Below are 115,343 nucleotides of genomic sequence, written 5' to 3'. Positions count from 1 at the left end.
ACAAAGCAATCTCGATTCATATCTGGTATATTTGCCATTTAAGTGCATTGTTTGTTTAATAAAGTTCATGATTTTCCTGTGACCTATAAATCAATACCAATCATACAGCCGCGTATCTCAAATAAATATTGGTTCAGTATTTTTTGCGACAACAGCTTTTATATGCCAGAATAGGATAAAAGTATTGTGTATATCTATTCTTTGTAATCTCTGAAACAGACATACAACCACAACCTCATTGAGGGAAAACATAAAGGTATAAAGGTGAAAATCAACGTGCTTTTTTACTCTCCTTTTTTATTCGGTTTTACGATTTTCAAAAGTATCTAGAGTAATATCTTTTTAAATAATCAGAGCTTAATGCATGGTTTCATGCTTATTTCTCTGGTCCTTTAAATGGTGCCACGATTTCATAAAAAACAATACATTATCGTATTATGCATTCACATACTTGTTTTAAAGAAATTTTCTCAATATTTGTCACATTCGTGCAACTACGGTGCTTATGAATAGTGTAATATAAAATTTTCCGTGAAATGTATAAAGTCTACAGTGCCTCACCATCTTTACGTTTATGAAAAAGAAAGTTAGACCACCATACACTTTCTAGCTCAAAATATTGCGATAGCTTTTAGTACTTAAGGGTGTTCATAAGAGTCCTTTTTACTTCTTTTTTATAGCTTTTATCCATACGCTTCTCTACTTTTAAGGTGTAAGCAAATGGTGGTAACTAATTTACTATAAATAGTTTTGAAATGAGAGAATCTCACGATATTCTAATCTCGCCTTTGCTAGGAAAAATGATAATTATGATTAAAATAAGTATGTTGTTATAAAAACTTTAGTTTGCGAGTTGGCTGATGATGTGATCAAGAACAATACGTCCTTTGGTTGTCGCTTTTAAGCGTTGGTTATCCACCATTTCTATCAATTCTTGGTGTTGTAAATCGATCAGTTTTTCCATTGGGATGCGTTTAGGGCTTAAGGTTTCATAGCGTATAAGTTCTAAGCCTTCGCAAAGGCGTAATCCCATAAGGAGCATTTCATTTGCCTGTTGTTCAGTGGTTAAATGTTCCGTTTCAATACAGCCATGTCCTGTTGTTTCTACCAAATTAAGCCACTGTTCGGGATGCTTTTCATTTATTGTGACATAACGTTCGCGGTTTTCAAGATGTGATGACAATGTTTTTGAACAGGCAGAGGAATGATTCGGTGCGTGCTCAATGAAACGTCCATGTGCTCCTGGACCAAAGCCTGCATATTGGTGATAGCGCCAATAAAGAAGATTGTGTGCTGATTCAGCACCGAGCATTGCATGGTTTGAGATTTCATAGGCAGGAAGTCCATGCAGTGCCGTTATTTCTTGGGTAAGATGATACAGATCTGCTGCTAACTCTGATGGGGGAAGGATAAGTCTTCCTGCATCATGAAGCCGTTTAAAGGCAGTTCCTTCTTCGATCGTCAATTGATAAAGAGAAAGATGGTCCGCTGCCAAATCAATTGCTTGTACAAGTTCAGATTTCCATTGTTCAAGGGTTTGTTCGGGGCGGGCATAAATGAGATCAAAGGATAAACGTGGAAAAATTTGCCGTGCTAAAGCAATGGCACAAAGAGCTTGTTCCACATTATGGAGTCGGCCAAGTTTGCGCAATGCTTTATCATTGAGCGCTTGTATCCCTAGAGATAAGCGATTAACACCTGCTGCACGGTATCCACGAAAGCGTTCTACCTCCACACTGGATGGATTAGCTTCTAATGTAATTTCAACTTTATCATCGACTACCCATTTTTTTGCAAGTGCTTGCAATAGGGCATCGACAGTTCGCGGCTCCATAAGAGAAGGAGTTCCCCCACCAATAAAAATACTTGTAATATGGCGTGGGCCTATTTTGTGGTATTGCGTTTCTATTTCGCGCTTAAAGGCGGTGACAAAACGTGGTTGATCAACACCATGGATGCGAACATGCGAATTAAAGTCACAATAAGGACATTTAGCTGCACAAAAGGGCCAATGAATGTAAATGCCAAAAGGTTCATTCATGAGAATGCTAAAAGGTTTTCTGCCAAAAGTTTGAAAGCACGTGCGCGATGTGAAAGAGGGGGAATATCATTACATTTCCAGTTGTGTTTTTGCTCTGTTGACATTTCTCCAAAGGTATTTTCATATCCATCTGGTAAAAAAATAGGATCAAAACCAAAGCCTTTGTCGCCCCGTGGAGGCCAAAAGAATGTTCCTTCAACGCATCCGCGGAAGTAATCTGCATGAGCATCAGGCCATGCAATGCAAATGACGGATATAAAACGGCATTTTCGTTGGCTTTTTTCTCGCGCTCCGACTTTTTGGAGTTCATTTTCTATTTTTTTCATAGCTTTTGGAAAATTACGTGTGCCATCGGCTTGAATTGCCCAATCAGCGGTATAAACGCCTGGCGCACCCTCCAATGCATCTACCTCTAAGCCTGAATCATCAGAAAGGGCAGGAAGTCCTGTCTTTTTTGCTGCTGAAAAAGCCTTAATATAAGCATTTTCTTCAAATGTTTTTCCCGTTTCTTTTGGTTCTGGCAAGCCCAGTTCTTTTGCCGATTGTATTATTAAATCGAAAGGCGTAATTAAAGTAGTGATTTCATGCAGTTTGCCGGTGTTATGTGTAGAAATGACAAGTTTTTTATCTGCTATGCTTCTCATATAGATTTCTCCAAAAATGAAAGGGGAACTATTTTTGTGCTAAAAACCAGCTTAAATACTCATATACACACATTCTGCTTGATTTTACATGATATGATTATTTTACACGTTTTATGATATTTTATTCCAACAAAATTTTTTATCTTGTACAAAGATAACCTTGCAAAAATATGAAAGGCATGTCTTTTTGATGATAGCACTTTTATGGTAAATTTCCAATTTCCGGCTTGCTCTAAAAGGTGAAATTTTCTACTTATAGCGGTTTTTAAACAATCCAGATTCTCTTAGTCAAATTCTCTTGGCAAGTCCCTACAGCAGACCACTTTATAGATCAACTCTTATCTTAAATATTTTTCACACACTCTAACAAAAAATACCTCCTGCGTAATTTATCAATCATCATTCTGAAAGGTAGCATTTTACGGCTCAATAGGATAATATGCTTTTATACTACTTTAGACTATTTGACCAAACCTTGGCAAAACTTATATAAGAGATGAGGATTTTAAAAGTAGTGAAACAATTGTGATGAAGCACAAAACTATTGATAATGAACTAAAATATCTTGATGAACGTTCACGTGATATTTTTCGCCATATTGTTGAAGCTTATCTTAATGATGGTGAACCTGTAGGGTCACGCAATCTTTCACGGCTTTTACGACAGACATTATCACCTGCGACGATTCGCAATGTGATGAGTGATCTTGAACATCTCGGTTTGATTTATGCACCACATGTTTCTGCGGGTCGAATGCCGACACAATCAGGTTTACGCTTTTTTGTAGATGCATTTATGGAAGCGGGTGATTTGCCAAACGAAGAGCGAGAAAATATTGAAATGCAAGTCAAAGAGGCTGGTCATGCACAATCGGTTGAACATTTTCTTGTTCAAGCAAGCCGAGTTCTTTCAGATCTTTCACGTGGGGCAGGGCTTGTTTTAGCAACAAAACAAGAAGGAACATTGAAACATATTGAATTTGTGCGCCTTGATAGGGAGCACGCTCTTGCCGTTTTGGTGACTCAACAAGGTGAAGTTGAAAATCGTATTGTTCATTTGCCAGAAGGGGTTACTCATGCACAACTGACGGAGGCAACGAATTTTCTCAATGCTCATATTCAGGGGCGAACATTGAGTGAAGCTAAAGAGGAAATTGCACGTTTATGCTCAGAAACACGGGCTGCACTTGATGATTTATCGCATCATCTTGTTGAAACGGGATTAGCTCTTTGGGGAGGAGAAGGTGCTGATCATAAAATACACCTCATTGTTCGCGGGCGTAGCAATTTACTTGAAGATGTGAAAGCAGAAGAAGATTTAGAACGATTACGCCATTTGTTTGATGATCTTGAAACGCGTGAGAGTATGGCACAGCTTCTCGATTTAACGGATGAAGGTTCTGGGGTTCGAATTTTTATTGGTTCAGAAAATAAGTTATTTTCACTTTCTGGTTCTTCTTTAGTTGTAGCGCCTTATCGTGATTCACAACAAAGAGTCATTGGTGCTTTAGGCGTTATTGGTCCTACACGGCTTAATTATGCAAGGATTGTGCCCATGGTTGATTATACAGCTCAACTTGTGTCACAGTTATTGCGTTAAAACGATGCAGGTAAGTATTTGTACTATAAAAGCTCATTGTATTATATACATCGATACCCCTTGATTTTTGTCTGTAGAATTTCGATATCGAGAATAACGAATCTTATGAAGGAATAAAATTTTTATGTCTGATGAAAAAAACAAATTTACTGACGCTTCATTTGAAAATTGTGATTTAAAAAATCCAGCTGATCGTAATACACTTAAACAGGCAGCCGATGAATTTTTAAAAACACATAAAACAGAGGAACACGAAGACGTTGAAAAAGAAAGCAATGAGGTTAGTGATCTTTTAGCGTCTTTGCAGGATGAAAATAAAGAACTGAAAGATCAGCTTTTACGTCTTGTTGCAGATATGGAAAATCTTCGACGCCGTACTATGCGAGATGTGGCGGATGCAAAGGCTTACTCCATTGCTAATTTTGCACGGGATATGTTATCGGTTTCTGACAATCTCAATCGTGCTTTGGAAGCTATTCCAGAAGGGGCGCGGGAAAGTGATGCTGGTTTGAAATCATTGGCAGAAGGTGTTGAAATGACTGAACGTGCCATGATGGCAGCATTAGAACGTCATGGGGTGCAAAAAATCCATCCAGAGGGGCAAAAATTTGATCCTCATTTTCATCAAGCGATGTTTGAAATTCCTAATGCCGATGTTCCAGATAATACTGTTCAACAAGTTGTTCAGGCAGGCTATATTATCGGGGAAAGGGTGTTACGTCCAGCTATAGTGGGTGTAGCCAAAGGAGGAGCAAAAGAAGCTTCTGTTGAAACTGATTCTGCTTAAAACACATCAATAATAAATCTCCAACATAAAATGCAGTATTCCCTGCAATTACACATATATGAGGTCTTTTCTCAAAGAGTTTTTAAAGGGTGTTATAAACACCCTTTTATCTTTGAAGTGCCCAACTTCCTTTTATAAGATACACGGCCTCGCTTGAGGGAGATGACGATGAAAATAAAACAAAGTGATCGACCTCAAAAGGAGGGATAAAAAAATCATCTTGAAAAGATAGATAAGAAGAAAGATCTTCAAGATTGATATCAAATATTCGTGCAAGAGTAATATGCGGAATAAATTGTCTTTCATCAGGCTTTAACTCTAATTTATTCCGGATATATTGCATCTTTTCATGTAAAAGATTAAGCTTTTCACAAGGTTCAATGCGAACTACAAGAGAATGGGGAGCATTTTCTGAACCAAAAACTTCAAAACCATCTATTTGTAGCATAAAAGGAGAGAGCTTTATTGTATCAAAGGCGTGCATAAGTGCATCTGCGGTAGCACTTTCAACTTCACCGAAAAAAGATAAGGTGACGTGAAAATTTTGCGGGTTGATCCATTGCGCTTTTGGTAAGCCATTTTGCAACGATACAAGTTGTTGTGTTGTTTGTTGAGGAATCTGAAGGGCACTAAATAGACGACCCATAATATTATCTCCTTATAATGAAAGATGCTATTCCAAACACAATATAGATAATAAAGGCGAGGCATGTACCATAGAAAATAAGGCAATAGTATTGAAAAAGAATGTCTAAAAAATGCTTACTATAATTATGAGCGTACAAAGCTTATTCGTTTTAAAAAATGGTTATGATATCGATAAGAATTGCGTTTTCATGAGCTGTATCACAATGATGTGCAATAGAAGATTCCTTGTGTATTATAAAGACTACAAATTTAGCAGAAAATAAGAAAAGTTGATAGATTTTTGATGTGCTAAATTATTTTGACATCTATCTTTAGCTTAAAATAAAGCATATTCTAATACAAGGTGAAGAGTTCTCTTTTTCTGTAAAGATTTAATTATACGATTAAGTCGGGTAATAGCCGTAATACGCAAAACTATTCAAATTGATCAAATAATGTTAGGAAAGGAAGGAAAAACTCCAGTATAATAAAATTACTATAAACTTTTACATTTATGATAATTATGCTAATCTATAATGGATATGAATATTGGTATAAAAGCGGGAAGAGAAATTAAAATTCAAAATAATGATGGACAATTCCTATTTTCTAAGAATCATCATCCTTATTTTATGGTGAGAAAGCGTTAGTTTTCCTCTCCAAAGTTGTTATTGATAAGCTTTTCAAGAGCATTAAGAGCATCTGTTGCTTCTGGTCCTGAAACACGAATGGTGAGGTTACAACCGGATGAAGCCGCTAGCATCATAAGTCCCATAATTGATGATCCACCAACGATTTTTCCATCCTTTTCAACTTCAACAGTAACATTAAAATTGTCAACAGTTTGTACAAATTTTGCAGAAGCACGTGCATGCAAGCCACGTTTATTACAGATATTGAAATGACGACTTATACATGGGAGGGTATCTTTGGAAAACATTGGTATTTTATTATCCGCTATAAAATCATACTTGGTACATTAATATATTTACGCCCTGCTTCTTGTGCTATTCTTAACGCGTCTGATAATGAAATATCAGGACATTTGCGAATAGAAATCAGTTTAATAAGCATGGGCAAATTAACACCCGCAATCATTTCAACGCGTCCTTTTTCAATAGCAGGAACAGCTATATTCGATGGTGTTCCACCGAACACATCTGTTAATATGATTACGCCATGATCCGTATCTGTATCGGTTACTGCGGCTATAACATCACCTCGGCGCTGATCTATATCGTCATCGGGATAAACGCATATTGTTGCGAACTTTTCTTGTACTCCAACAACATGTTCCACGGCATGTAAAAATTCGACAGCCAGCTCACCGTGCGTTACAAGCACGAGTCCAATCATTTACGCAAACTCCTGTTAACTAATAAGATCCGACCATATTGGTGGGAAACACATTTTACAAGGCTTTGTCTTGCTGCCAAGAAAAATTTGCAAAAAAAAGGCAAAAATAGTGATTTTTTTATCTTTAGAAAAAAATTAGACAGATTTTTGCCATATTTTTCTAAATAAAAATGCTTCAATAGCTTGACAAATGGCTGTACAATCGGCTTCACGAAGAGAGGGAAGTTTTAAAAGAGGAATGTGCAAATTTTCAAATTGAAAAGTTTTATTTGTGGAAAAACGTTCATATTCCGGACCGAGAAAAATAACACAATCGATAGTTGTGTGCTTTTCAAATTCCATCATATAAAGACCAACGCCACGAATCTCGATACCGCCCTCTAAATTATCAGGAGTGTATCCGTGAAGCTTTCCATTTTCCGCACGCAACATTGTATAATCATCACTGATAAGCTTCGCTTCACGTTTTGACCACTCAGCACGATCGAGCAAAGAAAGGGTAATGGTTGATTTTCCTGATCCCGATGGACCCATAATTAACAGCCCCTTGCCGCCCAATTGAAGGCAATTTGCGTGGAGTATTTCACATTTTGTTTTCATGCCTTTTACTTTGGATAAAAGATTTATTTAGCGAGGGGAAGCATAATAATAAAACGTGCACCAGTTTTACACTTTCCAAGTGTAGGATCAATAATATTTTCGGCTGTAATTGTCCCATTATGAGCTTCGATGATTTGCCGACTAATAGAAAGGCCAAGTCCAGAGTTTTGTCCAAAAGCATCTTCGTTTGGTCGATCTGTATAAAAACGCTCAAAAATGCGTTCAATATTTTCTGAACGAATACCTGGGCCATTATCTTCAATGGTTAAAATAAGGGTTGAAGCATGACTTTTCATAGTAATGCAAATTTTGCCACGATTACGAGGAATAAAAGAACGTGCATTTTCAAGAAGATTTGAAATCACTTGCCCTAAACGGAGTTCATGTCCCAATACAAGATAGGCTTTTCCATGAGGACGTGGGACAATATTAAGGCTTATATCAATGGTTTGCGTATTACGATACACTTCCTGAACAGCATGAACAAGACTTTCCAAAAGCGGTGTCATATCAACAATCTCTGCGGTTTCTCGTGCAAGCTCTGCATCGAGCCGCGATGCATCAGAAATATCTGTAATCAACCGATCAAGACGGCGCACATCATGTTGAATAATTTCAAGCAATTTCTCTTGTGCTTCTTCATTTTTAGCCAGAGGGAGCGTTTCAACAGCACTGCGTAGAGAGGTGAGAGGATTTTTTAATTCGTGGCTTACATCAGCAGCAAAGCGTTCAATGGCTTCAATACGCATATAAAGGGCATTAGTCATATCACGAATAGAGGTTGAAAGGTGACCAATCTCATCTTCACGCATTGAAAAATCAGGAATTTCTACACGCTGATTATTGCCATTACGCACTCGATTAGCCGAGGCAGATAATTTACTTAATGGATGGGCAATCGTATGGGCCAAAAAGAGAGAAAGAACCAAAAGTACGCTGCCTACAACGGCAAAAACTTTAAAGATAACCAGTCTTTCACCTTTTACAATGTTATCAATATCAGAACCAGTGGTTGAAAGAAGAAGAGCTCCAACCACTGCGCGATAGCGTTGCACAGGAACGGCAACAGAAACAATTAATTGACCTTGTCTGTTGCGTCTTTTAGCTGTAGCAAGAGATCCGTTTAATGCGCGGTACACTTCTGGATAAGCAGCAATACCACTGGTTTTTGTTTGTTCTCTGTCAAGAGCAATACCTTTACCATAAAATGTGCTTGAATACCATGAAGTAAGGCGATCCCACATGCTTTGTTCTGTTTTAAGTGGGGGTAAATCATAACTAAAAACTTCTCCACTAGAATAAAGAACGCGCGAATCAAGAAGGAGAGTAGCATCACGATCATAGATACGTGCTCTTGTCGTTTTAGGTGTGATGAGACGCCGTAAAAGAGGGGCAACTTGCTCAGGGTTAATAGGGAAATCCCAAGAATCGGTTGATTGAGGGGCGGGTGTAACGCTTTCACCAGTTTGTAACTCTAAGAGTTTTTGGGGATCAATGAGGATAGAATTTGTATCTACTGTTGCAGAAGCAGCAATAGCCCCAGCAATAATTTTTCCTTGGGTACATAAACTTTTAATTTTTGCTTCAATTAAACCATCGCGAAATTGGTTAAGGTATAAAATGCCTGTAACTAAAATGGCAAGGGCAGCAATGTTTAATATAACAATGCGACGTGTGAGGCTGGAAAAAAGCAATTGTCTAAAGAGACGTTGTGTTCGGAGATGCAAACGGGCAAACATAAGAAATGGCGTTGAGGATGTACCATTAACGGTTGTTTTTTGTAAAGTTTCCAGTTGAGAATTGTCTGTCATCGATTTGATTGCCGTTCAAATTTTTGCGACAAAGTAGTTTTATACCTCGTGGAAACGATAACCTACACCATAAAGTGTTTCAATCATTGCAAAATCATCATCCACTTGTTTAAACTTTTTACGCAGACGTTTAATGTGACTATCAATGGTGCGATCATCTACGTAGACTTGATCACTATAGGCAGCATCCATTAAAGCATCACGACTTTTTACAACTCCTGGTCTTTGTGCTAAGGTTTGCAGAATCAAAAACTCCGTAACGGTTAAAATAACAGGTTTATCTTTCCATGTACAGGTGTGGCGTTCTTGATCCATCACAAGATCTCCACGTTTGAGAGAGGAGGTGGAAGAAGTTCCTGTAGAAAGTGGTTGGTTACGTGCATTAGAACGGCGCAAAATGGCTTTCACGCGTTCAATGAGAAGACGTTGGGAGAAAGGTTTAGTAATAAAATCATCAGCTCCCATTTTGAGACCAAATAATTCATCAATTTCATCATCTTTAGAGGTAAGAAAAATAACTGGAAGATCAGATTTTTGACGTAAACGACGCAAGAGTTCCATCCCATCCATTCGGGGCATTTTAATATCAAAAATAGCTAAGTGTGGAGGGTGAAGTGTGAGACCCTTGAGTGCAGATGCTCCATCTGTATAGCTTTCAACTCGATAGCCTTCTGTCTCAAGCGCAAAAGATAAAGACGTCAAAATATTGCGATCATCATCAACAAGTACAATCGTTTGTGTGATTGTTGGTGTATCTTTCATGGTTTCTTAGACCTTTCTATTGCTGTGGTAGCAAATTACCCACACTTATTTATATGGGAGTTCATATTTTTTTTGCAAAACAAATATGATACAAATTGTAGCAAAGTAAAAAACCTTTTGTCATTACTGTAAAATCTTGTTTTGCTTTCATAATTTATAATGTTTCTACGTCTATTAAGATCCCTTCGTTTGAGAGAAAATTTTCATAAAGGCTTTTTTTATCAAGGTTTATTACCAAGTTGATTATTGTATTTGTCCCATAATTGAACAGGTATAGTTTTGATTGTTGAAGTTTAGAAAATATGCCTATGTGTTTTAAGAGCAAAGAAAAGAATGTGGCAATATATGCACAAAAATTTGTTCCTGCTACACGAAAGGAGGTTGTAATGGGATTTTTTAATTTTATTAAAACTGTAGGGGAAAAGTTAGGTATTGGGGACCATGAACCAAAAGAAAAAGATTTTAAGACAGCATTTGATCATTTTCAACTCGGTACAGAAAAAGTAAATATTCAAGTTGAAGACGGTAAAGCTATTTTAAGTGGTGAAGTTCCAGACAGGGAAACACTTGAAAAAGCATTGCTGGTTGTTGGCAATTCACAAGGTATCTCTTCTGTAGATGTTGATCAATTAAAGGTTATAGATACAACGCCCAGAAAACCTTCTCGCTTTTATGAGGTTAAATCTGGTGATAATCTTTGGAAAATTGCTGAAGAGGTTTATGGAAAAGGGCAAGGTAATAAAAACACGTTTATTTTTGAAGCCAATAAGCCAATGCTAAAATCTCCCGATAAAATTTATCCTGGACAAGTTTTACGTATTCCTGAAATTGACCATAGTTAATTCATCAAAGGGGAGAATTTTTTACTGATGGCATTAAACAAAAAATAAAGAAGCGTACAAAAATTTCACGCTTCTTCATTTTAAGAGTGTGTATTATAAAAAAGGAGCTTAGTGGCTAGGAGAGGATTTAGAAGGTGATGGTGCTTTCATAGCGTTTACAGAGAAATCAACATCAATCGTTCCTGCTTTCTCAAATGTCAATTTTGCGCTAATTTTATCACCTAACTTGAATGGTTGTGAAAGCCCCATAAACATAATATGATCACCGCCAGGCTTAAGCGTGATTTCGCCATTTCCCGGAATTTCAATGCCATTGTGCATTTTTTCCATTTTCATAATATCATTAACGACAGCCATGGAGTGTATCTCTGTTTTTTTTACTCCGTTTGTGGAAATAGAAACCAAACGGTCTGGGGTATTACTGTGATTAATAATGTAGAGATAACCGCTACCAACTCTTATACCTCTAAGTGTTTCGCGTGTCCAAGGATTGAGAATTTCTATGTCGCCAAGTTGATATTGCTGAGCACCTGCAGGCAGGGTTATACCAGCAAAGAGAAGAGCACACACGATATTTATGATAACCTTTTTGTATGGATATTGTGTATTTATTATATTCTTAAAGATAAGATTTGTTATTTTCTTAATAATAGATGTCATCATTGATTTACCCTCCTTCATAAGATTCACACTTTGAATAACTTTTCATTTTAGCAGAGCTTTTATTTAAAATAAAAGAAAGAAATGCTAAAATGAAATTGATTTGAATATGAGAATAAAAATCATAGAATTCTTTGATTTTAAAGGAAGACAATAAGGTTTACAATGACAACACACCTCTTAACGCTTCCGTGTTCATCTCATAATAGTGTTTGTAAATGGTATAAAATCTATGATGCACTACTATTTTACTTAATAAATATATAACACAGAGCAATCATCAACTACTTTACCAATTTTTAATATTACGAAAGCTCTTGGTATTTTAAAGCATTTATACAGAGGCATTTTTATATATTTTCAAGTTCAAAATTATACAGTTAAGAAAAAACGCTTTAGGTGAGTTTAAAACACATCTTTCAAATAGCAGTAAACAATGAGACCGTTAAAAGGAGAATTTTTGAAAGGAGATCGATAGATAATACCTCTACTGATATGAGCATTAGATATGATGACTATTTTAGTCCAAGGAAAATTTATAATATTCGTGATATAAATTATTCGCCTTTTAAAAAGCTTTTACGTGAGTATCATTTTATTAATGATGAGAAGATCAAGAGCGAGAGTGCAATCACTCTTTTGTTTTTTTAATTTTTATAGAAAGATATATTTATTGAGAATTGCAAGAAAAATATATTATGATCTCAAGTTTCTCATAAATATGGTATTTATGGGTCATTAAAGCGCCTATTTTAAAATAAATTTTTTATTTTGGAGATGTTTCTCTCATTATTCTCTTGTAGCAATAAAAGCCTGTTCTTATATACGAGGCAGCAAGGCTTATTGCGACTTGCAATTTTTTATTATTTTATGTTGCTTGAAGCAATGTATGGGCTTTGAGTGTTATGAGGAGCTGTCTTAAAAAGATGCTTTATGAAGGTTGAGGTAGCTTGCTGAATGGAGATTATAATATGGCAAAAGTAATTGGTATTGATTTGGGGACAACGAACTCTTGTGTGGCTGTTATGGATGGCAAAAACGCAAAGGTTATCGAGAACTCAGAAGGAGCACGAACAACACCTTCCGTTGTTGCCTTTACTGATGGGGGAGAGCGGCTTGTTGGACAGCCTGCTAAACGGCAGGCGGTAACAAATCCCGAAGGGACAGTTTTTGCAGTTAAACGTTTGATAGGGCGTCGTTTTGATGATCCTATGGTTGAAAAAGATAAAGCACTTGTGCCTTATAAAATTGTTAAAGGTGACAATGGTGATGCATGGGTTGAAGAAGCGGGTAAGAAATATTCTCCATCGCAAATTTCAGCTATGATTTTGCAAAAGATGAAGGAAACAGCAGAATCTTATCTGGGTGAAAAAGTTGAACAAGCGGTTATTACTGTTCCTGCTTATTTTAATGATGCGCAACGTCAAGCGACTAAAGATGCGGGTAAAATTGCTGGACTTGAAGTTTTACGGATTATTAATGAGCCCACTGCTGCTGCTTTAGCTTATGGTTTGGACAAAAAAGACGGAAAGACAATTGCTGTTTACGACCTTGGTGGTGGTACATTTGATATTTCAGTACTTGAAATTGGAGATGGCGTTTTTGAAGTTAAATCAACCAATGGAGATACGTTTTTAGGGGGTGAAGACTTTGATATGCGCTTGGTCGGTTATTTTGCCGATGAGTTTAAGAAAGAGCAAGGAATTGATCTGAAAAATGATAAATTAGCTTTACAGCGCTTAAAAGAAGCGGCAGAAAAAGCAAAAATTGAGCTTTCTTCGTCACAGCAAACAGAAATCAATTTACCATTTATCACGGCAGATCAATCAGGTCCCAAGCACTTAACAATGAAATTGACTCGGGCAAAATTTGAATCTCTGGTTGACGATTTAGTGCAGCGCACCATCGAGCCTTGTAAAGCTGCGTTAAAAGATGCTGGATTAAAGGCCGGTGAGATTGACGAAGTTGTTTTAGTGGGTGGTATGACACGTATGCCCAAGATTCAGCAAGTCGTGCAAAGCTTCTTTGGTAAGGATCCACACAAAGGCGTTAATCCTGATGAAGTTGTTGCAATGGGTGCTGCCATTCAAGGGGGTGTATTGCAAGGCGATGTCAAAGACGTTTTGCTTCTAGATGTAACACCTTTATCCTTGGGGATCGAAACCTTGGGTGGTGTTTTCACACGTCTCATTGAGCGTAATACCACTATCCCAACAAAAAAATCTCAAGTTTTTTCAACAGCTGATGATAACCAGAGTGCTGTGACCATTCGTGTTTTCCAAGGTGAACGGGAAATGGCGAGCGATAATAAGTTATTGGCTCAATTTGATCTTGTTGGTATTCCTCCAGCACCACGTGGTATACCTCAAATTGAAGTTACTTTTGATATTGATGCGAATGGTATTGTTAATGTTTCGGCCAAAGATAAGGGAACTGGTAAAGAGCATCAAATTCGTATTCAGGCATCAGGTGGTTTAAGTGATGCTGATATTGAAAAAATGGTACAGGATGCGGAAGAGCATGCAGCTGAGGATAAAAAACGCCGTGAAGGTGTTGAAGCCAGAAATCAAGCGGAAGCTCTTATTCATTCAACTGAAAAGTCACTCAGTGAATATGGCGATAAAGTATCAGCTGAAGAAAAAGGACAGATTGAAACAGCAATATCTGATTTGAAATCTGCGCTTGAAGGCAGTGATACTGAAGAAGTAACAACAAAGATGCAAAAATTAGCTGAAGTCAGTATGAAGCTTGGACAGGCTATGTATGAAGCCTCACAAGCAGCGGGCGCTGACACTGAAACAGATGCAAAGAATGATGATGTTGTTGATGCTGATTTTGAAGAAGTTAATGATAAGAAGAAATAGTGTCAGCATGTGTGTTGATTAATTTATAAACCCGGCCTTTGAAATATAAGGCTGGGCTTTATTATTTGAGTGAGTTGCAACTTTGTTGCTAAAAATATAAATTAAAAGCAATCTTATCCATAAGATGGATGACAGAGAAATTATCAGGAATACATGATGAAGGTTGACTATTATGAAATTCTTGGCGTGACTCGTGAATGTGATGATAAAAAGTTGAAATCTGCTTTTCGTAAGTTGGCAATGCAATATCATCCTGATCGCAACGCCGGGGATAAAGAGGCAGAGCGAAAATTCAAAGAAATTGGCGAAGCCTACGAAGTCCTCAAAGATCCCCAAAAGCGTGCTGCTTATGATCGATTTGGTCATGCGGCTTTTGAAAATAGCGGTAGTCAAGGAGGAGCAAATCCCTTTGGAGGTTTTGCTGCTGGTGGTGGATTTGCTGATATTTTTGAAGATTTTTTTGGCGAAATTATGGGAGGTGCGCACCGTAAGCGTGGTGATGGTCGCGAACGTGGTGCAGATCTGAGTTATAATATGGAAATAACCTTAGAAGAGGTATTTTCAGGAAAAACTGCAGAAATTACTATTCCCAGTTCCGTTACGTGCGATGTTTGTGAAGGATCAGGAGCGAGAAAGGGTTCTAAGCCGCAAGTTTGTGGAACATGTCATGGATCTGGTCGTGTGCGTGCTGCACAAGGTTTCTTTTCTATTGAGCGAACATGTCCTTCATGTCATGGACGTGGTGAAACTATTACGGATCCATGCCCAAAATGTCAGGGGACACGACGCATAGAGAAAAAACGTTCATTGAGCGTGAATGTTCCAGCTGGTATTGAAGATGGAACGCGTATTCGCCTTTCTGGTGAGGGTGATGCTGGTATTCGTGGTGGCCCCAATGGTGATCTTTATATTTTCCTTTCCGTTAAACCGCATGAGTTTTTTCAGCGAGAAGGAGCAGATCTTCACTGTCGCGTTCCTATTTCAATGGTAACAGCTGCTTTAGGAGGAGAGTTTGAAGTTTCCGATCTTGATGGTGTTAAAGCACGTGTTAAGATCCCAGAAGGGACACAAAATGGACGTCAATTCCGCCTTAAGGGTAAGGGTATGCCCATGTTGCGTCGGCAGCAAGCAAGGGGTGACCTTTACATCCATATCACGATTGAGACACCACAAAAATTAACGCAAGAACAACGTGAACTATTGCAAAAATTTGAAAAACTTTCAAATCATGAGAATTCACCGCAATCACATGGCTTTTTTTCACGTATGAAGGAATTTTTTGAAAATATTTCTGGTTAAATATGTGAATGTTCTCAGAATAGATTAGAAAAAACTTTTGGAAGGTTATTTTAATTAAGCTTTCTATAGTCTTATTTATCTGTGAAAAGCATTTTTTTCTTGAAAAGAAAAGAGAGAAACGATTAATTTAGGGTAAGTAAGTGCCTGCCGCTGATAGTTTTTTACATTTTACGAGTTTTATGGATAAGTCTTATTTTTGAGTATCTATGATATTTTAAAAAGGGCTTATCCATACAAGAAGAACGCAATTGAGTGACTAATTTCCAGTGTCATGATAACTGCCTTTATGCATTCAGCATTTTTTGTATTTATTGTTTTACTCAAAATGTCTTTTTAAAAGCCCTATACTAAAACTGTCAAATAGGTAGTAGCCTATCAAGAAGTAGCTAAATAAGCTGTTAGACAATCCATCTTTTTCAAATAAAATATCAATTCCTCATAACCAATTTTATTTTTGGCATTTTTGATAGTCTTAAAAATTGCTTGGATAAGGTTACAGAGCTAAGTCAATCTACTTCTTATCTTGGTGATCTGTTAATTTTATTATTATTTTATTATTATAAGAAAATTTTGTTTTTATCTTACAAAATCAATGGTTGTATATATTCTTATTCATTGTTAAGTATCCATAAGCATAAACTAACGAGTCGAATGTACGGCATAGCTTTAAAATTTTTTCAGAACTTTGCTTTTCAATTTTATACATAAAATCATAAAATAATAACGTTTTGTACGCCTGTTTTGTTTAATTTTTCGCTGTCAGTTTTTTGAGGAAGTTGTTTTCTTGTTTCATTTCGTTATTACTTTTCCTAAATTCCACTAAGAGATGGTAAAAAGTGATGAGGAGGCTCTATTAATGGATGATGCTAAAAACGGTGCTGTAGATGTTTTAGAAAAACAAGCAGCATTTCTATCGTCTGCTTTACCATATATGCAAAAATACGAAAATGAAACGGTTGTGGTAAAATATGGCGGTCATGCTATGGGTGATCCTGCCTTGGGGCGAGCATTTGCGCGTGATATTGCTCTATTAAAGCAATCGGGGATTAACCCTGTTGTTGTTCATGGTGGAGGACCTCAAATTGCTGAAATTTTGATGAAAATGGGGATTGAATCACGATTTGAAAACGGTTTACGCGTAACCGACGAGCGGATCGTTGAAGTCGTTGAAATGGTTTTGGCCGGTTCCATAAACAAAGAAATTGTCGCTCTCATCAATGCAGAGGGTGAATGGGCAATAGGATTATGTGGTAAGGACGGCAATATGGTTTTTGCCGAAAAGGCTTATAAAACTGTCATTGATCCTGATTCGAATATTGAACGTGTTTTAGATTTGGGATTTGTTGGTGAGCCTATTGAAGTTGATCGCACATTGCTGGATCTTTTAGCATGTTCTGAAATGATACCAGTTCTTGCTCCTGTGGCTCCAGGACGCGATGGAAAAACCTATAATATTAATGCTGATATTTTTGCTGGGGCTATTGCTGGTGCATTAGAGGCTAAACGCCTTTTATTTCTCACTGATGTTCCTGGTGTTTTGGATAAACAGGGCCAACTTTTAAAAGAATTGACAGTTTCTGAAGCAGAGAAACTTATCAAAAATGGGACAATTTCAGGAGGCATGATTCCAAAAGTAGAGACTTGTATAAAAGCCCTTCAAAATGGTGTGGAAGGTGTTGTCATTTTAAATGGTAAAACTCCTCATTCTGTTTTACTAGAACTGTTTACCGAACAGGGAGTTGGAACGCTTATTGTTTCATAAATTGTGCGGAAAATTGGAGGAGAAAGCCTTTCATGACAAATATAAAACAGCTTAAATATCCTTTATTAAGTAAGCCAGAATTGGCAATATTTGCTGCAACAATATTGTGGGGTATTACATTTTTAGTCATTCATATTGCGGTACGCTATAGTGGTCCCCTGTTTTTTGTTGGATTTCGTTTTATTATTGCATCTCTTATATGTGGAGCAATTTTTTGGCGCTCTATAAAAGGTATAACGGTTTATGAAGTTTTCGCTGGGATGGCGATTGGTTTAGCCATGTTTTTAGGTTATGCTTTTCAAGCAGCTGGACTTCAAACGATTATTAGTAGTCAGTCGGCTTTTATTACAGCGCTTTATGTACCGATGGTTCCAATCTTGCAATGGATTGTTTTTAAAAAACCTCCCCGTTTTGCTTGTTGGGTTGGTATTGTTTTCGCTTTTATTGGGCTTGTTCTTGTTTCAGGACAAAAGCCGGGGAATTTTGATTTTTCAAAAGGCGAAATTTTGACTTTGTTAGGCGCTTTAGCGATTGCTGGAGAAGTCATACTCATCGGAATTTTTGCCAATAAGGTTGATAGTCGGCGTGTGACCATTATTCAGTTATTTTTTAGTGGTTTTTTTTCATTTTCTTGTATGCCTTTGATGGGTGAAAGCATTCCTGAATTTTCGTGGGTATGGTTTAGTATTGGCATCGGATTGGCATTAATGAGTGCCATCATTCAATTGGCTATGAATTGGGCACAAAAGTCTATTTCTCCTACACGTGCAACACTCATTTACGCAGGTGAACCGGTATGGGCTGGTATTGTTGGGCGTTTGGCTGGAGAGCATTTATCCCCGTTAGCATTATTAGGTGGCTTGCTTATTCTGATTGGGATCATTGTGGCTGAATTACAACCTTCACAATGGCGTAAAAAAAATAAAGCAATTGAAAAAATTGATTAGCTATGCACCTTTGCTATTATGATTTTATTACATGAGATTTTTGCTTGCAAAGTTTTCATTTTTGAGGCTTTTTTAAAATATGAAGATAAGGAGGCTTTATAAGCTATTCCAGCTTTTGTATAGCAAATTGGAGTAATAATATTTATCTGTTTGCTTAACCTCTGAAACGGGAAGCCAACCTTCATTGAGTCAAAGCATGAAGTGGTAAAGACAAAAAACAACACTCATCTTTACTGTTATTGTTAAATTTAGCTTTACAATTTTCAAAAACATCCATGGTAATTTTTTTGAATAATAAAAATTACGCACCGTTGCACGTTATTCCTTTTGTTATTTCATGGGATCACGCTTTTCACGTAAAATAGAACGCCTAAAGCAGCTTCCCATAATGTTGTATATTAACGCGTTTTTTAAAAAGACAATTTTCTTAATATACATCATATTCATTGACGGTCCGCGTGAAGTATAGAAAAACCACAGAGCATCATCGTTTTACTTAAATAAAAGGCACTAGCATTTTCTTTGTCAGTTCTCAATATTACGACAGCCTTTGGCATTTAAAAGAGAGAGGCATGTTTACTCATTTCTTAAACGTTTTTATCCATATACTAGCCCTGTTTTATAATGGGGAAGCAAAAAATTTGATTGATTCATTATGAAAAGATTTAAAATGAGAAAGGCTCGCGATATTCAGAGTTTTAATTTAAATTGAAAAACAATAAACGATCATTATAAATTAATGCATTATCCAATGAATCGAAGAGGATTGGTGTTTTTTATCTTTAATGGACGGAGGAAGGAGTTGTATAAAAAGTACATAAAAAGATCACTCAATAGAGCATATTTCTAAAGTTTTAAAAATTGAGAAGAAACTCCCTCGATATTCATGTTATTTTATATAAGATTGCTAAAAAAGCAGGTTATTGCGTATAAATAAAAAAGCACTTCCTGCGAATTTTATTGCAAGCTTAAGTGATATACACGCCCATCATATAAATATTATAACATATTGATTTATAATTAATATAGAATTATTCACATTGAATTAGAATCCTGAATACCGTAAAACTTTCTCACTTCAAATCGTTTTCATATTAAATCAATCCAAATCTACTTGCTTACACGTTACAAGAAGGTGGTCCATGTGGGTAAAAACTGTACAAGAAAGGCATATCTCTTATAAACTCTTTCAAGTGTAAAGGATTGTTGCAACATTGGAGGTTGGCAAAATGTGTGATGGTGCCGGTTTATCCAGCATATGAGTCATAAAATAAGATGTGAAAATATCATTTTAGTACCGTTGGATTTAATTTAGCAAATAAAAGCCTCATTTTTTAGGTTATGAAAAGTTGTGTTTTGAGAAGCTTTTTAGGTTTATATTCTTTTGATAGAAGCCGGAGCATAATTGGTCTTTGCGTTTTGTATTATTCTTTGCTAAATCGCCTTATATGACAATAGATCGTAATTATATTCGTAATTTTTCCATCGTGGCGCATATTGATCACGGCAAATCCACTTTAGCTGATCGTTTGATTCAAATAACAGGTGGACTTGATACACGTGAGATGAAAGAACAAGTACTCGATTCCATGGATATTGAGCGTGAACGTGGAATTACTATTAAAGCACAAACGGTACGTTTACACTATAAGGCAAAGAATGGTGAAACCTATATTTTAAATCTTATGGATACACCTGGTCATGTGGATTTTGCTTATGAGGTTTCGCGTTCATTGGCAGCTTGTGAAGGTTCTCTGTTGGTGGTGGATGCAAGCCAAGGTGTAGAGGCGCAGACGTTAGCAAATGTTTATCAAGCCATTGATAATTCCCATGAGTTGGTTGTTGTACTCAATAAAGTTGATCTTCCAGCAGCAGAACCTGAGCGTGTTAAAGAACAAATTGAAGATGTGATAGGCATTGATACATCTCAAGCAGTAGAAATATCAGCAAAAACAGGTTTGGGTGTTCCTGATGTTTTGGAGGCAATTGTTACACAATTACCACCTCCACATACAGGCGATGTTGCAAATCCCTTGAAAGCAATGTTGGTTGATAGCTGGTATGATGCATATCTTGGTGTCATTGTTTTGGTACGAGTGATAGATGGTATTTTAAAAAAAGGCCAAACCATTCGTATGATGGGTACGGGAGCAAAATATCCAGTTGAGCGCGTTGGGGTGTTTACACCTAAAATGGTACAAGTTGATGAGTTAGGACCAGGCGAGATTGGTTTTATCACTGCCTCTATCAAAGAAGTAGCAGATACACGGGTTGGGGATACGATTACTGAAGAGCGCCGTCCTTGTGAAAATGCTTTGCCTGGTTTTAAGCCGGCGCAACCAGTTGTATTTTGTGGTCTTTTTCCAATTGATGCTGCCGATTTTGATGATTTACGTGCAGCCATGGGCAAATTACGCTTAAATGATGCGAGTTTTTCTTTTGAAATGGAAACATCCGCGGCTTTGGGATTTGGTTTTCGCTGTGGCTTTTTGGGACTTCTTCATCTTGAAATTATTCAAGAGCGATTAGAGCGTGAGTTTAATTTGGATTTAATCGCGACTGCACCTTCGGTTGTTTATCGCATGAATATGAATGATGGTTCTGTTAAAGAGTTGCACAATCCAGCGGATATGCCTGATGTGGTTAAAATTTCTTCAATCGAAGAACCATGGATTCGGGCGACAATCATGACTCCTGATAATTATCTTGGGTCAATTTTAGAGCTATGCCAAGAGCGGCGGGGGATACAAGCTGGTTTGTCCTATGTTGGAACCCGTGCTATGGTAACGTACGATTTACCACTGAATGAAGTTGTTTTTGATTTTTATGATCGGCTAAAATCAATCTCAAAGGGTTATGCTTCTTTTGATTATCAGATGGCAGATTATGCAGAAGGGGATTTAGTTAAAATGTCTATTTTGGTAAATGGAGAGTCTATAGATGCATTGTCTATGCTTGTGCACCGCACGATTGCAGAAAAGCGCGGGCGTTCCATGTGTGAAAAGCTGAAAGATCTTATTCCCCAGCATATGTTTCAGATTCCAGTTCAAGCGGCTATTGGTGGTAAAGTTATAGCGCGCGAAACAATTCGTGCTTTGCGTAAAGATGTAACAGCGAAATGTTACGGGGGTGATGTCACGCGTAAGCGCAAACTTTTGGAAAAGCAAAAAGAAGGCAAAAAGCGGATGCGTCAATTTGGAAAAGTAGAAATTCCACAATCGGCATTTATTCAAGCACTCAAAATGAACAAATAATGAAAAAAGGAGTATTTCTCTTATTGATTGCGCTTTTGCTTTTATTAATTGATTCAGGTGCTTAAAGAACACTTTTAAATAGAATTGCGCTGTGCTTCATGTTTTTGTGTATTGCGTAATGATGTCATGCTTCTCACGTAAAACAGAATGCTTTAAACGAAATACATTTATGTTGCATATTGGTGTGCTTGTTTTAGTGAATCATCACTCAATGCATCAAATTCCATTTCACAATGGAGGCTGTGAAAAATATAAAGTAACATACACTGTGAATGATATAAAATCCATTTGGCATCACCGTCTTTACGCGTCATAAAGGTGCAAAGCGCATCTATCATACTCTTTTTTAGCTCAAAATATTATGACAGTCCTTATCATTTGAGAGAATTTTCATTAAAAATATTTTTACTCTTTTCTTAAAGTGTCTCTTGCCCACACACCAACTGCGTTTGTAACACGCAAGGAAATGATAGTGATTAGATTCACTATGAAAGGATTTGAAATGAGAGAATTTTTGTATTCGAGGTTATTATTCAAGTAAAAAAACGATGAAATATTATTGTGAATTAATCTTGTGTCTAAGAACGTAAAAGATCATTAATGGATGTTTTTTCTCGTGTTTTTTGATCAACGCGTTTTACAATAACAGCACAATAAAGGCTTGGTCCTGCTTCACCATTTGGTAAAGGTTTTCCAGGGAAACAACCTGGCACAACCACTGAATAGGCTGGTACTTCACCGATAAAAATTTCACCTGTTGTACGATCAATAATCTTTGTAGATTTTCCAATAAAGACTCCCATTCCCAAAACAGCACCTTCACGGATAATACAGCCTTCAACAATTTCAGAGCGAGCACCGATAAAGCAGTGATCTTCAATGATTGTTGGGTTTGCTTGCAGTGGTTCCAAAACACCTCCAATACCAACACCGCCAGAAAGATGGACATGTTTACCAATTTGTGCACAAGAACCAACGGTGGTCCATGTATCAACCATTGTACCCTCATCGACAAAAGCACCAAGATTAACAAAGGATGGCATCAATATAACGTTGGGTGCAATGTAAGCAGAATGACGTACAATGGCTCCAGGAACGGAACGGAAAGCAGCACTTTTAAAATCGGTCTCTTGCCAACCAGAGAATTTTGAAGGAACTTTATCCCACCAATGTGTTCCATTGATTCCACCAGTAATAATTTGCATAGGATTAAGCCGAAAAGAGAGCAAAACCGCTTTTTTCAACCATTGATGAACATGCCATTGTCCATTTTTTTGTCGTTCTGCAACACGGATTTCACCGTTATCAAGAAGGTTCAATGTATGTTCGACACTCTCACGGATTTCGCCTTTTGTGGTAGTATCGATAGAATCGCGATCGTCAAAAGCTTGTTGAATAATCATTTCAAGTTGTGTGAGATGGGGCATGACGAGAGTTCCGTTAAACAAGTTGAAAGCTTCAAGGTTTATTCTCTATGAACTACGCGAAGAAATGTGTTCAGTCAATAAAACGATGAGGAAGTAGGACAGGTGCATGAAAAAAGGCTGTAAAGAAAAAAGAAAAGGAGAACAAGAAAATTGGACACCACTTCTCCATACGAAGGATGCTCTACAACAAATACATAAAATCTCTAATTCAGCACAAATGCGTTCGTCTACTTATCGTTTAGCCTATATCGATCAAGATTTTATGATGCGTCCAGAGTTGCGCTCACAACGTATTGGTCTTGAATTTTTAAAGCCGGAAATAACCCTTAAAGAATATGATATTCAATCAACAGTTGTTTTGTTTGGTGGTGCGCGTATTCCTGAATCTGGGCAAGCGGCGTGGGCTGCAAAAAATGAAATACAAAAGAAAAATTTGCGTGCTATGTCACATTATTACGATGAAGCGAGAGAATTTGCGCGTTTGTGCTCATTTTATTCTGCTACGACAGAATATCGTGAATTTGTGGTTGTTACGGGGGGCGGACCAGGAATTATGGAGGCGGGAAATCGTGGTGCTTGTGATGTTGGTGCCCCAACGATTGGTTTGAATATTATTTTACCACATGAGCAGGAACCTAATTCGTATGTGTCGCCGCATTTGTGTTTCAATTTTCATTATTTGGGGATGCGCAAAATGCATTTTTTAGTACGAGCGAAAGCATTAGCTATCTTCCCTGGAGGATTTGGGACTCTGGATGAATTGTTTGAGACGTTAACTTTAGTACAGACGGGGCGTATGAAACAGGTACCAATTTTATTGTTTGGCAAAGAATTTTGGAGCAATACTATCAATTTTGAGTATCTATCTGAACAAGGTACAATTTCTCCTACTGATGTTAATTTTGTGAAATTTGTCAATACAGCAGCAGAAGCTTTTGAAGAAATTCGTTCTTTTTATAAACTGCCTTAATGACTTTTAAGACGTTCACTCTTGAAGGATAATTAATACTCTACTTTGGTTAAATAAAGTCCTGAAGGAGGAGCAACAACACCACAATGTTTACGATCTTTAGCATGAAGAGCTGCTTCGAGATCTTGAGCTGTCCAACGTCCAATACCCACTTCCATGAGGCTTCCTGCGAATGAACGGATTTGATGATGAAGAAAAGAACGGGCTTGCGCATAAAGGAAAATTTCTTCACCTTCTCTTTGAATATCGAGGCGGTCAAGGGTGCGAATAGGGCTTTTTGCTTGGCAATGTGCGGAACGGAAAGTGGTAAAATCATGTTTTCCTACAAGCTTTTGAGCAGCTTCATGCATGGCTTCAGCATTAAGAGGCTTTGGCAACCACCACACGCGTTTGGCATTTAAGGCTGGTGGAGAGCGACGATTAAGAATTTTAAAAAGATAATGGCGTTTTACAGCGGAAAATCGTGCATCAAAGTCATCAGGGACATTTTGTACGTTTAAGATTGAAATCGCTTCTCCCTGTTTACGTAAAAGAGCATTGAGCGCATCACGTACAGTATGGGGATGCCAGTTTTTTATGAAATCAACATGCGCAACTTGTCCCGTAGCGTGTACGCCCGCATCGGTTCTTCCTGCTGTTGTTATGGTCAATTGTTGTCCACTAAAGGAAAAGAGTACCTTTTCAAGAGCTCCTTGTACAGTGTGAAGTTTTACTTGACGCTGCCAACCAGCATAATTTGAACCATCATATTCAAGAGTGAGTTTAAAACGTGGCATCTTAAAAAACAGCAGAAATATAAGCACCTCGTAAAAAGGTTGCGCTATCAAGGACTTTACCACCCGATCTTTGGAGAGAGGTTATTTCTATCCGCCCTTGTCCACAATGGACAATCAAAGAATCTGGTTCGATCCGTCCAATTTCAAGAGAAGGACCTGTTGTTAAGCGACTATCAAGAATTTTTACACGTTCTTCTCGTCCCCCAATATTCATATTGCACCAGCAACCAGGAGAAGGAGAGAGCGCGCGAATATGCCTCTGAATAAATTCTGCAGGTTTTGTCCAATCAATGCGGGTCTCTTCCTTTTTGATTTTGGCAGCATAGGTGATGCCTTCCTCTGATTGTGGGGTTAGTTTAAGTTGGTCTTTTTCAAGAGTTGATAGGGTTTCTATCATAAGTTCTGCGCCAATATGTGAAAGTTTGTTTGAAAGCTCAGCAGTGGTGGTGTTATCAGTAATGGGGATGGAGCGAGAAAGAGCGATAGGTCCCGTATCAAGTCCTTCATCCATTTTCATGATCATGATACCTGTTTCTTTATCGCCAGCCATAATTGCACGCTGAATAGGTGCAGCACCACGCCAGCGTGGTAAGAGTGAAGCGTGGGCATTAAAACAACCAAAACGGGGTGTTTCAAGAATAGCTTTGGGTAAAAGGAGTCCATAGGCAACAACAACAGCAACATCAACAGAAAGTGCTGCAAATTGCTCCTGTTGTTCGATTGTTTTGAGTGTTTGTGGCGTAAAGATGGGAATAGATTTCTCTTTTGCTACATTGTGAACAGGTGAGGGGATTAATTTAAGTCCTCGACGTCCTGCTGGGCGAGGGGGTTGACTATAAACAGCAACAACATCATGACCTGCATCCAATAAAGCACGTAAAATAGGAACAGAAAAATCTGGTGTCCCCATAAAACTTAATCGTAAAGCCATTACAAAACTGCTTCCTGCATGTTTTTTTCTTTTGCGCGTTTTTTAAATTTTCGTATCACCATATCGCGTTTGATCTTTGAAATGTAATCAATAAAAAGGCGCCCATTTAAATGATCAATTTCATGCTGCAAGCAAGTTGCCAAGAGATCGTCTGCTTCAATTTCTGTTTGTTTTCCTTCACGGTTCTGGTAGCGAACACAAAGGCGTTTAGGACGTTCAACCTCTGCAAAATAGTCAGGAATAGAAAGACAACCTTCTTTATAAATATTACGCTCATCTGAAAGCCATAAAATTTCAGGGTTGATAATAACAAATGGTTTTTTCTGCTCATCTTCAGAATTTCCAGAGACATCTATAACCAACATACGTAGCGGTATACCAATTTGAATAGCAGCAAGACCAACGCCCTTAGCACTATACATGGTTTCCAACATATCATCCGCAAGTTTTTGAAGAGCTGAATCGACCTGATCAACGGGCTTGGACACTTCCCGTAAAATCGGATCAGGTAAAGTAACTAAAGATCTCATTGGCATAAGTAGAGATTAATCAATGGTTTGTTATTGGTCAATATTGAATAACGGATTCTTGCGTTTTTTTACAATAAGAGCGTTATATTACAATTTATGTTTGATTCGTTTTTTTCCATACTCGCTGGAGAGTTTTTTTCTAAACTAATGCTTTTGCTTTTATTTATACTTGTTTGTTGGGCATTTTTTATGTTGATACATTCTCATCGAAAAAAAGCATTTTTGGAAAATGAAATTGCTGAACGCGCACGTGAGGCACAAATGCAGATGGCTACCTTGCTGAAAACACAAGCTGAAATGCAAGGGAGAATGCAAACGATGGCGGAAATTTTTGGTCAACGGCAGGCTGAATTGAATAAATCACTCAGTGAGCAACTCAATGGGATGACAACAAGCTTAGGCCAAACACTTCAGGTACAGACCAAATCCACTTATGAAAATTTGAATCGTTTGCAAGAGCGTTTAGCAGTGATTGACGCGGCACAAAATAATATTCAATCGCTTACGGGACAAGTTGTTCAGTTGCAGTCCATTTTAAGCAATAAGCAGACACGTGGTACTTTCGGTCAGGGGCGGATGGAAGCAATTATTGCCGATGCCTTACCAACAAATGCTTATGTTTTTCAGGCTGTTCTTTCCAATGGAAAACGCCCAGATTGTCTCATTCATATGCCCAATAAAGCCCCTTCTCTTGTTGTTGATGCTAAATTCCCTCTGGAGGCTTGGAATGCTATGCGTAAGGCAGAATCAGCGCAAGAGCGTCAAGAGGCAGAACGCCAATTTCGTACCGATATGGAAGTCCATATTCGTGATATTGCACAAAAATATTTGATTCCTGGAGAAACCCATGACACTGCTTTCCTTTTTGTGCCATCTGAATCGATTTTTGCAACAATTTATGAGGACTTTGAGGCATTGGTACAAAAATCCAATAGAGCTCATGTGATTATTGTTTCACCATCTTTGTTGATGCTCTCTGTCCAAGTGGTACAAACCATTATGAAAGATGCACGGATGCGTGAACAAGCGCACTTAATTCAATCAGAAGTAGCAAAATTGATGGAAGATTTTGGACGAATGGATATACGTGTTCGTGCGTTACAGAAGCACTTTCACAAAGCAGGTGAAGATATAGAGGGAATTTTGATATCGTCTTCCAAAATTATGAAACGGGCAAATCGCATTGAAACTGTCGAATTAAAAGAGAATCATTCTGAACCAACAAAAATGACAACATTGGCTCAGTCGCAAACATTGCGTTTTGCTGACGAGGAATAAAGCAAAGCAAGCTTCTTAAATATCACAAGTCAGATCATGTTCTTTATTGATTGGTAATATTTTTTTAGTATCTCTATCTTGTTTTATTTCTTAAACGAGAGGAATAGGAATATGCGACACCTTTTGTTTTTAGGGGCACTGGTGTTTCTGCTAGATGGGTGTGCAACAACCACTCCCATACACACGAACAATGCGTGTGCTATTTTAGCACAAAAAAATGGTTTTTTTGACAATTGGGGTAAGGCTTCTAAACGTGCAGAAATGCGCTATGGGATTCCTATGTCTATTATTCTTGCAACCATTAATATGGAATCGAGTTTTCGTCACAATGCACGTCCTCCACGTAAAAAACTACTTGGTTTTATTCCATGGAAGCGTCAATCGACAGCCTATGGTTATTCTCAAGCGCTTGACAGTACATGGGCAATGTATCTTCGCTCTACGGGCAGATCTTTTGCATGGCGTACGAATTTTGCAGATTCTGCTGATTTTATTGCTTGGTACCATCGCCAAAGTGTTCAACGCAATGGGGTGAGATTTGATGATGCATATAGCCTTTATTTAAATTATCATATGGGACATGGTGCTTATGCGCGTAGTGGCGGGCATGTCTCTGCGGCACTTTCACAGGCAGCACAGCGCATGGCAAGGATATCGAGGCTCTATGAACAGCAATTAAAGAGATGTGGATGGCGTTAGGGAAGATTTTTGAAAATCTCAATTAGAGAATTGTTTTGGTAAAATTATTTGAGAGCCAAATTTCTTATGGCGTGATAAGGCTGTATCGTTTTTCTGATTGTTAAATGAAATAAATTGTTATTTTTTAGAATAAACCAAAGAGACAGAAAGCTTTTGCAATGCACAATATTTTGAGAGCACTCTCAATATTTTTACCTCTGTTGTTTAAAAAATTTACAATGAAAACTATCTTCTATTTGGTTCTGACATTTCTCACAGGGCTAAGTACCAGAGATTATTGAATAAAAATTTTAAAATTTAATATTATTTTTTATTTTCATTATGCGTATTGCTGACTGATTATTACATGAATATTTTCTTTGTTAGCGTATAAAAGAGCAATCAAAAGAAATGCAATTCGAGCATCATATTAAAGTAAGAATCTCGAATGGCGTAGGGTTTTATCATTTCAGATCTCTTGAGGTTGAATCAATAAAAACCATTGGCTTGCACATAACAAGCGCAATTGGCATGTGGATAAAAACTGTGAAAGAAAAGACTAAAAATGTTTCTTATGAACATTCTCAAATGTAAGAATTATTGGCAACATTGGGAATTAGCACATATAATGATGGCGCACGTCGCTTTCACACCTCAACCTTTTTTGTGACGTGCAAGAAAACAAAATTAATTGATTCAATATGTTATTTGAGCGTTAATACACCTTAATATTGAGTAGGTAGATGCTACTCAAAGTAGGCAATTTTTTAATTGGCAGGACATTTGATCAAGCTAAAAATACTCGAAAAAAGTTCTGATTCGCAATAATTGAGAAGAATATTTTAATATTTTATTCCCTCATCTTTGTTTAGGTACTTCGTACCTTTTAAAAAGATATCGATAACCAACATATTATGATTTTGTGGAAATATTGTGATAAAGGTAATTCAAATTTTGTCCTTTAAAACAAGGCGTAAGTTAAACAGCTCTTTTTCTGTTTCTGTGCAAAGCATAAAAAATTATCTACTTTCACGGTTACGACAGTAAAATTTTATAATCCAACAAATGATTAAAAACGTGTTATAATACCGCTAAAATGCAAGCAACAGGCGCTATTGGAATGATGATTAAATAGCGCATAAACCTTTTAAATTGATGCACACATTCTCTATTATAATTGATTCCCTTGATAGAATAGCTGGTCCTTTTGGTGGAGCTAAGCGGGATCGAACCGCTGACCTCTTGCATGCCATGCAAGCGCTCTCCCAGCTGAGCTATAGCCCCTATAAAAACAATTTTTCCCAAAAGGAAAGTATACAGTTTCAGCTTTTCTAGAACGATCAAAATTGAAGATCAAGAAGAATTTACATTCAATGGAAAAGATGTCCTCTTTTACTTCTCTTAAGCATCGTCATCATTAGAAACACCGCCTCCGAGAATATCAGTAACGTCATCATCTTCATCGTCATCATCATGAGATAAAAATGTATCATCGTCATCACCAAGATCTACATCACTATCTTCTAAATCAGGAAGATCGTCATCTTTAGAATCCTCATCATCCTCTTCAAGAAGCATAAAAGCAGATTTTTCAAGTGCTGTATCAAGCTCTTCAGTATCAACGTCTTCTTCATTGTTTGCCTCAGCTGCTGCAACTTCAAAGTAAGAACGCGGATAAGAAATTCCTGTATAGGGCGACACAATAGGATCGCGATTTAGATCGTAAAATTTTTTTCCCGTTTCTGGATCAACACGTTTAGTTCCAAGTTCTTTTTTTGCCATAAACCGTGCCTCTTTGATTAACTATTATTCCATTAAAAGATAAATTCTATGGTGCTTAATCGAAAAATAATGCCTTTGTCAAAGATAAATACACCGTTTCACAGTGATTTTTTCATGACGTCTTTTAAAGCATGTGCTAAAGGATGCACAATTTCATAAAAGTTAGATAGAATTAAATAGAATTTCCATGCAAAAAGCAATCCCTATAACCACCTATAAATCGAGTAGTCTCTCTGGAAAAATTAAAATACCAGGAGATAAATCAATCTCTCATCGCTCTCTTATATTGGGAGGATTAGCAAGTGGTGAGACACATATTCATGGATTACTTGAAAGCGCTGATGTACTCAATACAGCTGCTGCTATGCAAGCTATGGGTGCCTGTATTATTAAAAAAGATGGCTTATGGACCATACGAGGAACAGGGAATGGTTGCCTTTTAGCTGCACAAAAACCTTTAGACTTTGGAAACGCTGGAACAGGTGCTCGTTTGGTTATGGGAATGGTTGGTCCATATCATATGAAAACAACCTTTATTGGTGATGCTTCTCTCTCTAAACGTCCAATGGGACGTATCCTTGATCCACTGCGTCTCATGGGGGTTGAAATTGAAGCAACGCACGACGATCACCTTCCTTTAACGCTTTATGGTCCGAAAATGGCTAATCCGATTCGTTACCGTGTTCCAATAGCTTCCTCCCAAATTAAATCAGCAGTCCTGCTTGCTGGACTCAATACCGCCGGCATTACAACTGTTATTGAACCAGTTCTGACACGAGACCATACGGAAAAAATGTTAAAAGCATTCGGTGCACAACTTGAAATAGAAAAAGATAATGAAGGTGCGCGTTTGATTCATCTTAACGGTCAACCCCATCTTACTGGACAAACGATTCATATTCCGGGTGATCCTTCTTCTGCTGCTTTTCTAATTATCGCAGCCCTTCTTGTAGAAGACTCTGATATCACCATTGAAAATGTTTTGATAAATAACTCTCGAATAGGACTTATCGAAACATTGAGGGAAATGGGTGCTCAAATTGAATTTTTGAACCGACGTCAAACAGGTGGAGAGGATGTTGCTGATCTACGGATAAAATCATCGGTTCTTAGAGGTGTTACGGTGCCCAAAGAACGTGCTCCATCAATGATTGATGAATATCCTGCTTTGGCAGTAGCAGCAGCCTTTGCAGAAGGCAAAACAGTGATGTTAGGAATTGAAGAATTGCGTGTAAAAGAATCAGATCGACTGTCTGCTGTTGCTCAAGGACTCGAAATTAATTGCGTAGACTGTGAAGAAGGTCAAGATTTTCTTATTGTTTATGGGAAAGGTTCTGCCAAAGGTTTGGGTGGTGGACATGTCTCCACACATCTTGATCATCGAATTGCTATGTGTTTTCTCATTTTTGGGCTTATATCAGAAAAACCTGTTACCATTGATGATAAACGAATGATCGCTACGAGCTTTCCAGAATTTATTCCTTTTATAAAACAACTTGGGGGGAAAATTGCTTGAAGCCTTTTGTTATTGCCATTGATGGACCTGCAGCCTCAGGCAAAGGAACCTTAGCACGCAAAATTGCTGCACATTATCGTCTTCGCCATCTCGATACGGGTCTTACTTATCGTAGTGTTGCTCATACGCTTTTACAACAAAATTTAGCTCTTAATGATGAAAAAAATGCTATTATTTATGCTAAAGAACTTGATTTTAATACCTTAAATCCTGCCCTTCTTTCTTCTCATGAACTTGGTGAAGCGGCTTCAAAAATAGCGATTAACCCTGCTGTACGCAAAATTCTTGTCGAAAAACAACGCAACTTTGCTAAAGTTTTGCCTGGCTGTGTGCTTGATGGACGTGATATCGGAACTATTGTTTGTCCTGATGCCGATATCAAGTTTTATGTTTTAGCCAATGTTCAAACGCGCGCCAAACGTCGCTACCAGGAGATTTTAAAAAAGGGGGTTCAAGCAAATTATCATGAAATCCTAGCTCAACTTGAACAGCGCGACAGTCGCGATATAACCCGTAAACAAAGTCCACTAAAACCAGCAAAAAACGCCCACTTGCTTGATACGTCAGAATTGAGTATAGAAGCAACATTTGAAATTGCATGTAGTTTTATTGATCCAATCATAAAAATGCATATAATTGGATAAATTCGTTAAGGTGACTTCCAGCCTCGCGCTAACTTTTTTTCCTTTATTCAAGGAAAAAGGCAGGGAGTTGCTTATGTTAACACTAACCTAGCGCTCATACCTTATAACACAAGGTATATATTAGGAGTTCTTATGTCACAATACAATCCCACAACAGCGGATTTTGAAGCCCTTTTAACAGAATCTTTTCAAACCAATGATCTTAATGAAGGATCTGTTGTTAAAGGTCGTGTTATTGCAATCGAAAAAGACATGGCCATTATTGATGCTGGTCTTAAAGTTGAAGGACGTATTCCTCTCAAAGAATTTGGAGCTAAAGCAAAAGACGGTTCTTTGCAAGTTGGCGATGAAGTTGAGGTTTACATTGAACGCATTGAAAATGCGATGGGCGAAGCTGTTTTATCCCGTGAAAAAGCACGGCGCGAAGAAAGTTGGGTCCGTTTGGAGGAAAAATTCAATGCTGGTGCACGCGTTGATGGAGTGATCTTTAGCCAAGTAAAAGGTGGTTTTACAGTCGATCTTGATGGTGCTGTTGCTTTCTTGCCGCGCAGCCAAGTTGATATTCGTCCCATTCGTGATGTTTCACCTCTCATGCATAATTCTCAGTCCTTTGAAATCTTGAAGATGGACCGTCGTCGTGGCAATATTGTGGTCTCACGTCGTACTGTTTTAGAAGAAAGTCGCGCCGAGCAACGTTCAGAAATTGTACAAAATCTTGAAGAAAACCAAATCGTTGAAGGTGTGGTGAAAAATATCACAGATTATGGTGCCTTTGTTGATCTTGGTGGGATTGATGGTCTCTTGCACGTTACAGATATGGCATGGCGGCGTGTTAACCACCCATCTGAAGTCCTCACAATTGGTCAAACGATTAAAGTCCAGATTATTCGTATCAATCAGGATACACACCGTATTTCTCTTGGAATGAAACAGCTTGAAAGTGATCCTTGGGAAAGCATTAGTGTTCGGTATCCGATTGGTAAAAAAATTACGGGTGCTGTCACCAACATTACTGATTACGGTGGTTTTGTTGAAATTGAGCCAGGAATCGAAGGGCTGATCCATGTTTCTGAAATGAGCTGGACGAAGAAAAATGTTCATCCTGGGAAAATTCTGTCTACATCACAAGAAGTAGAAGTGGTTGTTCTTGAGATTGATCCTTCTAAACGGCGTATTTCTCTTGGCTTAAAGCAAACATTTGAAAATCCATGGGAAGCTTTTGCCAATAAATTTCCTGTCAATTCGCAAATTGAAGGAGAGGTTAAAAATAAAACAGAATTTGGTCTGTTTATTGGGCTTGAAGGCGATGTTGACGGTATGGTTCATTTGTCTGATCTTGATTGGAACCGTCCTGGTGAACAAGTCATTGATACTTACAATAAAGGCGATATCGTTAAAGCTGTGGTCCTTGATGTTGACATTGAAAAAGAGCGCATTTCTCTTGGAATTAAGCAGCTTTCCAGCGATAAAGTTGGAGAAGCAGCTGCTTCTGGCGAATTGCGAAAAGGTGCTGTTGTAACATGCGAAGTGATTGCTGTTAACGACAATGACATTGGTGTGAAATTGATTGACCACAACCTTGAGACAACCATTCGGCGTGCTGATCTCGCGCGTGATCGTGATGAGCAACGTCCTGAGCGTTTCGCAATTGGGCAAAAGGTTGATGCTCGCATCACAGCATTTGATAAAAAAACACGTAAAATTTCGGTATCGATTAAAGCTTTAGAAATTGCAGAGGAAAAAGAAGCTGTTGCACAATATGGTTCTACAGACTCGGGCGCTTCTCTTGGTGATATTCTTGGTGCTGCTTTAAAAAAACAAGAACAAGATTAATCATCAATCATTAAAGTTGACGGTGTTATTAAGGTCACTCATTTTAGGGTGACCTTTTTATTTTCTAAAAAAATTGTCTGCTTATTTTCTAATTATTGCGTAAAAAATTATAACTGCTTGCAACTAAAAACAAAAAGTTTGTTTTTTTGTCTATCAACGGTTCACTATTCAGATAAAATGCTTACAATTTAAATAAAAAACGATGTAATTGAATAACAATGGGACATTATGACGTGCATAATACCTTTCATAAAGTGCTTTTTTTCTCAAAAAGAGAAAAAAAAACATTTTATTAATACGGATTTTCCTCTTCGTGCAATTTATAAGGTACGGGAAGATCTTTATAAATTAGGGCATGATATAGCTTCTGGTAAAGAAATTTTACTCCCTGAATATGAAGGAGTAGAAGATTTTCGCAAGAGATTGAATGAAAATGCGAAACTTATTCTTAATGCCTTTCATACCAGTGATTTTGCAGCCCGAAATGATGAGACTATCGCACCGTCTGCTCAATGGCTCATTGATAATCATTACACCATTGATAAAACTATACAAAAGCTACGTCGTAATCTACCTAAGTCCTTCATAAAGCAACTTCCTCTTTCTACACACAAAGCGGGAATACCACGAATTTTTGCTTTAACTTGGCTTTATATTGCGCATACTGATAGCAGCTTTTCACAAGAAACACTCACTGCTATGACCAATGGATTTCAAGAAGTTTGTGCGCTCACAATTGGTGAATTGTGGGCTCTTCCTTCTGTTATGCAAATGCTGCTCATTGAAAATGTCCGTCGTCTTTCAGTACGTATCGAAAAAGCGCGACATATGCGCCATCTTGCTAGTCAAGTGGCTGATAAAATTTCTCTTGTAAAAAATAAAACAAATCTACACTCTCTCTTTACGCAGTATAAACCATTTACTGTTGATCCAACGTTTTCAGCACATTTATTCTATCGCCTACGCAGTGCATCTGTCGATTCAACCGTAGCATTAACTTGGCTTGAAAAGCAATTGAAAAGCCAAGGCAGTAGCTTAGAAATTGCAACAGCTGATGAACATACCCGACAAGCAGCAGATGGTGTGACCATGGGAAATATTATCCGTGCTCTTAAAGCTATAGATGATGTTGATTGGACAGCATGGTTTGAAACAGTGAGTTGTGTCGATTCTATTTTGCGTAAAAATAGTGATTTTTCTGAAATTGATTCTCACTCACGCAATATTTATCGACAAGTCATTGAAAAAGTTGCACGCTTTTCGCCTCTTAGTGAGCTGGAAATTGCACATAAAGTTGTAGAAATGACAAATTCCACTTCTAAAGATATGCCTCATCATTCTTGTGTGGGGTGGTACCTTGTTGATGATGGTCGTGGCATATTTGAAAAGGCTTGTGGATATATCCCGCCCTTTCTCATAAAATGGACACGAGCTTCCTGTTGCTCAAAATTGAGAGTCATCGCTATTCCTGTCTCTTTTCTGACGCTCGCTCTTTTGCTTGTAATTTACGCCCTTTTACAAATATCTGGCATGACATCATGGATGTCTTTTTGCTTTACTGTATTAGCGCTTTTTCCTGCTATCGATGCTGCTTTTGCTTTATTTAACACTGTTGTTTCATGGTTTATCCCATCAAGACAACTCATTGGCTATGAATATAAAGAAGGTATTCCAAAACATGCACGGACAATGGTTGTTGTACCTACTTTGATGACATCACGCGATGATATTGATGAACAAGTGCGCAATCTTGAAGTGCACTATCTTTCCAATCCTAAAGGTGCCATTCATTTTGCGCTCATTACAGATTGGGTGGATGCTCCATTGAGAGAAACGCAAGATGATCTTGATTTATTGCACTATGCGCAAAAGAGTATTGATAAACTCAATAGTCGTTATCATCGTGATGAACTTCCTCTTTTTTTCCTTTTACATCGCCGACGCCTTTATAATACAAGCGAAAAATGTTGGATGGGATGGGAACGAAAGCGAGGAAAACTTCATGAACTCAATCGGCTCTTAAGAGGCGATAAAAACACAAGCTTTTATCCTCCCAAGCCACACCTTCCTATGGATTGCCGTTTTGTTATGACGCTGGATTGTGATACACGTCTTACTCCAGAGAGCGTCGCGAAACTTGTTGGAAAGCTTAACCATCCACTCAATCATCCCATTTTTGATCCGCAAAGTGGAAAGGTTGTAAAAGGCTATAGCGTTTTACAACCACGCATTATTCCTTCTCTTACAACAGGAAAAAAAACATCAATTCTCCAACGGGTTTTTTCTATCAACCGTGGCATTGATCCTTATGTTTTTGCCGTTTCTGATACTTATCAAGATCTTTTAGGAGAAGGTACCTTTATCGGTAAAGGTCTTTATAATATTGATGCATTTGAACAAGCGCTTGATGGCAAAATTAAAGAAAATACTATTCTTAGTCATGATCTCTTAGAAGGAGGTTATGCTCGTACTGCTCTGGTAAGTAGCATAGAAGTCATTGAAGACTATCCAACCGCTTATAATATTGATGTTATGCGTTATCATCGCTGGATTCGCGGTGATTGGCAGCTTTTGCCTTATCTTTTTTTCCACCGTCAAATAAGTTCCGTGACGCGTTGGAAAATGCAGGATAATTTACGTCGTTCTCTTACTCCACTTATGTGGTTAATCGCAGCATTTGCAGGATGGACTTTTTTGTCTTTCAAGAGTGCAATCGTCTGGCAAATATTCTTGTTGTTTAGCTCCTTCATTTCTCCCATTCTATGTGTATTAAAAACGCTTGTCTCGTCCAATATAGATCATTCTTTGCGTGGACATTTTCAATTAATTTGGAACAAAACTGCTCTTACAAGCGCTGATATATTTCTTAAAACAACGTTTCTTGCTCATTCGGCGTATTTTATGACCGATGCGATTATTCGTACACTCTATCGTATGACGATTTCAAAACAGCATCTTCTTGAATGGAAAACTTCTGCCGCAACAAAATCAATGCCCAATAGTTTGCGCTTCTATGTTTTTATAATGGCACCAGCATCGCTTATTGGTGTCCTTACTGTAGCACTTTCTCTTTTTTCTGATAGTTTTGCAAGCTTGATTGCTTTTCCTTTTGGGATAGCATGGTTTTTTTCACCCTTCATTGCTTGGATTGTGAGTCAACCTTCAACCTTTCAAGATAGTCTTGATCTTTCTTCAAAAGATGAAAAAAAACTTCGCTCTATTGCACGGCGTACATGGCTTTATTATACAACCTTTGTCAATGCACAAAACAACTATTTGCCTCCCGATAATTTTCAAGAAGATCCTGAACCTCTTGTTGCTCAACGTACATCTCCTACGAATATTGGCGTTTATCTCCTTTCTATTATTGCTGCACGTGATTTTGGCTGGATTGGTTTTGAAGAGACCATTACCCGTATTGAATGTACATTACGCTCTCTTACAAAAATGGAAAAGTTCCGTGGTCATCTCTATAATTGGTATGAAACGGATACACTCAGGCCTCTTTTACCTACTTATGTATCAACCGTTGATTCAGGAAATCTTGCCGGTCATTTGATAACACTCTCTTCTGCCTTAAGTGAATGGGCTGAAAAACTGCCTCTTTTTTTTCAAAGTGATCGAGAAGGCTTATCGGATGTTCTTGCTATTCTTGAAGAAACTGTCAAAGAAATTCCAGATCATCAACCCAATTTACGCTCGTTACGTCAAAAAATCGAAGAAAACATCATTCGTTTTCATGACTCTGTCTTCACTTTTGTAAAACAAGAAAATACGATTCCTTCTCACATCATAGACCTTTCACATGCAGCCCACGATATTGTGCACTTAGTCAGTGAACTTGACCACAAAATTCAAACGATAGAATCTGCTCGTGCGCTTTCTTGGGCTAAATGCCTTATCGATACCTGTAACGCTTATCATCATGATGCGACTGCTCATTGTGATACTGAAAAATTACGTAAAAAACTAAACAGGTTGGCTATAGTAGCACGGCAAATAGCCTTTGATATGAAATTTGACTTTTTAGAACAGCCTAAACGGCATCTCTTATCCATTGGATATCGTGTTCAAGAAAACAAACTCGATGAAAATTGTTATGATCTACTTGCTTCAGAAGCACGTCTTGCAAGTTTTTTTGCTATCGCAAAAGGAGACATAAAACTTAAACATTGGTTTCGTCTTGGTCGACTCCTCGTACCCATAGGTTGGAAAGGTGCGCTCCTATCATGGTCTGGATCGATGTTCGAATATCTTATGCCATCTCTCGTAATGCATGAACCTTTAGGATCTCTCCTAGATCAAACAAATCGATTGATTATTCATTGTCAAATACAATATGCTCATAAACGGGAATTGCCATGGGGTATTTCAGAGGCCGCATTTAACGCTCGCGATCATTTAATGAATTACCAATACGCTCATTTTGGTGTTCCAAACCTCGGACTCCAACGTGGTCTTTCACGCAATGCTGTCATTGCTCCTTATGCCAGCCTTCTAGCGGCACAATATGCTCCTGCTTGCGCTGTCGCTAATTTAAAACGACTCCGTGATCTTGGAGCTTTAGGAACATATGGTTATTATGACTCTGTCGATTTTACCCCTTCACGCGTGAAAACAGGGGAAAAATACGCTGTTGTACGCAATTATTATGCGCACCATCATGGCATGTCTATCCTTGCTCTTAACAATGTTATTTTTCAAGGGCGAATGCGTGACCGTTTTCACCGTGATCCCATTATTGAAGCAACGCAATTGCTGTTACAGGAAAGAGCGCCTCATCTCATTCCTATTATTCATACCAAAGCTGTTAATCGTATGCGCAATAAGTCTCAAGCACTTGACGCCGCTCCTTTGCGCATTATTACAAACCCGTTGCTCAAACCACGAGAAACGTTACTTTTGTCTAATGGCTTTTATTTTACCATGCTAACAGCGAATGGTTCTGGTTACAGTCGGTGGCACGATTATGCGATTACGCGTTTTATTCCTGATGCAACAGAAGATCAACAAGGTACTTTATTCTTCTTACGCGATACGCATAGTGGACGGTGGTGGTCTGTTACTAGTGAGCCAACACGTGTTATTGAAGAAGAAGCTGTCAGCATTTTTACAGATGAAAAGGCTGAATATACAAAAATGGTTGATGGTATAAAATCAACACTTGAATGTCTTATTACATCTGAAGGATGTGGCGAAGGTAGACGTATTCAACTGATGAATACGACAAATAAAGAGCGCCTCATTGAAGTGACTTCTTATGGTGAATTAGCGCTTGCCACAATGGATACAGACCAAGCTCATCCTGTTTTTTTCCGTATGTTTATAGAGACAGAAATTGCTGAGGAAGGTAAAACAATTTTTGCCAAAAGGCGCAAACGCTCACCTAGCGATCCTGAAATCTATGTTGCCCATTTTGTCTCTAGTACAACAGATATTCTCCAAGAGACAGAAGCTGAAACGGATCGCTCTCTGTTTATTGGGCGGGGTCGATCTATTCATCGGCCCGCTGCATTTGACCAAAATGCTCGTTTCAGTAACAGTCAAGGTTGTGTTCTTGATCCTATTATGTCATTGCGATGCCGTATCAAAATTTCAGCATATGGAAAAGCAGAACTTATTTTTTGGACTTTTGCTGCTCATACAAAAGAAGCGCTGCATAATCATATTAAACATTATCGACAACCCGATATGTTTCAAAAAGAACTTTCAAGGGCATGGACGCGCTCACAAGTCGCACTGTATCAGAGCGGAACCCAGCCTAAAGAAGCTATTGTCTATCAAAAATATGCCACATCGCTTATCTACCTTGATCGAACATGGCGTCTTTCTCCTGAAATATTAGCAAAAACGCTTGGAAAACAGTCCGATCTTTGGCCTATGTCCATTTCAGGAGACAATCCACTCTGTCTTCTTAGGTTAAATAACGAGGGAAATATCTCTGTACTGCGCGAGCTCCTTAAAGCACACGAATATTGGCATATGCGCGGACTCATTGTTGATTTGGTCATTCTTAATGAACAAACATTTTCCTACATACAAAATACACAACGCGCTCTTGAGTGGGTCTGTGAATCTTATTATCACCACACGCAAAAAGCAGATGAACGCCAACATATTTTCATGCTTCGACGCGATCAAATGAGTGAACAGAGTTTTAAAACGCTTCTTGCATCAGCGCGCACCGTTCTTGATGCCCAAAATGGCTCTTTATCTGAACAGCTTAAACGACTTGATGAGAGTGATTTTGATCTTACAGTTCATAAAAATTATCATGAATTGCATGATCAATTAGATTCCCCAAAGTATAGCGAAGGAAGGCAAGTTACAATACAAACTGAACAAAATTTTTTTGCTTCCATTGGTCTTATTAGCCAACAAAAACCCTCCTCTTTTCCCATAAATGGAGAAGATCTAAAATATTGGAATGGTTACGGTGGTTTTAACCAGTATAACCATTATGTAATACGTCTTCATGGACGTACAACTACACCGCACCCGTGGATTAACGTCATCGCTAACCACAAATTTGGTTTTCATGTCTCTGCTGAAGGTGCAATTTTTACTTGGGTTAACAATAGCCGTGATTATAAATTAACTCCTTGGGCAAATGATCCAACATCTAACCGGCCAGGAGAAGCACTTTATCTGGTTGATCGCCAGTCTTTAAAACGTTTTTCACCCGTTTCTGCTGTAGAATGTGATGAAAATATTGTCTATGAGGCTTGTCATGGTTTTGGATTTTCAACTTTTAAATCGACACATTCAGAAATTGCATTAGAACTGACTCATACACTCGATCCGGAAAAACCAATTCGCTTTTCACGTCTTACCCTCACGAATGAAGGGACAAAACCACGCAGTTTACGCCTTTATAATTATGTTGAATGGGTTTTGGGAAATACCCGTACAAAATATGCCCCCTTCATTATTTCCTCTTATGAGGACAAAAGGGGTGTACATTTTATTCAAAATCCTTATCACATTGAAAAATCTCAACAAGTCACATTCTTATCGGCATCTGAAATGCCAACCAGCACCACAACCAATAGTGCTGAATTTATTGGTGCAACGGGAACCGTAACGCATCCAACTGCGATCCGTAAAGCTGGTGCTCTTTCGAATATCATTGAAGCAGGATGTGATCCTTGTTCAGCATTCGCCTATGATATTGATCTTCAACCAGGGCAAACAAAAGAAATCATCTTCTATCTTGGCAGTGCTGAAAATAGGCAAGAAGCTGAAAAATTACTCAATCAAGTACATGCAAGTGATTTTGAAATTCTGCTCACAAAACAAAAACAGCAATGGAGTGATTTTGTTTCTCCTTTCCAAGTCAAAACACCTGACGCTTCTTTTAATCTTATGGTCAACCATTGGCTTCCTTATCAAATCTACGCATGCCGCATCATGGCACGTGCAGGCTTTTACCAAGCGAGTGGTGCATTTGGTTTTCGTGACCAGTTACAAGATAGCCTGTCTTTGTTATTGCTGGAACCACAATTAGCACGTGAACAATTATTAAATGCAGCAGCGCACCAATTTCTTGAAGGGGATGTGCAACATTGGTGGTTGCCTGACACAAATGCTGGTGTTCGTACATACATTTCTGATGATATCGTTTGGCTTGCATATGCAACAGCTCTTTATGTCACTACCACTGGTGATGACGCTTTTCTTGATACGCTCATTCCTTTTATTGAAGGTGATGTTCTCAAAAGTGGGCAACAGGATGCTTATTTTCAACCTATCCAATCCTCAAAGGTTGCAACAGTTTATGAACATTGTGCTTTAGCTTTAGACCTTGCCATTAAACGCTGCGGGCCCCATGGTCTCCCTCTTATTTTAGGTGGGGATTGGAATGATGGCATGAATTTGGTAGGTGTGGAAGGAAAAGGCGAAAGCATTTGGTTAGGATGGTTTCTTGGGTACACATTACAAGCATTTATTCCTTTGGCCAAAAAACGTGGTGATAACAGCCATATGCAAATATGGAGTACATACCTTGAACGCTTAACAAAATCCCTAGAGGAAAACGGTTGGGATGGTGCTTGGTATCGACGTGGTTATTTTGATGATGGAACACCTCTTGGTTCTAAAATTAATGATGAATGCCAAATTGATACCATTGCTCAATCTTGGGCTGTCATTTCTCAAATGGCATCGCCTGAACATCAAAAGCAAGCAATGACATCAATGTTGGAACATCTCTATGATAAAAAAGGCGGACTCATTCGCCTTTTTTGGCCACCTTTTGATAAAAGCACACTTGAGCCCGGTTATATAAAAGGTTATCCTCCGGGAATCCGAGAAAATGGTGGTCAATACACGCATGGTGCCATTTGGAGTATTTTAGCATTGGCTGAAATGGAACAAAACGATAAAGCTTACGCTTTATTTTCTATGATTAACCCGATTACCCATGGACAAGATCCTGAAACTTATCGTGTTGAACCTTATGTGATGGCCGCAGATATTTATTCTGTTGAACCACGATGTGGTCAAGGCGGTTGGACATGGTATACAGGCTCAGCCGGTTGGTTTTATCGTGCTGCAACACAAGCTATTCTTGGAATACAGCGTCAGGGAGATCTGTTGTTTTTACAGCCACATTTACCCTCTATTTGGCCAAAATATGAAGCAACAATGAAGTTTTATGATGCCGTTTATACCATTAAAGTAAAATGGGGACCTAAAAATATGCTCCATGTTAATGGCAAAAAATATACCGAAGTTCATGCGGGGATAAAGTTACACAAAACAGGTCAGCATGAAATTATACGTATTGTTAAATCTTAGAGATGAAAGATGAAAAAGAGAGCAGACTTTTTTATTCTTGCCCAAAACTGTAGAGTTGTTATATTGCACCGCCTATATTGTCCGTGTTGGTGCATAATATTTTAGATTTTATGAAACTGAAAGAAAAAGGTTATGAATCATCCGGATATTGCTAGACGTGTTTACAATCATACTTGGAAACTTGATCCCATTATTCGTTCACTTCTCGATACGGATTTTTATAAGCTTCTTATGGTACAGATGATTTGGGGGTTGTATCCTAATGTTAATGTTACTTTTTCCCTCATAAATCGCTCTAAAACAATACGTCTTGCCGATGATATTGATGAGAGTGAATTACGTGCTCAACTTGATCATGCTCTTAGTTTGCGCTTTACAAAAAAAGAAATGATCTGGCTTGCTGGTAATACATTTTATGGACGCAAACAAATTTTTGAACCGGATTTTCTTCAGTGGCTTGAGAATTTTCAACTCCCAGAATATGAACTAACCCGCAAAGATGGCCAATATATGCTTCATTTTTATGGTTCGTGGGCTCATAGCTCTATGTGGGAAATTCCAGCCCTTGCTATTATCAGTGAATTACGTTCACGTGCAGCTCTCAAAAAACTAGATCGTTTTGCTCTTGATGTACTTTATGCGCGTGCTAAAGCAAAAATGTGGAGTAAAGTTGAACGTCTCAAAAAATTGCCTGATATTAAAATATCTGACTTTGGGACAAGGCGTCGCCATTCTTTTTTATGGCAGCGCTGGTGTGTGGAAGCATTAAAAGAAGGCATTGGTAATTCTTTTACTGGAACTTCTAATGTTCTTCTTGCCATGGATACGGATTTAGAAGCTCTTGGAACCAATGCACACGAATTGCCCATGGTTATTGCGGCTCTCAGCAACAACGATGATGAATTACGCAGAGCTCCATATCAAGTCTTGCAAGATTGGAACCGTTATTATGGTGGAAATCTTCTCATTGTTTTACCTGATACCTTTGGTACAGAAGCATTTTTACGCAATGCACCAGATTGGGTCGCTGATTGGACAGGTTTCAGACCCGATAGTGCGCCCCCTATTGAAGGTGGCGAACGTATTATTCAATGGTGGAAAGAAAAAGGAAAAGATCCACGCGAAAAACTTTTAATTTTTTCTGATGCTCTTGATGTCAATACAATTGAAAAAACCTATCATCATTTCCATGGCAGAGTGCGCATGAGTTTTGGATGGGGCACGGATCTTACCAATGACTTTACAGGCTGTGCACCTCAGGAAATCGAAACTCTTGATGCTCTTTCCCTTGTTTGTAAGGTGACCTATGCCAATGGTCGACCAGCCGTAAAGCTTTCAGATAATCCTGAAAAAACGATCGGTGATTCAAAAGAAGTACAACGTTATCTCAATTTTTTTGGTAATAAAAAGCGAATTGCTAGACCTATAAAGACGTAGTTTCCGGTTCTTTAAACGAGTATATTGACTCATCATATTGTTTATAAGATTGATTTTTGTCCTGCCCTAAGGATGAGGGTTCTTAACCTTTGCTGGTCTGTAAATAGTTCGGTTGTTTTTTGAGCAGATTCTACTTGGCCTACCACGCATACGCTTCACTTACATAAGGATTCGACAGATCAGACTTAAAAATATTCACTACGCATTAAAAAAATACTTAACTTGCTAGGGAAGTTTAGCCAAGGAGGCTTCCTTATATCATTGTCATAAATAACGGTGTTATACGGCACGACAAGATACTGTTGTTTTGCATGTTGAAAGAGCGTGCGTGAATATCATAAATTTTTTTCATTTCAACCCTTTTAAATCAAGCACACTCATCTCCTTACATGTATGAAGGTTTTCAAGTTTTAAGGGTTATTGTTGTAGCTCGACAGTAGGTTTGTACTAAGTGGGAAGAGATAGGATTAAGTAGGAATACGTGGTAATTTGTTGTTTTTATGTACAATTTTGACCATTAAATGCGCGTTTTATCAAAATAGATTTTGACGCCTAAAATTGCAAAAATTACCGAAAATCAGAAAAAAATGCGTTTCCATAGTAAAAATGAGAAAAGGCTTTTCCCCCCTTTGAGAACATCTTTAAAACTCTTTGAAAAAAAATAAATTGGTACAAAATCTAGTGTAAAAATATACAAAACCCAATGAAAAGCTACAGTTGTAACATTAGGAATTGCTAAGGCAACATTGGAGGATGACAAATAGCACGGTGACTATCGGTGTGCATTTTGTAAGGCAAGGATGATGGTGCTCAAATGAATTTTATACACTTTACAGGAGATTTTACTTTATCCATGTATGGTCTGCCATCATGAAATGCGTAAAGCGTTGAGAAATGTTCATTAAAATAAATGTGTAAATAACATGATTGGGGAGCCCTTTTGTTTTACATGAGGGGCATGACCTCATTAAAAAACAGAGAATGCAATAATATTTTTATTTCGAATAAGCTTTATACAAAGACAGAGAATTTATTTATTCACATATTATAATAAGAATGCGTGTATGCATAAAACCATTTGAAAAACTCTGTTGTTTCTTATGAATTATTCTTAAGCTAAGAACAGATGTAACATTAAAGATTGATATAATAGACCGGCTTCTTAACTGTATAAGTATAAAATGATGATGTTTAATAAGCTTTGTATTATATCCTCATTAAGAGATATGAAAACAAACGAAACGTCTTTTTAGAAAGAAATGGCTATCATATCAATGACTTTTCAATGACGTATATATAGAGATTCATACAAACATGTCTTATAAAAATAATGACTCTCTTCCATGAATGTGGTTTATCCAAGTGAGAACATTTTGAGTGTGCGTAAACAGTCTTCTTTGTTCATAAAAATTATTTCACAAACATATTATTAATTAATTTCTTTCAAAAAGCTTGCTATTTCATATGCATTTTGGATATGGAGAGCTTATATTCAAAACTTAAAAGTCCTCATAGTTTTTACAAATAAGTCGAAGCTAAAAAGAATATCTCATAAAGCCTTTTCTATCATTATGAAGATGGACGTGTTACAATATAAATGGCAATCAGCAGTAATATAACCGCAACAAGTAAGGAAATCCATAAAGGAGGGTGTACCATTACGAAAAAGGATAAAAATCCTCCTGTCATACTCATTATTGCAAAAACTTTAATGAATGGAGAGATTGCTTTTTTTTCTTCCCATCGCTTAATAGGGGGACCAAAAATACGATGATTATTCAACCATTGATGAAAACGTGGAGAAGAACGCGTAAAACACCATGAGGCAACTAACAAAAAAGGCACAGTTGGCATAATAGGTAATACTACACCGATAATACCTAATATAACCATTGTCCACCCTGCTATATAATAGCAGATACGCAAAGGGTGAGATATCTTCAAATCTTTTTTCATTTTCTTGTATTTTTTTCCTCTACGCAAAACCCTCTACAAAAACATTATATCTGTTTTTTTCTGTTTACATGTCTGAGTGCACAATTACTTTCTACCCCTTCATGCGTAAGCGTCTTTGCTGTTATAAGTTCCTTGAAAATACCAAATAGCTCACGCAATATGATAATCATTTTAACTGATTTCAAGAAAAGAGAAGAGATTTTAGAAAATCAAAAAAAATAAAAAGGCTGCAGAATAAATCAATGCAGCCTCTTAATTAAGAATGCAGCGTTGGGGGGGAGAAAATGTACCGCATTCACTTGCTAGACATTAGGAGGAAAAATAACCTAGCACCTCGAACTCTAATTAAAATAGAAATGAGAAACAATATATAAAAATGCATGGCTGATATGCATGAATTTTAACACTTTTAAGTTTCTTGAACTGTGTTTTGACGAAAAAAAATCATCATGAAAATAGCCATAAAAATCAACGTCAAGATCAACACAATTGTGGAAGCAGAATCAGAGCCGATAAATAAGCTGAGATAAATCCCTAAAAAACCAGAAAAAGCTGCAACAAGTATCGCGATCATTAACATAAAAGAAAACCGCTTTGTAACAAGATAGGCAATTGCTCCTGGTGCTATCAGTAAAGAAATAACGAGCACGATACCTACAGCTTTCAAAGCCGCAACAATTGTAAGAGAAATCATCGTTAGAAGGGTATAGTGAAGTAGAGATATTGGTAACCCCATTGCATGTCCTTGAACTGTATCAAAAATATACAACATAAAGTCGCGCCATTTTGCTGCTAAAATGAAAGTGACAACAGCAGAAATGATCGCCGTTTGTGTTATATCAAGCCAGTTAACACCTAAAAGATTACCAAATAGAATATGATTCAAATCTAAGCTACTATAAATAGACGTGGCTAAAACAAGCCCCAAACCAAACATCGAAGAAAAGACCACACCCATCACCGTGTCCTGTTTGATACGGCTATTGCTTCCTAAAAAACCCGTTAATAGTGCACACACCATTCCTGCAACAAAAGCACCGCAAGTAATCAGAGTCATTGTAATATTCTCTGGACGCATATGTTGAAACCAAGCAAATGGCAAAGAAGTCAAAAATGCGATTACCCATGGTGTTGTCATATAACCAACAACAACACCTGGAAAAACTGCATGAGAAATGGCATCGCCTAACAGCGCCCATCCTTTCAAAATAAGAAAACAGGAAAGCATCGCCATGGGAATAGAAAGAATCATGACAATAAGCATACCCTTAAGCATAAAAGAAAACTGAAACGGAAGTAGTAATTGATCAATCATGATAATATTACACCCTTTTTTGCCGCATTTATGCGTAAGCGCGCAGCAATATACCCATGTTTAGGAGCAAAAATAAAAGCCAAAACAAATAAAGATGCTTGAAAAAGCACAACAACCCCCCCCGTTTGTGCATTTAAAAAATAACTCACATAAACACCCAAGACACTTGTGAATGTTCCAATTACAACTGCAATAACCAAGATATTCACGAAACGATCACTTAAAAGATAGGCTGTTGCCCCAGGTGTCACAACAAGACAAATGACTAAGAACGCTCCAACGGTTTGCATAGCAGCAACAGTACAAGCGGCAAGTAATGTGAAAAAGAGAATCTTTAAAAACTTTACATTTAATCCAATGGCATGCGCATGTGTTTCATCAAATAACGAAACAAGAAGATCCTTCCATTTCAAAAGCAATATAAGCAACGAAAAAAAGCCGATAAAAGCCAATTGTAGAATATCTGATGAACTAACGGCTAAAATATTTCCCAAAACAATCGTATCAATATTAACAGCCATTGGTTTTAACGATTTGAGAAACAACCCAAAGGCAAAAAAGGAGGAAAAAATAAGCCCAATAATGGTATCTTCTTTAAGCTTTGTCCGGTGGTTAAAAAAGAGCATTGCTGCTGCTGCAAGACCACCAGAAAAAAAAGCGCCGAGTGAAAAAGGTAACCCTAAAAGGTAAGCTCCTGCTACACCAGGAACAATCGAATGGGAAAGAGCATCACCAATCAATGACCAACCTTTTAACATCAAAAAAGCCGAAAGAAAGGCACAAACACACCCAACTAACCCAGAAACCCACATTGCATTCACCATATATTGATAGCTCAGTGGCTCAAGCAACCAAGAAATCATGCAACGTGCTCCACTCTTTCAATATCTTCACAAACTGCAGACTGCTTTCTTCCCATGAAACCATCATTTTTTTTTGTGCTAGGAAGATCAAAAATATGGTGGTGCAAAGATCCTCCAAAAGTTTTTTCTAGATTTTCTTTTGTAAAGATTTTTTCTGTTAACCCAGAAGCTAAAACGGTTCCTTTTATTAAAACTGTATGATCACAAAATTCGCGAACAGAACCCAAATTGTGAGTTGAAACCAAGATCACTGCTCCTTCTTTACGAAGATCTTGTAACAAAGCAATGATTTTATCTTCTGTTGTAACGTCAACCCCTGTAAACGGCTCATCTAATAAAATAGCTTTTGCTTTCTGTGCAAGAGCGCGCGCTAGGAAAACACGCTTTTTCTGTCCACCAGAAAGTTCTCCAATCTGGCGCTTGGCAAAAGCCAACATATCAACGCGCTCTAAGGCAATACGAACGGCTTCATAATCTTGTGTACGGGCATAGCGAAAGAAATTCATATGACCGTACCGCCCCATCAATACAACATCTTCGACCAAGACAGGAAAATTCCAATCAACATCTTCACTTTGAGGAACATAAGCAATAAGGTTTTTTTTCAAAGCTATATCAACGGGCAAATCAAACATGCGAATTTTTCCCTTTGAGGGGCGTACAAACCCCATAATCGCTTTAAATAACGTTGACTTACCGGATCCATTAACACCAACTAATGCCGTAATAGAACCCTTTGGACTTTCAAAATTCACTTCGCGTAAAGCCGTATGTCCATTACGATAAGTTACCGTTACTCCTTGGGCAAATATTCCAGATTCCGTCATTGGCTTTTTACTCCCTCTAATAAAGCATTGCTAATACGCCCACTCGTGACACGTAATAAATCAATATAAGTGGGTACCTCACCATTTTTCTCACTTAAAGAATCAACATAAAGAACTCCACCGTATTTAGCCCCTGTTTCTTTAGCAACCTGCTTAGCAGGCGCAGGGGAAATAGTGCTTTCAGAAAAAACTGCATGAATATTGTATTTGCGAACCATATCAATAACATGCTTGACCTGCTGTGGTGTTCCTTGCTGGTCAGCATTGATGGGCCATAAATAAAGCTCTTTTAGATTAAAATCACGCGCCAAATAGCTAAATGCCCCCTCACTGGTCACAAGCCAACGCTTATCTTGCGGTACGGCTTCTAATTCAGCCTTAATTGGATCAATCGTTGCACGAATTTTCTGTTTATAAATTTCAGCATTCTCTTTATAAATAGCAGCATGTTCAGGATCATATTTTACAAAAGCATCGCGAATATTATCAACGTAAATCAAAGCAGAGGTTGGTGACATCCACGCATGAGGATTGGGTTTACCGCTAAAGGGGCCCTCACCAATTTTAATGGGTACAATACCTTTTGAAACAACAACACTTGGAACATCCTTGATATTTTGAAAAAACTTTTCAAACCAAAGCTCTAACTCTAATCCATTCCACAATACAAGGTTAGCTCCCTGAGCACGCATAAGATCGCGAGGGGTGGGTTGATATTCATGAATTTCCGCACCTGGTTTTGTAATGGATTCAACATCAGCAGCATCACCTGCTACATTGCGTGCCATATCAGCAATGATAGTGAATGTCGTAACAGCTTTAAATTTACCAGCACACAAAGCAAAATTGGGTGTAAAAAAAATAACACTTCCTAAAACTATGCTGAAAAACGTTCTTACGTTCATTGATTCTCTCTTTCCTTTATATGCCTTCTTTTTATTGCAAATAATTTGCATTATCATTTAGCAATAGCAGTTATCTTTTACATTTGCAATGAAGGATTAAGAGAAAAAATAACTTTTCAAGATGTTTAAAAACAGCTTTTTTCATATTGAAAAAATTGATGATTTAAGCAGCTTGTTTTGGTAAGGAGATCCGCTTTCAAGAAGCTCTATAGCTCTTGAATGCCAAACAAAAAGGGAGCACTTAAAAATGCTCCCACTTCATGTAAAATATCTCATAAAAAATGAGAATACTCAGTAGCGCAAATATGCACCTGTCATTTTGGTAACATTATCCACGATCTTTAAGGCAAGCTTTTCTAAATCTTCATCTGTTAGAGTCCGTTCTATGGGCTGAATAGTTACTTCAATTGCAACAGATTTTTTATCTTCGCCAAAGCTTAAATCTTCAAAAATATCAAAAATCTGCACTGAATGAATAAGTTTTTTATCGGCTCCACTTGCCGCACGAATAATAAGAGAAGAGGCAACAGTTTTATCCGCTATAAAGGCAAAATCACGCCGCACCATTTGAAAAGGTGAGAGTTTCAAAGGAAGACGGCTTTTGGTCGTTTTTTTCTTTGATTCTGGAATTCTGTCTAGAAAAATTTCAAAACCGCATAAAGGGCCACTAACATCTAACTTTTCTAATGTAGCAGGATGAAAAACACCAAAAAAACCAAGAATAATCTTTGATCCAAGTTTTATGACACCTGAACGACCAGGATGATACCAATCGGGCGCTCCTACTTCAATCTGCACTTTCCCAACATCCATATCGCATGCTTCTAAAATAGCTAAAGCATCTGCTTTGGCATCAAAAACATCAACGACGGTTGCATTTCCATTCCAAAAACGACCAGCCCCTTTAAATTGCTCTGTTCCGCGACGAATCCCACTAACAACACGGTGTTGTTTATCAGGGGTATCGCCTTCATAAATATTGGAAACTTCAAACAAAGCAAGATCTGGAAAACCACGATCAGCATTTCTCTGTGCCGCCATAATCAAACCAGGTAAAAGGGAAGGACGCATCATTGACATATCAGCAGCAATAGGATTAACCAATTTAAGCTCTTCTTGACCTCCTCCAAAAGCAAGAGCTTGATTTTCAGAAATAAAAGACCATGTTACCGCTTCTTTCATACCACGTTGCACTAAAGCCAAACGTGTAGCACGTGAACGAATTTGTGCGCATGTTAAAGTTTGATCTTTTCCTTCTGCGAAGTTTTCCAAAGGAATAGGTTTAATTTTATCTAGCCCATAAATCCTCATGACTTCTTCCACCAAATCGGCTTTCCCCATAATATCAGGGCGCCATGATGGTACTTTTACTGTAACGACATCTCCTTTTCCTTCAACGAAAAATCCAAGTTTTGTTAAAATAGAGATGACTTTTTCAGGTTCTATTTCCAAATTTGTTAAACGTTTAATTTCAGAAAAAGGAAAAGCGATCTGTTTGATTTCTTGTTGCTGATAGCCAACGATCCTCTTCTTAGATACTTCACCACCACAAAGACGTAAGACCAATTCTGTTGCAATCTCAAGCCCTGTTTCTATAAAAGCCGGATCAACACCTCGTTCAAATCGATAACGTGCATCACTGATAAGACCTAATGCTCTTCCTGTTTGTGCAATGCTTTGCGCATCCCAAAGCGCTGATTCAATAATAACGCGACGTGTTGTCTCATCACAACTCGTTCTTTCACCGCCCATGATACCGGCAATCGAAACAATCCCCTCTTCATCTGAAATGGCACAATTCTTAGCGTCCAAATGATAGATTTTTCCGTTCAGTGCTTGAAGCTGTTCTCCCTCACGAGCACAACGTACACACAAATTACCTTTAATTTTATCCGCATCAAAAACATGGAGTGGACGACCAAGGTCAAAACTTATGTAATTGGTCATATCAACAAGCGCATTAATCGGTCTCAAACCAATTGCATTCAAACGCTGTTGCATCCACTGAGGTGATGCACCATTTTGAACATTGCGCACTTCACGCCAAGCAAAACCTAAACATAATGATGAATCTTGCGAAAAATCTAATGAAACATCGAGAGGTGTTTCAAAGGAAGGCTCAAATTTTGACAAGGATAATTCTTTTAATTTTCCCATTCCAGCGGCAGCAAGATCACGGGCAATACCACGAACACCTGTACAATCAGAGCGATTGGGGGTCAAACCAATATCAATGATCGGATCATCTAAACCAGCATAAGTTGCAAATGAATCTCCAATAGGTGCATCTTCTGGAAGTTCGATAATCCCGTCATGTTCATTTGATAATTCAAGCTCCGCTTGCGAACACATCATCCCAAAACTTTCAACACCGCGGATTTTTCCTACAGATAATGTCGCATCGAGTCCTGAAATATAAGTGCCTGGTAGTGCCAGAACACCAACAAGACCTGCACGCGCATTTGGTGCTCCACAGACAACTTGAACAGGTGTAGAAGTCCCTGTATCGACGGACAGAATCTGGAGTTTATCTGCATCAGGATGCTTTATTGCTGTTAAAACTTTTGCAATCACAAAACCTTTTAAAGAAGACCGATCATCAACGTAATCAACCTCAAGACCTATAGCTGTTAGTTTCTCACAAATTTCATCCAAAGATGCACTTGTCTCTAAGTGATCTTTTAACCACGACAATGTAAATTTCATTTTAAAACCTCACATGAAAGCGATGACTAAGATCACATATTTCTATTAGGAAAAAAAGCAGGCATATCAAAGCAACGAAAGCCATAATGGTCTAACCAACGCAGATCAGCATCAAAAAAAGCTCGTAAATCAGGCATACCGTATTTCAACATGGCAATACGGTCAATGCCCATTCCCCATGCAAAGCCTTGATATTCATCGGGATCTAAACCAACATTTTTCAACACATGAGGATGCACCATTCCGCATCCTAAAATTTCCAACCAATCCTGTCCTTCTCCGAATTTTACTTCTGAACCAGAGCGATCACATTGAATATCCACTTCCATAGATGGTTCGGTAAAAGGGAAAAAAGAAGGACGAAAACGCATTTTTACAGAGGGAACTTCAAAAAATGCTTTACAAAAGGTTTCATGTAGCCACATCATATGGGCAATGGTGGAGGTTTTATCAATGACAAGACCTTCTACCTGATGGAACATGGGCGAATGCGTCGCATCCGAATCCATGCGGTAAGTTTTTCCAGGAATAATGATCCGTATCGGTGCTTTTTGTTTTTCTAGTGTGCGAATTTGTACGGGTGATGTATGGGTCCGCAACAACTTTCGTTCTCCCATTTTATTGACATCAAAAAAGAAGGTATCATGCATTTCGCGTGCGGGATGCCCTTCAGGAAAATTCAATGCCGTAAAATTGTAATAATCTGTTTCAATATCAGGTCCCTCTGCAAGAGAAAAACCCAACTTCGTATAAATGGCAATAATTTCCTCAATAACCTGTGAAATAGGATGAATGCGTCCCCGTTCTATAGGTGAAGAGCGAACAGGCAAGGTAACATCAACCGTTTCACGAGAAAGACGGGTATCCATTGCCTGTCTTTTCAGAATATCACGCTTTTGCGCCCATAATTCTAAAATACGATTTTTTAATCCATTAAGAACTGGTCCAACTTTATGGCGCTCGCTAGCATCCATCTTCCCTAATGCTTTTAATTTTTCAGAGATGCTACCTTTTTTACCCAATGCTGCAATACGCACTGCTTCAAGTGCCTGTTCATCACCCGCTGCCTCTAAGGCTAAACAAATTTCTTGTTCCAGACGCTCAATATCGTTCATATTTTTGCCTATTTTTTAATAAAAAAAAACCCGCACTCGCAACAGCCAGCACGGGACCTCGAATAAATAAATGCTTTAAGAGAACACGACTGGCTTACTTGACAGCGCCTTCAAAAGCATTAGGTGTCGTATCTTTTAAATATTCCAAAGCCTTTTTTGCCGAAGCTACTAAAGCAGAAAATGCTTCTGCTTCGTGGATTGCTATGTCTGAAAGAACCTTACGATCAACCTCAATACCGGCTTTTGATAAGCCATCAATAAAACGTCCATAAGTTAAACCTTCTGCGCGAACAGCTGCATTAATTCTCTGAATCCACAAAGAACGGAAAGTACGTTTCCTATTTTTGCGATCACGATAAGCGTATTGCTTTGAACGATCAACTGCTGCTTTAGCTGCACGAATGGTATTTTTACGACGACCGTAAAAACCTTCAGCCTGTTTAAGAACTTTTTTGTGCTTAGCGTGTGCTGTCACACCTCTTTTCACACGTGCCATATTATAATCTCCTCAAAATCAAAAGCGTAAGGTTTAAACACCATTCGGCAAATAATGCTGAATGACTTTTTTAGCATCTTGTTCACACAAAACCATTGTTCCACGTGCATCGCGAATAAATTTATTCGAACGCTTAATCATACCGTGGCGCTTACCGGCAGCTGCTACTTTAATTTTGCCTGACGCAGTGATTTTAAACCGCTTTTTAGCGGATGATTTGGTCTTCATCTTGGGCATTTTGCTACTCCGTACATTAATTTATTCAATCAAACATTTTATTCACTCAAGCGGACCAACGCTTGAACAAGCATTTAAACAGCCACGGCATGCCCTGCCGGGCAGTTCTAATAGTGTTTCCATAAGCCACTATACACAAAATAGCAAGACCGTATTACAAAAAAATCGGAGCTCCATTGCCTTGAAGCTCAACTAAAGGTGCCGGAATAGCATTTGTTTTGATAGCTGCTTTACATAGATCAGCAATAATGCATTGCCTACATTGTGCTTTACGTGCTTGGCAAACATAGCGTCCATGTAAAATCAGCCAATGATGCGCATGACGAAGATAATGGATTGGTATAATCTTTAATAATTTTTTCTCAACAATCTCTGGTGTTTTGCCAGGCGCTAAACCAAGACGATTGCTTAAGCGAAAAATATGTGTATCTACTGCCAATGTAGGCTGACCAAAAGCAACATTCAAAACAACATTAGCCGTTTTGCGCCCCACTCCAGGAAGGGACATAAGTGCTTCACGCGTATCAGGTACTTGACCGCCATAACAATCAATTAAACAGTTACAAAGTGCATAAACATTGCGTGCTTTTGCTCGCCAAAGACCAATTGAACGGATATGATGTGCTATTTCTTCTTCTCCTAATGCAACCATTTTTTCCGGTTGATCAGCAAGGCGAAATAATTCTTTTGTCGCTTTATTAACGCTTACATCTGTCGCTTGAGCCGAAAGCACAACGGCAACCAAAAGCGTAAAAATATTTGTATAGATAAGATCACTCTTAGGCGCTGGGCGTTGCACAGAAAAACGGCGAAATATTTCTGCAATTTCATTTTCATTATATAATATACCAGATAAATTTCGCACTTTTGACAATTTTATGGTACCTTGAGGCATTGAACTCTCTTAAATCTTCTCTCTTGAAGTTATCATTCACGCTCGCCATATGAGAGGAATGCAGCGAACACTTTTATAGAGTTTGGTCAAGTAAAGCCGTTTTAAAGAGGATACTCATGAATGACACATGTGACGCCTTTCTCCAATCCCTTTCTTTTAGGGTTTGAAACCGTAGAAAAAATATTGCAACGTATCGGTAAAGCTGATGAGGCTTACCCAGCCTATAACATTGAACGTTTGCATAAAAATGATGATGCAAATCATATCCGGATAACTTTGGCTGTTGCTGGATTTAAGATTAACCATCTTAATATTTTGCTCGATGATAATCAATTGGTTATTCATGGTAAACAAACGGACAACCAAAATCATCAATATTTATATCGCGGTATAGCTGCGCGACAATTCCAGCGAACCTTTGTTCTCGCGGAAGGGATGCATGTTACAAATGCAGAGTTGAAAAATGGTCTTTTATCAATTAATCTGTATCAACCAAAATTAAAAAAAGAAATAAAACAGATTCCAATTAAAGTCAGTAGTGGTGAGTCATAAAAGTTAAGGCGTAAAGGAACAGTGAAATGGGAGAACATAAACAAAACTTGTCGTTTCAGAACACATCCTACTCTGATGCGGGACAGATTGCCTATTTAAAAAAAGTTTGTACAGATGATCTGGCTAAAAACTTTCCAGATCTTCCACCAATGACCCCAGGAATTACGATATGGGCTCTCTTTGGTGAAACAGGTTATCCTATCATTTTATCCGATGAGCGTTCTATCGCCCTTGCTGGAGCCAATGAGCATGAACTACAAATTGTAACTCTGCACTAGATTACCTTACGAGAAAACGCTGTACTCTTTATAAATTCTATCTGTTTTTTCGTAAAGGGTGTAATGTGAGTTATAATGAGATAAGTATAGGTTTATATTCATAATTAATTTTTACAACTGGAATGAGAGTCCCGAATATCATAAGGTTCTCTCATTTGAAATCCTCTTGTATTAAAACAATTAAAGTCACTTGCTTGTATGTCACACGCAGGGAGAGCCGTGTGGATAAAAACACTTGAAGAAAGGAATAAAAATATCTAAGAAAGGAATAAAAATATCTCTTGTGAATTGTCTTAATTAGCAAGGATGTTGGCAATATTGGGGATGAGAAAAATGTATGATGGTGTCAGTTTGCTTCTTCATAAGTGTGAAGATGTCCCCTATAGATTTATATTATTCACGGGAACTTTTATACCATTCATAGGCGCTATCGTGAAATAGGCTCGAGTGTGCATTGAAAGATGTTTCTTTAAAATGAGTACATGAAGGCTATACAAGTGTATTTTGTTTGGGGTTTTCTGTTCTTCGTGAGGAGAGTAGCTCCATTGAAGAGTATAAAAACAAAAGCATGATATAATGCGTCATCGTTATTTAAAAGATATTGCTATGAATGCTTTTGAAAGATGTAAAGCTGAATTGTAAGGAGATGATAGATTTTTACCATGATGCCTTTATATTCTTTCCAAATTAGGCTGTCTTCTTGTTCCAGAAATTACGCAAACAGATAGATGCAATATACTTACCAAATCTGGCATACAAAAATCTGGTACAGTTCGTGCCACACTGAAGCGTTTTGATATTTGTCTCAAACGTGGAATTGCACAGGGATTAGATGTTGATTAACAGGTAATAAAAAAACAAAGGCTTTATGAAAAAGTTTATGCAGAGCTTTTAATTTTGTGCTTCAAATGCCTCAGTACAAGGTATTTTTCTCTTTTGAATATTAAAGCTCTTGTTTTTATAATGAAGTTACAGCACAACAAGCAAAATGGAATTATTTGAGGGGAAAAAAATAATGCCTTCTTACCGTTCAAGAATATCGACCCACGGGCGTAATATGGCAGGAGCCCGCGGACTTTGGCGTGCAACAGGGATGAAAGATACTGATTTTGGTAAACCCATTATTGCGATTGCGAATTCTTTTACACAATTTGTACCAGGGCATGTCCATTTAAAAGATCTTGGGCAATTAGTCGCACAACAGATAGCGGTTGCCGGTGGTGTTGCGAAAGAATTTAATACCATTGCTGTAGATGATGGAATTGCGATGGGGCACGATGGAATGCTCTATTCTTTGCCCTCACGTGAAATCATTGCTGATTCTGTAGAGTACATGGTTAATGCACATTGTGCGGATGCACTTGTCTGTATTTCTAATTGTGACAAAATTACGCCTGGTATGTTAATGGCTGCTTTACGGTTGAATATTCCGACAATCTTTGTTTCAGGCGGTCCTATGGAAGCAGGTAAGATTAAATGGAAGGATCAAGATCTAAGGGTTGATTTGGTCGATGCCATGGTTGCAGCAGCTTCAGAACAGAATTCAGAAGAAGAAGTTGCTGAAATGGAGCGTGCTGCTTGTCCTACATGTGGTTCTTGTTCAGGAATGTTTACAGCCAACTCCATGAATTGCTTAACGGAAGCATTGGGGCTTTCGCTTCCCGGAAATGGATCAATGTTAGCAACACATGCAGATCGACGGATGCTTTTTGAAGAAGCTGGAAAACAGATTGTTGCATTGGTTAAACGTTATTATGAAAAAGATGATGAAACAGTTTTGCCCCGCTCTATTGCTTCACGCAAGGCTTTTGAAAATGCAATGACCGTTGATATTGCTATGGGGGGATCAACCAATACGGTACTGCATCTTTTAGCCGCGGCGCAAGAAGGTGAGGTGGATTTTACCATGACGGATATTGATCATCTTTCACGTCGTGTTCCTGTTTTATGTAAGGTTGCTCCTGCTGTTGCGAATGTACATATGGAAGATGTTCATCGCGCTGGTGGTATTATGGGGCTTTTAGGCGAACTGGATGCGGCGGGACTCATTGATACGTCAACTTATACGGTTCATGCAAAAACAATGAAAGAAGCTCTTTACCGTTGGGATGTGAAACAAACTAATGAACCAACAGTCCGTACATTTTATCGTGCTGCTCCTGGTGGTATTCCAACACAGACAGCTTTTAGCCAATCTTGTCGCTATGAGACCCTTGATCTTGATCGTGAAAAAGGTGTGATTCGCGATAGGGAACATGCATATTCACAAGATGGAGGATTGGCAGTTCTTTATGGAAATCTTGCAAAAGATGGCTGTATTGTAAAAACAGCAGGCGTTGATCAATCAATTTTAACTTTTAAAGGTCCGGCAAGAATTTTTGAAAGCCAAGATTCAGCTGTTTCAGCTATATTAACTGATAAGATTAAAATAGGTGAAATTGTTTTAATCCGTTATGAAGGTCCACGTGGTGGACCTGGAATGCAAGAAATGCTTTATCCAACAAGTTATCTCAAATCTAAAGGATTGGGCAAGGTTTGTGCACTTGTTACGGATGGACGTTTTTCAGGGGGAAGTTCAGGGCTCTCGATAGGACATATTTCACCAGAAGCTGCTGAAGGAGGAGAAATTGCGTTGGTGGAGGAGGGGGATATCATAGAAATTGATATTCCAAATCGTAGAATTCATATGTTGGTGGATGACGTTGAGATGAAGCAGCGCCGTGCTAAGATGGAAGCAAAAGGAAAAGGTGCTTGGCAACCGATTGAGAAGCGTCAGCGTAAAGTTTCAAAGGCTCTCAAAGCCTATGCAGCGATGACCACATCTGCTGCAAAGGGTGCAGTACGTAATATTTAATGAGATGAATGACGCGTCTTATAAAAGAGAGATAGTATTCTGATTTTTTTTGCATCTTTTACACGATATTCTAAGCTAATTATTTTATGAGTTTATGAACTTATCAGAATATTTCGAGCCATGATAAGTATGATTAAAAAGCTATCAATACAACTAAAAGCTGCTGCGGATTGCTTATTTCAGCAGCTATGTAAGACAGATAAAGATAGATATGGTATGATTACGCTTCATATCATATTTCAATTTTATACGAAATTACGATTTCCTGTTCTTATATTTATGAAAGATATTTATTGTACTGGTGGCATTATCTTTTTGTACCGTAAAAACACTGTCATTTAGGGCTGTGATATACGGCATCTTCCTTAATATATTAAGTGTTTTTTAAGTGTGTGGTGAATATTCTTAGACTTGTTTATCAAGCTTTGGGTTTAAGTGAATCACATGAAGGAAGTCAAGGTAAATCCCTTAGAATCTAGACTGTTTGCAGACTTGATGTGAATGAAAATCTTTATCCTTTGAGGTGTGGGAAGGAGTTCAAAGGATGTTTAGGAAAATAAAATGCTGCTGTGATATATCTGATTATATGGTTCATATGAAAACAGTAAAAGAGCTTTTTATAACTTAAAATGTGAAGAAAATACGAGACCCATCATCCATGAATTTATTATGCAAAATGGGGTGGCATCCCAACACCGACAGCTTTAAACTAAAACTGTTGCTATGATAACAATAATATTGATTGTGAAAAAGCATAATTCATTAAATATTGCGTATTTGCAAGGTGGAGGAGATTTCATGACAATCTTCACAAAAAACGACTATCTTGTAAAAATAGTCGATATTGACTAATTTTTTGTCTACGGGCCAATATTGATCTAAGGAAATATGGAATATAATGCATAGGATTTTGCCTCTATATGCATTACACTTATCAAAATATATTGTGTAGAAAAGCGATGGGAATACGGTAAACAACAGTTTGTGCTGTGGCATATCAAAAAGTGATACTTTATCTCCTCTTAAGAAAGCTTTTTAATAAAAAATAACATCCGTTTTCTATAAGAGGTTATTCTTTTCAAGCTGTTTGAGGTGGTAAATTGCTTCTAAAGCTTGTTTAGGAGAGAGTTCATCGGGATGGATATTTTTTAAAGCTTCGTGAAGTACACAATGTTTGTTTCTTGCTTCATTGACGGGAGATGTTGCTTTAAGAGAAAAGAGTGGTAAATCATCAATGAGTTTATGCCCTTTTCCAGCCATTTCACTTTGTTCTAATTGATGGAGTACATCTGTTGCTCGTGTAATAACGGCTGGGGGAAGTCCAGCAAGCTTTGCGACTTGTACACCATAGGAACGGTCAGCAGCTCCTGGTGTGACCTCATGAAGAAAAACTACATCACCATCCCAATTTTTGACTTTCATGGTTACATTATGCAGTCTGTCAAGTTTTTCGGTAAGTGCAGTCATTTCATGAAAATGGGTAGCGAGAATAGCACGACAATGGTTAACTTCATGGAGATATTCAACAGCAGCCCAAGCAATAGAAAGTCCATCAAAGGTTGATGTCCCACGTCCTATTTCATCAAGAATAACAAGGGAATGGTGGCTAGCATGATTGAGAATTGTTGCTGTTTCAACCATTTCCATCATAAAGGTTGAGCGCCCCCGTGCAAGATCATCGGAAGCCCCAACACGACTAAATAGGCGGTCAACAATACCAATATGTGCTGAAGTCGCTGGAACGAAGGACCCCATTTGCGCCATAATAGCAATAAGAGCATTTTGCCGCAAAAAAGTTGATTTTCCTCCCATATTAGGCCCTGTCAACAGCCAGATTGCTGCATATTGCTGATTTTCTTGCACAGAGAGATCACAATTATTGGCAATAAAAGGTTCTGCTGCTTGTTTGCGGAGTGCTTGCTCGACGACAGGATGGCGTCCTGCTGTGATATGGAAGGTAAGTGAAAGATCAATTTTAGGTCGGCAATAGCCTTGTTCTTCAGCAAGATATGCTAAGGCGACAGAGACATCTAAAATAGCAAGTGCTTCAGAGGCTTTACGAATAAAATCAACTTGTTCGGTAATTTCCTGAACGAGAATATCAAAAATCTCTAGTTCAAGTGTCAATGCGTGATTGGCAGCATGGGCAATACGGCTTTCAAGGTCAGCAAGCTCTGTTGTTGTAAAACGCATAGCGTTTGCCATTGTTTGCCGATGAATAAAACGTGCTTTAGCTTGTGGATTATTTGTAAGAGCAGATGCTTGTGTACTGGTTACTTCAATGAAATAACCTAGAATATTATTATGCTTTATTTTAAGCGTTTTAATATCTGTTTCTTGGGCATATTGCGCTTGAAGTTCAGCAATGACACGGCGCGATTCATCACGTAAAGCACGCATTTCATCGAGCTCTTTATGATAATTTGAACGAATAAAACCACCATCACGTTTAAGGAGTGGGAGATCATCAGCTAATGCTTGTTCTAAATGAAAGTATAACGCTGTGGGTAAGTTTGAGAACACCTGTTGTACATCACTTATTTCTTGAGGCAGAAGCTCATTATTAAGAAGTTGATGCAATTCACGAATGATTTCAAAGCCGCGCTGGATTGTCGCCATATCACGGGGACCTCCTCGTCCAAGAGCCAAACGTGAAACGGCGCGGGGCATATCTGGTCCCCCTTTTAAAATAAGCTTTATCGCTTCTGCAAGAGAAGGATTACGTAGAAAAAAATCGATAGAATCCAAACGCGTATCAATAGCCGAAGGAGTGGTGAGGGGAGCAATAAGGCGATCGATGAGAAGGCGTGATCCTCCTCCTGTTACAGTGCGATCAATAGCTTTTAATAAACTTCCATCCCGTTGACCTGATGTCGTACGAATAAGTTCAAGGCTTAATCTGGTTGCGGCATCAATAAAAAGAGTCGCACTTTCATTTTGGCGCTCAGGCTGCATGAGGGGAGGACGATGCGTGATTTGTGTTTTTTCGATATAACGAATAGCAGCTACAATTGCAGAGAGTTCGGAACGTGAATAATCGGCAACGCCTTCAAGAGTTGAGAGTTTAAAATAATTGCAAATATCGCGTTCAGCGGTCAGTGCATCAAAGAGACAAGCAGGTTGAGGTGAAACGATACGATCAAGAACATTAAAAAGTGATTTGTGAGATTTATCATGAAAGAATGAATCAGCAACAATGATTTCTTGTGGATCCACACGCATAATATCTGCCAAAAGTTTTTCTTGGCGGCTTTCTGTTACACGAAATATGCCTGTTGAGATATCAATCCAAGAAAGAGCAAATTCCTCTCCATCGCTTGTTTTTATACGGGAAAGTGTCATCAAATAATTTGCGCGTGTTGGATCAAGGAGTTTTTCTTCTGTTATCGTTCCAGGTGTTACAAGGCGAACAACATCACGCCGAACAACAGATTTTGAGCCACGTTTTTTTGCTTCAGCAGGATCTTCTATTTGTTCACAAACAGCAACTCGGTAACCACAAGCAATCAGTTTTTGTAAATAATCATCAGCAGCATGAACGGGAACACCGCACATAGGAATATCTTGTCCTAAATGTTTTCCGCGTGCTGTGAGTGTGATTCCTAAAGCCTGAGCAGCTTCAATCGCATCATTAAAAAATAATTCATAAAAATCCCCCATTCGGTAAAAGAGAAGGGAATCATGATGTACGGCTTTGATTTCTATGTACTGCTCCATCATAGGTGTCAGACGTTCTTGAGAGGAAGCAGATGAGGAGGCAGGCTGTGGAATTAAATTATTTTTATGGTTGTCTTTTTTATCCATTTGTACGAGGCCTGTTTCCTTTAAGTGAAGTTTTTACTCTTTTTTGTTTACTTCAATATCTATTTATCTCTAAATTGCAACGCATCATCAGATTTGCTAAGGCAAGAATAGCGAGTTCTAATACATGAATCAAATTTAATGACTATACGCATTATCAAGCAAAATTTACACTGTTTTTGGAGAAAATAAAGTGAAATGAAAGAGAGCAAGCAGGATCAGAAAATGTCTCAAACTGTTTACAGTGCGAGCGAACGAGAAGCTCTAGATTTTCATAGTCGTGGTCGACCAGGAAAGCTTGAGATTGTTGCAACAAAGTCTATGGCAACACAGCATGATTTAGCACTTGCTTATTCACCAGGTGTTGCAGTTCCAGTTAAGGCAATTGCTCAAAATCCAGCGCTAGCTTACGATTATACAGCAAAAGGCAATCTTGTTGCTGTTATTTCAAATGGTACAGCTATTTTAGGGTTAGGCAACTTAGGAGCTCTTGCCTCTAAGCCGGTCATGGAAGGCAAAGCAGTGCTGTTTAAGCGTTTTGCGGATATTGATTCCATTGATTTAGAAATTGATATAAACGATACAGAAAGTTTTATCAATTTGGTGCGTCATTTAGAACCTTCTTTTGGTGGAATTAATCTTGAAGACATTAAGGCGCCAGAGTGCTTTATGATTGAAAGCCGCCTACGCGAGGTGATGAATATACCTGTTTTTCACGACGATCAACATGGTACAGCAATTATTGTTGCTGCTGGTGTTCTCAATGCTTTGACTTTAACAGGGCGCAATATGCAAAATACGCGGTTAGTCTGTAATGGTGCTGGTTCTGCAGGAATTGCTTGTATTGAACTGATTAAAGCGATGGGCTTTCGTTCTGAAAATATCATATTATGTGATACAAAGGGTGTGGTCTATGAAGGTCGCAAAGAGGGAATGAATCAGTGGAAATCTGCGCATGCTATTCAAACAGATAAACGTACGCTTATAGAAGCAATGGAAGGTGCAGATATATTTTTTGGGGTTTCTGCTAAAGGTGCTCTTACTCCTGAAATGGTAAGATCTATGGCACCACAGCCGATCATTTTTGCTATGGCTAATCCCGATCCAGAAATTACGCCGGAAGAGGTTATGCAAGTGCGTCATGATGCCATTGTCGCAACAGGGCGTTCCGATTATCCAAATCAGATTAATAATGTTCTCTGCTTTCCTTATATATTTCGTGGTGCACTTGATGTGCGTGCAAGAGTTATTAATGAAGAAATGAAGATTGCTGCGGCAAAGGCTCTTGCCAATTTAGCGCATGAAGAAGTGCCTGACAGCGTTGCAGAAGCTTATTGTGGAAAGCGATTAAAATTTGGTCCTAATTATATCATCCCTGTTCCTTTTGATCCGCGTTTATTGACGGTTGTTTCAATAGCGGTAGCAAAAGCAGCAATGGAAAGCGGTGTTGCGCAAAAGAACATAGATGATTTAGAGGCCTATGAGCGCGATTTGAATGCGAGACGTGATCCTACTTCTTCGATGATGCGTGGGGTTTATAACCATGTTCGTCAAGCGCCAAAACAAATTGTCTTTGCAGAAGGTGAAGAAGAGCAAATTATGCGGGCAGCCGTTTCCTATGTTCATCAAAAATTAGGACAAGCGATTTTGGTTGGTCGTGAAGAGCAAGTAAGAGAAACAGCTGTTATCGCTGGAATTGATCTGGAGCGTGAAGGTATTTCTATTATGAATGCTAAGCTTTCTCGCCGTACAGATGATTATGCGAATTATCTTTATAAAAAGATGCAGCGTCAAGGTTGGCTGTTGCGTGATTGTCATCGTCGTATCAATAATGATCGCAATTATTTTGCTGCGTGTATGGTGGCACTAGGAGATGCTGATGCAATGGTTACAGGGGTGACACGCAATTATGAAACAGCGCTGATCGATATACGTCGTGCAATTGATGAAAAACCAAAAGAACGATTGATTGGTATCTCAATGGCTATTTGCCGAGGACGAACTGTGTTTATTACGGATACAGCTGTTTATGAAAATCCTAATGCTGAAGAACTTGCGGATATAGCGGAACAAACCGCTTCGTTTGTACGTGGATTTGGATATCAACCACGGGTAGCATTTTTAGCATTTTCTACGTTTGGTTATATGAAAGGGCAAATCACACAGCAAATTCAGGATGCGATTAATATTTTGCATGAACGCAAGGTTGATTTTGAGTTTGATGGAGAAATAAGTGCTGATGTAGCACTCAATTCCAAATTGATGCAGCAATATCCATTTATGGGATTAACAGAGCCCGCTAACATTTTGGTTATGCCTGGATATCACGCGTCTTCCATTGCAAGCAAAATGTTACAAGAACTTGGTGGAGCAACCATCATTGGTCCTATTTTAATTGGATTGGAAAAATCTGTCCAAATTGTACCGTTTAGTGGAAACGATACAGATGTGGTCAATATTGCAATGCTCGCGGCTTATCATGCCGCAAAAGCCGTCTAAAGGAAAAAAGCCCCTAATATACCAATAATATATCAAGGGGCTTTATGATAGCAAAAGAATAAATTTTTTAAGAGGGCTGTATTTGATTGTCTTTTTGTTCTTCGGCGAGACGCTTTTGGAAGAGGGCTGCAAAATCAATAGGATCAATCCATAAAGGTGGAAAACCACCATTTTGAGTAGCATCAGATATAATTTGGCGAGCAAATGGAAATAAAAGACGGGGACATTCAATAAAGACCAATGGCATAACATGTTCTTGTGGAATGTTTTCAAGGTGGAAAACACCACCGTAAATCAGTTCCACATGAAATAAGATTTCAGTATTATCATTGGCTTTGACGGAGAGAGACAAAACGACATCATAATTGTCATCACCAATTGGGTTAGCATTGACGTTAATATTGATATCAATTTGTGGTGATTTTTCATGCGTACGCAATGAACGAGGAGCACCTGGGTTTTCGAATGATAAATCTTTTAAATATTGAGTTAATACAGCAAAAACCGGCTCTCCACCACTGTTATTCATTTCACCTTCGGCCATACGACGAACCTCTCTCATTATAATATGTATATTTATTTTAGATCTAAAGACCAAATTGGTTATCACGCCTTGAAAAAGGTTGCAAGAAATGCGCTCTTTATCTTGAATATTTTTTTAGTTTGTTACAGATTTTTTAGGCATTTCAATGGTTATCATCATTTTTGCGCCATGGAGATTCTGTCGTATCATGAATTGTGTAATCTTCTGCGTTAAGATCAATTATTTTTTCAGCATCATTTTTTCTTTTAGTATTGGGATTCATTTTGTTTTGTAATGATGTAAAGAAATGCCAAACAATAGAGCGAATTGGTTTAATAAGAAGTAATATTCCCAAGAGATCACTTACAAAGCCAGGAAGAATAAGTAAAATTGCACTAAACATGATGAAAACATCATTAATAATATTATTCTCTAATGTACGCCCTTGGATAAGTTCAGTTTGTATGTTTTTTAAAAGGCAAAACCCTTGAACTCGCAATAAAACGACCCCAACTATGGTTGTGAGAATAACCAAACTCAAAGTTGCCAAAATACCAATTTCTTGACCAACAAAGATAAAACCAGCGATCTCGATTAAAAGAATGCAAAGAAAGATAACAACAAAAAAACGAGGACTTATAGAATAAAGTTTTATCACATGCAAATTTCCTTCTGGATGAGGTGGGGAGAAATTCTTAAGAGCACTCCATTTAATATAAAATCTATAAAAATATTTGAATGGTAGGATTCCTTATTTTACATATTTATTGATAAATGGTATTGACTGCAATGTTTATTAGAGATTTAAGCTTTGGAGATTGACAGCGCCCATGGAATTTGACGTTATACTTGTCATAGCTCTTGTTGTTATGGTTGTTATTTTTGTGCAACTCCGTAATGTATTAGGGAAACGAATTGGGTTTGAAAAGCCCCCCTTTGATCCTTATTCGCGTCGTTCTAAAAAACAGGTTGAAGCAGAAACGGCTGATAATATTGTTTCGTTCCCTCATCAGAAAAATTCACAAAAAGACGACTTTAGTGAAATTGATAAAATTTCACCGGAGGGGAGTATTTTGAATAAAAATTTGCGGGAATTGCATAAAATTGATCCTCAATTTTCTCCTCAATTTTTTATAAAAGGTGCACAAATTGCTTATGAAATGATTGTAACAGCTTTTGCCAAAGGTGATCGCAATCAACTTAAAAGCTTGCTTTGTCAGGATGTTTTTGAGAGCTTTTGTACGGCTATTGAGCAACGAGAAAAAAATAAAGAGAGAATAGAGTTCACTTTTGTTGGAATTAATAAGATCGAATTTGTTGCGGCGGCAATACAAGAAAAGGATGAACTTTTAACGATACGTATTGTCAGTGAGATGATTTCTGTTACTTATAATGAACAGGGTGAGCGTATAGACGGTGATCCTGATGCTATTGTAGAAATCAGGGATATTTGGACTTTCGTTCGCAATAGTTTATCGTCAGATCCAAACTGGAAGCTTTTTGCTACAGAAAATGAAAATTAAAATACTTTTTGTTTTTCTTCCATAAGTATTCAATGATTTATGAGAAATTAAAATGTCCTCAAGTAAATGGAGACAAAAAAGAGATTTATTGGCTTCACAGGATCGCCTTTTATGGGAGATGGTTTGTCGTACGATAACACCGCTTCACGGTAAGATGCTCTCTTCTGCTTCAGAAACTATTGCAAATATTAATGATAAAAAACAGCCTGTAACTCAAATCTCTTCATTGTCTCAGGAAAATCAACAATCCTCGACATTTATTAAAAAAGAAAAGAGGGCAGTTACACAAGTACAAAAGATTCATTTCTTTGATCATGTTGCACATCGTAAAATTTCCCAAGGTCGTTATCCTCTTGAGGCGCGCCTTGATCTCCACGGTTATATGCAGGAAGAAGCTTATTTTTTCTTAAAAAATTTTCTACAATCCTCTCAGCAGAGAGGATTGCGTTATGTCCTTGTGATTACAGGAAAAGGACGATCTGTTGGGAGCGATGGAGCTTTGTATAGATTTGTTCCGTATTGGTTATCAACACCAGCTTTTCGATATTATGTCTATGCGTTTGAGCAAGCAGCGCGTCAGCATGGCGGAGAAGGTGCACTTTATGTTTGGTTGCGCCGTTTCGTGTCGGGAAAAGGAAAGTGATGTTATTGTGGTCGTTCTAGGTTTAATATTTATTTATACGTAATAATTTATAGTTTTCGTATATTTCGTAAGAGCCTTGAATACAATATCCCCTTATTTATAATTTTTTATAAAAAATTATAAATATATCATTTTACATTCTACGTATTGCTTCACGCTTTTATTTATCGCATTCTTTGATGGGGCACATCCCTCACGCAAAACAGAATGACATTGGATTGCATATATGCACAGGCTTGTTTTAAAGAAACATTTCTCAACGCATCCAAGCCTATTTTGCGACGGCATCCGTGAAGGGTATAACGATAAATCCATTAAGACTCTTATCTTTATGCTTAATAAAAGAGCAAGCTGGCATCATCACACACTTTGCTAGCTCCCAATGTTGCAACAACTCTTGAAGCCCTTGGCACTTGAAAGCATTTGTAGAAGGCATGCTTTTCTTTAAGTGTTTTTACTCTCCCCAGTTCTCATCTCATTCGTGACGCCCAAACGAAAGATTTTGATTGATTCAATATAAGAGGGCTTGAAATGAAAGAGATATTGATGGATCTCATTTAGGTTGCAACGCGATAAATTGTTTTTATAAACCACAGCATTACTCTATTAAATACACGAAGAATAAAAACATGAGAAATTGTCTTATTCAAAAGATATTGCTATGGATAGTGTTAAAAGTAGTACAACTAAATTAAAGAGGATCTTGGAAATAAACAGGAATATAACTTTACAACACATAATTGTGCAATAGCACAAAAGATACAATTTCGTTGAATAGTTTCATGAAGAAATTTTTTCACTCATTAAAAGCTCTATTAAATTTCTTTCTCATAATAATTCGATAATTAAAATTTCATAACGAAGCGCAGAAGGTGTAGAATATGAGATTCAATCGAGGATATTACACTCTTATCCGACGTCTTTCAGATATTGGTTGAAATGCTAACTTAGCATGAAAGGCACAATAGGGGCTATTTTCATCAGAATCTGCACCACAAAAATGAAAATCTGCTGATAATGGATCGCCAACCGGCCATCTACATGTATTTTCACTCAATTGTAAAAGATTAAGTTGACGTGATATAGGCACAACTACATTGGATTTTGTGGACATATCAACTTCTTTTATATCTTCCGCTACAAATTCTGTCTTTAAAGCTGTTTCTTCAATACTTACAGATGATGTGTTCATTGGCGATACCGTGGATGTGTTGCGACGCACACGTGGAGATGATGGGCTGCTTCCCACGGGGGGTTTTTGCGTACGCGCGCTTCCTTGTGCTGTCTTACCGCGTCCTGGTAACTTTAATCGGTGTACTTTGCCGATGACTGCGTTTCTGCTGACCCCACCTAATTGAGCAGCAATTTGACTTGCACTTAACCCTTCACTCCAAAGCTTTTTAAGAAGCTCAACGCGTTCACATGTCCAACCCATACCAGCACTCCATTCCGATTACGTCACTAAGATGCTCTCCCCTTTGCATCTTCAAATGTTTTAATAATATTTTCACTACGCTGAATGAAAGAATTTTACACTCTAAGCGAGCATAAGAAAATCATCCAACCTGTGGACTTACAAACTAAAACACATCATCTTGCTTATTATATTATAAATTACAATATGCACTCACTCTATGACAAGAGTCTTTACCTCTTGAAGAGTTTATTTAGAATGTTTTCCCCAACTTGCAAATCAATCATAGGTTAAACTTTCACTTTTGTTTAAGGCTTTTTCCCAAAATGCTTATTTATAGAACCTTCATTGACTTTTTTTCAATTGGTGTAATGATCTATTCCATAGGTGTAATCATTAATCGTAATGAAATGTTGAAAGCACCGTAACAAAATGTACCATGTTGTTTTATTTGTAGTGTTGCTTTGTATATATATTGAAAAGGTTAAAATATAAAGGAAATTATGATGGATGCCGTCTCTATACAACCACTTTATGAATGCTTCGCACGACGAGATTTGCATTTTGAACAGGGGCATGGTGTATGGCTTATTTCCGATAAGGGAGAACATTATCTTGATTTCACATCTGGCATTGCTGTTAATGCATTAGGGTATTCACATCCAAAATTGGTTGATACGCTCAAAATGCAAGCTGAAAAACTTTGGCATGTTTCTAATATTTTTCAATCCCCTGAACAAGCAGCTCTTGCCACGCGGCTTTGTGCAAATAGTTTTGCGGATAAGGTTTTTTTCTGCAATTCAGGCACTGAAGCATTGGAGTGCGCATTCAAAACGGCACGTCATTATTACTATGCTGCTGGTCATTCAGAACGCATTGAAATAATTACTTTTGAAGGGGCATTTCATGGACGTACACTTGCAGCACTTGCTGCGACTGGGCATGAAAAATATCTTGAAGGCTTTGGACCTAAAGCTGGTGGATTTATTCAAGTACCTTTTTGTGATGAAATCGCTTTGCGTAACGCTATTAATAAAAATACCGCCGCTATTCTTATTGAACCTATTCAAGGAGAAGGAGGAATACGAACGGTTTCTCATGAATATTTAAGATTTTTGCGCAAAATATGCGATGATAATGGTCTGTTATTGATTTTGGATGAAGTCCAAACGGGTATAGGACGAACAGGGAAGCTTTTTGCTTATGAATGGAGTGATGTCTCACCTGATATTCTTACCCTCGCAAAAGGATTAGGAGGAGGATTTCCATTAGGTGCTTGCCTTGCAACGGATAAAGTTGCAAAAAGCATGACACTTGGGACCCATGGTTCAACCTTTGGAGGAAATCTTCTTGGAATGGCTGTAGGAAATAGTGTTCTTGATATTTTGTTAGAGCCAAATTTTCTCAACCACGTTCAGCGTATGGGAAATAAACTAAGAAGTGGACTTTTGCACATTCTCAATATCTATCCTGATATTATCTGCGCAGTTCAGGGGATGGGCCTAATGGTGGGTATTCAGTGTGTTGTGTCTTCTAATCTTGTCGTTAATGCTTTAGAAAATGAATATCTCTTAAGTGTTGCTGCCAACAACAATGTTGTGCGCTTATTGCCTCCTCTTATCATTAGGGAAGAAGAAATAGATGAAAGTTTGCATCGTATTGAAAAAGCAATAGCGTATCTTTCGCAAGTAAACAAAGAAAGACAAATATTACACACATGACAAATGCTCTTCGTCATTTCACGGACTTATCCATTTTAACGCCAGCAATAGCACGCGCACTGATCGATTATGCAAAAATCCTTAAAGCATCTTTTAAAGCAGGGAAAGGTTCAAAACCTTTTATAGGTAAAACACTTGCGATGATTTTTGAAAAACCATCCACACGAACCCGTATTTCATTCGATATCAGTATGCGCCAGCTTGGGGGAGATACAATCATGCTCACGGGGTCAGAGATGCAGCTTGGTCATAGTGAAACTATAGCTGACACGGCTCGTGTTTTATCCCGTTTTGTGGATATCGTGATATTACGAACAACAAAACATCAACGTATGCTCGAATTGGCACAATATGCACAAATTCCTGTCATTAATGCCCTTACAGATGATACACATCCTTGCCAAATTTTAGCAGATATATTAACCTATGAAGAGCATCGGGGGCCAATTGCTGGCAAAATATTCGCGTGGATGGGGGATGGTAATAATGTGCTCCATTCCTTAATTGAGGCCGCAGCTCTTTTTGATTTTCATTTGCGTATTGCTACTCCAAAGGGCAGTGAACCACAAGAAAAATTTATACATTGGGCACGTGAACGAGGAGCGCACCTTACACTAACTCATAGTCCCCAAAAAGCAGCTCAAGATGCTGATTGTATTATGACCGATACATGGGTCTCCATGGGACAAGAGTTTCGTGCTCGCAGTCATTCTATTTTTCAGCCTTATCAAGTCAATGAAGCTCTCATGAAATTAGCAAAATCTGATGCTCTTTTTATGCATTGTCTTCCTGCTCATCGTGGTGAAGAAGTGGTTGATTCTATTATTGATGGACCGCACTCCGTTGTTTTCGATGAGGCTGAAAATCGTCTTCATGCTCAAAAGGCAATTCTTTCTTGGTGTTTACAAGATGCGTTTTTCTCTCCACAATAGCTCCTCTACAACAAATTATATAAAAAAGGCAAAGCTATGAGTAAACAAGCTAAAGATGAAGCCTCTCTCAATAACAACTTCTTGCATGAAGATGATACTGTTGTTCCCTTTCAAGTCGAAGAACTTGATATTCGTGGACGTGCCGTACAACTTGGAGAAACTTTAAATTCTATTCTTAACAGACATCAATACCCTGAACCGGTTTCCTATCTTCTAGCAGAAGCTTTACTTTTAACTGTTTTGCTTGGAACTTCTCTAAAGCTTACGGGAAAATTTATTTTACAAACTCATTCAGATGGACCGGTTAATATGTTGGTATGCGATTTTTCGCCTCCTTCCAGTTTACGTGGATATGCTCGTTTTGATAAAGAACAGCTTAAACAAGCCATGGACAATAATCAAATCTCTTCAGAAACCCTTTTAGGGAAAGGCACTTTAGCCTTCACAATTGATCAAGGTCCCCATATGCAGCCCTATCAAGGGATAGTTGCATTAGATGGATCAAATTTACAAGAAACTTCTCGTATTTATTTTGATCAATCAGAACAAATTCCTACCGATATCCGTTTGGCTGTTGCTATATTAATTAATCGTGACCAACAAGGAAAAACGCAGAAAAGCTGGCGAGCTGGAGGTATTTTGATCCAACTTTTACCCCAAGAATTGTCTCATCATAAAATAGATACCCCTCATCAAACGCGAGAAAAAACGAAAACCCATAGCCAATTGGATAACCAATGGCAGGAAGCTAAAATACTCATGGCAACGATTGAAAGTTCAGAATTAACAGATCCCCAAGTTGGTAGTAAACAGCTCTTGTTCCGTCTTTTTCATGAACAAGGTGTTAGAGTTTTTAATCCTTTTTCTCTTGTCGATCAATGTTCTTGTTCACACGAAAAAATTAAAGGAATCCTAGAAGGATTTTCGATTGATGAACGCAATAAAATGGTTAAAAATAAATATATTTCAGTCACATGTGAATTTTGCTCAAAAACGTATTGTTTTACACCACAAGAATTTTAGAAGAAAAAACATAATCAAATATTTTTCATAAAAAAATGATGATTGCAACAAAAGCCTATTTTATTTGCGTCATAAAAGTTTACCTATAAGCTCATATGAACTTCTAGAATATTTCTTGTCTTAGAGTTTTTTAATGTATACGAGTGATCTTTCTGTTGAAATCAGTAATCACGTCACCGAGTGCTTAAAAAAGAGTTCTCTGTAAAATATATTTTCTCCTCTCGAAAAAGCTTCTTGTTTATTTTTTCATCTCAAAAGCTTATTTCTTACAATGAATTCTTTTATAATATTCATTGATAGATTGATCATGTACTTATAACTTATCTTCTCTGTTAAATGAGATTTTTTGATTGTAGTCATATTTTCTTACTCGAATTTATCTTATTAAAAGTCAAAAAAGCTTATTAGTTGTAATCATAAGATAAATTATCGAAAGAATAAGAATGTATAGACTCAATATGGGCTTTATGGAGTCTATTACGAACAGATAGTGTAATGGGAATAAATATACCAATAACGCTGCGAAGGAATGGATTTGTTATTTTATAAAGATGAAAATAGTGGTGAAGTCCCCTCATAACAATGTGCATTTCAGATAAAAAAGCGGAGACAGAACACTATATGATTTTGAAAATAATAGTTGGTTGCTTTCACTAATCTAACGATGTTTCTATAGCAATATTGTTTTGTCCAAATAATCAAAAATAAAGTTCCAAAACAGATATTTAATCGCTAAAAAAATGAAAACTACTTAAATTTTTGTTATATTTGGGAGGTTTGCTCTACAGATATTTCTTTGCACATGTTTTTGAATCAACAATGGTAATGCTCTTGTCAAATTTTCCTAAGAAGAATGAGGATCCGTATAAATAAAGTAGCATACATAGCATGATAAAACGTTATGTTTTTACAAACCTGCATTATTGTATTTTTCAACTTAAAATATTGCCAATTATTTTCACGTTTAGACAATTCATAAGGGGTATTTTTAGTCTTTATCTTAAATGTTTTTTTGATTCAACATATAGAAATTTTAAAAAACACTCATAGTATACGGTATTTTCAGTTAATAGATAGAAATGGTAAATTACTATTTATAAATCAATATTTTGATATTTTATTTTTCTTCTGTCATGATCGCTTGTTTAATTTTTGGTAGAATTTTTTTTTGATAAATTTGCCATGTTAAGGGACCAACATGTTTGGCAATGATGATGCTCTCTTTATTCAAGAGAAAGGTTTCTGGGGGTCCATATATTCCCCAATCAATAGCTGTATATCCTGAAACATCAAAGCCAATAAATTTAAAAGGATTACCAAAACTGTTTAAAAAGCGCAGGGCGTTTGTTTTGTTATCTTTATAATTAATACCAATCAGATCAAAACGTCTATCTTGTGCAATTTTCATAAGAATAGGATGCTCTTCGCGACAGGGCAAACACCAAGAGCCCCAAAAATTGATCAACGTGACACGTCCCTTAAACTGTTTTGAATTGAGATAACTTTCTTTATCAAGAAGAGGAAGATGAATATTGGGAGCAGGTTTTTCAGCTAATGCGTTTGGGAGAAGAGAAGAATCTTGAAGGTTTTTTTTATCCATAAAGTTGAAAAAAAGCACCACGAGAAGAAGAAAAAGCACAAATGGTCCAAAAAAAACAAGCAGAACAGGCAAAGATATATTTTTTTTAAGTTTTGGAGGGATGTTTTTCATTATACTTTTCTTTTTGTGACAACTCTTTTTTGTTTAGCTGTTGGAGAATTTTTTTTTGGTATAGCGCTTTGCAAAGAATATATCCAATAAGACATAAGAGGGATATTGCAGAAAGCACATAGCTTAAAACAACAATTTGCTCGTGTTTAAGGGTGCTAAGGAAAAAATCAATTTTCTGAGATAGATTTCCTAAAAGTCCGCCCTGGATGCCATTTAGGTCGAGCATGATGAAGAGTCCTGTTGTTGTGCACGACGGGATTTTTTAATCTGAAGTATTCGAATATAATGATTATTGATTTCATTTCGCATAGCCATCAAATAGAGTGCAATAAACATAAAGATAAAACAAAATAGCATTGTTATAAGGGGCCATAACATAGCATTGTCGATTGTTGATCCTCCAGCACGTAACAATGATGCTGGTTGATGCAATGTATTCCACCAATTAACGGAAAATTTAATAACAGGAATATTAACAAATCCAACAAGTGTAAGAATTGCAGTAGCGCGAGCGGCTTTTACTTGGTTGTCAAAAGCACGTCCAAGCAGGATAATGGAAAGATAGATAAAAAGCAGAATTAAAACTGATGTTAACCGTGCATCCCAGACCCACCATGTTCCCCATGTAGGTCGCCCCCAAAGTGCTCCTGTCATGAGAGCCAATGCGGTAAAAATCGCTCCAATAGGCGCTCCACATTTAAGTGCCACATCAGCAAGATGATATTTCCAAATCAGATTTCCTAATGCTGCTGCACTCATCGTTACATAACAGAATGTAGACAACCACGCAAAGGGTACATGAAGGTACATAATCTTAACAGTAATGCCTTGTTGATAGTCATCAGGGGAATACATCACCAGAATAAGTCCTAAAATAAGGAAACACAATGTTATGCCGGCCAACCAAGGTAAGACGATACTGCTTATTTTCATGAAAAGGATGAAACTTGCAGGGAGTGACCTGATTTTATATGGACGAGATAGTTCATTCATGAAATTCATAATAGGCAGAGTTTTGCTATGCGGCAATCATCTTTTATTATTCTGATAAAAGTTTAAGCGTTATCGCAGCAACAAAAGAGCCAAAGAGACTCAAAAGAAGTGAAAAAGCGCTGAGAAGAGCCAAGGACGTGAGAAAAGAAATATTTGGATTTATTGGGGCTGTAGCAGCCGAGACACCAAAAATCATAATTGGAATGACCCACGGCAAGATAATGATAAAAATAAGCAGAGTACTGTGCAACAATGAGGTTGCCAGTGCCGCGCCTATGGCGCCAATAAAAATAATGGCTGGTGTTCCGCATAAAAGGGTAAGTATTGTTGTAAAAGTTATTGTTACATCTAAATGGAGCATGAGGGCTAAAATAGGTGTAGCAAAAATAAGAGGAAGCATTGTTCCTACCCAATGGGCAAGACATTTGGTAAAAACAATTAGTGTAAAACTTTGTCTTTTTCCTGAAAGGATAAATTGGTCGAGATTACCATCATCGCGATCGATTTGGAAAAGTTTGTTTAGATTGAGGAGTCCTGCAAGAAGGGCTCCAAACCACAATATACCTGGCCCTATTTGTGCAAGAATTTTGGGATCTGGTCCAATGGCAAAGGGGGTTATGACAACAACAGCGATAAAAAATAATAGTCCTGTTAGTGAAGAGGCTTGTGGCGCTAATAATAGTTTAAGGTCACGCCAGAACAGTGCTTTCATTTTATTCTCTCCTAGAGAGGTAAAAATTTTTCCAGAGCGATTTTATGGTTTTCTGGAATACCTAGGGAATTATGAGTTGCAGCGATAATCATACCACCTTGATTGAGATGACGCTGGAAAATACGAGCAAGGAGTTTTTGAGCATGGTTATCAAGTCCAGATATTGGTTCATCTAAAATCCAAAGAGGACGATAGGAGAGCAAAAGGCGAGCAATAGCTACGCGCCTTTGTTGTCCAGTTGACAGAGCTTTAAAGGGTAAATGTTCAAGGTTAGAAAGACCAATATCGGCAAGAACCTCATGCACAAAGCGTAAATGTTGACCGTAAAAATCTGCCCAAAATTGCAAATTGTCAATGACAGATAAGAGAGGTTTCATAGCATTTTGAGGACCAAGATAATGACACGCAGTTGCAACAGGGTATATTTGATTATGGTCTTTAAGTATTATATGACCTTCAGCAGCTTCAAGAAGACCGACAATGATTCGGAGTAATGTAGATTTTCCGATACCATTAGGACCGGTGATTGTCATCAGTTGCTGTGAAAATAAACAAAAAGAAAGACCTTTAAACAGAATTTCCTCGTTTCTGTAAGCGGCTAAATCTTTGCCTGATAACACCATGTGATTGCCTATTTTGTTTTTATTTTCATATTCTTTATTGCATTATAGAATAAAAAACACATTTTTTGTGCAATTGTACCTAGAATAGTTCTAGAAATAGTTCTATAAGAGATACCTTACATCAATATCTGGTGTAAAATGGTTTCTGGCGCTGATTTCCGCATTTGCCTACGAGAGGGTGGAGGGGGAAATGGATGGCGGAGGTGATTGCGTCTGCGCTCAAGCTGCGACCTTGACTCGTAGTTTGTGTTGTTCATTCCTGGAAATTGGGTGGTTATAGTATGAGGGTGGACAGTCATGACTCAAATTGATAGCTTTAATTGTCGCAGAGTATTAAATGTTGGTGGCAAAGAATATACTTATTATAGCTTGATCGAAGCGGAGAAGAATGGTCTTGAAGGTGTTTCTCGGTTACCGTTTTCGATGAAAGTTATTCTCGAAAATTTATTGCGATTTGAAGATGGTCGCACAGTTAAAAAAGAGGATATCCTCAATGTTGCTAAGTGGTTAAACGACAAAGGGAGCGCTGGGGCAGAAATTGCTTACCGTCCTGCACGTGTTCTTATGCAGGATTTTACAGGTGTTCCAGCAGTTGTTGATCTTTCTGCAATGCGTGATGCTATGGTTAAACTTGGCGGTAACGCTGAAAAAATCAATCCTCTCATTCCCGTTGATCTCATCATTGATCACTCAGTTATTGTTGATGCTTTTGGCAATTCCATGGCTTTTAAGGAAAACGTTGAGCATGAATATGAACGCAATGGTGAACGCTATCGTTTCCTTAAATGGGGGCAGCAAGCCTTTCAAAATTTTCGCGTTGTTCCTCCAGGAACAGGGATTTGTCATCAGGTTAACCTAGAATATTTAGCACAATGTGTATGGATGAAGAATGAAGAGGGCTGTGAGACGATTTATCCTGACACCTGTGTGGGAACTGATTCGCATACGACTATGGTTAATGGTTTAGGGGTTTTAGGTTGGGGTGTTGGTGGTATTGAAGCAGAAGCAGCAATGTTAGGCCAACCTGTTTCTATGTTGTTACCTGAAGTGATTGGTTTTCGTCTAACAGGTAAACTTAAAGAAGGTGTAACAGCCACCGATCTCGTATTGACTGTGACTCAAATGCTACGCCGGAAGGGTGTTGTCGGTAAATTTGTTGAGTTTTTTGGTCCTGGTTTGGAGCAGATGACGCTTGCTGATCGGGCAACGATTGGAAATATGGCACCTGAATATGGAGCAACGTGTGGTTTTTTCCCAATTGATAAGGAGACAGTGCGTTATCTCAATATGACAGGGCGTGATGAAAATCGGATTGCCTTAGTAGAAGCTTACACCAAAGCACAAGGGATGTGGCATGACGAAATGGTGGCTCATCCCATTTTTAGTGATACAATTGAATTGGATATGGGAACTGTTGTTCCTTCTATGGCTGGTCCTAAACGTCCTGAAGGACGTATTGCATTGGAAAACGTTGGGCAGGGTTTTGAGAAGGCATTGGTCGAAGACTATAAGAAGACTTCTGAACAAAATAAGCGTTATCGGGTCGAGGGTGAAGAATATACGCTTGGTCACGGTGATGTGGTGATCGCTGCGATTACGTCGTGTACGAATACATCGAATCCAAGTGTTCTTATTGCAGCGGGTCTTTTGGCAAGAAATGCAGTGGCAAAAGGTCTCAAGAGCAAACCATGGGTAAAAACTTCTCTTGCACCAGGTTCACAAGTCGTTGAAGCTTACCTGCAAAACTCGGGTCTGCAAAAAGATTTAGATGCATTAGGATTTAACTTAGTAGGATTTGGGTGCACAACATGTATTGGGAATTCTGGTCCTTTGCATCCAGCTATTTCCAAAACGATTAATGACAATGGTATAATTGCATCTGCAGTTCTTTCGGGAAATCGTAATTTTGAAGGGCGTGTTTCCCCTGATGTGCAAGCGAATTATTTAGCTTCACCACCGTTAGTTGTTGCACATGCGCTCATCGGGACGGTGTGTAAAGATTTAACCAAGGAACCTCTTGGTGAAGATTCAAATGGCCAACCCATTTATTTGAGAGATATTTGGCCAACCTCTCAAGAAATACAGGAATTCATCGAAAAAAATGTCACGCGTAAGGTTTTTGCTGAAAAGTATGCAGATGTTTTTAAGGGAGATGAAAATTGGCAAAAAGTTCAGATTCCTACGGGTTCTACCTATTCTTGGGATGAGCAATCCACTTATGTACGCAATCCACCTTATTTCGATGATATGCAGAAAATACCTGATATCTTACCAGATATTAAAGATGCACGGATTTTAGGTTTATTTGGTGATAAAATCACGACGGATCATATTTCTCCTGCTGGTTCTATTAAAGCAGCTTCTCCTGCCGGAAAATATTTAATGGATCATGGTGTTAAAGTGGCTGATTTTAATCAGTATGGAACGCGTCGTGGGAATCATGAAGTTATGGTGCGTGGGACCTTTGCCAATATTCGCATTCGTAATTTCATGTTGGGGGAAAATGGTCGAGAAGGAGGTTATACGGTTCATTATCCGTCAGCGGTAGAACAAGCCATTTACGATGCAGCAATGGCGTATAAACAAGAAGGTACTCCACTTGTTGTTTTTGCTGGTATTGAATATGGCAATGGATCATCGCGCGATTGGGCAGCCAAAGGTACCAATCTTCTTGGTATAAAAGCAGTGATTGTACAGTCTTTTGAAAGGATTCATCGCTCTAATCTTGTTGGTATGGGCATTGTTCCCTTTGTCTTTGAGGAGGGTGTAAGTTGGAAATCTTTAGGCTTAAAGGGAGATGAAAAGGTGACAATTGAAGGAATTCATAACTTGAAACCTCGTCAAAAGACAGTAGCGAAAATTACTTTTTCTGATGGTACGATAAAAACCGCTCCGTTATTATGCCGTATCGATACTGAAGATGAGCTAGATTATTTGCATCATGGGGGAATTTTGCAATATGTCTTGCGTAAGTTAGCTGTTTAAATTCTTTTGTTTGTTAAGGAATATCTATTATTAAGCTATAAAGTTGCGGATCAAAGAGTTTGGCTTCGTTTTTTTATGACTATCTTTGAAAATCTAATTGACGTTAGCTTTGGGATTGCGCTATAAGCCACACAGTTATAGGCAGCTTTATAGTTTTGCTTGGGTTGAATTTATTTATATTGGTAGAGTTGTTCTTTAGACTCATTTTACCAAGGTGTTGAAAGAGAGATTATATTTATGGCGAATACACCTTCTGCTCGAAAAGCGGTGCGCAAGGTTGCGGCACGCACACAGGTTAATAGGGCCCGTCGTTCGCGCGTTCGTACCTTTATACGTAAGTTTGATGATGCTTTAGCGGGTGGCGATAAGGCATCTGCAGAGATTGCATTTAAGAATTTTGAGCCTGAAATTATGCGTGCGGTTTCTAAAGGGGTTTTTCATAAAAATGCTGCTGCGAGGAAAGTATCGCGTTTAGCTAAACGTTTGAAGGTTCTCAGCGTTTAAGCTTTTTCTCCTTTATTGAGAATCAAGCCAGTATCCATGAGGATGCTGGCTTTTTGTTTATTATTTCAAAAAGTTTCTATCGAAAATAAGAATCGATAATGATTCTCCTCTTGAAAAAGGAGAGAAAGTTTATAGGGGGGAGTATGGTTATCCACAAGCTTTGTGGATTTTTACAGAGTCTTTTTTGTCAAGCATTTTATTTTTTTTTTTTAATCTGAAGAGATTTTTTAATTGTTGGTAAATTTAGAGAAAAAAAATGAATTGAATCAATATTTTTTTCATTCCTCATTGATACAAGCATTTTTTTCTGGTTTTTTGATTTTATTTTGACCTCTTGCATTTTACCTCTGCTGTTTTGTATGGTTCTTATGAAGACTAAAAAGCATGAAGGGGTCACACCAGCACATTGTTCTATATTTTGTTGAGTACAAGATGTTTTGACTTAGGCTTTTCGAAGCTTTTGTTCTGGAAAGGTTTTCTGACGATTTTTTAGTTTTCTGAATAGATATGTTTACCATTTTAGAAGAGTGGGTCATATCATGAGTGCAAGTAAATCTTATTGGTCATCTTTGTTAGTGGGGTTGTGATGAGGCTATCCTAGGGGAGGGTGAGTAATCTTATTTGGGGTAGGGCGTTTTGCCTTCGCTAGATTTATTTTAGCTGTTTGGCAGGACAAAATTTTATTTTTATCAGGATGGAAGATGGTGGATAAATTGAACTCTAAAGCTAGTTCCTTTAAAAGGGTTTCGGTGAATATCCTGTCAGCAGAGAACATAATAAAGAATAGGATGACGGAGAGTGATGAGGATGTTCGTAGAAATGCTTCTATAGGGCATTCTATTGTTTCAGAGGAGGAAAGTGCGGCGGCTTTTATACGTGTTATGGCGCAATTAAAGGTGCAGGTTGGTGTTGAGGCTTATACCAGTTGGTTTGGACGTGTGAAGCTTGCTGAATATAGCCATACTCTTGTAAAGCTTTCTGTTCCTACAGCTTTTTTACGTTCATGGATTAATAATCACTATGGTTCTCTTTTGACTCATTTATGGAAACAAGAGAATTCAGCAATTCTTCGTGTTGAAGTTATTGTTCGTGGTATGGAACGCGTTTCAAGAGACGTCGTTTGTAAAAGAAGTGTTCCTTCTGTTGTGCTAGAGGAGCAGGCGACTTCATCTTTTGTTGAAAGTTGTGCAGAGCATTCAGTTAAGAGTTCTCAAACGGGAGTTTTTGGATCTCCGCTTGATTCGCGCTATACTTTTGAAAGTTTTGTTGAGGGGGCTTCTAATCGTGTTGCTTTAGCAGCTGCGCGTTCAATTGCGGAGGGGCATAAAAGTGCTTTGCGTTTTAATCCTCTTTTTATTCACGCATCTGTTGGTTTAGGAAAAACACATTTGCTTCAGGCAATTGCTGCTTCTGCATTGAAGCGTTTAACGTCTGCGCGCGTTATTTATTTAACTGCTGAATATTTTATGTGGCGTTTTGCAACAGCTATTCGTGATAATGATGCTCTTTCTTTTAAAGAACAGCTTCGTGATATCGACCTTTTGATTATTGATGATATGCAGTTTTTGCAGGGTAAGTCGATACAACATGAGTTTTGCCATTTGCTTAATATGTTGCTTGATAGTGCAAAACAAGTTGTTGTCGCTGCAGATCGTCCGCCAGCAGAATTAGAATCGCTTGATCTTCGCGTTCGTTCTCGTCTTCAGGGAGGGGTAGCCCTTGAAATTGAAGCACCAGATTATGAAATGCGTTTGCAAATGTTGCGCCAGCGGTTGAAGGTGGCACAACAAGATGATGGCATGGTATCAATTTCTGATGATATCTTGGAATATATTGCGAAAACGGTTTTAGGGTCGGGGCGTGATATTGAAGGTGCATTTAATCAGCTCTTGTTTCGTCAATCTTTTGAGTCTGATTTATCTTTAGAGCGGATTGATGAGTTATTAGGTCACTTGACACGTCCTGGTGAACCTAAGCGCATTCGGATTGAAGAAATTCAGCGTACGGTAGCACGTCATTATAATGTTTCTAAACAGGACTTGTTATCTAATCGTCGAACACGTACGGTTGTGAAGCCACGGCAAGTTGCAATGTATTTAGCAAAAGTATTAACTCCTCGCTCGTTGCCAGAAATTGGGCGTCGTTTTGGTGGGCGTGATCATACAACAGTTTTACACGCTGTGCGTAAAATTGAAGATTTGGTTTGTGGTGATCAGACCTTGGCTAAGGAACTTGAATTGCTTAAGCGGTTGATTGGAGAACAGGCTGTATAGTGTTTATTGTTTCTTTCTTTGGAGAAACTTTAAAGAATTTAATGAAAAGATTTATTTTTTCTTATGCAGGAGTGGCTTGCCATTTTAAGAGAGGTTTAATAAAGTCTAGCAGGCGATTCTTTGAAGAGGATCTATTTTTAATGCTAAGGAATTCTTATAGTTTTTAGTAAATCATACGGGGCTTTTATGCGTATTACAGTTGATCGCAGTCAATTTCTCAAGTCTCTTGGTCGGGTTCACCGTGTGGTAGAGCGCCGTAATACTGTTCCTATTTTATCGAATGTGCTGATTGATGCAGAAAATGGTTCTGTGCAGTTAAAAGCAACAGACCTTGATTTAGAGGTTACGGAATCTTTTGCAGTTAATGTTAAACAAGCTGGAGCAACAACTGTTCCAGCACATTTGCTCTATGATATCATTCGAAAACTTCCTGATAGCAATGAAGTTGTATTATCCGTCGATGAGAATCAGGCAGCTACAATGTCCGTTGTTTCGGGTTGTGCACATTTTCAGCTTCAATGTCTTCCGAAGGCAGATTTTCCAGAGTCGCTTCCTGGGCAGTTTGGTTATCGTTTTTCTCTATCGGCATCAAGCTTAAAACATTTACTTGATTGTACGCAGTTTGCTATTTCTACTGAAGAAACCCGTTATTATCTTAATGGTATTTATTTACATGTTATTAATGACGGTGTTTTGAAATTGCGTTTGGTTGCAACTGATGGTCATCGTTTGGCACAAGTTGAGATGGAAGCTCCTTCAGGAGTTGAGGGAATGCCCGGTGTTATTGTCCCCCGTAAAGCTGTAGGAGAATTGCAAAAACTTCTTTCAGAAGAAAATGATAGCGATGTATGTATAGAGCTTTCAGAGACAAAGATTCGTTTTTCTGTAGGTTCTGTGATTTTTACATCAAAATTAATTGATGGAACATTTCCGGATTATCAACGTGTTATCCCTCTTGGAAATGATAAAGAATTAATAGTTAATAGGCAGGACTTTTCTTCTGCAGTTGATCGTGTTTCAACGATTTCAAGTGATCGGGGGCGTGCAGTTAAATTAACGATTGAGCACGGACAGTTAAGGCTTGTTGTTAATAGCCCAGATTCGGGCAGTGCAGAAGATCAATTATCAGTAACTTATGCATCTGAACCGCTTGAGATAGGATTTAATTCACGTTATCTTTTGGATATTGCTGGGCAGCTTTCAAGTGACGAGATGGTTTTTATGTTGGCTGAGGCTGGAGCACCAGCTCTGATTCGTGATAATGATGATGTGGATGTGCTCTATGTACTGATGCCTATTCGCGTTTAGGGGCAATTGTTTTGCAATGCATGGCCAGTCATGTGCACAAAGTGGCAGTGAGGCAGCTGAAGCTTTTACGTTATCGCAATTATCCTTTTTTCAATATTCATTTTTCTGGTCAGCATGTGGTTTTTACCGGCCATAACGGTGCTGGTAAGACGAATCTTTTGGAGGCGTTATCTTTTCTTTCTCCTGGTCGTGGTTTGCGGCGTGCTGCTTATTCTGACGTTAGCTTTGTAGATGGTGACGGTGGAGGATTTGTTGTATTTGCGCGTCTTGAATGCGCTCTTTATGGTGAAGTAAAGATTGGTACAGCTTTGGAGGTTAGCGATAACAGTCGAAAAGTCCATATTAATGGTGTAAATGAGTCGGGTGATTGCCTAACAGATTATTGTCATATTAGTGTCCTAACACCATCCATGGATGGTCTTTTTACAGGTCCTTCGCTTGAGCGCCGTAGTTTTTTGGATCGTATGGTTTTGGCGATTGATCCCTTGCATAGGCGCCGCATAGCCGATTATGATAGAGCTATGCGCGCACGTAATCGTTTGTTTTTAGATGGAAATGAAGATTATGCTTGGTTTGATGCTTTAGAAAAGCAGATGGCAGAACTGGCGACAGCTATTTCTGCGGCGCGTGTTGATGTTATTCGTCTTTTAAATGATATGTTTACACAAATGCCATCACAGATACCTTTTCCACGAGCTTTTTTGCAAATTGATGGTTTTTTGGAAACAGCTCTTAGTGAAATATCAGCAATTGAAGTTGAAGAGCAATTTTGTGATCGATTGCGGCATAATCGCGCAATGGACCGTGCTGCTGGGCGGACGTTAGAAGGACCACATCGCGCAGATTTGCAGGTTTTTTATGCTGATAAAAATATGGGAGCTGCATCGTGTTCAACAGGTGAACAAAAAGCGCTGCTGACAGGTTTAGTTTTGTGTCATGCACGTCTAACAGGTATGATGTCGGAAAAAGCTCCTATTCTTCTTCTTGATGAAATGGCTGCTCATCTTGATTCGCATCGACGTGCTGCTTTATTTGATATTCTTGATGATTTAGCTGTACAAACATTTATGACAGGAACAGATCGTCTTTTATTTGATGACTTAAAAGGACGCGCAGAATTCTTTGAGATTAAGGATGGGGCTTTATTGTCGTAAAAACATGCTAAATATTTTTTTAATAAGTGATAGGTCTAAAAGAAAAGGCATGCTATGTCTGAGGTGATAACGATTTTAAATGGTCCTAATTTAAATTTTCTAGGTCAACGTGAGCCAGAAATTTATGGAACTGAGACTCTGGAAGATATTGAAAAAAGATGCAGAGAATGGGCAAAAAAAAATGATATCGTAATAAATTTTTATCAAAGTAACTGTGAAGGGCAGTTGGTAGCATGGATACAAGAAGCAATAGAGGCAAGTTCTGGATTGATCATTAACCCAGCGGCTTACAGTCATACATCTGTTGCACTTCTTGATGCCCTAAAAATGTTTTCAGGGCCGAAAGTAGAAGTTCATTTATCTCATATTTACCAGCGTGAAGCTTTTCGTCACCACTCTTATACATCTGCAGGTGTAGACGCTATCATAACTGGGTGTGGAGGTGATGGATATTGGTTTGCACTTGAATATATTGCAAAACAATTAAGCAAAACAATTAAATTGTGATAGGTAAAGAATAAGCGTTTGATAAGAGTAATATAGGCATTGAATTCACTTGATAATTATTTTCAAATCTGTACAATATGAGGTATATATATTTTATGACAATTTTTGGTGCATATGACGGGGGTAAATAGAGATGAAAAGCTTTGTTCGACAATTAGAAATGCTTGTGATTTTAGGGGGAGCACTGCTTTTATCTGGTTGTAAAATTGATGTTATACAGCCATCAGGTTATGTTGCACGTCAACAGCTCATTTTGATAGTTGTTTGTGTGGTGGTGATGCTTTGTGTTGTCATCCCAGTTATGGTGAGTGTGGTGTTTTTAGCTATAAAATATCGCGCATCGAATATGAAAGCGGACTATTCTCCTGATTGGGCGCATTCAAATAAAATTGAAGCGTTGATGTGGGGTATTCCAATTGTAATTGTAATGGTTTTAGGTTCATTAACAGCTTATTATACTTATAAGCTGGAACCTACAAATCCTCTCCCAGTGGAAGTTGTAGGTGAAGGAAAGCCATTACAGATTGATGCCGTTTCTCTTGATTGGAAATGGCTTTTTATTTATCCTGAATATGGTGTTGCATCGATTAATGAGATTTATGCGCCTGAAGGACGTCAGGTTTTATTGCAATTGACGTCAGAGAATTCTGTCAATGCTTTTTGGGTCCCCAAACTGGGTACAGTTCTTTACGCTATGCCGCAGATGAATGCTAAGTTGCATTTGGTCGCTGAAGAGCAAGGAGTATTCAAAGGAACCTCAGCAAATTACAGTGGTGATGGTTTTTCGAGTATGCGGTTTAAGTGGCATTCTGTGTCTTTGCAGGACTTTGAGGATTGGATTGTAAAAGCTCGGGCTAATGGTCGAGTACTTGATCGTGCATCTTATCGTCAACTTTCTATTGCGCCTCGTATGGGTGATATTGCTGCGAAGAAAAAAGATGCTGAAGTTCGTTATTTTGCACCTGTTGAGAAGCGCCTTTACTATCGTGTTGTTAATCGATGTGTCGATGAAAATACGGTATGTAATGAGGATTTAATGAAACGTGCTGCTGCTCAGACTCTATGGGGTGCACTATGTTCAGTATTTGATCCTGATGTTATTTAAAGGGTCAGTAAAGAAAGAGCCCTTTTAACATAAGGTTTCTTTTAAACTTGAATTTCATTTGAAATGGGTTGAGAAATGTTTGGAAGACTTACAGATCCTACGGCAGGTGCTTTTCATGCACTTGCACATGAGCCGATCGTTTTATACACGTGTATTGCGATTGTTGTGGTTGGTTTAATTGCTGTTGTTGCTCTAACAGCACTTGGGTGGTGGGGGATTCTATGGCGAAATTGGATTACAACTGTTGACCATAAACGCATAGGCATTATGTACATAGTTCTTGGAATTATTATGCTTGTTCGCGGTTTTGCGGACGCACTCATGATGCGAACACATCAAGCTTTAGCTCTTGGGAGTGAAAGTGCAGGTTATTTGCCCCCTGACCATTTTGATCAAATTTTTTCGGCGCATGGCACTATCATGATTTTTTTCATGGCTACGCCTATTTTATTTGGCCTTTTTAATTATCTTATACCGCTTCAAATTGGTGCGCGTGATGTTGCTTTTCCCTTTGCAAATAATCTAGGTTTTTGGATTACGGCTGCAGGGGCAATATTGATTAACATATCCCTAGGTGTTGGGAATTTTGGTCGTGGTGGCTGGTTGATGTATCCACCTTTTACAGAATTGCAAACGAGTCCAGATACAGGGGTAGACTATTATTTATGGTCACTTCAACTTTCTGGTATAGCGACAACAATGGGGGCGGTCAATTTTGTTGCGACTTTGATTAAGATGCGTGCTCCTGGGATGACGATGATGAGAATGCCTGTTTTTTGTTGGAGCGCTTTTGTTAGCAATGTCCTTATTTTAGTTATTTACCCTGTCTTAACTGTAGCATTTGCACTCTTGGCATGCGATCGTTATTTGGGCATGAATTTCTTTTCCAATGTTGGTGGCGGAAATCCGATGGTATGGATTAACTATGTTTGGGTTTTTGGTCATCCTGAGGTTTATGTTTTGGTTGTTCCTGCTTTTGGAATTGTTTCTGAGGTTGTATCAACTTTTTCTTCAAAACGCCTCTTTGGTTATACTTCGATGATATGGGCCATGTTGGTTATTTTGATTCTTTCGCTTCTTGTTTGGGGACATCATTTCTTCACAATGGGTGGCGGTGAAGCTGTGAATACTTTCTTTGGTATTGCGACAATGATTATTGCCGTTCCAACAGGTGTAAAAGTCTTTAATTGGCTGCTAACTATGTATAAGGGGCGGATTCGCTTTGAGCCTCCAATGCTTTGGTGCATGGGAATGATCTTTACATTTGTTGGTGGTGGATTAACTGGTGTTTTGTTATCTATTGTGCCAGCTGATTGGCAGTTTCATAATTCGTTGTTTTTGGTAGCGCATTTCCATCATACAATTATTGGGGGTGTCGTTTTTGCGTACTTAGCGGGGATTGCATTTTGGTTTCCAAAAGTTTTTGGTTATAAACCAAATCGGGCATTGGGTATTGCATCTTTCTGGTGTTGGTTCATTGGTTTTTACCTTGCCTTTTTCCCAGTCTATGCACTTGGTTTAATGGGTGGGACACGTCGTCTCCAGCATTATATGGAACCTAGTTGGCAACCGATGTTTATGATTGCTGCATTGGGCGCTTTTATTATTTTGCTTGGTATCCTTTGTTTTGTGCTGCAAGTTGTTTTGGCGATTTGGTACGGTATCAAACATAAGGGACGTTTACCTGTAACATTAAATGATTCTTGGGGTGATGCACGGACTCTTGAATGGTCTATCTCTTCACCGCCTCCTTCTTACAATTTTGCAATAGTTCCGAAAATACAGTCTGATGACGCTTATTGGAATATGAAGAAAAGTGGTTATCAACGTCCTACCAGTGGATTTACAAAAATTCATATGCCGTCCAATACATCGGCTGGAATTATTGCGGGATTCTTCTCGTTAGTTGTTGGTTTTGCGCTTGTCTGGCATATTTGGTGGCTTGTTGCGGTCGGCTTGATTGGTTTTATTGCAACGCTTGTGTGTCATTCATTAACAGGTGACCATCATGGTTATTATATTCCGGCTGAAGAAGTACAAAAAACTGAAGATGCCTTTACAGCTGTTCTTAAAGAACAAGGAGTGACAGTATGAGTGCAGTAACAATAAATAATGTGAGTGCTGTGGATGAACATCACCACGATAATAGTTCGGTAATGACGTTTGGTTTTTGGGTCTATATTCTTTCAGATTTGATCCTGTTTTCGACACTTTTTTCAAGTTTTGCTGTTTTTTCTGCTTCTTATGGTGGTGGTAAGGCGGGCAATGAGTTTATTGATTTAAAATTTGTTTTGGTTGAGACTGCTTTCTTGTTGTTTTCATCCGTCACTTATGGTTTTACAATGGTACAAGCACATAAAAATAACATCAGTGGTGTGCGTTTATGGATGGCTATTACCTTTGTATTTGGCTGTTGCTTCATTGGTATGGAACTTTACGAATTTCATGAACTTTTGGGTGAGGTCTTTTATTACGATCCAAATGCTTATGCTGGTATTGATTCTGCAACAGGTTTACAGCTTTTTGGTCGGGAGATTCTCTCTGCTTATTGGTCAGCATTTTTTGCTTTGGTTGGCACCCATGGACTTCACGTAAGTGTTGGTCTTCTTTGGATGGTTGTGATGTTTTTTCATCTTCGTCGTAATGGCTTGGATCAGAACAATAAGACACGTTTAGCATGCCTTTCCATTTTTTGGCATTTACTTGATATTGTATGGGTTGGTGTTTTCACCATGGTTTATCTATTAGGAGCGTTGTGATGAGCATGCAAAATGAAACACATGGTCCCAGTACTGGTTCATATTTAGTCGGTTTTATTCTGGCTGTATTTTTCACTTTGGGTTCTTTTGTTCCTGTGATGTATGGAATGATGGAAAGTTGGGCAGTTAGTACAAAGGTTGCGTATCTTATTGGGATGGCGATTATTCAGATTATAGTACAAATTGTTTTCTTTTTGCACTTGAATTCTGGTCCAGATGCCAAGTGGAATTTAAGCGCGTTGTGGTTTGCTGCTATTTGCGTTTTTGTTATTATTGGGGGAACTTGGTGGGCTATTTCTCATTTGAATTATAATATGATGGGTGGCTCAGGACGTGTTATTGAACCGGAAATATCAAGTAGAGATGATTCTTCAGTATCTGAGCAGTTATCAAACAAAGATATATCCGTAAGAAAACAGCCAGAAAAGATACAGGGCTCAGAAATGCCCATGGGGCAGGGGTTAAGTACGCAAACTCCTGTAGATCAAGTTCCTAGTTCAGAAATGCCCATGGGGCAGGGGCTAAGTACGCAAACTCCTGTAGATCAAGTTCCTGGTTCAGAAATGCCCATGGAGCAGGGGCTAAGTACGCAAACTCCTGTAGATCAAGTTCCTGGTTCAGAAATGCCCATGGGGCAGGGGCTAAGTACGCAAACTCCTGTAGATCAAGTTCCTAGTTCAGAAATGCCCATGGGGCAGGGGCTAAGTACGCAAACTCCTGTAGATCAAGTTCCTAGTTCAGAAATGCCCATGGGGCAGGGGCTAAGTACGCAAACTCCTGTAGATCAAGTTCCTAGTTCAGAAATGCCTATGGAGCAGGGGTTAAGTACGCAGTCTCCTGTGGAGTAATTGTTAGAAATACCTGTGGAGCTGATGCGGCGTGTATCAGCTCTTACAAAAAATTCGTAGGATATTAAAGAGGGGTTAAGTGCAAGATATCAGTGGAATGAGTATCATGATTTTGAATGTACTTTTATTTTAAAAGAGAAAGTCCATGGAGTATTGAGTCAAGCTTTAATTTTTGAGACAAATAGCTATTTGTAGAATATACAAAAAGTGATGTCTATGCAATTTACTACAAAGAAAGAGAATGTGAGAAACAAGTTTTTATGCTGTGTGAGATAAGAGCTACGAAGCGGTAACGTTTTTATAATTTACAGAATTTATATTAAAGATAGCATTAAAGTTATTTGTGATAATAATATGCACTTGAAATCAAAAGTTTAGAGAATAATCAGAAAACTTAATGAAAACCGCTGCAATGACAATTATTGGTGCTGGTTCTTTTGGTACTGCATTAGCGATTGCTCTTGCCCGTAATGGTCATAATGTTTTACTTTGGGGATATAATCCTCAACATATCAAAGAATTACAGGAACAACGTTGTAATCAAGTATATTTACCCGATATTCAATTTCCTGAAAATTTATTACTTGAAGCTTCGCTTGAAACTGCAATAGCAGCAAGTCACAATATATTAATCGCTGTTCCAAGCCATGTATTTCATCAAGTTTTGTATAATATTCAGCCTTATTTAGATCAGCATTCACGCGTTATTTGGGCAACAAAAGGTTTAGAACATGGTACCGGACGTTTCTTACAAGAGGTTGCTCGTGAGATTTTAGGTGAAAAAATTCCTTTAGCAGTTTTTTCTGGACCAACTTTTGCTCAAGAACTAGCTATTGGTTGGCCTACTGCAATGACGATAGCAGCTTCTGATGTTGAGTTTGGTAAAGAATTACAGCAATTTTTTCATTGTGACAAAAGTTTTAGAGTTTATAAAAGTTCAGACATGATTGGTGTTCAATTAGGGGGAGCAGTCAAAAATGTTATTGCTATTGGTGCAGGAATATCAGACGGTATGGGGTTTGGGGCAAATGCACGAATAGCTCTCATCACACGAGGACTAGCTGAAATCAGTCGTTTAGGGGGGGCTATGGGTGCTGAGCTTTCCACATTTATGGGAATGACAGGCTTAGGTGATCTGGTTTTGACATGTACTGATAATCAGTCGCGTAATCGTCGTTTTGGAATACTTCTTGGTAAAGGAATAGATATAAAAGAAGCGGAAAAACAAATTGGTCAGGTTGTGGAAGGGTACTTAAATACCAAGGAAGTACATACGTTGGCGCAACGTATTGGGGTAGAAATGCCCATTGTAGAACAAATTTATCAAATTCTCTATTGTGGTAAAAACATAACTGAAGCGGCGCACACATTACTAAGCCGTACTCTCAAGGATGAAATACAATGATATCCTGTTTTTTAATAATTCCAATCGTAAAAAAATAGAAACATGCTATGAAGACATATAAAATAGATTGTATTGATGGTTGTATAAGACAGTCATATTCTAGCAAATTATAGATTCATATCATTCGATTATTTATGAAACATGGCTGAAATATAAAAGTTTTGGCTTTTGTCTAAGAGCTATCTCTTTGAAAATAAATTATCGTTTCCACTTACACATGTTTATGTAATGTAATGAACAAGATATTTTGATTTTCTCTTAAATTCATCTCACAATGATATTTGCAAACAGAATAATACAAGACTCATTAGGTGGAAGCATTTTTTTTATGTAACGTATAAGCTAAAAATATCATTGCTATTATCCAATTTTCAATATTATTTGCTGCGTGTAACAGCGTTTATATCTCGATAGAGGCAGGGATATTGTGTGTTTCTGTTTGTGTAATTCGTTAAAACAAGAAGACAATCTAATTTGGGAAGAAGATGAAATTTTAAAGATAAAAACCAGTTCCCATCTCTACCATCATTTTTAAATTCAGTTTTACGCTATCTAAAGCATATCTTTTAAATAATGGAGATTACCTCACACCTTGATGTGTCAGGTAAAATAGAACGCCCAAAACAAAACACTATTGCTGTTGTATATTCACGCGCTTGTTTTAAAGAGACCTCTCTTAAAACTCCCAAGCTCAATTCGCGACGGTGACCGTGAATAGTGTAACGATAAAGCCATTGTGCACATCCTCATCTTTACGTTTATGAAGGAGGAAGCCGAGCATCATCACACATCCTACCAGCCCCCAATGTTGAGACAGCTCTTGGCACTTGAGGCTGTTCAGTAGAGATGTTTACGCCTTTATTTTCTCACATGACAATTCTTTTTTTATATGCAAGAAATGACTTTTGGAATTATAAATTTGAAAATCTAAAATTGAAAAAATGTTATTGTACTTGTTTATGGCTGTCATTTAAACTGAAAAAATAATGTGATTATAAAGATAAAAAATTGATTTATATGAATAATTCATTTTATTTTTGTATTGAATTAATTAAAAATATGTGTTTGCTTGTCACAAGCGGGTTAGTATGTGGATAAAAATTATTAAAAATACTTCTAATGAATCATCTCAAGTATCAAGGGGTGTTTCAACATTAGAACATGGCAAGTAAAATGATAGTGTCGGTTTGTCATTTGTATAGACATTAAAATGGTGGAGAAAAAAGGATTTATGTACTTCACGGGGATTTTATCTGTTCTACAGATACCATTGTGAAATGGAATTGCGTGTATTGAGGGATATCTTTTAAAAAAATGCATGAAGGAGCAACAGCCGTAGTGTTTTTGAGCGTTCTGTTTTACCTGATATATCAGAGAAATGCTTTCATTAAAGAACGAGAAAAATAAAGGTGTGAGGTAAAGCGTAATCTCCATTATTAAAAAAATATTGATGTGGATGCTTTTAAAACTGTAAAGCCTCATTAAAGAATAATAGTAAGATTAATGATTGATTTCTTTACGCCTTCATATTCTTCCTAAATTAGATTGTCTTTGCGTTTCAAGAATAAATAAAACGGTAGGCAATATTTTTTTCAATCTGGTATACAAAAGCTGAAGCTAAGGATTTTAATAATCCTCTAATCTCTGTTTCAAACTGCGATGGCATGAGGGCTGAGGATTGATTTGTAAGCAACAGCAAAAGCGTATGCTTTAGTAAGGTAAATAACGTCATAAAATACAAAATTTTTCAACCATGGATTGAAGAAATATTCGGATTTTTATAAAATACTTTGCAAAACAAGGCATCTGGTTTTGTATTATACTTATTCTTATAAAGACCTGCACACGTGCCTTACGTCATATTTTCTAAGTGCGATAATTTTTATTCTTCTTGAGTATCGTCACTTTTTTTCAGTTCTTCAAGTATTGGCATAGACATGATGTTATAGCCTGAATCAACATAATGGATTTCACCTGTAACACCTGATGATAAGTCAGAGAGTAGATAAAGAGCAGATTTTCCAATTTCATGAATATTTACGGTACGACGTAATGGGGCATTACGGCGTTGATGTGAAAATATTGCACGTGCAGCTGCAATGCCATTACCTGCTAAAGTTCTAACAGGACCAGCGGAAATCGCATTGACACGGATATTTTGAGGACCAAAGTCTGCTGCTAAATAACGTACCATAGCTTCTAAAGCTGCTTTAGCAACACCCATGATGTTATAATTAGGCACAACTTGCTGTGAAGCACCATAGGTAAGAGTTAAAAGTGTTCCTCCATTGGGCATAAGCTTACCCGCGCGTTGGGCAATTTCAGTAAAGGAATACGCTGAAATAACCATCGTGCGTTGAAAGTTTTCACGTGTTGTAACATCAACGTAACGCCCTTTTAGCTGAGTTTTATCTGAAAAACCAATGGCATGGACAATAAAATCAATTGTTTTCCATTCTTTTTCAAGTTGCCCAAAGACGTAGTCAATATTTTCAATATTTTCAACATCACACTCTAGCACTAATTTGCAGCCAAGTTTATCTGCTAGAGGTTGAACACGTTTTCCAAAAGCATTTCCTTGATAAGTCAATGCTAATTCAGCTCCTGCTTGTGCGAGCTGACAGGCAATGCCCCAAGCAATTGAATGGTCATTTGCAATTCCCATAATAAGGCCACGTTTGCCCTCCATCAAACCTTTCATATTATTCTCCGTAGACCGTACTTTTTTCAATTACTAAGAACTTTTGTTTATTCATAGCGTTGGAAAACAAGCGTTGCATTGGTACCGCCAAAGCCAAAAGTATTTGACAATACGGTATTAAGTTGTTGATGATCGCGTCGTTTACGAACAATTGGCATATCGGCAAAAGCTGGATCAAGTTCTTCAATATGAGCACTTTCACAAATAAAATTATGCTTCATCATTAACAGTGTGTAGATTGCTTCCTGAACACCAGCTGCACCCAAGGAATGACCAGTCAGAGATTTTGTGGCGGAAATTGGTGGGCATTGATCACCTGCTCCGAAGATACGGCGGATCGCTTCTATTTCAGGGGGATCACCAACAGGTGTTGCTGTTGCATGGGGATTGATATAATCAATCTTATTTTTGACGGTCGCAAGTGCCATGCGCATGCACCGCTCTGCTCCCTCACCTGATGGAGAGACCATATCGTGTCCATCGGATGTAGCGCCATAACCAACAATTTCTCCATAGATTTTTGCACCACGTGCTTTAGCGACTTCTAGTTCTTCAAGAACCAAAACGCCAGCGCCACCAGCAATAACAAATCCATCACGATTAGTGTCATAAGCACGCGAAGCTTTTTCTGGTACATCATTATATCTGCTGGACATAGCACCCATAGCATCGAATAAAACAGATAATGTCCAATCCAGATCTTCGCAACCACCAGCAAAAATGCGATCTTGTTTTCCATATTGTATTGTTTCATAAGCATTGCCGATACAATGATTGGATGTAGCACACGCGGAAGAGATTGAATAGTTTACGCCTTTAATTTTAAAAAAAGTTGCAAGTGTTGCGGATGCCGTAGAACTCATCACTTTAGGCACAACAAAAGGACCGATGCGTTTTGGACCTTTTTGGCGTGTAATATCAGCAGCCTCAACGATTGACTGAGTTGAAGCACCTCCAGAACCCATAATAATACCCGTGTGTTCATTCGATACTTCATGCGGTTCTAGACCCGCATCAGCAATTGCCTGATCCATAGCGATGTGATTCCATGCTGTTCCACGCCCATGAAAACGTAGAGCACGTCGATCTACGAGTTCTTCTATATTAATATCGGGTTTGCCGTAAACTCTGCTACGAAAGCCTAATTCGGCATATTGAGGCGCGTAAGAAATTCCGGATTTTGCTTCACGTAAACTGGTTAAAACAGCTTCAGGTCCATTTCCAATCGCGGAGACAATTCCCATTCCGGTTACAACAACTCGACGCATTCATACCTCCTCGTTCCATACAGAATAGTGAAAAGTTCTTTCTGACGGAAATAACGTTCAATCTTCTTTGAATAAAGCAACGCGTAAATCATTCGCCTTATAAATAGTCTCTCCATCTGCTTTTAGCCACCCATCAGCTATTCCTAAGACTAAATTTCCACGTCGAATACGCTTAAAATCTATTTCATATTCAAGAATTTTGGTTTGTGGAGTTACCATCCCTGATAACTTTACTTCACCTGTTGATATCGCTCTTCCTTTTCCTGGTTCGCCTAGCCAACCAAGAAAAAAGCCTGTTAATTGCCACATACCGTCTAGTCCGAGACATCCCGGCATGACGGGATCGCCTATAAAGTGACAATTAAAGAACCACAGGTCTGGTGTAATGTCAAATTCGGCGCGAACCATTCCTTTATCGTATTTACCATCAGTTTCACTAATTTGAGTGATTCGATGAATCATCAACATTGGCGGTGCTGGCAATTGCGCATTACCTCTACCAAACATTTCGCCGCGAGCGCAGCTTAGAAGCTCTTCATAAGTGTAGCGAGACTTTTGTTCAGCCATTGTTACTCCATTTATTTGCATATATCTTTATTTCTGCGCTTTTCCCAACCTACTTTTAGAGCAAATTTCAAAGAGAGGGAAATGATTTTATATCATTTTTAATGACAAAAGCCCTTTTTTATGTATTCTACACAGGTAATTATTTAAAAATGGAATACAAGATTACACCATACTATTCCCATTTTTTTGTATTTTGATCTTATTTAGCAGGAATATATTTGGGTTTGTAATATGTCAGTAAGTGCAGACGACTTAGATATGAATGAAGAACAACAGTTCACAAAAGAGTGTGGAAAATTCACAAAAGAGTGTGGAAAAATTGTGCAATATTATTCCATTTCTATGTTAGAAAAACGTTTGCGTCAAAATGGTCTGCGTCCAACACGTCAGCGGTTGGAGCTTGCACATATGATTTTTTCTCAAGGAAATCGTCATATTACTGCTGAAGAGCTCTATGAGGAAGCGGGGAGGGCAGGTGTACCTGTATCTTTAGCAACGGTTTATAATACGCTTCATCAATTTACGGAAGCGGGATTGTTACGGATTATTGCCGTAGAAGGCTCAAAAACTTGGTTTGATACCAATACCTCTGATCACTACCATTTTTATATAGAAGGCGAAAATCGTATTCTTGATATTCCTTACAATTTGGAAGAAGCTCCCATTATTAGAAATTTGCCTAAGCCACCAGAAGGTATGGAAGTTTCACATGTTGATTTGATCGTACGATTGAAACCCAAAAATCAATCTTGTGATAGGCAGTGAGGATATTCAATGAGGAATAAAAGTTAAACTTGATAAGTTTGAGTATTCACCAACCTTTTACTTTTTCATCAGGATAGATTCCCCATAACTGGGGTTGCTGAAGCCATCCGCGCGTATTATTAATGTTTAGTTCGCACCATTGTCCATCACATTGGCGGATATTACCAATGACATTAGGTTCTACTTCCGCCACAAGTTCTGCGTTGTCGGTGGGGTTTTTTCGTAGCATCAGCCTTTTTGTTTTATCTTTTTGCCATGGAATAGTTATAGCAGTTCGCTTTCCCGATAAAAGCGATTGATACACCCACCCCTCATCGCCTTCTGCATCACGAATTTTGCGCCATTGATCATATTCTTGAATGATTTCAATAGGCAAGCCCTTCTTTTTGTAGGTAAAAATGATAGAATAGTTGCTTCCTGGTCCGACGCGTACATTAACGCTGGTGGGTTTAATCGAAGCAAATCGCGGAAGTGGTAAACCGCTGGGCCCTAAATTTTGATTAAATGTTTGTGCGTGCAACAAATGAGGTGAACCCAATACAATGACTGTTGCTATTAAGATACATGATGCGAGTATTGAAACGCGAAACCAACGAGAATTTTGCACACTGAACTCCTTTATTTCGTCATATATTGGAAATTTAAAATCTGAAAGATAAGACTAGAAACTGATAAAAATTATGACATATCGCTCGTTAAAGAGATCTAAACAATGAAAAAATTGTTACGAGAATAGCAAAATAAGGAAAACAAAAGTTTGTATTTTTTAGTGCTTATCTTGTTTATGAGGGGATAAATATAAATAAACACTGGACTTTTATGTAGCTGTACGCGTGATAAAACAGTAAAGTATACTGGGAGCATAGCATTTTTTGTACAGGAAATTAGGGCTAAAGTATTGCATCTCTTTTCTGAGTTTGTTTCTCGAAGTAAAAGTACATGTATGCATATTATGAACAAAGAGCTGTTCAGTAAAGGGGTTATCATGTGGCTTGAAAAGAAGTTTTGAATGGACAAAATAATACGATGAATAAAACATTTAAGCTTAAAAATATGAGCAAAATTATGGAGTAGATTGATATATGAAGGGCTGATTTTAACAAGACATTTTTTCGTGATAATCCATTTTATAAAATTTGCTATACTATAATCTTATGTCATGATAATGCTTATCCGTATGGCAGATAAGCTGGATCCATCATACCATTTACCAGCTCTCAATGTTATGCAGTTCTTATTATTTATGGCGTTCATAAGAAGCATTTTTATTTTTTTCTTAAATAGCTTTTATTCTATTTGCATACTAACCCTGCTTATGATGTACAAGAAAATAATCTTGATTTATTCAATATAAGAAGGTGTTGAGAAACTTCACGTTATTCAGAATTATTACTTAATATGAAAAACGATTACTTATAACGATAAATCAATGCGTTAAAAACTTTAACTCGTTATTTAAATTGTAAAAATATTTCCATCAAAAATGGTAATAAAAGGTACATTCATTCATCCATATTAAAATACAGTGTTTTCTCTGTTTATTGTCAATTTTCTTTTTCTCTAACTCAGTATAGAAGAAAGTTGAATGAAATAGAGGAGCTTATTCAATACACTTATGGGGGGCATTACATAAGTGATGAATAGAAGAAATTTATCAAGAAAAAAGAATCTGTAGTGCCGTGGTTGAAATTCGTCATCGTTTAGAGAGACAGAGTCAAGAGATATAAAAGTTATGGAATTATATCGTTTTGTTACATAACTGAAGGGAAAGAGGATTATGCATTTGATATCATATTTTTATACACAATCGCATATTGCGATAGTTATTTTTGTTTTGCAATCTGATCTAGGATGTTCGAAAGATGTAGAATATTTAATGACAAAAAAAGAAAATCATCATGAAATTTGTACATAAAGAAACAGTTATTTAAGAGATATCCGGAAGGAGAAAAATTATAGCGAAAAGTGATAATAAAACACCTTACACTCAATTCACATAAGAATAAGTCGCTTAAATATCTAAAGCGTAGTTTGTTATCTGTTTTTTGAAATATAAGAGTGAAAAAAACACCCCTATGACAGAAACCTTATTATTTTCAGATAACTAACATATTAGATAACATTGTACACAAAAAACCGTACACAAGCAATTTATTGCAATCGCCTATGAAGATAAAATTTTCTGGAAGCTTATTATCTACTACTTATGCAATTACATAAAGTATATTACTTTACCGCAACAGTTCGTCCGTTACTAACAAAACCTTCTCTTTGCGCACGCTTACGAGCAAGCTTACGTGTACGACGAATAGCCTCAGCTTTTTCACGAGCACGCTTCTCAGATGGCTTTTCATAATAACTACGCATTTTCATTTCACGGAAGATACCTTCACGCTGCATCTTTTTTTTCAACGCACGGAGCGCTTGGTCAACATTATTATCACGAACGAGTACTTGCACTATCTATCCTGCTTTTTTCAGTGTCATAAATGATAGGAAAAACCTACATCCTTTTAAAGGCATATCCAAAAGGACAAGCACCTATATCATATAAATAAGACATTTGTCTATATCGCTTTTTAAAATTCTATTCTTTTTGCAATAAAACGCTTTTTATAATGAATGATAGAATTTACGGTTATAAATTTATGAAAGTCCTTGTATTTGATCATTTTCGTCAAGATGAATTTTTTCAGCCGTGGGATAATGGGGTAGTCCCGGCATGGTCATAACATCTCCACAAATGACAACAATAAAGCCAGCTCCTGCGGAGAGACGAACTTCACGTACGGGAATTTCAAAATCAACAGGAGCACCATATTGCTTGGGATCAGAAGAAAAAGAATAAGGTGTTTTTGCCATACAAATAGGGTAGGCACCAAAACCTTCTTTTTCCCAAGATTCAAGTTGTTTGAGAATAGGGGCTGGGATGATGGCGCCACGCCCACCGTATAGCTTTGTTATAATACAATTAATTTTTTGAACGAGTGGAATATTATCTTGATATAAAACTTTAAAATGAGAATGTTTTTCTTCAATCAAGGTAACGAGTTCTTGTGCAAGTTCTATAGCGCCTTTTCCACCTTGTTCCCAATGCTTACAGATAATAGCTTTGTGTCCAGTTGTTGCAACTATTTTTTGTAATGTTTTTATTTCAGCATCGCTATCGCTGTCAAAATGATTGATAGCCACAACACAAGGAATACCGTAGTGCTCCATATTCTTTATATGTCGTAAAAGATTGGCTGTTCCTTTTTCTAAAGCGGTGATATTTTCTTCTGTCAGGTTATTTTTATCTACACCACCATTCATTTTTAATGCACGAATAGTTGCGACGATTACTGTAGCATTTGGTACAATACCTGCTTGCCTACATTTGATATTGAAGAACTTTTCTGCTCCAAGATCTGCTCCAAACCCTGCTTCTGTGACAACATAATCAGCAAGTTTTAAAGCAGTTTTTGTTGCTATAACTGAATTGCAACCATGAGCAATGTTGGCAAAAGGTCCTCCATGAACGAGAACAGGGTTATTTTCAATTGTCTGTACGAGGTTGGGTTGTATAGCATCTTTGAGAAGAACTGCCATTGCACCTTCTGCATTGAGATCAGAAACGGTGATGGGCGTTTTATCATAACGATAAGCAACAATAATTTTTTTGAGTCTTTGTGTAAGGTTTTCTAAATTTTCAGAGAGACAAAGAAGTGCCATAATTTCTGACGCAACAGTAATATCAAAACCTGTTTGGCGTGGAAAACCATTTGTTATGCCCCCTAATGAAATAACAATATCGCGCAATGCACGGTCATTCATATCAAGAACGCGTTTCCAAACAATGCGACGTGGATCAATGTTTAGAGTATTTCCCCAATAAAGATGATTATCTATCATTGCGGCAAGAAGATTATGAGCAGCTGTAATAGCATGAAAATCACCGGTAAAATGTAAATTAAGGTCATCCATTGGAACGACTTGTGCATAACCACCACCAGCAGCACCACCTTTTACACCAAAACAGGGACCCAAAGACGGCTCTCTCAAGGTAGCTATTGTTTTTTTACCAATAAGATTAAGAGCATCACTTAGTCCAACTGTTGTTGTTGTTTTGCCTTCTCCGGCAGGTGTGGGATTGATAGCTGTGACGAGGATAAGTTTACCATCTGGATTTTTATCAAGCGATTTTATGTATTCAGAAGAAATTTTAGCTTTATCATGGCCATAGGGAATGAGATTTTCATGTGAGATACCAATTTTTTTTGCAATTTCAATAATATGCTGCTTTTTAGCAGTGCGAGCAATTTCAATATCTGTTTTAGGCATGGAAAAATTCTTTAAACTTAGCTTTTATTAATGTTCGAGATCTGTACCCCATGGATTAATTAGAAGAATTCATAGAGAACAGAAAGTGTTAGGATATCATAGAAGTCGATGATATGCTATGCAAGAGATAATGCTAAAGAAGCACGAGAAGAGTTTCATTGTTTTTTAGGAAAAAGAGTTTCTTTGCTTTTAAGCAGTAAAAATATGTTTAATTCAATTAAAAATATCTCGAAAAGAAGCTTTGGTTTGCAACAAAATGCTAATGATATTAATGGATACCATAAGTGTTTTATGGCGGCACATCTGAAGTCCCTATTAAGATGGGATTGCTAGGAATAAAATATCCAGAAACATCTAGTTATGGAAAAATTAGAAATAAGCACGCAAAAAATTATCTAACTGATTAAAGAGTATAATCCGGAAGAGACTAAAAACAAGCGCATAGATCGAAAAAAGAAAACAACACACGCTGCTTATGCAATCGTTATGATTATTAGCTAATAAAAGCACCTTGGAGCTGAATTGAAGGACTCATAACATCTTATTCTAGCAAAATGGCTAAAGAAACGACTCACAACAGAATGAAGTAACAAAATACAAAAAACAAAGATAGGCAAAAATAAATCACAAAATAAAGAATTTAAAGAGCCTGAATTTATAAGAAGATATTATTGATAGATGGCGCACCCGAAGAGATTCGAACTCCTGACCCCCAGATTCGTAGTCTGGTGCTCTATCCAGCTGAGCTACGGGTGCATACATTTCAGTTTTTTACATTATCTATGACAAAGGGTTCCTAATCGTTTCATTAAAGAAATGCAAGTGAAACTTGGATAGTAATAAAAAAAACTCTCTTTTTTATGAGATATTTTAAAAAAGGATATAATATATTATGGTTTCAGTTGGTTTTGATATAATCATTTTTTGTTGTGACTGTACAAAGCAATATGAACGATAGTTAACTTGACGTTTTAATCTATGAAAGATAGTCAAGCAAAGATGAGATGTGTTTTTTGCGGTGGGGGGTAAGATATATATACACCCGCTGTTTGGTTTTTGTGTAAAACACCGATATTACTGTTGAAAACTATTTCAGATGAACATGACACAGCAAGGGTGGATGTATGGCGTTATTAAAAAAGAGCTTTCCGTTGGTGTTTTTAATCGTCGTTTTAACGGTTACTTATTGGGCTGGAAAAAAGAGTGCAGAACAACCCATTTCTATGGTGGATAAAACAAGAGTATCGTATAAAGCTTCAAAGGAAAAAATGGGAAGACCACCGGCGAATGTTGTCGTTGATCTTGTAAAAGTTCAAGATTTTTATGAACAACTTAACGTTCTTGGGAGTGGAAAAGCTCTTGCAGAAGTCGATCTTACCCCTTTATCCTCAGGTGTTATTGATAAGCTTTTTGTATCAGCTGGTACAAAAGTACAAGTCGATGATGTGATTGCAAAGCTTGATTCTAAAAAAGAGGAAATAGCGGCTGCAAAAGCAAAAGTACAACGTGATAATAATGCATTAACGCTTTCGCGCATTCTTAAATTACGCGCCAGCAATACAGCAACGGAAGTTCAAGAAATTACAGCACGTTTAGAGTTGGATAACGCAAATTTAGTGTTGCGTAATGCTGAATTAGATCTCGATCGGCGAACAATTCGTGCACCGATTCCTGGAGTTGTTGGTATTTTGCCCGTTGATGTGGGGAATAACGTGACCCTTAATACCGTAATAGGGCGTATTGAGAATAGAGAACGTATTTTGGTCGATATATGGGCCCCTGAACGATATGTGTCGCGCATCCATAAAGGAGATGAGGTAACGGCAACATTAACTGCGCAGCCAGATAAATCTTTTGTTGGTCATATTTATGCGATTGATAATATTGTTGATCCAGAAAGTCGCACGCTTCATGCTCAGGTTGAAATCAATAATGAAAAAGATACGCTCATGTCTGGTATGTCCTTTTCTGTTGTATTGCAATTTCATGGTGGTTCTTTTCCTGTCGTTAATCCTCTTGCGGTTCAATGGAATAGTAAAGGGTCATTCGTTTGGCGTGTGAGAGAAGGAAAAGTAGAGTCTATTCCCGTATCAATTATTCAGCATAAAGCGGATCAGGTTTTCGTGAAAGCTTCCCTAGAAAAGGGTGATCAAGTTGTCATTCAAGGGGTGCAAATGCTTTATCCAGGAAGTAAAGTAACTATTGATGATCCAAAGTCCCACCAACAGCAATTATCAGCGGTTTATGGAACGGATATACAATGAGCCAAGAATTGAGCACAAAACAGCCTATGTCAAAGGTGGAGCAAGGTGGTCTCATTGCCTTATTTATTCGCAGACCGGTTTTTACTTTTGTTTTAAATGCTATGATCATCATTGCAGGATTTGCAGCATGGTTGAATGTTGATGTAAGAGAATTACCCGATGTTGATACTCCAGTAACAACGATTGTGACGATGTTTTCTGGTGCGTCAGCAGAAACCATTGATCGTGAAGTAACAAAAGTTATAGAAGATGCTGTTTCTCGTGTTTCAGGTGTTAAGACAATTTCTTCAACATCTTCTTTTGGACGCTCTCGTGTGCAGATTAATTTTAATGTCGGTGTTGATTTGAATGTAGCGGCATCTGATATTCGTGATGCTCTGTCTCGTATTGCTTATTCTTTACCAAAAAATGCAGATACCCCTCTGATCATTAAAGCAGATTCGAATGCTGCTGCCATGATGTATTTGGTTGTGACGTCACCAACAATGAGTATTGATGATTTAACAACGATTGTAAATGATCAGATTGTTGATGCAATTTCTGCTGTTGATGGTGTTGGTGATGTACAGGTTGATAGTGCTCGCACAAAGATTTTTCAGATTGATATAGATCAAGCAAAACTTGCAAGTTATGGATTAACTGTAGCAGATATTTCACGTGTTCTTGCTGATATGACAACGGATGTGCCAGTAGGATCATTACGCAATTCTAAGCAAACTTTAGTTGTCCGTGCCACTGCACGTCTAACAACACCAGAATCTTTTGAACAAGTTGTTTTAAAGCCTCATGTGCATCTTGGCGATGTTGCGCATGTTACTTTATCGCCGGATATAGAAACGGTTATTCTTCGTATCAATGGAAAGACAGGTATTGGATTAGGTATCGTGCGGAAAGCACAATCCAACACGCTTAATATTTCTCAAGGTGTAAGAGCCGTTGTTGATAATCTCAAAAGTATTGTTCCTTCTTCTGTACATATAGACGTTATTAATGACGATGCAATTTTTATTAAAAGTGCCCTTCATGAGGTTGAGGTTGCGTTGGTCATTGCTATTTTGAGCGTTATTTTAGTCATTTTTCTTTTTCTCAGAGACATTCGTGTAACACTGATACCTGCTTTATCTCTTCCTGTTGCCTTAATTGGTACCATTGCAGCTATTTATCTTGTGGGATTTTCATTAAATATTCTCACATTTTTAGGACTTGTTTTAGCAACAGGGCTTGTTGTGGATGATGCCATTGTTGTTCTGGAAAATATTGTTCGATGGCGCAATATGGGGTTAGGTTCCAGAGCTGCAGCGGTGTTAGGAACACGTGAAGTTTTTTTTGCTGTTGTCGCAACAACATTGACTTTAGTGGCTGTATTTGTTCCTATTTCCTTTCTTCCTGGGCAAGTTGGAGCGCTTTTTAGAGAATTTGGTTTTGTTTTGGCAATTTCTATTTTGCTTTCTTCAATTGTTGCCTTAACGCTTTGTCCCATGTTGGCTTCACGTTTTCTCAAAGAACATATTGAGGAGAAAGAAGAAAAGTCCCATCATTTTACTTTTTTATATAAATTAGGTACTTTTCTTCATAAGGCATATACTTACAGTTTGCATCAGTGTTTAGAAAAGCCTTGGTCTGTTATTTTTGCTTCACTTATTTTTGCGGGTCTTTGTGTCGGAGGCTATATGAAGCTGAAACAGGAATTAACTCCAGCAGAAGACAGAGCTCTTATCTTTTTGGTTATTAATGGACCACAAGGTATTTCAACACAATATTTGAACGAACAGGTAGAGCAAATTGAAGCAAGTCTACAGCCATTACGTGATGCAGGGGAGATTGCTAACAGTTACTCTATTGCGGGTATTGGTGGTTCACCCAATACTGCTTTTTTGGTTTTATTGCTTTCATCTTGGGATGAACGTTCACGTAGTCAGCAAGAAATTGTGAAGGATGTTAATGCAAAGGTTAGACAGTTTCCCGCAGTTTTTGTGTTTGCTGCGGAGGGAAATTCTCTAGGTGTGAGAGGAACTGGGCAAGGATTACAATTTGCAATTCTTGGCAACGATTATGCAACACTACAACCCATTGCTGATAAGCTGGTGAGTGCTTTACAAGATGATCCGCGTTTTATTCGACCACGTCTTACTGTTGATGCAACACAACCACAATTTTTTATTGAAATCAATCGAAAAAAAGCCTCCGATTTAGGGATTGATATCACCAATTTGGGCGATACATTACAAGCAATGTTGGATGGTAAAAAGATTGGTTCCATTAACGTGGATGATCATTCTTACGATGTTAAATTGATATCGCGTAAAAATTCTATGAAGAGTCCCAGTGATTTAGAAAATATTTTCTTAAAGACTAAAGACAATCGATATGTTCCTTTATCGGTTATTGCGCATTTACATGAAAAAGCTATCGCTCCCCAATTAAAACGGGAAAAACGCATGAGCGCTGTTATTTTAAGCGCAAATCTTGCTCCAGGTATCGCTTTAGGGGAAGCTTATCAAACTGTACAGAAAATTGCTTCTCCTTTGTTATCAAAAGGAATCTACGTGGTTCCCTTAGGAGAAGCTGAAACGCTTAATGAAACATCTTCCAATTTTATGATTGTTTTTGGCATTGCTTTTTTGATTATTTTATTGATTTTGGCTGCCCAGTTTGAAAGCTTTATTTCAGGATTCATTATCATGGCTACGGTCCCATTAGGGATTGGTTGTGCTGTAATTGCTATGCTATTAAGTGGTGTGAGTCTTAATATTTACAGCCAAATTGGACTAATTTTGTTAATTGGCGTTATGGCAAAAAATGGTATTCTCATTGTTGAATTTGCAGATCAATTACGAGATCAGGGAAGAAGCGTGCGTGAAGCCGTAGAAGAAGCAGCAAATATTCGACTTCGTCCAGTTTGTATGACAATGATTTGTGCCATTTTAGGAGGTATTCCTTTGGTTTTAGCCAAAGGTGCTGGCGCAGAAGCTCGTATAGCTTTAGGTTGGGTTATCGTTGGTGGCTTAGGTTTAGCAACTATTTTTACGCTTTATGTCACACCGGTTGTTTATCTTTTTTTGGGGCGTTTTATAAGACCAAAAGCAGAAGAAGATTTACGCTTAACAAAAGAACTCAATCAAGTTAAATGATGTATCTGATAGAAAAGGTTTGAAAGTTTATTCCTGTAAAAATATCATTTTCGGATCTTATCCTTTTATTTTGTATATTCCTTCATTTTTATGTGAGCAGTGAAAATAGCGAGCAATAAAGGAGACGCTTTCTGCTTTGTTATGGTTTGGGCATAGATTTCATTATCAATAATCGTATAGGATAAGCTTATGGGAGATAGCTTTTCGATTCGAAATGAAAAGGCTTTTGAAGCCACATTAAAAGCTTTAAGAAACCATGCCGCAAAGGATGGGGTCTATGATATTCGTCGACATTTTGTAGAAGATGAACAGCGTTTTTCCCATTTTTCCCTCAGACTTGATGATCTTCTTTTTGATTTTTCAAAATGTGGTGTGACATTTAAAACATTGCAACTTCTAGATGATTTAGCTGTCGCAGCAGATGTGTTAGGCCGGCGTGATGCAATGTTTTCTGGTAAGGCGATTAATACAACTGAAAAACGCTCAGTTCTTCATATTGCGTTACGTTTACCTGCTGATGAAATTTTCATGTTGGATGGTCATAATCTTATTCGCGATATTCAAGACGTCCTTGAAGATATGGAAAGATTTTCTGAAAAGGTACGTGATGGCAGCTATAAGGGAAACAGCGGCGAGAGAATAAGTGATATTGTCAATATTGGTATTGGTGGTTCTGATCTTGGTCCTGAAATGGTTACATATGCTTTAAAACCTTATCATGATGGTCCACAGTGTCATTTTGTTTCTAATGCTGACAGTGCCCATATTTCTGATACTCTCTCTATTTTGAATCCAGCAACAACGCTGTTTGTCATTGCTTCTAAAACTTTTACAACGGCTGAAACAATGGTAAATGCTCAAGTTGCACGTCAGTGGATCTGTTCACATTTAGGAGAAGAAGCCGTTGGTACGCATTTTGTTGCTGTTTCAAGTGCGCTTGATAAAGTGGCAGAATTTGGTATAGATTCCACAAGAGTTTTTAAATTTTGGAATTGGGTTGGAGGGCGTTATTCAATTTGGTCAGCCATTGGACTTGTTGTTATGTTTGCAATAGGTGGTGAAAATTTTCGCCAATTTCTCAACGGTGCATTGCAAATGGACCAACATTTTAAAACTATGCCTTTGCATAAAAATATTCCTATTCGTTTTGCTCTTTTAGGATTCTGGCATCGTGTTATTTGTGGTTATTCATCACGTTCTATCATTCCTTATGCACAGCGTTTAATACATTTTCCAGCTTATTTACAACAGCTTGATATGGAATCAAATGGTAAGCAAGTCTCGCTGGATGGAAAACCATTAAGTTTTTCAAGTGGTCCGATTGTTTGGGGGGATTCAGGAACAAATAGTCAACATGCTTTTTTTCAGCTTCTGCATCAAGGAACAGATATTATTCCTGTAGAATTTATTTTATTTATAAAAGGGCATGAGCAAAATTTACATTCTATGTATGAGATGTTGCTAGCAAACGGTTTAGCACAATCAAAAGCATTGATGAAAGGGCGTAGTATTGAAGATGCTCGGCATATCTTGATAAAAAATGGAGTTGATGAGGGTGAAGCAGATCATTTAGCACTTCATAGAAGTTTTAAAGGAAACCGTCCCAGCATTACGTTGGTTCAAGATTTATTAACACCTTTTTCACTCGGTCGTCTTATTGCGCTTTATGAACATCGTATTTTTGTTGAAGGGATTTTAATGAATATTAATTCATTTGATCAATGGGGGGTTGAACTTGGTAAAGAATTAGCAAATGAGTTACTACCAATTCTTCGTGGAGAAAGTCAAGCGGATAATCGCGATAGTTCAACATTAGGGTTGCTAGCACATATTCAAGAAAGACGTGCAAAATAAATATAATTTGACAGCAGATTTTGTACTAACTAAGCAAAAGTAGAATGAGAGAGAAATATGAGACAATTCTTTGATTTTACTATGCGTTCTCTTATTATCTGAACTATATTTATGTAACAGAAAACCAAAAAGTGAAAAAATTGTAAAAATGAGAATTTATGCAAAAATGATAAAGACCTTTGAAGAGTCTTGAAGACCTTTTGAAAAATGGATTGGTACAAAACCTGCTGACAAACTACACTAGGTAAAAATATACAGAATCCACCGGCAAGCTACGATTAAAGACATTTTAATAATATCGCTTTATAAACTTTGGCGGAGAGAGAGGGATTTGAACCCCCGATAGAGTTGCCCCTATGCCGCATTTCGAGTGCGGTGCTTTCAACCACTCAGCCATCTCTCCATAATAAAGTGAAACAAAAATCGGCACTATTTGAGTGTATAAGGGGTAGATAACCTTCAATTGTTTTTGGTACAACCTTTTTTTCTTTTTTATGGGACTTTATTGACAGAGAATAGAAATTCCTTCATATATACGGAACATGAGCGTGGGGAAATCTGCGCATATTTGTGTTGAAGAAGGTTTTATCCTTCTTTAAAATCTATTACGACTGATAAAAAGCAGCCTATTTTCCCTTATTTCAAGGCAGAAATTAAATAAGAGCTGGAGTGAACGGAAGGATAAAAAATGTTCGCAGTCATTAAAACTGGTGGTAAGCAATACCGCATTGTTGCTAATCAAGTGGTGAAAGTTGAAAAAGTTAGTGGAAATGCGGGTGATGTTGTTGAATTCAATGACATATTGATGGTTGGGCAAGAAGGTAATGCGGTTATTGGTACCCCTGTCGTTGCTGATGCATTGGTGACAGCTGAGATTGTAGAACAGGCACGTGGGCGCAAGGTTATCGCATTTAAGAAGCGCCGTCGTCAAAATTCTAAACGCACGCGTGGTCATCGTCAAGAATTTACGAAGCTTCGTGTTTTAGAAATTTTAATGGGTGGTTCAAAAACTAAAAAAGCAGCTGCAAAGCCGATAAAAGAAGAGGCAACTGCACCAAAAGAAACAAAAGATACTGCTTCTGTTGAGAAGACGGCTAAAAAAACAGCTGAAAAAAAGACTGCGTCACAGAAGAAAGCGTCTGTAGCATCAAAGAGTAAGAAAGATTAAAGGAGAGCGTCTATGGCACATAAAAAAGCTGGTGGTTCCTCGCGTAATGGTCGCGATTCAGAATCGAAACGTCTAGGCGTTAAAAAATTTGGTGGTGAGACCGTTATTGCTGGAAATATTATTATTCGCCAGCGTGGTACACGTTGGCATCCTGGCAACAATGTCGGCATTGGAAAAGACCATACGCTTTTTGCATTATCAAATGGAAAGGTTTCTTTTCAACGCAAAGCGGGTGATCGTTCCTATGTTTCAGTCATTCCTATGGTGGAGGCAGCAGAGTAATCTGTAACACTCTCTAGCAATCAACGGGATTCCATTGAATTGTAGTTGTGGTTTTATAAGTATTAAAAGGGAAAGATAGAATTTCATCTTTCCCTTTTTGTTTTGGTACTATAATAAATGTAGAAGATGTACGAAAAAGGTGGAATTGGGGAAATGACTTTTCTCAATGAGGGGAGGAACTTGTGCGGTATTATGTTAGTATTTAGTACTGAACGTATTGATATTATGATAGAATTTGTTGATAAATTTCTGTATAATAATAGTAAGGAGAGACTTTCTTTTTATGCATGAAGAAGTGTTTAGTAATTTCTTTATAAGAGAAGCAGTTTGTTTTCAGGAAATTATGAGAAATTTAATGAAAGCATTATTTATGTAATCATTTTGATAAAGATGGATCTTTTTATTGGCATTGTAGTATTGATGAGTTGTCATACTGTTTTTAGGTGGTGGTGTGGATAGGTGGGGCTATTCATTTAAAAGGATATAGGGATAAAAAATCCATAAGATGGCAGTCAAAACTACTTTGAAAGTGACGTGCATTAAGGAGTTTTCGGTAAATCGAGAGTGAAATTATATTTTTAAGGAGGACGCTGTTTAAAGATATAAAAATAACCAATGTGCAATCAGCGCTCTTCAAGAATATTTTTTCTGATTTCATTATTATTGTATTGTACATTTTTGAAAATAAACAAGCATAAGAGCTAGGGTTAAGGCAATAACTGCTTTTCATTTTTTACTTTATTTATCTTATTTGTAGCGTTTTTCTTGATTTTAGTAGTTGATGATGGTGCTTGGGTGATGCTCGTACTTTGCAAATATGCGACAGAGAATATTGTGTGTTTGCGATATTGATTGAAGTAAAGGAGTATCTTAAAATACATAGATGTTATATATCAATAAGTTAGCATCATAGGATGAGCTGCACGGAATTTTAAAGATGATAAGTTGCATGGAGCAATTTATAATTATGTAATGAATTTATAAAGAGGGATAATAGGTTAAATAAACTTTGAGGAATCAGTTAAAATATTAACTGAAGTTACAGATGATTGGGAAGGATGCTTTCTTTTAGGGAGAATAATGAAAAGTTATGTTGAATAACTTGGGATAATGAGAGCGTTTTTAAAACATAGTTTTTTAGGTGATTGGTGCTGTAAAAATCGGGGTTTTGTCTTTGTAAAGTAAAAGAGTAAGAGGCAGACTTGCTTATGATGCTTTTAAGCACCTCGCTAGATGATAATATCCAATTGTATTATCGGTTATATTGAGGTATTTAAGCACCTCACTTAGCTACATTTCGTAAAATATAAAGAGAGCTGTGGTGGTATTTATAGCTTGTATTTTGGGAAATGCAGCTTTGAAAAGGAATTTATCAGAGATATTGGTGTTCAAATGTGAGGCAATTTGAATTCATGATAAGATGTGAGAAAGCAGAAGCAATGAATGTAGATTTTATCGAGAGTGAAATCTTGTCTATAAGATCTGTACAACTTGCAGCTACTTTTGATCATAAAAATGATGCAATTTATGCTGCTGCTGAATTGCTTGTGCAGGTTGGTGCGGTTGATAAGTGTTATCTGGCAAGCATGCTCGCATGTGAAGAAAAAACCAATACTTGGCTTGGAAACGGTATAGCCATTCCCCATGGTATGGCTGAAAATCGTGATTTAATTATCAAGGACGCTGTTGCTGTTATACAGGTTCCTGCTGGTGTTGAGTGGCAGGATGGCAAGAAAGCACATTTGGTTATTGCTATTGCAGCGTGTCCAGATCGCTATAGAGAAATTTGTAAAAAATTGACGTCTCTTTTATTTGATAAAAAACAGCTTGAAGTACTTGCAACAACTATGAACAAACAGCAAATTGTTACAACTTTGTTTGATCAAGATATGAAGATAGAAAAAACTTTTATTGGTGACCTTTCGGTGTGTCAGGAATGGACTTTAGATTATCCAAGTGGTCTTCATGCACGACCAGCTTCTCTTTGGGTTGATTTTGCGAAAAAGGCTCAAAATTCTATCAGAGTTCGTCATGGTCAATATGCCGTTGAAATGAAAAATTTGGTTGGTTTATTGCAATTAGGAGCAAAAAACGGTGATGTTCTGATTTTTTCTACAGATGCTGCAGAAGGAGCACAACTTCTCAATGATGCCATTGCTATTGCAAAAAAAGTGAGTATTAGTGAAAAATGCCTGATGAGAGCAATGGAATCTCAAACAAAGGCTTTTCATGGTTGGTATCCACGCTCTATGCAAAAAGGCATTTCTGGTGTTGGAGCAAGTTCAGGATTAGCATTTGGTAAGATTTTTGTTTTAAGGCAAAATGATATTTCCATAATAGACCAGCCAATTGATTTTGCAGCTGGTGCGGCATGTCTTGAAAATGCTCTTACAAAAACAAAACATAAAATGGCATCTGTGATTTCTGATATTACAGTGCGTATGGGAGCAGATTCTGCTGCGATTTTTTCTGCGCAAATGGTTTTGCTTGAAGATGAAAATTTAATAGCTCAAGCTTGTCGTTTTATAGCAGAAGGTCATGGTGTCGCTTGGTCTTGGGATAGAGCGGTTCGTCAATTTTCAGATATGTTTTTTAAGGTAGATAATCCTTTGTTAGCAGCACGTGCTGTTAATTTAGTTGATGTTGGTCGACGTGTTTTAGGTGAAATCAATCCATCCTATAGATCGTTCTTTTTAAATGATATTCCACATGGTGTAATTCTAGTTACAAATGACCTTTCTCCTTCTGATGTAGCACAACTTGATTGTACAAAGGTAAAAGGATTAGCAACAGCATGGGGAGGTCCATTATCTCATACAGCTATTTTGGCGCGTACTCTTGGTATTCCAATGGTTGTTGCTGCAGGTGGTGATATTTTAGCGATACAGTCTGATATTCAGGCTATTATTGATGGCGATAACGGGTTTATTTACCTTGATCCTACGCTTGAAGACGTTGAAGATGCTCAAAGGCATATTGATACTATTGTGCAAAAACGTGTCAGTGAAATAAGTGCGTGTAGATTACCAGCGCAAACAACAGATGGTCAAAGAATTCGTATCATGGCTAATGTCAACTACGCAAATCAGGTTCCTGTTGCGCTTGATTTGGGGGCTGAAGGTGTTGGACTCATGCGCACGGAATTTTTGTTTTTAGAGAATCCTCATATTCCGGATGAAGAGCTACAATTTAATATATATCGGGAGATGATTACAGCTGTAGGAGATAAGCCATTAATTATTCGTGCACTCGATATTGGTGGGGATAAACAGGTTACGCATTTACATTTATCTAAAGAGGACAATCCTTTTTTAGGTGTTCGAGGGACGCGGCTTTTGTTACGTCGACGTGATCTTTTGGTGCCTCAATTACGTGCTTTGTATCGAGCAGCAAAAGAAGGCGGAGATCTATGGATTGTGTTTCCGATGGTAATGTCTGTTTCAGAGATTGTTACTATAAAAAAGATTGCAGAAGAAATCCGCAATGATATTGATGCACCAAAATTAAAACTTGGTATTATGATCGAAGTTCCAGCAGCCGCCATTATGGCAGATGTGTTGAGCGCCCATGTTGATTTTTTCTCAATTGGAACCAATGACCTAACACAGTATACAATGGCTGTTGATCGGCAAAACCCGTACCTTGTGTCTGAAGCTGATAGCCTTGATCCAGCAGTTTTGCGTATGATTTATCAGACTATTCAGGGAGCTTCACAACATAAGTGTTGGGTTAGCGTATGTGGTGGTATGGCTGGAGATCCTTTTGGTTCAATGATTTTGACTGGGTTGGGAATTAATGAGCTTTCTATGATATCTTGCGATATTTCTCCAGTAAAGGCGTGTTTGCAGACTCATAGTTTTGAAGATATGAAAATTTTAGCACAAAAAGCATTACAATGTGAAACTGCACGAGCTGTACGTGCTCTAAGCAAGGATATAAGGTGATAAAGAACATTAAGGGGAACGAGCTAGTTCATTTTGCAGAGTAATCAGATCGTTAGTGCTATAAAACATTATTCTTTTATACGTTACAGGGAGGAGTAACGTGTGGATAAAAACACTTTAAGAAAGAATAAATGCCTTTTATGCATTCTCTCACATAGCAAGGGATGTTGCAACATTAGGGGATGAATAGCGTGATGGTACTTGGCTTGTACTTTTTATTTAAGGAAAGATGATGCTATTCAATAGATTTTATACCATTCATAGACACCGTATGAGATAGATGTGACAATCTTTTTATTCCCATTATTGTATTATACAAACCTATCCACGGAAAAAGTTTTTTCTTAAAAAGAAAGGATGTGCTTGTTATTCAACAGATATAAGCTCTTACTTTAATAAATGAATTTGTTTTTTGAACTTTGAATGTATAATTTAGGCTTGCACGTTATTTCTTTCTGGGTATAGTGCGAGACTTCTGGAGAGGTGGCCGAGTGGTTGAAGGCGCACGCCTGGAACGCGTGTATATGGGAAACCATATCGAGGGTTCGAATCCCTCTCTCTCCGCCATCCAATTTTTTCTTATGTATAACGTATTGATTCTTTGTAATCTTTTTAAAGGTTCGGGAGCGTTAACAAAAGTTCGGGAATAGGATTTTCC

Annotated in this window: 83 protein-coding genes and 4 tRNA genes; 44 read left to right on the top strand and 43 right to left on the bottom strand. The window is 37.9% G+C overall.

The window, feature by feature from the left end:
- Positions 1-841: 841 nt before the first annotated feature.
- Both hemW and rdgB read right to left on the bottom strand, forming a co-directional pair.
- A complete protein-coding gene (gene hemW, locus ACFIK8_RS00435) occupies positions 842-2,041 on the bottom strand; it encodes a radical SAM family heme chaperone HemW (RefSeq protein WP_375635393.1) in 1,200 nt (399 codons plus the stop codon).
- Positions 2,038-2,685 carry an RdgB/HAM1 family non-canonical purine NTP pyrophosphatase gene (gene rdgB, locus ACFIK8_RS00430; RefSeq protein WP_375635394.1) on the bottom strand — a complete coding sequence of 216 codons (648 nt, stop codon included), beginning with the start codon at positions 2,683-2,685 and terminating at the stop codon, positions 2,038-2,040. The genes hemW and rdgB overlap by 4 nt, the downstream gene beginning before the upstream one ends.
- A gap of 528 nt (positions 2,686-3,213) precedes the next feature.
- Here rdgB and hrcA point away from each other — a divergent pair.
- A complete protein-coding gene (gene hrcA / locus ACFIK8_RS00425; protein ID WP_375635395.1) occupies positions 3,214-4,284 on the top strand; it encodes a heat-inducible transcriptional repressor HrcA in 1,071 nt (356 codons plus the stop codon).
- Between the two features lie 124 nt (positions 4,285-4,408).
- On the top strand, positions 4,409-5,071 hold the full coding sequence (gene grpE, locus ACFIK8_RS00420) for a nucleotide exchange factor GrpE (RefSeq protein ID WP_375635396.1): 663 nt from the start codon (positions 4,409-4,411) through the stop codon (positions 5,069-5,071).
- A gap of 106 nt (positions 5,072-5,177) precedes the next feature.
- Here the strand turns inward: grpE and thpR are convergent, their stop codons facing one another.
- The 6 genes from thpR to ACFIK8_RS00390 form a co-directional block, all read right to left on the bottom strand.
- On the bottom strand, positions 5,178-5,717 hold the full coding sequence (thpR, locus tag ACFIK8_RS00415) for an RNA 2',3'-cyclic phosphodiesterase (RefSeq protein ID WP_375635397.1): 540 nt from the start codon (positions 5,715-5,717) through the stop codon (positions 5,178-5,180).
- Between the two features lie 627 nt (positions 5,718-6,344).
- Positions 6,345-6,638: an HPr family phosphocarrier protein gene (locus ACFIK8_RS00410; protein WP_012754483.1), complete on the bottom strand. Its 294-nt coding sequence runs from the start codon at positions 6,636-6,638 to the stop codon at positions 6,345-6,347.
- Between the two features lie 17 nt (positions 6,639-6,655).
- The gene (locus ACFIK8_RS00405; RefSeq protein ID WP_375635398.1) at positions 6,656-7,054 is read right to left on the bottom strand and encodes a PTS sugar transporter subunit IIA; all 399 of its coding nucleotides are present in this window, start codon (positions 7,052-7,054) and stop codon (positions 6,656-6,658) included.
- 135 nt (positions 7,055-7,189) lie between these two features.
- Complete coding sequence (locus tag ACFIK8_RS00400; RefSeq protein WP_375635399.1) at positions 7,190-7,654, bottom strand: HPr kinase/phosphatase C-terminal domain-containing protein; 465 nt, start codon at positions 7,652-7,654, stop codon at positions 7,190-7,192.
- 23 nt (positions 7,655-7,677) lie between these two features.
- Positions 7,678-9,465 (bottom strand): stimulus-sensing domain-containing protein, encoded by a 1,788-nt coding sequence (locus tag ACFIK8_RS00395; protein WP_375635400.1) that lies wholly within the window; start codon positions 9,463-9,465, stop codon positions 7,678-7,680.
- A 39-nt stretch (positions 9,466-9,504) separates the two neighbouring features.
- On the bottom strand, positions 9,505-10,227 hold the full coding sequence (locus ACFIK8_RS00390; RefSeq protein ID WP_005774392.1) for a response regulator transcription factor: 723 nt from the start codon (positions 10,225-10,227) through the stop codon (positions 9,505-9,507).
- A gap of 386 nt (positions 10,228-10,613) precedes the next feature.
- Between ACFIK8_RS00390 and lysM the strand changes: the two genes are divergently transcribed.
- Positions 10,614-11,069 (top strand): peptidoglycan-binding protein LysM, encoded by a 456-nt coding sequence (lysM, locus tag ACFIK8_RS00385; RefSeq protein WP_012754487.1) that lies wholly within the window; start codon positions 10,614-10,616, stop codon positions 11,067-11,069.
- A 108-nt stretch (positions 11,070-11,177) separates the two neighbouring features.
- Here lysM and ACFIK8_RS00380 read toward each other — a convergent pair whose 3' ends face one another.
- Positions 11,178-11,732: a copper chaperone PCu(A)C gene (locus ACFIK8_RS00380; protein WP_375635401.1), complete on the bottom strand. Its 555-nt coding sequence runs from the start codon at positions 11,730-11,732 to the stop codon at positions 11,178-11,180.
- A gap of 968 nt (positions 11,733-12,700) precedes the next feature.
- On the opposite strand from ACFIK8_RS00380, the gene dnaK reads away from it, so the two are divergent.
- From dnaK to lepA, 5 genes are all read left to right on the top strand, one after another.
- The gene (gene dnaK, locus ACFIK8_RS00375; RefSeq protein ID WP_375635402.1) at positions 12,701-14,593 is read left to right on the top strand and encodes a molecular chaperone DnaK; all 1,893 of its coding nucleotides are present in this window, start codon (positions 12,701-12,703) and stop codon (positions 14,591-14,593) included.
- A 156-nt stretch (positions 14,594-14,749) separates the two neighbouring features.
- Positions 14,750-15,892, top strand: a complete 1,143-nt coding sequence (gene dnaJ, locus ACFIK8_RS00370; protein WP_012754490.1) for a molecular chaperone DnaJ — start codon at positions 14,750-14,752, stop codon at positions 15,890-15,892.
- Between the two features lie 856 nt (positions 15,893-16,748).
- Positions 16,749-17,654: an acetylglutamate kinase gene (argB, locus tag ACFIK8_RS00365; protein WP_012754491.1), complete on the top strand. Its 906-nt coding sequence runs from the start codon at positions 16,749-16,751 to the stop codon at positions 17,652-17,654.
- Positions 17,655-17,686: 32 nt separating this feature from the next.
- Positions 17,687-18,601: a DMT family transporter gene (locus ACFIK8_RS00360; protein WP_012754492.1), complete on the top strand. Its 915-nt coding sequence runs from the start codon at positions 17,687-17,689 to the stop codon at positions 18,599-18,601.
- 1,448 nt (positions 18,602-20,049) lie between these two features.
- Entirely contained in the window at positions 20,050-21,855 is a 1,806-nt protein-coding gene (gene lepA / locus ACFIK8_RS00355; protein WP_012754493.1) for a translation elongation factor 4, read from the top strand.
- A gap of 578 nt (positions 21,856-22,433) precedes the next feature.
- Here the strand turns inward: lepA and dapD are convergent.
- Positions 22,434-23,282, bottom strand: coding sequence for a 2,3,4,5-tetrahydropyridine-2,6-dicarboxylate N-succinyltransferase (gene dapD / locus ACFIK8_RS00350; protein ID WP_375635404.1), 849 nt, complete (start codon positions 23,280-23,282; stop codon positions 22,434-22,436).
- Between the two features lie 106 nt (positions 23,283-23,388).
- Here dapD and ACFIK8_RS00345 point away from each other — a divergent pair, with 106 nt between their 5' ends.
- Entirely contained in the window at positions 23,389-24,252 is an 864-nt protein-coding gene (locus ACFIK8_RS00345; RefSeq protein ID WP_375635405.1) for an LOG family protein, read from the top strand.
- A 32-nt stretch (positions 24,253-24,284) separates the two neighbouring features.
- Here the strand turns inward: ACFIK8_RS00345 and truA are convergent, their stop codons facing one another.
- The 3 genes from truA to def are packed head-to-tail and all read right to left on the bottom strand — an operon-like array spanning position 24,285 to position 26,495.
- The gene (truA, locus tag ACFIK8_RS00340; RefSeq protein ID WP_375635406.1) at positions 24,285-25,028 is read right to left on the bottom strand and encodes a tRNA pseudouridine(38-40) synthase TruA; all 744 of its coding nucleotides are present in this window, start codon (positions 25,026-25,028) and stop codon (positions 24,285-24,287) included.
- Position 25,029: 1 nt separating this feature from the next.
- Positions 25,030-25,959 (bottom strand): methionyl-tRNA formyltransferase, encoded by a 930-nt coding sequence (fmt, locus tag ACFIK8_RS00335; RefSeq protein WP_375635407.1) that lies wholly within the window; start codon positions 25,957-25,959, stop codon positions 25,030-25,032.
- Positions 25,959-26,495 carry a peptide deformylase gene (gene def, locus ACFIK8_RS00330; protein WP_375635408.1) on the bottom strand — a complete coding sequence of 179 codons (537 nt, stop codon included), beginning with the start codon at positions 26,493-26,495 and terminating at the stop codon, positions 25,959-25,961. Before def ends, fmt begins: the two co-directional genes overlap by 1 nt.
- 90 nt (positions 26,496-26,585) lie before the next feature.
- Between def and ACFIK8_RS00325 the strand changes: the two genes are divergently transcribed.
- Positions 26,586-27,767 carry a DNA recombination protein RmuC gene (locus ACFIK8_RS00325; RefSeq protein WP_375635409.1) on the top strand — a complete coding sequence of 394 codons (1,182 nt, stop codon included), beginning with the start codon at positions 26,586-26,588 and terminating at the stop codon, positions 27,765-27,767.
- A gap of 111 nt (positions 27,768-27,878) precedes the next feature.
- Positions 27,879-28,466: a hypothetical protein gene (locus ACFIK8_RS00320; protein ID WP_375635410.1), complete on the top strand. Its 588-nt coding sequence runs from the start codon at positions 27,879-27,881 to the stop codon at positions 28,464-28,466.
- A 1,187-nt stretch (positions 28,467-29,653) separates the two neighbouring features.
- On the opposite strand, the gene ACFIK8_RS00315 is transcribed toward ACFIK8_RS00320, so the two are convergent.
- Together ACFIK8_RS00315 and ACFIK8_RS00310 are read right to left on the bottom strand one after the other, a co-directional pair.
- Positions 29,654-29,729: transfer RNA gene (locus ACFIK8_RS00315), tRNA-Ala, on the bottom strand.
- A gap of 117 nt (positions 29,730-29,846) precedes the next feature.
- Positions 29,847-30,227, bottom strand: coding sequence for a TIGR02300 family protein (locus tag ACFIK8_RS00310; RefSeq protein ID WP_375635411.1), 381 nt, complete (start codon positions 30,225-30,227; stop codon positions 29,847-29,849).
- 187 nt (positions 30,228-30,414) lie between these two features.
- On the opposite strand from ACFIK8_RS00310, the gene aroA reads away from it, so the two are divergent.
- The 5 genes from aroA (at position 30,415) to pncB (ending at position 44,456) form a co-directional block, all read left to right on the top strand.
- The gene (gene aroA / locus ACFIK8_RS00305; RefSeq protein ID WP_375635412.1) at positions 30,415-31,743 is read left to right on the top strand and encodes a 3-phosphoshikimate 1-carboxyvinyltransferase; all 1,329 of its coding nucleotides are present in this window, start codon (positions 30,415-30,417) and stop codon (positions 31,741-31,743) included.
- Positions 31,740-32,387, top strand: coding sequence for a (d)CMP kinase (gene cmk / locus ACFIK8_RS00300; protein WP_375635413.1), 648 nt, complete (start codon positions 31,740-31,742; stop codon positions 32,385-32,387). Before aroA ends, cmk begins: the two co-directional genes overlap by 4 nt.
- Positions 32,388-32,519: 132 nt before the next feature.
- Complete coding sequence (rpsA, locus tag ACFIK8_RS00295) at positions 32,520-34,220, top strand: 30S ribosomal protein S1 (RefSeq protein ID WP_026500132.1); 1,701 nt, start codon at positions 32,520-32,522, stop codon at positions 34,218-34,220.
- A 228-nt stretch (positions 34,221-34,448) separates the two neighbouring features.
- Positions 34,449-43,019 carry a GH36-type glycosyl hydrolase domain-containing protein gene (locus ACFIK8_RS00290; protein ID WP_375668830.1) on the top strand — a complete coding sequence of 2,857 codons (8,571 nt, stop codon included), beginning with the start codon at positions 34,449-34,451 and terminating at the stop codon, positions 43,017-43,019.
- A gap of 132 nt (positions 43,020-43,151) precedes the next feature.
- Complete coding sequence (gene pncB / locus ACFIK8_RS00285) at positions 43,152-44,456, top strand: nicotinate phosphoribosyltransferase (protein WP_375632143.1); 1,305 nt, start codon at positions 43,152-43,154, stop codon at positions 44,454-44,456.
- A gap of 1,569 nt (positions 44,457-46,025) precedes the next feature.
- Here pncB and ACFIK8_RS00280 read toward each other — a convergent pair.
- The 10 genes from ACFIK8_RS00280 to nth form a co-directional block, all read right to left on the bottom strand.
- On the bottom strand, positions 46,026-46,412 hold the full coding sequence (locus ACFIK8_RS00280) for a YbaN family protein (protein WP_012754508.1): 387 nt from the start codon (positions 46,410-46,412) through the stop codon (positions 46,026-46,028).
- 409 nt (positions 46,413-46,821) lie between these two features.
- Positions 46,822-47,727 (bottom strand): metal ABC transporter permease, encoded by a 906-nt coding sequence (locus tag ACFIK8_RS00275; RefSeq protein WP_012754509.1) that lies wholly within the window; start codon positions 47,725-47,727, stop codon positions 46,822-46,824.
- Complete coding sequence (locus ACFIK8_RS00270) at positions 47,724-48,590, bottom strand: metal ABC transporter permease (RefSeq protein WP_012754510.1); 867 nt, start codon at positions 48,588-48,590, stop codon at positions 47,724-47,726. The genes ACFIK8_RS00275 and ACFIK8_RS00270 overlap by 4 nt, the downstream gene beginning before the upstream one ends.
- Positions 48,587-49,417 carry a manganese/iron ABC transporter ATP-binding protein gene (locus tag ACFIK8_RS00265; protein ID WP_375635416.1) on the bottom strand — a complete coding sequence of 277 codons (831 nt, stop codon included), beginning with the start codon at positions 49,415-49,417 and terminating at the stop codon, positions 48,587-48,589. Before ACFIK8_RS00265 ends, ACFIK8_RS00270 begins: the two co-directional genes overlap by 4 nt.
- Positions 49,414-50,322, bottom strand: a complete 909-nt coding sequence (locus tag ACFIK8_RS00260) for a metal ABC transporter substrate-binding protein (RefSeq protein WP_375635417.1) — start codon at positions 50,320-50,322, stop codon at positions 49,414-49,416. Before ACFIK8_RS00260 ends, ACFIK8_RS00265 begins: the two co-directional genes overlap by 4 nt.
- A 291-nt stretch (positions 50,323-50,613) precedes the next feature.
- Positions 50,614-53,028: a phenylalanine--tRNA ligase subunit beta gene (gene pheT, locus ACFIK8_RS00255; protein ID WP_375668828.1), complete on the bottom strand. Its 2,415-nt coding sequence runs from the start codon at positions 53,026-53,028 to the stop codon at positions 50,614-50,616.
- Between the two features lie 32 nt (positions 53,029-53,060).
- Positions 53,061-54,143 carry a phenylalanine--tRNA ligase subunit alpha gene (gene pheS, locus ACFIK8_RS00250; RefSeq protein WP_375652583.1) on the bottom strand — a complete coding sequence of 361 codons (1,083 nt, stop codon included), beginning with the start codon at positions 54,141-54,143 and terminating at the stop codon, positions 53,061-53,063.
- 94 nt (positions 54,144-54,237) lie between these two features.
- Positions 54,238-54,639: a 50S ribosomal protein L20 gene (gene rplT, locus ACFIK8_RS00245; RefSeq protein WP_375635419.1), complete on the bottom strand. Its 402-nt coding sequence runs from the start codon at positions 54,637-54,639 to the stop codon at positions 54,238-54,240.
- 33 nt (positions 54,640-54,672) lie between these two features.
- Positions 54,673-54,876, bottom strand: a complete 204-nt coding sequence (gene rpmI / locus ACFIK8_RS00240) for a 50S ribosomal protein L35 (protein WP_273722445.1) — start codon at positions 54,874-54,876, stop codon at positions 54,673-54,675.
- Positions 54,877-55,030: 154 nt separating this feature from the next.
- Entirely contained in the window at positions 55,031-55,771 is a 741-nt protein-coding gene (nth, locus tag ACFIK8_RS00235) for an endonuclease III (RefSeq protein WP_375635420.1), read from the bottom strand.
- Between the two features lie 120 nt (positions 55,772-55,891).
- On the opposite strand from nth, the gene ACFIK8_RS00230 reads away from it, so the two are divergent.
- The 3 genes from ACFIK8_RS00230 (at position 55,892) to ilvD (ending at position 59,455) form a co-directional block, all read left to right on the top strand.
- Entirely contained in the window at positions 55,892-56,323 is a 432-nt protein-coding gene (locus tag ACFIK8_RS00230; RefSeq protein ID WP_012754518.1) for an Hsp20 family protein, read from the top strand.
- A 26-nt stretch (positions 56,324-56,349) separates the two neighbouring features.
- Positions 56,350-56,601 (top strand): DUF1150 domain-containing protein, encoded by a 252-nt coding sequence (locus ACFIK8_RS00225; RefSeq protein ID WP_012754519.1) that lies wholly within the window; start codon positions 56,350-56,352, stop codon positions 56,599-56,601.
- Positions 56,602-57,616: 1,015 nt separating this feature from the next.
- Positions 57,617-59,455, top strand: coding sequence for a dihydroxy-acid dehydratase (gene ilvD, locus ACFIK8_RS00220; protein WP_375627959.1), 1,839 nt, complete (start codon positions 57,617-57,619; stop codon positions 59,453-59,455).
- A 1,059-nt stretch (positions 59,456-60,514) separates the two neighbouring features.
- On the opposite strand, the gene mutS is transcribed toward ilvD, so the two are convergent.
- Complete coding sequence (mutS, locus tag ACFIK8_RS00215; protein WP_375655611.1) at positions 60,515-63,259, bottom strand: DNA mismatch repair protein MutS; 2,745 nt, start codon at positions 63,257-63,259, stop codon at positions 60,515-60,517.
- Positions 63,260-63,454: 195 nt separating this feature from the next.
- On the opposite strand from mutS, the gene ACFIK8_RS00210 reads away from it, so the two are divergent.
- On the top strand, positions 63,455-65,755 hold the full coding sequence (locus tag ACFIK8_RS00210; protein WP_375668826.1) for an NADP-dependent malic enzyme: 2,301 nt from the start codon (positions 63,455-63,457) through the stop codon (positions 65,753-65,755).
- Between the two features lie 67 nt (positions 65,756-65,822).
- Here ACFIK8_RS00210 and secB read toward each other — a convergent pair whose 3' ends face one another.
- The gene (secB, locus tag ACFIK8_RS00205; protein WP_375635423.1) at positions 65,823-66,299 is read right to left on the bottom strand and encodes a protein-export chaperone SecB; all 477 of its coding nucleotides are present in this window, start codon (positions 66,297-66,299) and stop codon (positions 65,823-65,825) included.
- A gap of 142 nt (positions 66,300-66,441) precedes the next feature.
- Positions 66,442-66,936, bottom strand: coding sequence for an FxsA family protein (locus tag ACFIK8_RS00200; protein WP_375635424.1), 495 nt, complete (start codon positions 66,934-66,936; stop codon positions 66,442-66,444).
- A gap of 172 nt (positions 66,937-67,108) precedes the next feature.
- Between ACFIK8_RS00200 and ACFIK8_RS00195 the strand changes: the two genes are divergently transcribed.
- Both ACFIK8_RS00195 and ACFIK8_RS00190 read left to right on the top strand, forming a co-directional pair.
- Positions 67,109-67,801: a Tim44/TimA family putative adaptor protein gene (locus ACFIK8_RS00195; RefSeq protein WP_012754525.1), complete on the top strand. Its 693-nt coding sequence runs from the start codon at positions 67,109-67,111 to the stop codon at positions 67,799-67,801.
- A 52-nt stretch (positions 67,802-67,853) separates the two neighbouring features.
- Positions 67,854-68,444, top strand: a complete 591-nt coding sequence (locus ACFIK8_RS00190; RefSeq protein ID WP_375668824.1) for a Smr/MutS family protein — start codon at positions 67,854-67,856, stop codon at positions 68,442-68,444.
- Positions 68,445-69,345: 901 nt separating this feature from the next.
- Here ACFIK8_RS00190 and ACFIK8_RS00185 read toward each other — a convergent pair.
- The gene (locus tag ACFIK8_RS00185; RefSeq protein WP_375635425.1) at positions 69,346-69,879 is read right to left on the bottom strand and encodes a GcrA family cell cycle regulator; all 534 of its coding nucleotides are present in this window, start codon (positions 69,877-69,879) and stop codon (positions 69,346-69,348) included.
- 485 nt (positions 69,880-70,364) lie between these two features.
- Between ACFIK8_RS00185 and ACFIK8_RS00180 the strand changes: the two genes are divergently transcribed.
- The 3 genes from ACFIK8_RS00180 to ACFIK8_RS00170 are packed head-to-tail and all read left to right on the top strand — an operon-like array spanning position 70,365 to position 73,534.
- Positions 70,365-71,579, top strand: coding sequence for an aspartate aminotransferase family protein (locus ACFIK8_RS00180; protein ID WP_012754528.1), 1,215 nt, complete (start codon positions 70,365-70,367; stop codon positions 71,577-71,579).
- Positions 71,576-72,511, top strand: coding sequence for an ornithine carbamoyltransferase (gene argF / locus ACFIK8_RS00175; protein ID WP_375635426.1), 936 nt, complete (start codon positions 71,576-71,578; stop codon positions 72,509-72,511). The genes ACFIK8_RS00180 and argF overlap by 4 nt, the downstream gene beginning before the upstream one ends.
- Before the next feature lie 36 nt (positions 72,512-72,547).
- A complete protein-coding gene (locus tag ACFIK8_RS00170; protein WP_375635427.1) occupies positions 72,548-73,534 on the top strand; it encodes an Hsp33 family molecular chaperone in 987 nt (328 codons plus the stop codon).
- Between the two features lie 1,117 nt (positions 73,535-74,651).
- On the opposite strand, the gene ACFIK8_RS00165 is transcribed toward ACFIK8_RS00170, so the two are convergent.
- From ACFIK8_RS00165 to ccmA, 5 genes are read right to left on the bottom strand one after another with little or no spacing between them, the layout of a single operon-like run.
- Positions 74,652-75,245, bottom strand: a complete 594-nt coding sequence (locus ACFIK8_RS00165) for a DsbE family thiol:disulfide interchange protein (protein WP_375635428.1) — start codon at positions 75,243-75,245, stop codon at positions 74,652-74,654.
- Complete coding sequence (locus tag ACFIK8_RS00160; protein WP_375635429.1) at positions 75,220-75,471, bottom strand: hypothetical protein; 252 nt, start codon at positions 75,469-75,471, stop codon at positions 75,220-75,222. Before ACFIK8_RS00160 ends, ACFIK8_RS00165 begins: the two co-directional genes overlap by 26 nt.
- Positions 75,459-76,238 carry a heme ABC transporter permease gene (locus tag ACFIK8_RS00155; protein ID WP_375635430.1) on the bottom strand — a complete coding sequence of 260 codons (780 nt, stop codon included), beginning with the start codon at positions 76,236-76,238 and terminating at the stop codon, positions 75,459-75,461. The genes ACFIK8_RS00160 and ACFIK8_RS00155 overlap by 13 nt, the downstream gene beginning before the upstream one ends.
- Before the next feature lie 46 nt (positions 76,239-76,284).
- On the bottom strand, positions 76,285-76,950 hold the full coding sequence (ccmB, locus tag ACFIK8_RS00150; protein WP_375635431.1) for a heme exporter protein CcmB: 666 nt from the start codon (positions 76,948-76,950) through the stop codon (positions 76,285-76,287).
- An 11-nt stretch (positions 76,951-76,961) separates the two neighbouring features.
- Positions 76,962-77,573: a heme ABC exporter ATP-binding protein CcmA gene (ccmA, locus tag ACFIK8_RS00145; RefSeq protein ID WP_375635432.1), complete on the bottom strand. Its 612-nt coding sequence runs from the start codon at positions 77,571-77,573 to the stop codon at positions 76,962-76,964.
- 297 nt (positions 77,574-77,870) lie between these two features.
- Here ccmA and acnA point away from each other — a divergent pair, with 297 nt between their 5' ends.
- The 11 genes from acnA to gpsA all read left to right on the top strand — a co-directional run bounded on the left by acnA (position 77,871) and on the right by gpsA (position 92,421).
- Positions 77,871-80,558, top strand: coding sequence for an aconitate hydratase AcnA (acnA, locus tag ACFIK8_RS00140; RefSeq protein ID WP_375635433.1), 2,688 nt, complete (start codon positions 77,871-77,873; stop codon positions 80,556-80,558).
- A gap of 237 nt (positions 80,559-80,795) precedes the next feature.
- Positions 80,796-81,062, top strand: coding sequence for a 30S ribosomal protein S20 (gene rpsT / locus ACFIK8_RS00135; RefSeq protein ID WP_375635434.1), 267 nt, complete (start codon positions 80,796-80,798; stop codon positions 81,060-81,062).
- Between the two features lie 701 nt (positions 81,063-81,763).
- Entirely contained in the window at positions 81,764-83,335 is a 1,572-nt protein-coding gene (gene dnaA / locus ACFIK8_RS00130) for a chromosomal replication initiator protein DnaA (protein ID WP_375635435.1), read from the top strand.
- 186 nt (positions 83,336-83,521) lie between these two features.
- Positions 83,522-84,643 (top strand): DNA polymerase III subunit beta, encoded by a 1,122-nt coding sequence (gene dnaN / locus ACFIK8_RS00125; protein WP_375635436.1) that lies wholly within the window; start codon positions 83,522-83,524, stop codon positions 84,641-84,643.
- Between the two features lie 20 nt (positions 84,644-84,663).
- Complete coding sequence (recF, locus tag ACFIK8_RS00120; protein WP_375635437.1) at positions 84,664-85,797, top strand: DNA replication/repair protein RecF; 1,134 nt, start codon at positions 84,664-84,666, stop codon at positions 85,795-85,797.
- Positions 85,798-85,851: 54 nt separating this feature from the next.
- Positions 85,852-86,304, top strand: coding sequence for a type II 3-dehydroquinate dehydratase (gene aroQ, locus ACFIK8_RS00115; protein WP_375635438.1), 453 nt, complete (start codon positions 85,852-85,854; stop codon positions 86,302-86,304).
- Between the two features lie 133 nt (positions 86,305-86,437).
- Positions 86,438-87,409, top strand: a complete 972-nt coding sequence (gene cyoA, locus ACFIK8_RS00110) for a ubiquinol oxidase subunit II (protein ID WP_273787465.1) — start codon at positions 86,438-86,440, stop codon at positions 87,407-87,409.
- 75 nt (positions 87,410-87,484) lie between these two features.
- Positions 87,485-89,503, top strand: a complete 2,019-nt coding sequence (cyoB, locus tag ACFIK8_RS00105; RefSeq protein ID WP_375619283.1) for a cytochrome o ubiquinol oxidase subunit I — start codon at positions 87,485-87,487, stop codon at positions 89,501-89,503.
- Entirely contained in the window at positions 89,500-90,168 is a 669-nt protein-coding gene (locus tag ACFIK8_RS00100) for a cytochrome (ubi)quinol oxidase subunit III (protein WP_375635439.1), read from the top strand. The genes cyoB and ACFIK8_RS00100 overlap by 4 nt, the downstream gene beginning before the upstream one ends.
- Positions 90,168-91,016 (top strand): cytochrome o ubiquinol oxidase subunit IV, encoded by an 849-nt coding sequence (cyoD, locus tag ACFIK8_RS00095; RefSeq protein ID WP_375661318.1) that lies wholly within the window; start codon positions 90,168-90,170, stop codon positions 91,014-91,016. Before ACFIK8_RS00100 ends, cyoD begins: the two co-directional genes overlap by 1 nt.
- Positions 91,017-91,413: 397 nt before the next feature.
- Positions 91,414-92,421: an NAD(P)H-dependent glycerol-3-phosphate dehydrogenase gene (gpsA, locus tag ACFIK8_RS00090; RefSeq protein WP_375635441.1), complete on the top strand. Its 1,008-nt coding sequence runs from the start codon at positions 91,414-91,416 to the stop codon at positions 92,419-92,421.
- A 566-nt stretch (positions 92,422-92,987) separates the two neighbouring features.
- On the opposite strand, the gene ACFIK8_RS00085 is transcribed toward gpsA, so the two are convergent.
- The 4 genes from ACFIK8_RS00085 to fabA form a co-directional block, all read right to left on the bottom strand.
- Positions 92,988-93,137, bottom strand: coding sequence for a hypothetical protein (locus ACFIK8_RS00085; RefSeq protein WP_375635472.1), 150 nt, complete (start codon positions 93,135-93,137; stop codon positions 92,988-92,990).
- A gap of 1,166 nt (positions 93,138-94,303) precedes the next feature.
- Positions 94,304-95,122, bottom strand: coding sequence for an enoyl-ACP reductase FabI (gene fabI, locus ACFIK8_RS00080; protein WP_375635442.1), 819 nt, complete (start codon positions 95,120-95,122; stop codon positions 94,304-94,306).
- A gap of 47 nt (positions 95,123-95,169) precedes the next feature.
- Complete coding sequence (gene fabB, locus ACFIK8_RS00075; RefSeq protein ID WP_375635443.1) at positions 95,170-96,390, bottom strand: beta-ketoacyl-ACP synthase I; 1,221 nt, start codon at positions 96,388-96,390, stop codon at positions 95,170-95,172.
- Between the two features lie 57 nt (positions 96,391-96,447).
- A complete protein-coding gene (fabA, locus tag ACFIK8_RS00070; protein ID WP_012754549.1) occupies positions 96,448-96,957 on the bottom strand; it encodes a 3-hydroxyacyl-[acyl-carrier-protein] dehydratase FabA in 510 nt (169 codons plus the stop codon).
- 231 nt (positions 96,958-97,188) lie between these two features.
- Here fabA and irrA point away from each other — a divergent pair, with 231 nt between their 5' ends.
- Positions 97,189-97,722: an iron response transcriptional regulator IrrA gene (gene irrA, locus ACFIK8_RS00065; RefSeq protein ID WP_375635444.1), complete on the top strand. Its 534-nt coding sequence runs from the start codon at positions 97,189-97,191 to the stop codon at positions 97,720-97,722.
- A gap of 46 nt (positions 97,723-97,768) precedes the next feature.
- On the opposite strand, the gene ACFIK8_RS00060 is transcribed toward irrA, so the two are convergent.
- The 4 genes from ACFIK8_RS00060 to ACFIK8_RS00045 form a co-directional block, all read right to left on the bottom strand.
- The gene (locus ACFIK8_RS00060; RefSeq protein WP_026500127.1) at positions 97,769-98,329 is read right to left on the bottom strand and encodes an SH3 domain-containing protein; all 561 of its coding nucleotides are present in this window, start codon (positions 98,327-98,329) and stop codon (positions 97,769-97,771) included.
- A gap of 1,619 nt (positions 98,330-99,948) precedes the next feature.
- Positions 99,949-100,182: a 30S ribosomal protein S21 gene (gene rpsU, locus ACFIK8_RS00055; RefSeq protein ID WP_012754552.1), complete on the bottom strand. Its 234-nt coding sequence runs from the start codon at positions 100,180-100,182 to the stop codon at positions 99,949-99,951.
- A 186-nt stretch (positions 100,183-100,368) separates the two neighbouring features.
- The gene (locus tag ACFIK8_RS00050; RefSeq protein WP_375635445.1) at positions 100,369-102,042 is read right to left on the bottom strand and encodes a formate--tetrahydrofolate ligase; all 1,674 of its coding nucleotides are present in this window, start codon (positions 102,040-102,042) and stop codon (positions 100,369-100,371) included.
- Positions 102,043-102,721: 679 nt separating this feature from the next.
- Positions 102,722-102,798 (bottom strand) — tRNA-Arg (locus ACFIK8_RS00045).
- A 368-nt stretch (positions 102,799-103,166) separates the two neighbouring features.
- Here ACFIK8_RS00045 and ACFIK8_RS00040 point away from each other — a divergent pair.
- From ACFIK8_RS00040 to pgi, 3 genes are all read left to right on the top strand, one after another.
- Positions 103,167-104,306, top strand: coding sequence for an efflux RND transporter periplasmic adaptor subunit (locus ACFIK8_RS00040; RefSeq protein ID WP_375652597.1), 1,140 nt, complete (start codon positions 103,167-103,169; stop codon positions 104,304-104,306).
- A complete protein-coding gene (locus ACFIK8_RS00035) occupies positions 104,303-107,437 on the top strand; it encodes an efflux RND transporter permease subunit (RefSeq protein ID WP_375635447.1) in 3,135 nt (1,044 codons plus the stop codon). The genes ACFIK8_RS00040 and ACFIK8_RS00035 overlap by 4 nt, the downstream gene beginning before the upstream one ends.
- 189 nt (positions 107,438-107,626) lie before the next feature.
- Entirely contained in the window at positions 107,627-109,291 is a 1,665-nt protein-coding gene (pgi, locus tag ACFIK8_RS00030) for a glucose-6-phosphate isomerase (protein ID WP_375644403.1), read from the top strand.
- A 313-nt stretch (positions 109,292-109,604) separates the two neighbouring features.
- Here pgi and ACFIK8_RS00025 read toward each other — a convergent pair.
- Positions 109,605-109,694, bottom strand: a tRNA-Ser gene (locus ACFIK8_RS00025).
- A 285-nt stretch (positions 109,695-109,979) separates the two neighbouring features.
- Between ACFIK8_RS00025 and rplU the strand changes: the two genes are divergently transcribed.
- The 4 genes from rplU (at position 109,980) to ACFIK8_RS00005 (ending at position 115,252) form a co-directional block, all read left to right on the top strand.
- Complete coding sequence (rplU, locus tag ACFIK8_RS00020) at positions 109,980-110,459, top strand: 50S ribosomal protein L21 (protein ID WP_375635449.1); 480 nt, start codon at positions 109,980-109,982, stop codon at positions 110,457-110,459.
- Between the two features lie 12 nt (positions 110,460-110,471).
- Positions 110,472-110,741 (top strand): 50S ribosomal protein L27, encoded by a 270-nt coding sequence (rpmA, locus tag ACFIK8_RS00015; RefSeq protein ID WP_273787451.1) that lies wholly within the window; start codon positions 110,472-110,474, stop codon positions 110,739-110,741.
- 1,412 nt (positions 110,742-112,153) lie between these two features.
- Positions 112,154-114,685, top strand: a complete 2,532-nt coding sequence (gene ptsP / locus ACFIK8_RS00010; protein ID WP_375635450.1) for a phosphoenolpyruvate--protein phosphotransferase — start codon at positions 112,154-112,156, stop codon at positions 114,683-114,685.
- A gap of 477 nt (positions 114,686-115,162) precedes the next feature.
- A tRNA-Ser gene (locus ACFIK8_RS00005) sits at positions 115,163-115,252 on the top strand.
- The last annotated feature ends 91 nt before the right edge of the window (positions 115,253-115,343 follow it).

The organism is Bartonella sp. MR168JLCBS (genome assembly GCF_042194175.1).
This window is presented reverse-complemented; position numbering and strand designations above follow the sequence as displayed.

Excerpts from the sequence above, each read along its gene's own strand:
- hemW (WP_375635393.1), bottom strand. The coding sequence starts at position 2,041 with ATGAATGAACCTTTTGGCATTTACATTCATTGGCCCTTTTGTGCAGCT.
- rdgB (WP_375635394.1), bottom strand. The coding sequence starts at position 2,685 with ATGAGAAGCATAGCAGATAAAAAACTTGTCATTTCTACACATAACACC.
- hrcA (WP_375635395.1), top strand. The coding sequence starts at position 3,214 with ATGAAGCACAAAACTATTGATAATGAACTAAAATATCTTGATGAACGT.
- grpE (WP_375635396.1), top strand. The coding sequence starts at position 4,409 with ATGTCTGATGAAAAAAACAAATTTACTGACGCTTCATTTGAAAATTGT.
- thpR (WP_375635397.1), bottom strand. The coding sequence starts at position 5,717 with ATGGGTCGTCTATTTAGTGCCCTTCAGATTCCTCAACAAACAACACAA.
- ACFIK8_RS00410 (WP_012754483.1), bottom strand. The coding sequence starts at position 6,638 with ATGTTTTCCAAAGATACCCTCCCATGTATAAGTCGTCATTTCAATATC.
- ACFIK8_RS00405 (WP_375635398.1), bottom strand. The coding sequence starts at position 7,054 with ATGATTGGACTCGTGCTTGTAACGCACGGTGAGCTGGCTGTCGAATTT.
- ACFIK8_RS00400 (WP_375635399.1), bottom strand. The coding sequence starts at position 7,654 with ATGAAAACAAAATGTGAAATACTCCACGCAAATTGCCTTCAATTGGGC.
- ACFIK8_RS00395 (WP_375635400.1), bottom strand. The coding sequence starts at position 9,465 with ATGACAGACAATTCTCAACTGGAAACTTTACAAAAAACAACCGTTAAT.
- ACFIK8_RS00390 (WP_005774392.1), bottom strand. The coding sequence starts at position 10,227 with ATGAAAGATACACCAACAATCACACAAACGATTGTACTTGTTGATGAT.
- lysM (WP_012754487.1), top strand. The coding sequence starts at position 10,614 with ATGGGATTTTTTAATTTTATTAAAACTGTAGGGGAAAAGTTAGGTATT.
- ACFIK8_RS00380 (WP_375635401.1), bottom strand. The coding sequence starts at position 11,732 with ATGATGACATCTATTATTAAGAAAATAACAAATCTTATCTTTAAGAAT.
- dnaK (WP_375635402.1), top strand. The coding sequence starts at position 12,701 with ATGGCAAAAGTAATTGGTATTGATTTGGGGACAACGAACTCTTGTGTG.
- dnaJ (WP_012754490.1), top strand. The coding sequence starts at position 14,750 with ATGAAGGTTGACTATTATGAAATTCTTGGCGTGACTCGTGAATGTGAT.
- argB (WP_012754491.1), top strand. The coding sequence starts at position 16,749 with ATGGATGATGCTAAAAACGGTGCTGTAGATGTTTTAGAAAAACAAGCA.
- ACFIK8_RS00360 (WP_012754492.1), top strand. The coding sequence starts at position 17,687 with ATGACAAATATAAAACAGCTTAAATATCCTTTATTAAGTAAGCCAGAA.
- lepA (WP_012754493.1), top strand. The coding sequence starts at position 20,050 with ATGACAATAGATCGTAATTATATTCGTAATTTTTCCATCGTGGCGCAT.
- dapD (WP_375635404.1), bottom strand. The coding sequence starts at position 23,282 with ATGCCCCATCTCACACAACTTGAAATGATTATTCAACAAGCTTTTGAC.
- ACFIK8_RS00345 (WP_375635405.1), top strand. The coding sequence starts at position 23,389 with ATGAAAAAAGGCTGTAAAGAAAAAAGAAAAGGAGAACAAGAAAATTGG.
- truA (WP_375635406.1), bottom strand. The coding sequence starts at position 25,028 with ATGCCACGTTTTAAACTCACTCTTGAATATGATGGTTCAAATTATGCT.
- fmt (WP_375635407.1), bottom strand. The coding sequence starts at position 25,959 with ATGGCTTTACGATTAAGTTTTATGGGGACACCAGATTTTTCTGTTCCT.
- def (WP_375635408.1), bottom strand. The coding sequence starts at position 26,495 with ATGCCAATGAGATCTTTAGTTACTTTACCTGATCCGATTTTACGGGAA.
- ACFIK8_RS00325 (WP_375635409.1), top strand. The coding sequence starts at position 26,586 with ATGTTTGATTCGTTTTTTTCCATACTCGCTGGAGAGTTTTTTTCTAAA.
- ACFIK8_RS00320 (WP_375635410.1), top strand. The coding sequence starts at position 27,879 with ATGCGACACCTTTTGTTTTTAGGGGCACTGGTGTTTCTGCTAGATGGG.
- ACFIK8_RS00310 (WP_375635411.1), bottom strand. The coding sequence starts at position 30,227 with ATGGCAAAAAAAGAACTTGGAACTAAACGTGTTGATCCAGAAACGGGA.
- aroA (WP_375635412.1), top strand. The coding sequence starts at position 30,415 with ATGCAAAAAGCAATCCCTATAACCACCTATAAATCGAGTAGTCTCTCT.
- rpsA (WP_026500132.1), top strand. The coding sequence starts at position 32,520 with ATGTCACAATACAATCCCACAACAGCGGATTTTGAAGCCCTTTTAACA.
- ACFIK8_RS00290 (WP_375668830.1), top strand. The coding sequence starts at position 34,449 with ATGACGTGCATAATACCTTTCATAAAGTGCTTTTTTTCTCAAAAAGAG.
- pncB (WP_375632143.1), top strand. The coding sequence starts at position 43,152 with ATGAATCATCCGGATATTGCTAGACGTGTTTACAATCATACTTGGAAA.
- ACFIK8_RS00280 (WP_012754508.1), bottom strand. The coding sequence starts at position 46,412 with ATGAAAAAAGATTTGAAGATATCTCACCCTTTGCGTATCTGCTATTAT.
- ACFIK8_RS00275 (WP_012754509.1), bottom strand. The coding sequence starts at position 47,727 with ATGATTGATCAATTACTACTTCCGTTTCAGTTTTCTTTTATGCTTAAG.
- ACFIK8_RS00270 (WP_012754510.1), bottom strand. The coding sequence starts at position 48,590 with ATGATTTCTTGGTTGCTTGAGCCACTGAGCTATCAATATATGGTGAAT.
- ACFIK8_RS00265 (WP_375635416.1), bottom strand. The coding sequence starts at position 49,417 with ATGACGGAATCTGGAATATTTGCCCAAGGAGTAACGGTAACTTATCGT.
- ACFIK8_RS00260 (WP_375635417.1), bottom strand. The coding sequence starts at position 50,322 with ATGAACGTAAGAACGTTTTTCAGCATAGTTTTAGGAAGTGTTATTTTT.
- pheT (WP_375668828.1), bottom strand. The coding sequence starts at position 53,028 with ATGAAATTTACATTGTCGTGGTTAAAAGATCACTTAGAGACAAGTGCA.
- pheS (WP_375652583.1), bottom strand. The coding sequence starts at position 54,143 with ATGAACGATATTGAGCGTCTGGAACAAGAAATTTGTTTAGCCTTAGAG.
- rplT (WP_375635419.1), bottom strand. The coding sequence starts at position 54,639 with ATGGCACGTGTGAAAAGAGGTGTGACAGCACACGCTAAGCACAAAAAA.
- rpmI (WP_273722445.1), bottom strand. The coding sequence starts at position 54,876 with ATGCCCAAGATGAAGACCAAATCATCCGCTAAAAAGCGGTTTAAAATC.
- nth (WP_375635420.1), bottom strand. The coding sequence starts at position 55,771 with ATGCCTCAAGGTACCATAAAATTGTCAAAAGTGCGAAATTTATCTGGT.
- ACFIK8_RS00230 (WP_012754518.1), top strand. The coding sequence starts at position 55,892 with ATGACACATGTGACGCCTTTCTCCAATCCCTTTCTTTTAGGGTTTGAA.
- ACFIK8_RS00225 (WP_012754519.1), top strand. The coding sequence starts at position 56,350 with ATGGGAGAACATAAACAAAACTTGTCGTTTCAGAACACATCCTACTCT.
- ilvD (WP_375627959.1), top strand. The coding sequence starts at position 57,617 with ATGCCTTCTTACCGTTCAAGAATATCGACCCACGGGCGTAATATGGCA.
- mutS (WP_375655611.1), bottom strand. The coding sequence starts at position 63,259 with ATGGATAAAAAAGACAACCATAAAAATAATTTAATTCCACAGCCTGCC.
- ACFIK8_RS00210 (WP_375668826.1), top strand. The coding sequence starts at position 63,455 with ATGAAAGAGAGCAAGCAGGATCAGAAAATGTCTCAAACTGTTTACAGT.
- secB (WP_375635423.1), bottom strand. The coding sequence starts at position 66,299 with ATGGCCGAAGGTGAAATGAATAACAGTGGTGGAGAGCCGGTTTTTGCT.
- ACFIK8_RS00195 (WP_012754525.1), top strand. The coding sequence starts at position 67,109 with ATGGAATTTGACGTTATACTTGTCATAGCTCTTGTTGTTATGGTTGTT.
- ACFIK8_RS00190 (WP_375668824.1), top strand. The coding sequence starts at position 67,854 with ATGTCCTCAAGTAAATGGAGACAAAAAAGAGATTTATTGGCTTCACAG.
- ACFIK8_RS00185 (WP_375635425.1), bottom strand. The coding sequence starts at position 69,879 with ATGGGTTGGACATGTGAACGCGTTGAGCTTCTTAAAAAGCTTTGGAGT.
- ACFIK8_RS00180 (WP_012754528.1), top strand. The coding sequence starts at position 70,365 with ATGGATGCCGTCTCTATACAACCACTTTATGAATGCTTCGCACGACGA.
- argF (WP_375635426.1), top strand. The coding sequence starts at position 71,576 with ATGACAAATGCTCTTCGTCATTTCACGGACTTATCCATTTTAACGCCA.
- ACFIK8_RS00170 (WP_375635427.1), top strand. The coding sequence starts at position 72,548 with ATGAGTAAACAAGCTAAAGATGAAGCCTCTCTCAATAACAACTTCTTG.
- ACFIK8_RS00165 (WP_375635428.1), bottom strand. The coding sequence starts at position 75,245 with ATGAAAAACATCCCTCCAAAACTTAAAAAAAATATATCTTTGCCTGTT.
- ACFIK8_RS00160 (WP_375635429.1), bottom strand. The coding sequence starts at position 75,471 with ATGCTCGACCTAAATGGCATCCAGGGCGGACTTTTAGGAAATCTATCT.
- ACFIK8_RS00155 (WP_375635430.1), bottom strand. The coding sequence starts at position 76,238 with ATGAATGAACTATCTCGTCCATATAAAATCAGGTCACTCCCTGCAAGT.
- ccmB (WP_375635431.1), bottom strand. The coding sequence starts at position 76,950 with ATGAAAGCACTGTTCTGGCGTGACCTTAAACTATTATTAGCGCCACAA.
- ccmA (WP_375635432.1), bottom strand. The coding sequence starts at position 77,573 with ATGGTGTTATCAGGCAAAGATTTAGCCGCTTACAGAAACGAGGAAATT.
- acnA (WP_375635433.1), top strand. The coding sequence starts at position 77,871 with ATGACTCAAATTGATAGCTTTAATTGTCGCAGAGTATTAAATGTTGGT.
- rpsT (WP_375635434.1), top strand. The coding sequence starts at position 80,796 with ATGGCGAATACACCTTCTGCTCGAAAAGCGGTGCGCAAGGTTGCGGCA.
- dnaA (WP_375635435.1), top strand. The coding sequence starts at position 81,764 with ATGGTGGATAAATTGAACTCTAAAGCTAGTTCCTTTAAAAGGGTTTCG.
- dnaN (WP_375635436.1), top strand. The coding sequence starts at position 83,522 with ATGCGTATTACAGTTGATCGCAGTCAATTTCTCAAGTCTCTTGGTCGG.
- recF (WP_375635437.1), top strand. The coding sequence starts at position 84,664 with ATGGCCAGTCATGTGCACAAAGTGGCAGTGAGGCAGCTGAAGCTTTTA.
- aroQ (WP_375635438.1), top strand. The coding sequence starts at position 85,852 with ATGTCTGAGGTGATAACGATTTTAAATGGTCCTAATTTAAATTTTCTA.
- cyoA (WP_273787465.1), top strand. The coding sequence starts at position 86,438 with ATGAAAAGCTTTGTTCGACAATTAGAAATGCTTGTGATTTTAGGGGGA.
- cyoB (WP_375619283.1), top strand. The coding sequence starts at position 87,485 with ATGTTTGGAAGACTTACAGATCCTACGGCAGGTGCTTTTCATGCACTT.
- ACFIK8_RS00100 (WP_375635439.1), top strand. The coding sequence starts at position 89,500 with ATGAGTGCAGTAACAATAAATAATGTGAGTGCTGTGGATGAACATCAC.
- cyoD (WP_375661318.1), top strand. The coding sequence starts at position 90,168 with ATGAGCATGCAAAATGAAACACATGGTCCCAGTACTGGTTCATATTTA.
- gpsA (WP_375635441.1), top strand. The coding sequence starts at position 91,414 with ATGAAAACCGCTGCAATGACAATTATTGGTGCTGGTTCTTTTGGTACT.
- fabI (WP_375635442.1), bottom strand. The coding sequence starts at position 95,122 with ATGAAAGGTTTGATGGAGGGCAAACGTGGCCTTATTATGGGAATTGCA.
- fabB (WP_375635443.1), bottom strand. The coding sequence starts at position 96,390 with ATGCGTCGAGTTGTTGTAACCGGAATGGGAATTGTCTCCGCGATTGGA.
- fabA (WP_012754549.1), bottom strand. The coding sequence starts at position 96,957 with ATGGCTGAACAAAAGTCTCGCTACACTTATGAAGAGCTTCTAAGCTGC.
- irrA (WP_375635444.1), top strand. The coding sequence starts at position 97,189 with ATGTCAGTAAGTGCAGACGACTTAGATATGAATGAAGAACAACAGTTC.
- ACFIK8_RS00050 (WP_375635445.1), bottom strand. The coding sequence starts at position 102,042 with ATGCCTAAAACAGATATTGAAATTGCTCGCACTGCTAAAAAGCAGCAT.
- ACFIK8_RS00040 (WP_375652597.1), top strand. The coding sequence starts at position 103,167 with ATGGCGTTATTAAAAAAGAGCTTTCCGTTGGTGTTTTTAATCGTCGTT.
- ACFIK8_RS00035 (WP_375635447.1), top strand. The coding sequence starts at position 104,303 with ATGAGCCAAGAATTGAGCACAAAACAGCCTATGTCAAAGGTGGAGCAA.
- pgi (WP_375644403.1), top strand. The coding sequence starts at position 107,627 with ATGGGAGATAGCTTTTCGATTCGAAATGAAAAGGCTTTTGAAGCCACA.
- rplU (WP_375635449.1), top strand. The coding sequence starts at position 109,980 with ATGTTCGCAGTCATTAAAACTGGTGGTAAGCAATACCGCATTGTTGCT.
- rpmA (WP_273787451.1), top strand. The coding sequence starts at position 110,472 with ATGGCACATAAAAAAGCTGGTGGTTCCTCGCGTAATGGTCGCGATTCA.
- ptsP (WP_375635450.1), top strand. The coding sequence starts at position 112,154 with ATGATAAGATGTGAGAAAGCAGAAGCAATGAATGTAGATTTTATCGAG.